Raw genomic sequence first — 91244 nt, 5'->3', positions numbered from 1 at the left:
AGCTGGGCCGAGCTGGGCTGGGCCGAGCTTGGCCGAGCTGGGCTGGGCCGGCCGGGGGGGCCGGACTGGCCGGGGCTCGGGCTGGGCCGAGCTGGGCCGAGCTGGGCTGGGCCGAGTTGGGCCGGGCCGAGCTGGGCTGGTCCGGAGCTAGGGTTGGCCGGGCTGGGGCCGGAAATATCCGGCACAGCCACGTTTCTCGACCCCGCCTACCGCCTGAGTGGACGGCCGGATATGACAACGCCGCCGTTACAACGAGGAAGGCTCAGCGGGTGCTGGCGCGGACCACGATGTGGGCGGCCGGGGCCTCGTAGACGGCCGGGGGGACGCCGTTCATGGCGTCGAGGACGGCGCCGGCCGCGAGCTCGCCGATGCGGGCCACGTCGTGGCTCATGGCGGAGAGGGCGGGCACGGCGAGCTGGCACTGGGCCGAGTCGTCCCAGGCCACCACCGAGATGTCGGCCGGCACGTTCAGGCCGCGCTCGCGCAGCGTGTCCAGCACGGCCAGGGCCATCAGGTCGCTGTCGCAGACCACCGCGGTCGGTTTCGCCTCCAGCAGCTCGGTGATGGCGGCGCGACCCGACTCGTACGAGTAGTCGCCCTCCGCGTGCAGCACCCGCACGTCGCGGGCCTTCGCCTCCTCGTCGGCGCCGGTCCGGCGCAGCTGGGTGTGGGCGAAGGCGGGCGGGCCGCTGATCCGGCCGATCACCCGGTGGCCGCGTTCGGCCAGGAAGCGGATCGCCTCGCGGGCGAAGCCGAGGTCGTCGGTCCAGACCGTGGGCAGGCCGGAGGCGGTCGAGGGAGCGCCGATCACCACCGCCGGCAGCCCCAGCCGCAGGACCAGGCCGACCCGGTCGTCGTCGGGGGCCAGATCGGTCAGCACCACGCCGTCGACCCGGCCGTCGGCGGCCCAGCGCTCGTACGTCTCCGCCTCGGCCTCGCTGTCGGTGACCACTTTCACCAGGACGGAGACGCCGGCCGGGGTGAGCATGCGCTCCAGGCCCTCGAGAAACTCGTGGTAGTACGGCTCCTCGCCGAGCACCTTGGCCGGGCGCGCGAGGACCAGACCGACCCGCCGCCGCTCCTGATGCACGTCTTCCTCCTGGTCGTCTCGCCCGAAGCGATACCGTACCGCCATGGCTCGTCGAGAAGCGCCCGCCGCCGGTCCGGGCAGCCGTGCCCTGATCGTGGACGTCATCCGCTCGGCCGGCGCGATCAGCCGGGTCGAGCTGGCCGAGCTGACCAGCCTGACCCAGCCTTCCATCTCCAACATCGTCCGGGACCTGATCGCCGACGGTGTCGTCCACGAGACCGGCACCACGGCCGACTCCGCCCGCGGCAAACCCCGCAAGCTGCTCGCCCTGCAGGCGGCCAACCGGTTCGGCATCGGTTTCCAGCTCGGCCCCGAGTCGATCACGTGCGTGGCCATCGACCTGACCGGCGGGGTCGTCGGCCGCGAGGTGGTCCCGCTGGACGATTCGCCTCTTCCCGACCTGCTGGCTGTACGCTTCGACGACTTCACCGCCGCCCTTGACCTGCCTCTCGATCGCATCGAGGGCCTGGCCGTGGTCGGCCCGACGGCCCGGCCCGGGCACGAGGCCGACTACCCGGACTGGAAGACGGGCCGGGCCGAGCTGGCCGACCGGCTCAAGCTGCCGGTGCTGGTCGAGAACGACGCGGCCGCGGCCGCCCTGGGCGAGTTCTGGAGCCGCCGGGTGTCGCGCGAGCAGACCTTCGGCAGCGTCTACCTGTCGACCGGGATCGGGGCCGGCCTGGTCTTCGGCGGGTCACTCTTCCGGGGCGCCAGCTTCGACGCCGGCGAGCTGGGTCACCTCTCCATCCAGTACGACGGGCGGCCGTGCCCGTGCGGCAACCAGGGCTGCGTCGAGCGGTACGCGTCGATGGCGGCGACCGTCGAGGCGGCGCGGGCCGACCCCGAGCTGGCCGCCCGCCTGCCCCTCGACGGCACTCTGTCTTCCGCCTACGACGCCATCGCCCAGGCCGCGGTCGGCGGCCACGTGGAGGCGTTCGCCGTGGTCGACCGCGCCGCCGGCCACCTCAGCGTGGCCGTGACCTCGATGGTCAACCTGCTCGACCTGGGCCGGGTCGTGCTCACCGGCCCCGGCGTAGCCGTCGCCGGCTCCATCTACGCTCGCCGCCTGCGCGCCCACCTCGCCCGCACCGCCCACGCCCGCCGCCGCCACGAGATCGCCGTCGAGCTGTCGGCCCAGCCCCGCGACGCCGCCGCCATCGGCGCCGCCGCCCTGGTCGTCCAGGCCTCGATCGCCCCGGGCCACTAGCCCGCCCGGGTTAGAAGCCCGGGAAGACCGCGCGCAGGCCGTCCAGGGTGACGTTGCCGGTCACCTCGACACCGGCCGGGGTGTGGGCCGGGGACAGGCGGCCGGCCAGCAGGCGCAGGGCCGCCTCGAGGGGGCCGGTGAAGGTCGCGGTCGGGGCGGCGGCCTCGGTGGTGAAGCGGGCGCCGTCGCCCAGCACGATGAAGTAGGGGGTGCCGGCGATCTCGACGACGGCCGGCTCGCTGATGGCGTCCGGCTTGGCGATGAAGCCGAGGAAGAAGCTGAGGTTTCCGGCCAGGTGCTCGGCCAGCACGGCGGCCGGCTCCGGGGCGAGGGCGGCTTTGGGGTCGGCGGCGACGCGTACGTCCCAGCCGTGGTGAACCACCTCGCTCAGCCGCATCCCGGCGTAGGCGGCCAGCGGCAGCGGCTCCGGCAGGAAGCCCGGGTTGATCGCGAGCTCGGCCTGCTGCTCCGGGGTGAGCGCCTCGAAGGCGGCCACCAGTTTGGCGTTGGACTCCACCGAGCCGGCCGCCTGCTTGTCGGGGCTCAGCGCGTTCCACCGGTCCCACACGCTCTGGTTGAAACCGGGCCCGGGTGCCTCGGCCTCGCCGGTGCCGCCCCGCAGGCCGGCCAGCGTGATCTCGGCGCCGCTGCCCAGGTGGGACAGGACGTCGGCCACGGTCCACTCGGAGGCGCCGGACGGCCCCTCGATCTGCGCGGGCGTCAGGGTGGCGACCACCGACGCGAGGTCGTCGTGCTCGGAGCGCAGGGCGCCGATCGTACGGGCGGCGAGAGTTGTCATGCCGAGAGCCTAGTGACCCATCCTTGATCCTCTTCGCTCCGAATCCCCGGCGGAAAAAGATTCTGCGGACGGACCAATCCGGCGGACTTCCCGTACCGAATCAAAGCCGTACGAACCAACTCGGAGGAGTAAATCTCATGCGTGCACCGAAGCTCGTAGCCCTCACCGCCGCGACCCTGTTCACCGTCTCGCTGGCGGCCTGTGGCAGCGACGACTCCACCGACAACAGCGCCGCCCCCGCCGCCGCGCCGACCATGGCCAGCGCCGCGCCCAGCATGTCGAGCGCCCCGATGACCGACTCGACGGTCAACTTCGGCAGCGGCTGCGCCGCCGTGCCGGCCGACCCGGCCAACAAGGGCAGCTTCCAGGCCATGGCGCAGGTGCCGGTGGCCACCGCCGCCTCGGGCAACCCGCTGCTGTCGACCCTGGTCTCGGCGGTCAAGCAGGCCGGGCTGGTCGACTCGCTCAACTCGGCCGACGGCGTCACCGTCTTCGCGCCGACCAACGACGCCTTCAAGAAGATCCCGGCCGCCGACCTGAAGAAGGTGCTGGCCGACAAGAAGACGCTGACCGACATCCTGACCTACCACGTGGTGCCCGGGAAGCTGACCCCGGCCGACCTGGCCGGCGGCCACAAGACCCTGGAGGGCAAGGACCTGATGGTCAGCGGCTCCGGCACGGACTTCAAGGTGAACGGCGCGGCCTCGGTGATCTGCGGCAACGTGCAGACCGCGAACGCCAACGTCTACATCGTCGACTCCGTCCTGATGCCGAAGAGCTGATGCGGCGCCTCCTGCGCGGCGCCCTGGCCGGGGTGCTCGCCGCGGGTCTCGGGGTCGCGGTCGCGGAGTTGTTCGCGGCCGCGGCCCGGCCCGGGGCGGGCCCGCTCGTGGCCGTCGGCGGCGCGGTCATCGACGCCACGCCCACGGCGGTCAAGGAATGGGCCGTACGAGAGCTCGGCACCCACGACAAGCCGGTGCTGCTCGCCTCGGTCGGCCTCGTGGTGGCTCTCTTCGCCGCGCTGGTCGGCGTTCTCGGACAGCACCGCCGCGCCCTGGTGGCGGCCGGCGCGGCGGTGCTCGGGGTGGCCGGTGCGGCCGCGGCTCTGTCGCGGCCGGCCGGCACGCTCCCCGACGCCGTACCGTCGGTGCTCGCCGCGGCGGTGGCCGGTGCGACCCTGTGGTGGCTGCTGGGCCCTGTCGCTTCGGAGAGCCGGGACCGGCGGTCGTTCCTCAAGGGCGCGGCGCTGGTGGCCGGCGCGGCGGTGCTCGCCGAGGGCGGCGCCCAGGTCCTGCGGCGCACGGTCGGCCGGGTCCGCACGGACCTGCGGCTGCCGGCGCCCGCCTCGGCGGCCAAGCCACTGATCCCCGGTCTGATGACCCCCACCGCCGACTTCTACCGCGTCGACACCGCGCTGACCGTGCCCCGGATCGACCCGGACACCTGGTCGCTGCGGATCCACGGCATGGTCGACCGGGAGCTCCGGCTATCCCTGGACGACCTGCTGGGCCGGGCCCTGATCGAGCGCGACATCACCCTGAACTGCGTGTCCAACGAGGTCGGCGGCCCGTACATCGGCACCGCGCGCTGGCTCGGCGTACCGCTGGGGTCGCTCCTGCGGGAAGCCGGCCTGCGGGCCGGGGCCGATCAGATCGTGGCCCGGTCGGCCGAGGGCATGACCATCGGCACGCCGGTGGCGACCGCGCTCGACGGCCGCGACACGATGCTCGCGGTCGCCATGAACGGCGCGCCGCTGCCGCCCGAGCACGGCTTCCCCGTGCGGATGCTGACCCCCGGGCTGTACGGCTACGCGGGCGCCTGCAAATGGGTCACCGAGCTCGAGCTGACCACGTTCGAGGCGTTCGACGCGTACTGGGTCGAGCGCGGCTGGGCCCAGCAGGGCACCGTCCGCACCGCCTCCCGCATCGACAAGCCCCGCCCGTTCGCCCGCCCCGCCGCCGGCCCGGTCACCGTGGCCGGCGTGGCCTGGGCCCAGCGCCGGGGCATCGCGAAGGTGGAGGTCAGCGTGGACGGTGGCCCGTGGCAGGCGGCCGAGCTGCTGCCCGTGCCGTCCGTCGACACCTGGGTGCAGTGGCGGCACACCTGGACGGCGAAGCCGGGTCCGCACTCGCTCGCCGTGCGGGCCACCGACGGCACCGGCGCCGTGCAGACCCAGGACCGCGCCACGCCGTTCCCCAGCGGGGCCACCGGCTGGCACACCATCACCGTCACCGTGATCTGAGACGGACCCATCCGCGGCCGGCCCGGCTCCGAATCCCTCTCGCGAACAGAGGGGGGTGACCATGACCGACGAGGTGATCGGCGGCCGGTACCGGTTGCTGGAGATCGTCGGCGAGGGCGGGATGGGCCGCGTCTGGCGGGCCCACGACGAGTTGCTGCAGCGGGTCGTGGCGGTCAAGGAGGTCACGTTCCTGGGCCCCCAGGTCGTGCGCGAGGCGCGGGCGGCGGCCCGGCTCGACCATCCGGGCGTGGTCCAGGTCTTCGACGTGACCTGGTACCGCGACCGCTCCTGGATCGTGATGGAGTACGTACCCTCCCGCTCGCTGCAGCAGGCCGTCCGCGACGACGGGCCGCTGCCCCCGCGCGAGGTGGCCCGGATCGGGTCGCAGGTGCTGGCCGCGCTGCGCTCGGCGCACGCCGCCGGCGTCCTGCACCGCGACGTCAAGCCGGGCAACGTCCTGCTCGCCGCCGACGGCCGGGTCGTGCTCAGCGATTTCGGCCTGGCCACCTTCGGCGAGCGGGATCAGGGACCCGACCCGCTGATGGGCTCGCCGCTGTTCGTCGCGCCCGAGCGGGTCCGTGGGGCCGAGGCGGGCCCGGAGGCCGACCTGTGGTCGCTCGGCGCGACGATGTACGCCGCGGTCGAGGGCCGGGCGCCGTTCGACCGCGGCGACACCGACGAGTCCCTGCGGGCCCTGCTCGACGAGGAACCGCACCCGGTCCGCCGGGCCGGGCCGCTCGGCCCGCTGCTGCTCGACCTGCTCGACAAGGACCCGGCCGACCGGCCGACCGCCGCCGAGACCGAGGCGCGGCTGCGCGACACCGGGATCTGGCGGGGCCGGGCGACGGTTGCGGCCCCGCCCCGGCGCCGGCCGGCCGCCCGCTACGTCGTGGCCGGCGCGGCCGTCGCGCTGCTGGCGGCCGGGGGCGTGGTTCTCGCCGCCGCGGATCACCGGGCCGAGGCCGAGCGGCCCGCCGCGACGGCCGCGACGGCCCCGATCGCGCCGGCGGCGATCGGCGCCCCGGCGAGCCTGTGCGGCGCCGGCGCCGAGGAGCAGGCGATCGCCCCGGCCACCACCGCCGTGCCCGCGGGGCTGCCGGCCGGTTGGGTCTGGTTCCGCGACCCGGCCGGCTTCTCGCTCGCGGTGCCCGCCGGTTGGCGCCGCTCCACCACCGGCAACGACGTCTGCTTCAGCGCCCCGGGTGGGCGGCGCGCCTTCACGGTGACCGTCTCGGCGGTCGTCACCCGGCAGCCGCTGTCCTACTGGCAGGCCCGCGAGAAGGCCGGCGGCCGGCCCGGCTACCGGCGGATCAGCATGGGCGTGCTGCTGATGCGGCGGGGCGGGGCCGACTGGGAGTACACCTGGCGCCCCGACTCGGCCACCACGTTGCACGAGCGCCGCGTCCTGCTCGCCGTCACCGACGACCGGTCCTACCTGCTGCGCTGGAGCGTCCCCGCCGCCGACTGGACCGCGACCCAGCCCCAGCAGCGACAACTGGTCGACCTGTTCGCCTCCGCCCGCTGAACCCCCTCACCGCGAAGGAATCTCATGAGACTGATCCCCGCCCTGGCCGCCGCCGCCCTCCTGGTGCTGGCCGCCCCCGCTCCGGCCCGCGCCGACGAGAGCGTGCACGTCAAGCTGCTCGAGCTCAACCACTCGGGCGCTCAGGGCACGGCCACCCTCACCGCGACCGGCGACGGCGGGCTGCGGATCAGCATCCGCAGCACCGGGCTGGTGCCGAACTCGCCGCACGCCCAGCACCTGCACGGCTCCACCATGGGCATGGACTTCCACTGCCCCGACATGTCGGCCGACACCGACGGCAACGGCTACGTCAGCACCGAGGAGGGCATGCCGGCCTACGGCGACATCTTCGTCTCGCTGACCACCCGGGGTGACACGTCGAAGGCGAGCGGGCTGGCCGTCGACCGGATGCCGACCGCGGATGCCGGCGGCAACCTCCGCTACGACCGGACGATCGCCGGGGCCGACCTGCCGCCGGGCACGGTGGCCCACCTCAAGGACCTGCACATCGTCCAGCACGGCGTCGACGCCAACGGCAACCACAAGTACGACCTGGCCGGGCTCGGCGAATCCACGCTGGCCAAGTCGGCCGGCCTGAACGGCATCCCGGAGGAGGCGACCGACCCGGCGCTGTGTGGCATGGTCTCCGGCGCCGCGGCCGGCTCGATCCCGGTCGGCGGGGTGGCCACCGGCGACGGCAGCACCCGGAACGCCGCGGCCACCTGGTACGGCGTCGGCGGCCTGGCCCTGCTCGCCGCCCTGGGCCTGTCGGTCGTTGTGCGCCGGCGTTCCTTCGTCCTGCCGCGCGGATGATCAGCAGTCGAGCCTGGGCCGGCGCCGCCGCCGTGCTCCTCGCCGTCGGCGGGGTGGCGGCGCTCGTCGTGGGCCACCGCGAGCAGCCGGCCGCCGAGCCCCCGGTGACCGTCGCGGCACCGGAGAGCGGCCCGGGGCCGAGCGGCGCCACGGGGCCCGTGAGCACCGACGCCGGCCGGGCGCTCACCCGAGGCGAGCTGCTCCCCACCTCGCCGCCGGTCCGCGTGGCGATCCCCGCGCTGCACGCCGACACACCGGTCGCCGGGCTGGGCTTGGAGCCGGACGGCAGCATGCAAGTACCGTCCGACGCCCGCACGGTCGGCTGGTACACCAAGGCGCCGACCCCGGGCTCGCTCGGCCCGGCGATCCTCGCCGGGCACGTCGACTTCCACGGCAAGGACGGTACGTTCGCCCGGCTGGCCACGCTGCGCCCCGGCGACCAGGTCCGGGTCACCCGCGCGGACGGCGCCGTGGCCGTCTTCGCCATCACCCGGGTCGACCGCTATCCGAAGGACCGCTTCCCGGCCGACGCCGTCTACGGCCCCATCGACCATGCCGGCCTCCGGCTGATCACCTGCGGCGGCGCCTTCGACAGCGGCGCCGGCCACTACGAGGACAACGTCGTCGCCTACGCCGACCTGCGAGCGGTCGCCGGTCGGGAGTGACGGAGATCGCCGTAGCCGGTGTTCAGTCCCGGTCCGGGCCGCCGATGGTTGCGATCGTGGAGTTTCTGCGCGGTCGACCGGGATGGCAGTGGTGGCTGGTGTACGGGAGCGTGGCCGGTGCCGCCTATCTCGCCCTGCCCGATGACAATCCCTGGGGCTGGGGCCTGTACAACGCCTTCGGCTTCGCCTCGGCGGGCGCGGTGGTGCTCGGCATCCGCCGGCACCGGCCGCGCCGGGCCGGGGTGTGGTACTGGTTCGCCGCCGCGCTCGCCATGTGGGCGGTCGGCGACGTCGTGTACGAGCTCCAGTACTTCGCGTGGCACTGGGAGTCGTTCCCGGCCCCGGCCGACGTGCCGTACCTGGCGGCCTACCCGTTGTTCGCGATCGGCGCCTTCCAGCTGATCAAGGGCCGGATCTCCGGCCGGGACCGGGCCGGCCTGCTCGACGCGGCGATCGTCTCGACCAGCCTGTCCCTGCTCGCCTGGTCGTTCCTGATGCGCCCGATCGCGGACGACGAGTCGCTCAGCGTGCTGCAGCGGCTCACCGCGCTGGCCTACCCGGCCGGTGACCTGCTGCTGCTGATCATGGTGGTCCGGCTGCTCACCACGCCCGGCGCCCGCACCGCCAGCTACCGGCTGCTGATCGCCGGGATCGCCGCCATGATGGTCAGCGACATCGGCTACGCCGTGATCAACATGTTCACCGTCTACAGCGACGGCCTTCTCGACGCGGGATGGATCGCCATGTACCTGCTGTGGGGCGCCGCGGCGCTGCACCCGTCGATGCGGGCGCTGTCCGAGGTGGCGCCGGACCGGGCGGAACGGTTCACCACCGGGCGCCTGGCCCTGCTGGCGGTGGCGTCCCTGCTGGCGCCTGCGGTGCTGGTCGTGCAGGGGTTCACCGATCCGGCGACCATCGACTGGGCGGCGATCGCGCTCAGCTCCGTCGTGCTGTTCCTGTTCGTCCTGTGGCGGATGGCCGGCCTGATCTCCCGCGTCCAGGACCAGGCGGCCCAGCTGCGCGCGCTGGCCCACAACGACGCGCTGACCGGGGTGCCGAACCGGCGGGCGTGGGACCTGGAGCTGAGCCGGGAGATGGCCAAGGCGCTGCGCTCCGGCCGGCCGGTGGTGGTCGCGCTGATGGACATCGACCACTTCAAGCGGTTCAACGACGCCCACGGCCACCCGGCGGGCGACCGGCTGCTCAAGGAGGCCGCGGCCGCCTGGCGCGACCAGCTGCGCGCGGGCGACCTGCTGGCCCGCTACGGCGGCGAGGAGTTCGGCGTCCTGCTGACCGGTCAGTCGCTGGAGACGGCGGTGGCCGTCCTCGACCGGATGCGCGCGGCCACCCCGCACGGGCAGAGCTTCTCGGCCGGGGTCGCGCTCTGGGACGGCCGCGAGATCCCGGAGCAGCTCGTCGCCCGGGCCGACGAGGCGCTGTACGAGGCCAAGCACGCGGGCCGCGACCGGGTCGTGCCCGCGCCGGCGCTCACACTCCAGGGTTGAGCAGGTCGCCGGCGGGCGGGGTGGGCGGAGCGTCGCCCGCCCCGGCCGGGGCCGGGCTCATCCATTCGACCAGCAGCACGGTGGCGTCGTCCTGCAGCCGGTCGTCCTGGTAGTCGAGGATGGCGTGCACCAGCCGGCGGGTCGTCTCGGGCGGGGGCAGCTGGTCGGCCACCGCCTTGACCGCGAAGTCGACCAGCCGGTCGACGCCGAACTGCTCGCCCTCCGGCGAGCGGGCCTCGATGATCCCGTCGGTGTAGAGCAGCAGCCGGTCGCCCGGCTCGAGGGCCTGTTCGACCACCACCGGCGGGCGCTGGTCGCCCAGGGTCACCGGCAGGGCGGTCGGGGTCGGGAGCACCTTGCTGACCTTGCCCTGCCGCAGGACGATGCCGCCCGGGTGCCCGGCCGAGATGACGCGCAGGGCGCCGGTGCGCTGATCCAGCTCGGCCAGCACGGCCGTGATCATCCCGAACCGGTCGTGGTCGCGGACCGAGGCGTCGATGTGGTGGTACGTGGCGGTCAGGTCGAGGCCGGCCCGGCGGGCGTTGCGGTACGACGCGAGGGCCAGGGACGCGAGCATCACCGACCGCATGCCGCCCGACGAGCCGTGCCCGGTCGCGTCGAAGAGCGCGAGGTGAGCCGTGTCGCCGTTGACCGCGTAGTCGAACGCGTCGCCGCCGACGTCGTAGCAGGGCTCCAGGATGCCGCTGATCATCAGGTGGCCGGTGGAGAAGCTGAGCGGGGGCAGCTGGGCGCGCAGCATCTCGGCCGCCAGGCGCATCGGCTGCCGCCGGCGTACGTCCTCGATGGTGTCGCTGTAGAGGCTGCGCGTGACCAACAACTCGGCCAGCAACGAGGCCACGGTCACGCAGTTGTCCACGAGGCCGTCGTCCGGGGCGGCGTCGAACGTCGTCTCGAGCACACCGAGGCGCTCCGCGCCGTCGAGCAGGGGCAACAGCAGCCGTACGCCGGTGTCGGTCTCCGCCGTGTACGGGGTGACCATGGAGTAGGCGTGCCCCGGCAGCGTCCCGTCGACCGCCACCGGCGTTCGCGGTGGCGCCGAGCCGCCCGCCAGCGGGAGGAGCACACGCTGCTGATGATCGACAACGTAGATCACCATGGCGGTCGCCCCCACGGCCGAGGCCGCCCGCATCGCCATCTCCGGCAGGTCCTCGGGCCGGGCGTGATGCGACTGGCGCAGCATCTGCCGCAAGAAGTCCAGTTCGCTCATCGTGGTCCTAGTGCCACCGCCGGGCCCAGCGCAAACATGACGTTGCTCTGGGAGCGCTCCCATGCAACGATGGCCATCACTGGATTTCGGCTCCCCCACCGAAGAAACGGAGTCCAAGTGCGCTCACTCAGATCCCTGATCGCGGCCGCGGCCACGACCCTGACCGCCGCCGGCTGCCTGGTCGCGGCGGCCGTCACGGCCGGGCCGGCGGCGGCGTCGACCGGCACCGGCTACCTGCACACCAACGGCAACAAGATCGTCGACAGCACAGGCGCCACGGTCCGGCTGACCGGCATCAACTGGTTCGGCATGGAGACCGACAACAAGACCTTCCACGGCCTGTGGTCGAGCAACCCGTGGCGCTCGCAGATCGACACGATGGCCGGGCTCGGCTACAACACGCTACGGGTGCCGTTCTCCGACGACGCGCTCAAGACCGGCGCCACCGCCAGCGGCATCAACGACTTCACCAACCCGGACCTGGTCGGGCTGTCCCCACTGCAGATCCTCGACAAGGTCATCGACTACGCCGGCACCAAGGGCATGCGGATCATCCTGGACCGGCACCGGCCGACCGCCGCCGGCCAGACCGCCCTCTGGTACACCGCCGCCGTGCCCGAGACGACGTGGATCGCCAACTGGCAGGCCCTGGCCCGCCGCTACGCCGGCAACCCGACCGTGATCGGCGCCGACCTGCACAACGAGCCGCACGCCGAGGGCACCAACCCGGCCGCCACCGGCGCCTGCTGGGGCTGCGGCGACCAGGCCCGCGACTGGCGGCTGGCCGCCGAACGCGCGGGCAACGCCATCCTCTCCGTACAGCCCAATTGGCTGATCTTCGTGGAGGGCGTCAGCTGCCCCAGCGGCGGCCTGTCGAACGTCTGGGACAACGACCCCAGCAACGACGAGGACTGCGGCTGGTGGGGTGGCAACCTCTCCAAGGCCGGGCAGTTCCCGGTCCGTCTGGACGTCGCGAACCGGCTCGTCTACTCACCCCACGAGTACGCGACGTCCGTCTATCACCAGGCCTGGTTCGACGACCCGAGCTACCCGGCCAACATGCCGGCCATCTGGGACAAGTACTGGGGCTACCTGTACAAGCAGAACATCGCCCCGATCATGATGGGCGAGTTCGGCACGACCCTGCAGAACAACATCGACAAGGTGTGGCTGCAGAGCCTGCTCGCCTACACGGGCACCGGCGTCAACGGCATGTCGTTCACCTACTGGTCGTGGAACCCCAACTCGGGCGACACCGGCGGCATCGCCAACGACGACTGGACCACCGTCAACACGGCCAAGCAGGCCATCATCCAGCCCTACCTGATCGCCCCCGTCGGCGGCGGCGGTCCCACCGGCGGCCCGACCACTCCGCCCCCCGCCACCGGCGGCTGCACGGCCACCTACAAGCAGGACAACGCCTGGCAGGGCGGGTTCCAGGGCTCCCTGACGGTCAAGAACACCGGCACCGCCGCCGTCAACCCGTGGCGCGCCGCCTGGACCTGGCCCACCGGCGTGACCCTCTCCAACGGCTGGAACGCCACCGTCACCCAGTCCGGCACCACCGTGACGGCAGCAGCCCCGAGCAGCAGCCCCACCCTGGCCCCCGGCGCCTCCATCACCATCGGCTTCGTCGCCAACGGCACGGCCTCGGCTCCGAGCGCGGTCAAGCTCGGCAGCACGGTCTGCTCCTAGGACCGTCGGCCGGGGCGTGGCGGCGCCCCGGCCGACGTCCCGCCATCCCACCCGGCGTGGCGCGAGTCCGATGCCGGACGCAGAGGGCCGGCGTGGTGGTTGCGGGTCGCAGACTGGGGGCGTGGCCGACGACACAGGCGCTTCGGAGGCGGCGGGGCTCAGTCCGACGGCATTTGCGATCCTGGCCAACGCGGCCGCGGTGCTGGGCTTGGCCGGCGGGCTGGTGTACAGCCTGGTCGCTCTTGGGTACGACCGGTTCTACGAAGCCCTCGGCATCTCGCCGGGTGACGTCGGCGTGGATCAGCGGCAGATCATCTCGCACACGACCATCGCTCTGGCGATCTTCCTCTTCCTGCTGGCCGGCGTGTTCGCTGTCGCTCAGGCGGCGTTGTCCTGGTTCTTCCAGGAGACGTCCGCGATGGTCACCATGTCGGTCAGCGTGGCCGTGGTGGCCGGCATCGGGCCGATTCTGCTCGGCGTGACGATGGCGCCGGTCCTGTTCGCGCGGCCATTCGTGAAGACCACGGTCATCGTGACGGCGACGGTGCTGGCCACCGCGATCCTCACGGTCGTGCTGCATCGTTTCGCCGGGAGCCCGGCCCGGAGACGGGCACTCGTTCTGCTCTGGGTGGCGGCAGCCACCTTCGTCTACAGCCAGGGCATTCAGTTCGCCACCAATCGCATGGCCGGGCTCGCCGATCGAGTGATCGACGGCCATCCGATACCGCCGGCGGGACTCACTTTCGTTTTCGACGTGCACGCCGATCCGGTCTGCATCCGTGCGGGGAAGGCGGTCTTCTACGCGCTCTATCTGGGGGAGAACGACGGCTGGGTGGCGTTCTACCGACCGAGCGAGTCCCGCACCGTCCGGCGGTCCCGCGAGGGTCTGGAGCTCTCGTTCATTCCCGCGACCGGTCCGCCGGGGCCGCGCTGCACCTGACACCAGTGGGCACGCCTGAGCGGCGGAGACGAGGGGCTTTCGGCCCTGCACCGGCGCCGCACCGGCGAGCGACGATGAGGAGACCCGGAACCGGAGCAGGCGCGGAAGGGGTGGCGGTCGTGAACGTCGCGGGGAAGATTCGGTGCGCGGTGGGGCGGCATGCGGGGCAGTGGACCAGTCCCGGCCGCCGCTGTGAGAGCGTCCGGGTCTGCGAAGTGTGCGGGCGGACCGACGAGCGGGTCCAGCACGGCTGGGGCGATTGGGTCCTGGACGGGTGCGAGCGGGTCCGGCATTGCGACCGGTGCGGGACCACCGATTCGTGGCCGGAGCATGACTGGGGCCCTTGGCGATATGTGAACACGGAATTCAACTCGCCGCAGGAGCGCACCTGCCGGCGGTGCCGCACGACCGAGCGGACCTCACCCACCTACCGCTGAGCGTTCCGGCGGGCCTGACGAAACACCGGCCGCCCTCTACCATCGGGCGGATGAGTCCCCGGAGTCTTACCCAGGCCGAGGCGGAGCAGCGGGCCGCGCTGATCGCCGTGGAGCGTTACGACGTCGCGATCGACTTCACCGGGCTGGTCGACGGTGACGCGGTTGACTGCGTGTCGACCGTGACCTTCACCTGTCGCGAGCCCGGTGCGGCCTCCTTTGTCGACTGTGTGGCGCCGGTGGTGGCGGCCACGCTCAACGGGGAGCCGCTGCCGGCGGCGGTCGACGGGCGGATCGCGCTCGAGGGGCTCCGGGAGCGCAACACGCTGCGGGTCGAGACCCGGCAGACCGACACCACCGACGGCGCGGGCGTGCACAAGGCGGTCGACCCGGCCGACGGCGAGGTGTACGTGTGGACGACCTTCGCGCCCGACGAGGCGCGCTACCTGTTCGCCTGTTTCGACCAGCCGGATCTGCGGGCGCCGCACGCGTTCACCGTGACCGCGCCCGCGCGCTGGACGGTCGCCTCCAACTCCGGTGACCCGCGGATCGACGAGGTTGACGGCGGGCGGCGCTGGGTCTTCCCGGACACGCCGTCGCTGGCGACCTACAACACCGTGGTCAATGCCGGTCCGCTGCATGAGGTACGCCGTCAGATCAGCGGCCACGATCTGGGGTTGTTCTGCCGCCGCTCGCTGGCGTCGGTGCTCGACCGGGACGCCGATCAGATGTTCACGATCACCGAGCAGGGCCTGGCGTTCTTCGCCGGCGTCTTCGGCATGCCGTTCCCGCAGCGCAAGTACGACCAGGTGTTCATGCCCGACTTCGGTGGCGCCATGGAGAACTGGGGCTGCGTCACCTGGGAGGACTTCTTCCTGCGGCGCTCCGAGCCGACCCCGGCCGAGCAGGAGATGCTGGCCGTGGTGATGCTGCACGAGATGTCGCACATGTGGTTCGGCAACATCGTGACGATGCGCTGGTGGGACGACCTCTGGCTGAACGAGGCGTTCGCCGAGTTCGCCTGCTACTGGGCGGCCGAGCGGGCCACCCGGCACACCGACGCCCGGGTCGGCCTGCTGGCCGGTGGCAAGCTCGCCGCGTACCGGGCCGATCAGAGCCCGATCTCGCACCCGATCCGGCAGCCGGTGGCCGACGTGGCCGAGGCCGCCGCGATCTTCGACGAGATCACCTATCCCAAGGGCGCCTCGGTTCTGCACCAGCTGATGACGTACGTGGGTGAGGAGCACTTCGTCGCCGGGATGAAGACGTATTTCGGCCGGCACGCGTGGGGCAACACGACCCTGCAGGATCTGATCGACGCCTTGGCCGAGACGTCCGGCCGTGACCTCGACGCGTGGCGGGCGGGCTGGCTGGAGACGGCCGGGACCGACCGGTTCACCTTCGACGGCTCGACGCTGACCGGGCGCGGCCCGGCCGGTGACCCGCGGCCCCAGGTGCTGGCCGTCGGGGCGTACAGCCGGGGCCCCGAAGGTTTTGACCGGATCGCGGTGGAGCGGGTCGAGGTGCGGGGCGCGGAGACCGCGGTGGAGCTGCCCGCGGGCGCCGATCTCTATCTGGTCAACGACGAGGACCTGACGTTCGCCACCACGCGCCCGGCGGCCGCCGAGCGGGAGACGCTGATCGGTGACGCGGCCGGGCTGCCGACGCCGGTGGCGCGCGGCGTCGCGGTCGCCACGGTGTGGGACATGCTGCTCAACGGGGAGGCTACGCCGGCCGAGGCCGTAGGCTTCCTGACCGCCGTGCTGGCCGCGGAGACGTCCGACGCCGTGATCGAGCCGTACCTGCGCCTGGCCGGGGACGCCGCCGAGTTCTGGGCCGGCGAGGCCGACCGGCCCGAGCTGATGGCCCAGTTCTTCGCGACGTGCGCCAAGCTGGCCGAGCAGCCGGCCCGGCGGCAGGTGGCCCTGCGCGGCATGGTCCGCTCGGCGCCCGACCTCGAGGCCGTGGCCGCCCTGCAGATGGGCGCCGACCCCGACCTGCGGTGGCGCTGCCTCATCCGCGCGGCCGAGCTCGGTGGCGAGACCGACGCCGAGGTGGCCGGCCTGCTCAAGGACGACCCGGATCCGGACGCCGGCCATCGCGCCCTGGCCGTGCGGGCGGCCCGCCCGGACGCCGCCGAGAAGGCCGCGCTGTGGCAGATGATGGCCGTCGACCGGGCCGTGCCGATCAGCGCCATGCGCGCGGTCGGGACGGCGTTCTGGCGGCCGGGCCAGGAGGATCTCCTGGCCGGCTACGGCGAGAAGTATCTGAGCCTGCTGCCCACCTTCGAGCGTGGCGGCATGGTCCCGGCGATGGTCTACTCGAGCCTGTTGCTCCCCCGCTTCGGCGTCACCGCCGACTTCCCGGCCCGGGCCGCGGCGGCCGCCGCCGACGTCGCGCCGGTCGTCCGGCAGAGCGTGCTGGAACACTCCGACACGCTGCGCCGGATGCTCCGGACCCGCGGGTGAGACGGCTGCTCGAGGCCGAGATCGAGCCCGAGCTGCATCGCGGCCTGCAAGACCTGCTGGCGTCCTGTTTTCCCGGTTATCCGGAGCGCAGCTATTTCAAGCTGCCACCCCACTTCCGGTGGGTGGTCACGGATGGCCCCACGGTGACGGCGCAGCTCGGGGTCGAGCTGCGCGTGATCCGGGTGGGTGACCGGGTCCTGCGCACGTTCGGGGTGGTCGACCTGTGCGTCCGCGAGGACAGCCGCGGCCAGGGCCTGGCCGGCCGCCTGCTCGACGAGGTGGTCGGCTACGCCGCCGCCTGCCGGATCGACTTCGTCATCCTGTTCGCCGACGAGGAGGGCCTTTACCGCCGCCACGGCTTCACCCGGGTCGGCAATCCGCTGAGCTGGGTGAAGATCAACGACCACCACGTGATCGGCCTCGCCCATTCGGTGACCCCGCACGAGTTGATGGTCCGCCCGGTGGGCGACGCGGCGTGGCCGGCCGGCGAGATCGACCTGCTCGGCCACGTCTTCTGAGAATTCACACCGCCGGGTTTCTCGTTCTCGGAACGTCCACCCGTTCGGGCGAGCCATTCTGGCTTTCCCTTCCGAATGATCGAGTGTAATAGCTTTCGGCTCATGATCCTTTTGCGAAACCTGTAAGAGGCGACAAGCCGACACTATCGAGGGTCGTCACCGGGGCCGCCTGTGGGATACGGTAATTGTCCGGATCTCGTGAGGATTATGGAGACTCTGTGGTCACGATTCCTCAACAACGAACCAGCACCGAACACCGCCAGCCGGTTTCCCTCATTCTGACCAGCGGAGACGACGGCGATCAGTTCATGGTGTGGGGCGAGCACGATCGGTATTCGCTGCCTCGGCTCAATTTACCGGCACGAGCGTACGACGACCTTTCGGAATGGATTAAGAGCGAAGTAAAAGAACAATTGAAGCTGGATGTCGAATACATCGGCCTGGCCGATCTCAGCGCGAAACTCGACGACGCGGTAATCATCGCCGAGGTCGCCGCTCCGGACACGCGGCAACCGCCGCAGGACAGCCGGCTCCGGTTGATGACCCTGGCCGATCTGCGGCAGAGAAGATCGACGGTGGAGCGCCTCGACCTGATCGAGCTGGCGCACCGGCGGCAGACCGCGGAGTCCTCGGCCCCGGCCATCGGCGCCATGATCGAGAGAGCCCTGACCAAGTCGATCAGCTATCTGGACCAGCACCTCTGCAGCGAGGACGACTACTGGGGCTGGTCGCAGTACTTCGACGGGAAGACCGTGGGTGTCCTCTCCACCGCCCAGGGCATCCTGGCCCATCAGTACTCCGGCCGGCCCGAGAGCATCGACGAGGCGGTCCGCTCGCTGGAGGACATGCAGAACCCCGACGGCGGCTGGCAGGTCCGGCGGGCCCTGATCGGGCGGCCGAGCGAGGTCTCCATCACAGAGAGCACCTGTTACGGCCTGATGGCCCTGCTCGAGTCGGGCCGGGCGCCGATCGACGAGCGGATCGGCCGCGCCGCCACCTGGCTGGAGTCGATCCAGCGCAGCGACGGTGGCTGGCCGTCCTCGGCCGGCGCGGAGCACACCCACGTCGTGCCGACCGCCCTCGCCGTGCGTGTGCTGAGCGCCTGCAAGCGCCTCGACGCGGTGGCCAAGGGCGTCTCCTGGCTGCGCCGGGAGCAGGACGAGGACGGCGGCTGGGCGGCCGGCGCCCGGCAGAGCGGCCAGGGCACCTCGGCCGCGTACACGGCCCACGCGGTGATCGGGCTGCTCGCCTCCGGCACCCCGCAGCAGGACGAAGCGATCACCCGGGCCTGTGACTACCTGCGCGCCCACCTGAACGCCGAGGCCGAGGAGCCGTGGCCGCCGACCTCGATCAACACGGTCGTCGACAGCTCGACCTCGACCCGCATGGAGTTCCGGCACTTCGCCACGCCGTGGGTGCTCACCGCCCTGGCCGAGGCGGGCCACGACCTGGGCGACCCGGCGGTGCTGACCGGCGTTCGCCGGCTGCTCGCACTGCAGGACACGGACGGCTCGTGGCGCTGCTCGCTGACCGCGCACGGCTCCAATCCGATCTGGACGCTGCACGACGCCGTGCTGGCGCTGCGCTCGGTGCTGACGGCCAACTCGCGCCGGATCCCGCTGATCGTCACCTCCAGCTACCGCGAGCACGAGCGCGAGCTGATGGAGAGCGCCCTGGCCTACGTGACGAGCTCGACCGGCATGGTCCGGACCCAGAAGTTCCGGCATGTCTCCCTGCAGTACGCCTGGCTCTCGGCCGTCACCGTGGCCGTGGCCATCGTGGCCGCCTCCCAGGCCGGGCTGCTCGAGGGGCTCACTTCGAGCTCGGCCTTCCGGCACGTCGGGTCCGTGGTCATCACGGCCGTCGTGGCCGCGGTGAGTGCCCTCGCCCCGCCGATTCTCGCCGAGGAATACAAAATCCGCCGTAACCGGAAGAGGAGTACTGAAATGGAGAACAAATAGTGACCACCGACCAAGCAGTCGCCGTCACCCTCCCGTCGCGGCAACTTTCCGCGGCCCGGCGGGCCGTGCACGCCGCTGCCGCCGCCATCCGGGCCGAGTTCGGCGTCCGGGAGATCACCGCCTACAAGGGGCCGTCGGACGTGCAGCTGAAGGCCGACCTGGTGGCTCAGCGCACCATCATCGAGATCCTCAGCGAGGAGTTCCCGGACTACGGGATCGTCTCCGAGGAGGGCCTGGACACCAGCTGGCCCGACACCCGGCACACCTGGCTGGTGGACCCGCTGGACGGGACCAACAACTTCGGCTACGGGATCGCGCACTGCGCCATAGCCATCACCCTGTTCTCGGGCTCGCGCATCGTGCTCGCGCTGGTGTTCGACCCGATCCTGGGCCGGGAGTACTCGGCCACCACCGGCCCCAGCGGTCCCGGCGGCCGGCGGCCCCGGACCGATCTCGCGCACGCGACCCTGTCCCTGGTGACCGGGTACTCGCGCTCGGCCCGCGACTACGGCCGGCACGCCGAGCGCCTGCTGACCGACCGCTGCAAGCGGATCCTCAACCTGTGGGCGCCCGCGCTCGACCTGGCGCTGGTGTCCACCGGTGCCCTCGACGGCATCGTCTGCATCGACGCCAAGCTCCTGGACGTGTGCGCCGGCCTGCATCTCCTGGAGGCCTCGGGCGCCTGCGTGGTCGGGCCGGACGGGCGGCGGCTGACACCGACCCGGGATCTCTGGGAACAACCCGTTTCGTTCATCGCCGCGGCGCACCCCGAGCTCGCCAAGGATCTCCTCGCTGCGGTGAACCTGACAGCAGGGAGCAGACATGCGGGCCGGAAGAAGATCTAGAGCACCGCTCATCGAGGCCGTGAACTTCCACGTCTGGCAGCCGTGCAACATGCACTGCCGCTACTGCTTCGCGCAGTTCAAGGACGTCCGGCACAGCGTCCTGCCCGAGGGTCATCTGCACGAACACGAAGCCGTCGAAGTGGTGAAGAGGCTCGCCGGCGCCGGGTTCACGAAAATCAACTTCGCCGGCGGCGAGCCGATGCTCTGCCCGTGGCTCCCGGAGCTCATCGAGACGGCGAAACGCCACGGCGTGACCACCTCGGTCGTCACCAACGGCTCGCAACTCGAACCGGCCCTGATCAGCAGCCTGGCCGACATCCTCGACTGGTTGGCGATCAGCTTCGACAGCGTGCTGGACCGGACGTTGCTGACCATCGGTCGCGCCACACGCGGGCGGCCGATCCCCCGGGAGCACATCGAGCAGATGGGCCGGCTCGCCGTGTCGTACGGCATCAGGTTGAAGATCAACACGGTGGTGAGCCGGGCCAACCGGGCCGAGTCGCTGGCCGCCTTCATCCTCGCCACCCGGCCCGAGCGGTGGAAGGTGATGCAGGCCCTGCGCATCGCCGGGCAGAACGACGCCGGGATGGCGGCCATGAGCGTCACCGCGGACGAGTTCGACGCCTTCGTCGCCCGGCACGAGATCGTCCGGCGGCACGGCGTGCACATGGTGGTCGAGCGGTGCGACGACATGCTCGGCAGCTACGCCATGGTCGATCCGGCCGGCCGGTTCATCGACAACGTGGACGGCGTCTACGCCTACAGCGACCCGATCCTGTCGGCCGGGGTGGCCGGCGCGGCCGCGCAGGTCCGCCTCTTCCCGCAGCGGTTCCTGCGCCGGGGCGGCCGGTACGACTGGCGCCGCCGGCCCGAATCCTGCCCGGCGCCCACCGTCTGACTACTTCCGGGCCCGCAACATGCCGGCCTCGGTCGTGACCGTCAGGAAGCCGTGGGCCGAGATCTTCCGCGCGACCTCGTCGCGGACGTAGTCCAGCGCCACCCGGCTCACCTCCCGGGCGTCCGCGGTCGACTCGAGGAAGCCGACGACCGGCTCCACGTCGGGCACCTGCAGCGCGTTGGCGTGCACCAGCACCTCGACGTCCCGGAACCGGCCGGAGAGCAGCTTCTCGCCGCTCTCGAAGCCGAACCGCTCCGCGTCCGAGACGCGCCCACCGCCCATCCCGGCCCGGCGGGCCAGGTCGACGATCTCCTCGACGTGGCGGTAGCCGTTCGTGGTGGCGAACAGGGTGCCCGACGGCCGCAGGACCCGGGCGATCTCCGCGACGGCCCGCTCGCGATCGTCGACGTGGTAGAGCATGTGATTGGCGATCACCGCGTCGACCGAGGCCGGCCCCAGCGGCAGCCGGGTGACGTCGGCCAGCAGGAAAGCGGCCGGCCGCCACGGGCCCTCGCGCAGTCGCCGGTCCGCCCCGGCCAGCATCCCCGGCGAGAAATCGGAGAGCGTGACCCGCCAGCCCGCGGGCACGCGATCGGCGTTGCGCTGCCACAGCGCCCCGGTGCCGCAACCGACCTCGAGAACGACGGCGTCCGCGGGCAGGTCCATCTGGTCGAACACCCACCGGTGCCAGCCGACCGGGTTGACGCTGTAACGGTCGTGCAGGGAGATCCGCGCGCTCAGACGGGCCGGCGAACCGTACTGCGAACGTCTCAGGTAGGCCGGGTCGTGCAGCCGTCGGTCCGGCATCTCTCTCCTCATGAGCCACGGAGCCTGATCGGAGGGGAGTGTAGGTCAGCCCGGTCACCCGGCGACCGGGACACGACCGGCCTCGAGCGCGATGTCACCGGAAACGGGGAGTTCCGGCGCGGGCCGGCCGAAGTGGTAGCCCTGGGCGAGGCGGTAGCCGAGGCGGTCCAGGCGGTCGGCCTGGTCGGCGGTCTCGACGCCCTCGGCGACGGCGGTCATGCCGAGGCCGTTGGCGATCTCGATGAGGGCGCCGGCGATGACGGCGGACCCGCCGGGGGTGGCGATCTCGTCGATGAACGACTTGTCGACCTTCAGGATCTGGGCCGGGACGGTGCGCAGCAGCGTCAGCGACGAGTGCCCAGTGCCGAAGTCGTCCAGGGCGATCAGCACGCCCAGCGCCCGCAGATCGTGCAGGGCCTGGAGGGACGGGCCGCCGTCGAGCACGGCCGTCTCGGTGACCTCGATGGTCAGGCAGCCGGCGGGCAGGCCGCTGTCGGCCAGGGCGGCCGCGACCATCTCGGCCAGCCCGGGGCGGGCCAGCTGGCGCGGGGAGACGTTGACGCTGATCCGGCCGGGCGCGTCCGGGCCCAGGGTGGCCCGCCAGGTCGCGGCCTGGTGGCAGGCCGCGCGCAGGATCCAGGCGCCCAGCTCGACGATCACGCCGGTGCGCTCGGCGATCGGGATGAAGACGTCGGGTCCGATCGGGCCCCGTACGGGATGGGTCCAGCGCACCAGCGTCTCGACGGCGATGAGCCGGCCGTGCGGCAGCTCGACGATCGGCTGGTAGACCAGCCGGAAGTCGCCGGCGTCGAGTGCGGTCCGCAGGTCGGCCCCGAGACTGGCCTCCTCGTGGGCCGTCGCGTCCAGCTCCGGGGTGTACCGGCACGGTTCCCCGTCGTCGGCCGCCGCGAACACGGCGATGTCGGCCCGGCGCAGCAACTCCAGCGGCTCGCTGGTGTCGCCGGCCTCGGCGTAGCCGATGCTCACCCGCATCAGCAGGGCATGGTCGCCGGCCGTGGTCGGGACGGCGAAGGCGCGGGCGATCCGGTTCAGCACGGCCGGGGCGCCGGCCGCGTCCGGGACCAGGACGGCGAACTCGTCACCGCTCATCCGCGCGGCCAGCCCACCCCCGCCCGCCGCCTTCTCGATCTTGCGCGCCAGGGCGATCAGCAGGCGGTCGCCGACCGTGTGCCCGTACTGGTCGTTGACGTTCTTGAAGCCGTTGACGTTGATCCGGACCACGGCCGGGCGGCCCGCGCCGAGCGCCTCGGACAGCCGGCGCAGGAAGTGCCGCCGGTTGGCCAGGCCGGTCAGGTCGTCGTGCAGGGCCAGGTCCTCCAGCTGGCCGGCCTGCCGCTGCACCTGCCGCACGAAGCCCGACATCCGGGCCGCGACGAGCAGGAAGAGCACGATCGCGCCGGCCGCCACCGCGTACAGGTCGCTGTTGTGCCGCATGGTGGCCGGGACGAACAGCAAGGCCGGCGCGAGCAGCGAGCTGGCCGTCAGCGTGACCAGCCGGCGACGGCCGAGCCCGGTCGGCCGGGCCCGGTCGACCGGGGCGGTGCTGGGCGCCATCGACGGGTGCAGGGCGGCCACGCCCCACAGCACGTACGACATGAGGTAGAGCGCGTCCAGCGGGTTGCCGCCGTCGTACGACGAATACTGGTTCAGCACGGCGTACACGACGTCGGCGACCAGCATCAGCAGCGCGGCCGCCCCGAGCAGTTTGGTGCTGACCGTGCGCTGGCCGCCACCGGTGAACAGCCGGGCCACCAGGGCCAGCAGCAGCACGTCGGCCGCCGGGTAGGCGGTGCCGATGAGCCGTTCCAGGACGGAGCCGGCCTCGGCCGCGATCGGGTGCAGCACGAAGACGCCGAAGACGAGCCCGACGCCGGTCGCCAGGATGGCGGCGTCGATCAGACCGGCCAGGTCGCGGCCGTGCCGCTCGCGCACCAGCAGCACCAGGCCGGCCGCCAGCAGGGGGTAGCAGGCCAGGTAGAAGATGTCGGCCGGCGACGGGTACGGGCTGAGGTGCAGCACGTACTCGTAGATCTCCCAGATCACGTCGCCGATGACGAACATGAGCTGACCGGCGGCGAACAGGTACCACATGGCCGGCCGGGCCGGGCGGAACAGGCGTACGCCCACCACCATCACCACCGCGTAGACCAGGCCGACGGCGTTGTAGACCAGGCTCTGGGCCAGCCCCTGCCGGGGCAGCAGGAAATAGCCACCGACCACTACGACGCCCACGACCAGGGCCACCCACCATGCCCGCCGCTGACTCACCACATGGTTGCTGATCGGGAGCCGCCGCCGGGACTTTAACCAAAACGCAGAACGGCGTGCACCGACGAGACGGCGCTCGCCCCCTCGCCGACCGCGGTGGCCACCCGCTTGATCGACCCGGCCCGCAGGTCGCCGACGGCGAAGACCCGGTGGGCGCTGGTCTGGAACGACAGCGCGCTCTCGGTCCGTACGAAGCCCTTGTCGTCCTTGTCGATGCCGGTCAGCCAGGCCGACTCCGGTTCGGCCCCGATGAAGCAGAACAGCGCCCGGCAGTCCTGCTCGTCGCGCCGGCCGCCGGGGCCGTGGATGGCGATCGCGGCCAGGGTCGCGTCGCCGGTCAGGCCGCCGACGGCGCTCTCGCAGCGCACCCGGATGCGCGGGTGGGCCCGGATCCGGTCGGCCAGGTAGGCCGACATGCGGGCGCCGAGGTCGGCCGAGCGCAGGATCAAGGTCACCGCGGAACCGCGGGCGGCCAGCGACAGGGCGGCCTGCCCGGCCGAGTTGGCGCCGCCGACGACCGTGACCGGCCGGTCCTCGAAGCCGCGGATGTCCAGCTCGGTGGCCGCGTACCGGATGCAGCCGGCCTTCTCGAACTCGGCCCAGCGCTCGAGGTCGAGGCGGCGGTAGCGGGCGCCGGTGGCCGCGATCACGGCCCGGGTCTCGATGTGGGTGCCGTCCTCGAGCTCGACCACCGGCCGCTGCTCGGCACTGGTGTCGAGACCGGCCACCCGGCACGGCGAGTAGATCCGCACCCCGAACTTGAGCGCCTGGACCATGGCCAGCCGGGTCAGCTGCTCGCCGCTGACCCCTTTCGGGAAGCCCAGGTAGTTCTCGATGCGGGCGCTTTTCGCGGCCTGCCCGCCGAGGCCGCTGCCGTCGACCAGCACGGTGGCCAGCCCCTCGGAGGCCGCGTAGACGGCGGCGGCCAGGCCGGCCGGTCCGGCGCCGACCACGACGACATCGGGCGTACGCCCGTCCGCGCGGTACGTCATGCCGAGGCGCTCCGCCACCACGCCCGGTGTCGCGTTGCGCAGCACGGCCCCGTTGAGCAGCGCGGCCGGCAGGTCGTCGTCGCCGACCCCGACCGCCCGCATCACCGCGCCGCCCGCGACCGAGCCGGCGTCGAGCCACGAGTGCGGCAGCAGCATCCGCGTCACGTAGGTGCGCAGCGCCAGCGTCTCGCTCGCGTCCGGACGGCCGATGATCTCCAGGGCGCTGCCGACCGCCGACCGCAGGATTTCGCGGCGCCGCCGGAACGTCTCGATCAGCACGTCGGCGATGTCGACCTGCTCGGCCAGCACGCGGCGCAGCGCCGCCCGGTCGACGCGCACGACCGAGCCGGCCCGGACCACGCGCACGGTGGCGAAGACCTGCTGCCCGGTGAGCAGGCTCAGCTCGCCGAGGAAGTCGCCCGGCCCGCGCCGGTAGACCAGGTGCTCGGGCTCGTTGACCGTCCCCTCGCGGATGACCTCGACGGCCGCGGTGCGCAGCAGGAAGAGGTCGTACGAGTCGTCGCCCGTGGAGTAGAGCCGGCGGTCCGCTTCGGCCCACTCCTCGACGCCGTACCGCGCGAGACGCTCGAACTGCTCGTCGTCGAGGACGCCCTCGTCAGCCATGGCCATGGCCGCAGATTAGGAGGACCGGCTGAACAAGTTGTGTATCGACGAATTTCTATGGATAAAGTGACGTCCGGCACAATCCCCCGCATGTCTCGTCCGGTGAGAGTGCACGAGGTACGCGTCGACGGGCAGCCCCTGATCTGCCGGCTGCACGGGCGCGGCCCGCTGTGTGTCGTGCACCCCTCCATGCCCGGCGGATACCTGCGCATGCCGCTGGCCGAACGCGAGCTGACCATGGCGTACCTGGACGGGCCCGCCTCGGCCGAGCACCTGCACGCCGTCATCGAGCATCTCGCCGGTGACCCGGTCTTCCTCCTCGGGCACGGGTCCGGCGGGTTCGCCGCCCAGAAGTACGCGCTGGCCCACCCCGACCGCCCGGCCGGCCTGATCCTCTACTCGACCGGCGCGGTGGCCGACGCCGCCGCGGCCCGGGACCGGCTCCGCGACTACGCGGTGGCCAACGCGTACGCGCCCGCCCTGGCCGCCTGGGACCGCCGCCGCCCCGAGGACCTCTTCCCGGCCTACTTCGCCGACTACTGGCGCCGGAAGGCCGAGTTCGAGCCGGTCCGCGACCGGATGCGGGCGTGGCCGCTGCCCGCGGCGCCCTTCGACGTCCGGGCCGCGCTGCCGTCCATCACGACGCCCACGCTGGTGCTGGCCGGCGCGCACGACCCGTTCTTCCCGCCCGCTGCGGCCGACACCCTGCACGACGGCATTCCCGGCGCCCGCCTCGCGGTCTTCCGGCACAGCGCTCACCTCGCGCACCTGGAGGAGTCGGAACGCTTCACCCACCTGCTGCTCGAATTCACCCGACGGCTCGCGGGACCCTATCGAGCCCCTCGCCGATGACCGCCGCGGCGATCAGGTCACGCGCCTCCTCGTCGGCACCGGCGGCCGCCCGGGCCGCGGCCAGCCCGCGCAGCGCGTGCGCCTCGCCCACGACGTCACCCTGCTCCCGGGCCGCGCGCAGGGCCACCCGCATCACATCCTCCCCATCCGGGCGGAACCCACACCGCTCCAGGTAGCCCCGCAGGGTCACGGCCAGCTGCCACGGCGCGATCCCACAGCCCGCCTCGGCCGCCAGCCGGACGACACCGGTCAGCACGTCACGGTGGAGGGCGAACCAGTCAAGAGCTTGGCCGTACGCGTCGAAGCGCTCAGCCACCACACCAGCCGCCGCCCGCGGCACCGCCACCGGGACCCCCGCCGGATCGAACACCCGCCCGGCCGCCACGCTGCTGTGCAGATAATGCTGAAGCAACCGGCACAACGCGGCCCGCCGCTCGGGCCGGGAGTCGGTGGTCCGGAGCAGCTCCCCCGCGTACTCCCTGATCACCCCCGGCGACGCAAACCGTCCACCCCGGTCGGCCCCCACCAGCGCCGCCCGCTCCAGCTCGGCCAGCTCCTCCCCCGTGCGCTCGGCATCCTGCCCCGCGAGACTCGCACAAGCGGCCACAGTCGCCCCCGGATACGGCACCAGCGACAAGAGCCGGAACAACCGGGCCGCCCCCGAACCGAGCCGCCGATAAGCCCAGCCGAAAACGCCGCCCGCCTCCCCCTCCTCGGGCCCCGCCGCCCAGACCGGCTCGCCCCTGTGCGACCCCGCCGGCCCGCCCGAGCCTGCCAGCCGAGCCGCCATCACCGTCAGCGCCAACGGCAGCCGCCCACACCGCTCGGCCACCTCATCCAGCATCCCGATCCCCCACTCCCCGCCGCCGAGATCCCGCCGGCCACCCTCGCGCGGACTCACCCCCGGCGCGCCCAAGCCCGTCGAGCCGGCATCTCGCGCGCCCGCCCCGTGCGCACCCACCTCCCCCTGACCGGCATCCCGCGCACCCGTCCATTGGCCGCCCGCCTCCCCCTGGCCGGCATCCCACGGGTCCGGCCCCGGCACGCCCACCTCCCCCTGGCGAGCACCTTGCGTATCGACCTCCCTCTCGCTCAACCCTCGCGTTGCGGCAAAGCGGGCGGGCGACTGGTCGCAGGCGCGGCGGGCGGTCAGGAGCTCCCGGGCCTCCGCGCGGCTGAGCGGCTCGAGCTCGAGCAGGCAGGCGCCGCTGGAGGCGGCCAGGCCGAGCAGGGGGCGCCGGCTCGTGATCAGCACGAGGCTGTCCGGCGAGTTCGGCAGCAACGGCCGGACCTGCGACGAGTCCCGGGCGTTGTCGAGCACCACGAGCAGCCGCCGCCCGGCGGTCAAGCCGTTGTAGGCGGCGACCCGCTCGTCGAAGGTGTCCGGGATCTCCGGCGCGCGGTCCCCGAGTCCGTAGAGCAGGGAACGCAACGCTTCTCCGGCCGGGACGCCGCCCTCGAGCCCTTGGTCTCCTCGCAGATCGAGGAAGAGCTGCCCGTCGCTGAAGTCGCCCGCCACCGCCTGCGCGAAGCGCGCCACGACGGCTGACTTGCCCACGCCGCCCACCCCGTCGACCGCGATCACCATCGGACCCGGGCGACCGCCGTCCCGCATCCCGGCATACAGGTCCTGAAGCAGACCCAGCTCGATCCGCCGCCCCACGAACAACGGCGGCTCCGGCGGCAGCTGACCCGAGCCCGGCCGCCACCGCGCGTCGCCCGCCGCCACCGTCACGGCCTGGGCGACGCCGGGCGCGGGCCGGCCCACAATGGGCATCGCTGGGACAAGGGGGGAAGCGCCGGGCACGGACGAGGCAGCGCTGGGGACGGGCGGGGCGACGCCGGGCACAGGCGGGGCGGCGGTGGGCGAGGTCGAGCGGTTGTGGGCCTTGTGCCACGCCGCGGTCAGGGCGGGCCCCGGCTCCAAGCCGAGTTCGGTGGTGAGCCGGTCGCGGATGGTGCGGTAGCGGGCCAGGGCCTCGGCCCGATGGCCGGCCGCGGCCAGGGTGGTGATCAGGGCGGTGTGCACCGGCTCGTGAAGGCGGCCGATGTCGGCTGCCATGCGCAGCGGGGGTAGCAGGTCGGCTGCGCGGCCGTGGCGGACGGCCAGGTCGGCGGCGGCGATGACGGTTTCGAAGAGTTCGGCGTCGACGGCGGCGAAGGCCGCCGCCGCGGTCGGGCTGTCGGCGAGGCCCTCACCGGCCGGGCCGCGGAAGTGATCCAGGGCCCGGCGATAGCCGTCGACGGTCGCGCCGGCCCGGGCGGCCGAGGCCAGGCGGCGGAACAGCGCCAGGTCGAGGGCCTCGTCGGGCAGCGCGAAGCGGTAGCCGGCCCCGTGCCGCAGCAGGTACGACCCGGCCGACCGGGGCGGCAGGCCGGGTTCGAGCAGGCGGCGCAGCACACCGACGTACTTGTGGATGACGTTGACCGCGCTGGCCGGCGGCTCAGTCCCCCAGAGCAGGCGGACCAGCTCGGTCACGCTGACCGGTCGCCCGGCCCGGATCAGGAGCAGGGCCAGCAGGCATCGCTGCTGGGGCGGCCCGCCGTCCACCTCGGCGCCGCCCCGCCACAATCGCAACGGACCGAGGACCTGCAGCCGAATCATGCCCGAAGTCAGCCAGAAACGAGTTGACGGCCAGTGGAGCCGCCCGGCCCCGCTGTCCACTAGTTGTTCAGTGCGGCTTTCTACGGTCCCGCGCTCCGCCGGGGGTTCGCCGCCGCCCTGGCCGAGGTGGACGTGCTGCTGACCGCGACCACCCCGCGACCGCCGTGCCGATCGCCGAGAGCGTCACCATGCGGCACAACGGCCGGTCGCTCGACACGTTCTCGACCTTCACCCGCTACACGTTCGGCGTCTCGATGACCGGGCTGCCCGCCCTGTCGCTGCCCGCCGGCGCCGGCGGGAACGGCCTGCCCGTGGGTGTGCAGCTGATCGGGAAGCCGTGGGACGAAGCCCGGCTCATCGAGGTCGGTCCAGCAATCGAGCAGCATCGTCCGCGCGCATAGCTGAGCCCACGGCGTACTCGGCGGCGAACTTCTCCTCGCCCAGCGCCGCCACCGCCAGCACCCGGGCCAGCGCGAGCTCCTCGGCGTCGTCCGGGTCCGGGATCTGGGCGGCGGCGGCGTACGCGCTGTCGGTCAGGCCGATGATCCGGGCCGCCGCCGCGTGGTCGCCGTCGGCGGTGGCCATCGCGGCCGCCCCGATGCCCAGGTGGGGAACGAACGAGCCGTACCCCGCCCGGCTGCGCGCGAACAGCTCGCGGGCCTGGTCGAGGTGGCCGAGCTTGAGCTCGGTGAAGGCCAGGTTGTAGGTCTCCGAGTTCACCATCTCGGGCTGCCCCAGCTCCTCGTTCAGCTCGATGCTGGCCCGATAGCGGACCCGCGCCTCGGCGTAGTCACCCGACATCCGCGCGACCGCGGCCAGCACGTGCCGCGGCCGCTCCTCGAGTCTCCGCTCGCCGGAGCTCACCGCCACGCCCAGGGCCTCCCGGGCCAGCTTCTCGGCCGCGGCCAGGTCGCCGCCGCGCAGGGCGACCCGCGCCGTCGCGTACAGCCCCTCGACCTCACCCCCCGGCTCCCCCGCCGCCCGCGCCCGTTCGATCTCGGCCCCGGCCAGCCGCAGGACCTCGTCGTTGTCGCCGCGCCGGAAGGCGCCCCGGATCTCGTTCTCGAACAGCAACCCGGTCACCGCCTCCAGGAAAGCCGCCGGCTCCTCGATCTGCCCGAAGTGGCCGCTGTGCTCCAGGATCACCAGCCGCGAGCCGGCGATCCCCTCGTGCAGCATCTCAGCCCAGCGCGGCCCGCAGATGAAATCGTGCCGCCCGGTCAGCACCACCGTGCGCGCCTTGATGGCCGGCAGGTCGGCCCGGTAGTCGACGTTGTTGCCGTCGAACCGCACCAGCCAGCTCCGGATGCCGTTCCGCAGCGGCTCGAACTCGGCCCGCCGCCCCCAGTAGTCGGCGAAGTAGACCGGCAGGACCGTCCGCATCGTGGCGGTCTTCTCCTCGTCGCTGGTCTCCGGGCTCGTGTCCGCGAAGGCCTCCGCGATCGCGACCGCCTCGGGCACGTCAGGAGAACGCAACGGGTAGGCCATCGCCGACGCCCGCCCGGCCGCCCAGAACTCGGGCGTGGTCACCGGTGTCGAGCTGTACAGCGCGAGCCCGGCCACCCGATCCGGGTAGCGGATCGCGAACCGCTGGGCCACCACCCCGCCGTGCGAGTGCCCGAGCAGGTGCACGCGGACGACGCCCAGGTGCTCGACCACGGCATGGAGAAAATCGACGTACGTGTCCACGTAGGTCGCGCCGGCCGGCAGGGGCCGCGAACCCCCGGTGCCGATCGGCTCGACGTACACCATGGTGAAGTGCTCTTCCAGCCGTTCCGAGCGCAGGTAGCTGTAGTCGACGCCGGGCCCGCCCGAGTGCGCGATCATCACGGGGCCCCGGCCGGCCACGTGGTAGACCTGCCGGACGCCGTCACGCATGAGGCTGTGCGTGCTCACCGCCGGTCCAGCCAGGCCAGGGTGTCCTCGGCCACGTCCCGCCAGCCGTGGTCGAACGGGGCGCTGTGGCCACGCTCGGCGTAGGTCATGAGGTCGGTGCGGGCGCTCGACGCGGCGTACAGCTTGTGGGCCCCCCGGACCACGACCGACGGCACCGTGTGGTCCCGGCCGTTGGCCACCAGAAGCAGCGGTCCGCGGTCGCCCCGAGCCGTGTCGACGGTGGTGGGCGCGTTCCGGGTGAAGTTGGCCGACGACGCCTCGAAGAGCGGGCGGCCCGGCCCCGGGATGGCCACCCGGCGGTAGAGCTCGGCCGACTCCTCGGCCGGCAGCGCGTTGCCGAAGGAGTAGCGGAACTGCTTCTCGGTCAGCGCCACCGCCTTGTGCTTGTTCGACGGCCGCGACAGCACCGGGAAGCTGGAGCGCAGCAGGCTGAACGGCAGCGCCCGGATCCCCTTGACCGGCGCCGGCGAGATCGCCACCACGGCCGCCGCCAGCCGGCGGTCGAGCAGTTTCTGGGCGACCAGGCCGCCGAAGGAGTGCCCGATCACGACGGGCGGCTGGTCGAGGCCGGCGATCACCTTGGCGTAGCCGTCGGTGATCTCTTCGACGCCCGGGCCGGCCAGCGCCTCCGGGTGGGCCCGCGTCTCGGCCACGGTGTCCGCGTCCCCGGGCCAGCCGGGTGCGAGCGGCGCGTAGCCCCTGCTCGCGAAGAGCTCCTGCCAGGGTTGCCAGGAGACGGAATGGATCCACAGTCCGTGGATGAAAACTACGGGCGTGCTCATGACCGGAAAGGTAGGCCGGCGCTCTGGACGAACAGTGAACGCCTACTGGACGGCAAGCCGGGTGAGCTGCCGCAACGGCGCCGAGGCGGCGATCGACTCGCGGATGAGGTCGTGCCGGAAGCGGAAGGCGTACGGGTCGTCCGGCACCCGCTCGATGAGCGCGAGCGCCTCCAGCGCCGCCAGCCGGGCGAGACAGACCCCGGCGTCCACCCCGGCCGCCCGGGCCAGCCGGCCGATCTCACCGTCGCCGCCCATCAGCGCGGCCGTCTGCAGCAGGTGCCGGGCGCCGTCGTCGAGGTCGGCCATCCGGCCCCGGACGACGTCGCGCACCGTCGGGGGCACGCCCACCCGGGCCGCCGCGTCGGCGGTGAGGACGCCCTCGTCGGCCAGCAGGCGGGACAGCTCGCGGGCCAGGAACGGGTTGCCGGCCGTACGGGCGTGGATGCGGCGGCCCACCCCGGGCCCGAGGTCGCGCCCGGTCTCCCGGCGCACCAGCTCGGCCACGTCCGCGGGGCCGAGCGGGCCGAGCCGGATCCGGCGGTGACCGGGATGCCGGGCCGCGGCGGCCAGCAGGCGCGACAGCGCGGGCGCGGGCTCGGGTGCTCGGTCCCGCAGCGCGCCGACGATCACCGTGCCGGCCGGCGCCGCGGCCGCCACGTGGCTGAACAGCTCCAGCGAACCGGCATCGGCCCAGTGCAGATCATCGAGCACGAGCATCACCGGCCGGTCGGCCGAGACGCGCCCGATCAACGCCACCACCTGCTCGAACAGGCGGAACCGGGCGCACTCACCGGCCGGCGTCACGAGCTGGCGCCATCTCTCGCGCTCCGCGGCGGGCAGGCTCTCCACCAGCGCGGCGGTCACCTGCGTCCACGGCCACATCGACGGCGTCCCCTCGCCCTCCAGGCAATGTCCCCACACGACCAGCGCGCCGGCCCGCCCGGCCCGCTCCGCCGCCTCCTCCAGCACCGAGGTCTTGCCGACTCCGGGCTCGCCCTGCACCACCACGAGCCCGCGGCCGTCGCGGACCGCCCCGTCGAGCACGGCGAGCTCCCGGGCCCGCCCGACCGGCCCGGTCATCACCGGCGCCGGCTGGGGCCGGTGGGTCACGGACCGGTTCAGCACCTGCCGGTACGCCCGTTGAAGCGCAGCCCCCGGCTCGACGCCGAGCTCCTCGGCCAGACGGCCGCGCACCGTCGCGTACACCGACAGCGCCTGGGCCGGCCGCCCCGCCGCCCCGAGCGCGGCGACCAGGCTCGTCTGGACCGGCTCGTGCAGCGGCGCCATAGTCGCCGCCAGCTGCAGCGGCCCCAGCACCCGATCGGCCCGCCCGAGCGCCACGGCCAGATCCGCCGCCTTCACGCAGGCGTCGAAGAACTCGCCGTCGATCCCCGCGAAGATCGACATGGCCGCCGTCCCCCCGGCCAGCCCGTCGCCGGCCGGCCCGCGCCAGAGCCCCAGCGCCGTCAGGTGGTGCTCCAGCGCCTCTGCCCCCGACCGGTCCCGGGCCCGGTTCACGTGGTGCCGGAAGGCCGCGAGGTCGAGCATGGCCGGCCCGGCCTCGAGCTGGTAGCCGGTGCCGCGCCGCAGCAGGTGCGACCCGGCCTCGCGGGCGGGCAGACCCGGCTCCAGGATGTGGCGCAGCGAGCCCACGTACTTGTGGATGACGTTGACCGCGCTGGCCGGCGCGTCCTGGGCCCAGATGAGCTCGATCAGGTCGCCGGTGCTGACCGGCCGCCCGGCCCGCGACAGCAGCAGGGCCAGCAGGTACGCCTGCTGCCGGGGCCCGGCCTCGACCTCCGTGTCCCCCCGCCACACCCGCAGCGGCCCGAGGATCTGCAGGCGCACCGGCCCGCCGGCTCCGGCGCGCTTCTCGACGCCGGTCGTGCTGGTGAAGACGGACACGCTCGTCATCCCCCCGATCGATGTCCCGGATGGAGCGCTCCCAGCCTAGGAGCGCGGACCCACGCGAACATCTGTCATTAGTCGACATCGGGAGTGACGCCCGCCGCTCATTGCCGTTCGGCGGTGAACTCCGTCCAGGTCTCGATGACGCGGAAGCCCATCGAGCGGTACAGCGGCCGACCGGCCGCCGAGGGGTGCAGGTAGGCCTCGGCGGCGCCGGTACGGAAGGCGTCGGCCAGGACCCGGGCCGTCATGGCCCGGCCGAGGCCGCGGGAACGGGCGGACGGGACGACGGTGATGTTGAAGACGCCGACCACGTCCGGGCCGCACACGCCGAGGCCGGTGGCGACCGGGTGGCCGTCAAGCTCGGCCAGGTAGCCGGTCCAGCCGGGCTGGTCGAGCACTCCCCCGCCCATCAGCGACCCGAACAGGCCCGCCGGCGCCTCGAAGCCGGCCGTCAGCGCCTCGGTGTACTCGTCGGCGCGGTCCGAGCCGACCGCCACGATGGACGCCCCCGGGGCGTCGAGGACGGCGTCCCGGGCGGCGCAGACCATCAGCGGCAGGGCGCCGCGGGCGGTCAGCCCGTGCCGGGCCGCGAGGCCCGCCGCCGCGTCGGCCGCGCCCATGCGGACCACGATCGACCACGGCACGCCGAGCGCGCCGACCGCCCGGGCCATCTCGTCCAGCGCCTCGAGGTCGGGGTCGCCGTCGACGCTGTAGGCCGCGTTCAGCGACGCCGTCCCGGCCCCGGTCACGACCGCGCCCGTGTTGCCCCGCTCGGTCTGCCAGCCCTTCGGGGTGGTGCGGGCCAACTGCTGCACGGCGGCGGCCCACGCGGCCGCCATCCGGTCGGGAAGCAAGTTCATCACCGGCCCGACGTTAGAAGGCCGGGGTGGACAAACTCTTTATCCGGTCACCGAGGTCGCGCATCCCGGCCTGCATGTGCCGGGGACCGCCGCCCTGGAACCGTTCCAGGACCTCGCTCGCCTGCCGGTACGCCGCCCGCGCCCCGTCCCGGTCGCCCATGGTGAGCAGCAGCTCGGCCAGGCGGCGGAAGGCCTCGAAATGGTACGGCCCCTGCCCGACCGAGCGGGCCGCCTCGACCGCCCGCCGCAGCTCGTGGACCCCGTCCCCGGTGCGCCCGAGCGCCACCAGGTTGTCGGCGATCGCCACCCGGATCATCGCCTCGACGTGCCGCCGCCCACAGTGGAGGTTCAGGTCGAGGGCCTGGTCCAGCGCCGCGGCCGCCTCGTCGTGGCGGCCGAGCCGGGTGAGCGCCTTGCCCATGTACCCGAGGCCCAGACTCAGCGTCTCCGACTTCTCGCTGCCGGCCGCGCGGCACAGCCGTACCGCTGTCTCGGCGCACTCCAGCGCCCGCCGGTCGTCACCCAGGGCCGAGTGCACGGAGTAGAAGTTGATGTACGTGAGGGCCTGTTCCAGCAGCATCCCCCGGCTCACGTAGACCTCCAGGGCGGCCGAGAGCAGGGCCAGGGCCTCCTCGTTGGCCCCGAAGAACCAGCGCGCCCCGGCCAGGCTGCGCAGCACGTGGGCCTCGCCGATCACGTCGTCCTGCTCGCGCGCGGCCCGCAGCGCGGTCCGCATGACGTCCTCCCAGTCCTGGAAGTAGCCGAACCACTCGAAGTACTGCTGCATGGTCAGGGCCAGCTGCCACGGGACGATGCCACGGCCCCGGTCGGCCGCCACCCGGACCGCCTCCTCGAGCACGGCACGGTGCCGCGCGAACCAGGCGATGCCCTCGTCGTACGAGGCGGGCCGCTCCGGCGTCACCCCGGGCGCGGCCGGCCCGGGCGGGATCGGCGGCCGGACGGGTTCGAGCACGACCTGCGCGTTGAAGCTGCTGTGCAGGTAGTACTGCAGCAGCCGGCTCGCCGCGGCCTCCCGCTCGCTCTCCTCGATCAGCTCCCCCGCGTACGCCCGGACGAGGACATGCGACGTGAAGCAGCCTTCCTCGTTCTCCGCCACCAGGGCCGCCTCGGTCAGCTCGGCCAGCTCGGCCCGGGTCCGCGCCACGTCGTGCCCGGACAGGGCGGCGCACGCCTCGAGCGTGATGCCCGGGGTCAGCGCCACCGACAGCAGCCGGAACAGCCGCGCCGCCGCCGGGCTCAGCTGGCGATAGGACCACGAGAAGGCGGTCCGCGGATCGGTCACCCCGCGCCCCTCGGGAAAGGCCTCCAGGCGCCGGGCGCCGTCGCGCAGCTCGGCGGCGACGGTCTTCAGAGACAACTGCGGCCGTACGCTGAGACGCGCGGCCAGAATCGCCAGGGCCAGCGGCAGCCGGCCGCAGAGCTCGACGATCTCGTCCAGGGTGGCCCGGTCGTCGCCCGCCCCGGCCCGGCTGGGCAGGGTGGCGAGCCGGGTCGTGAGGATCTCGCGGGCGTCCGGCAGATCCGGCACGTACGCCCGGTAGAGCCGGGCCCCGTCCGAGGCGGCCAGCCCGACCAGCGGCCCGCGGCTGGTGATCAGCACCAGGCTGTCGGCCGAGTTGGGCAGCAGCGGGCGCACCTGGGACGCGTCGCGCACGTCGTCCAGCATGAGCAGCATCCGCTTGCCGGCGGTCAGGCTGCGGTACGCCCCGACGAGCGCGTCGAAGGTGTCCGGGACCTCCGCGGCCCGCAGCCCCAGCGCGTACAGCAGGGATCTGAGGGCCTCGGGCGCCGGGAGACCGAGGCCCGAGTTGCCCCGCAGGTCGAGGTAGAGCTGCCCGTCGGTGAAGTCGCTCGCGACCCGGTGGGCGAAGTGGGTGACGATGGTCGACTTGCCGACGCCGCCCATGCCGTCCACGGCGACCACCATCGGGCTGGTCCGGCGGGCCGCGCGCATGTCGGCGAACAGGTTGCGCAGCACGGTCAGCTCCTGCGTGCGCCCGACGAACATCGGCTGGTCGGGCGGCAGCTGGGCCGGCCGCATGAGCGGGGCCGCCCCCTCGGCCGGGGACGCCACTTCCTCGGCCGGAGGCGCCACGGATTGCGTCAGCACCCGCTGCTGAGCCTCCTGCAACTCCCGGCCGGGGTCGATGCCCAGCTCGTCGGCGAGGCGCTCGCGGATGCTGCGGTAGGCGTCGAGCGCCTCGGCCTGGTGCCCGGCCGCGGCCAGCGTCGTGATCAGGGCCGCGTGCACCGGCTCGTGCATGCGGCCCATCCGGGCGGCCAGCCGAAGCGCGGGCAGCACCCGGGCCGCATGCCCGGTGGCGACGGCGAGCCCGGCGGCGGCCACGGCCGCGTCGAAGAACTCGCCGTCGATGCCGGCGAAGGTGGCGGTCGCGCCGGCGCTGTCGCCCAGGGTGTCCCCGGCCGGGCCCTGGCCGTGACGAAGCGCCTCGACGTAGTGGTCGAGGGCGCTCCGCGGCTCGGGGTCGGCCTTGGCCCGGGCCACCGACAGGCGGAACGCGGCCAGGTCGAGCGTCTCGGGGCCGGCCGAGAAGCGATAGCCGGTGTCGTGCCGGGTCAGGTACGACCCGGCCGAGCGCGGCGTCAGGCCGGGCTCCAGCAGGCGGCGCAGCGCTCCCACGTACTTGTGGATGACGTTGACCGCGCTCGGCGGCGGGGCCGGCCCCCACATCAGGTCGATCAGGTCGGCCATGCTGACCGGCCGGCCCTCGTTCGCGGCGAGCAGCGCCAGCAGGCACCGCTGCTGGCGCGGGCCGGCGTCGAGCTCGGTGTCGCCGCGCCAGACCCGCAGGGGACCCATGATCTGCAGGCGCACCGAGCTCCTTTCCGCATCAACCTCGTAACCCGGCGAGTATCCGGGCGAGCTCTTCATTCCGAGTGAATCGGCACTGAATCGGACGCGGCCGTCGGCGGCGCCGCCGCGACCTCCCGCCAGAAGCCGATCATCATGTCCTGCAGCCGCAGCCCGACCTCGAGCGTGGCCCGCTGGGGCGAGCCGGGCCGGAGCCGGCCGGTCAGCTCCTGATACTCGGCGAGGCGGCACTCGTGGTTCCTGATCTGTTCGGCCGCCAGCCGGCCGATCGAGCCGGCCACGTCGTCCTCGGCCGCGCTCTGGAAGAAGAGCCGGAGCAGCCCCTCGTCGTGGATCTCGGTGATGGCCCCGGTCGGGGTGGCCAGCCACCGGCTCAGCTCGGCCCGCCCCTCGCCGGTCAGCGACAGGGTGCGCCGGCGGCGGCCGTCGTTCTCCTGCCGCTCGGCGATCAGGCCGCGCCGCACCAGCCGGTCGGCCTCCGCGTAGAGCTGGGAGCGGGGGAAGACCCAGAAATAGCCGATGCTCTGCCGGATGCGCTGGTCCAGCTCGTACGGCGTGGCGCCGTCGTGCCGGCTCAGCAGGCCGAGCACGACGTAGGCGCTGACGGGGAGGGCGGTGGCCACGGGCAGGCTCCAGACGTCTCATATTACAGGTTGGAACATCTGGACTGTACCTTCAGATTTGGCGATCGCCCAGGAACAGGCCGGCCTCGCGGCCTATCGAGAGCTCGTACGCCTTCTCGGCGGCGGCCCGGACCATCTCGGGCGGCCGCCCCTGCGCTGCCAGCACCCGCGCCCGCAGCAGAAGCAGCAGGCCCTCGGCGTAGCGCTGACCGAACGCGTCGAGGCAATGGTCGGCCCGGTCCAGGGCGGCGGCCGCCCGGTCCGGGGCCCCGGCCGCCAGCAGCATCTCGGCCAGCAGCCCGTACCAGGTCGAGACGCACGAGCGCGGCGGGTCGAGCAGCATCGTCGTGATCAGCTGCTCGGCCTCGGCCGCTGCCGCGGCCGGGTCGTGTCCGGTCACGGCCAGCGCCCAGCACCGGCCCAGCCGCTGGTAGGTGCCGAGGAAGCGGAACGAGAAGTCCGGGTCGACGGCGATGCCGCGGCGGGCCGCCCGCAGCGCCCGGTCCGGCTCCCCGGTCAGCACGGCGATGCGCACCGAGAAGGTGGCCCAGACCGTGACCACGTACGGGTCGTCGCCCATGACCGCCTCCAGCGCGTCGATCTGCGACCACGCCGTCGCCGGATCGCCGTGCACGGCGGTCGTCTCGGCGAACATCACCGCCGACAGCAGCTGGAAATCGTGCCGCATCGGATCGTCCTCGCGCCGCGGCCGGCGCCGGTCGCAGCGGCTCAGCCAGCGGAACGCCTCGCCGATGTCGCCCACGCTCCAGAGGTAGATGCCCCACGCATGCCGGCCGTACTCACGCAGGACCGGGTCGGCCGACGTCTCGCCCTCCTCGAGCAGGCGGCGGGCCAGCTTCCCGCCGGCGTCGAGGTCGAGACCCTGGGCCAGGGCGGCCCAGCGCGAGAACAGGAAGTCGGCCGCGGCCCGGTCCCGGCCCAGCTCCCGGGCCAGCCGCTCCGCCCGTTCCAGCCGCTCGAGATCCACCGCGCCGTACATCGACCGCATGCCGGCGACCGCGATGAGCTCGGCCAGGGCCGCCAGCTCGAGCTCGGCCCGCCCGGCCGACCGCGCGGCCTGGGCGGCCCGCCCCAGATGCCGCTCGGCCGCCTCCAGCGCCGACTTCGCGATCGCCCGGCGGCCGGCCCGGACCAGCGCGCTCGCGGTCCGGGCGGGATCGGCCAGCGGGCCGGCCGACCAGAGATGATGGGCGAGACGCTCGGCGGCCGGAGCACCGCGTTCCAGCGCATCGGCGATCCGCAGGTGCAGTGGGCCGGCCCGGTGTGGCGGCATCGTCTCGGAGACCGACTCGCGGACCAGGTCGTGCGCGAACCGCAACGGCTCCCGCGTCAGCAGCCCCAGCGCCTCCACCGGCTCCAGTCGTTCGAGACAGGCCCCGACCTCGAGCCCGGCCACCGCGGCCAGCACCGGAAGGTCGATGTCGCGCCCGATCAGCGCGGCCACCCGCAGCAACTCCCGCGATTCGCCGCACAGGCCGGCCATCCGGTCCCGGACCACATCCCGCACGGTCGACGGCACCCCGCCGCCGGCCTCGACCTGGAACCGGGACAACTCCCGGGCGAAGAACGGATTCCCGCCCGTACGCGCGTGCAGCCGCCGGACGGCCGCCGCATCGAGCTCCCGGCCCGTCTCCCGGCGGACCAGCTCGGCCACCTCGGCCGGGCTGAACGGGCCGAGGTGGATGCGGCGGAGCCCGGGCACCCGGCTGACCGCGGCCAGCATGCGCGACAGCTCGGGGCCGGGTGCCGGCGCGCGGTCCCGCATCGCCCCGGCCACCGCCACCCGCGCCGGCAGGCGCTGGGCCAGGTGGGTGAGCATCCGCAGCGACGCCTCGTCCGCCCACTGAAGATCGTCGAGCAGCAGCAGCACCGGCCGCGCCGCCGCGACGTGGCCGGCGAGCGCGACGATCCGCTCGAACAGCCGGAACTGGCTCCCGGCATCCGGCCCGGGCGCCACCGCGGCACCCGGCCCGACGGCGCCCTTGCGGCCCGGCTCGATGGCGCCCTTCCGGACCGGCTCGATGGCGTCCTCGCTCGGCTCGATCAGGCGGCTCAGCTCTCCCGCGAGCCAGCCCGGTCGTTCGGCCGCGGGCAACTCGGCCAGCAGCCGGCCGATCGACTGCACCCACGGCCACATGGCCGGCATCCCCCGATCGTCCGGGCACGAGGCGAGGACGACGGCCAGACCCTCCCGCGCAGCCATGGCCGCGGCCTCTTCGATGAGCCAGGTCTTCCCGGCCCCCGGCTCGCCCTCGACCACGACCAGACCGGTGCCGCCGGCCCGGGCCGACTCGACCGCCCGGCCCAGCACCGCGAACTCCTCGGCCCGGCCGATCAGCCCGGGCGGCGGGCCGGGCGCGGGCCGGGTCAGCCGCCGGTGCACGTCCCGCAGCGCCGGGCCGGGATCGATCCCGAGCTGGTCGGCGAGTCGTTCGCGGACGGCCTCGTAGGCGGCGAGCGCCTCGGCCCGGTGGCCGGCGGCGTCGAGGACCGAGATCAGTCCGGCGTGGACGGGCTCGTGCAGCGGCCCCGTCGACGCGGCCAACCGCAGCGCCGGCAGAACCGCCTCCGGACGGCCCACCGTGATCGCCAGCTCGGCCGCCTCGGCGCAGACCCCGTGGAACTCCTCGTCCAGCGCCGCGAAGACCGGCCCCGGACTCAAGCCCTCGCCGGCCTGCCCCTTCCACAGCGCCAGCGCGCCGAGATAGTCGTCGAGCGCCGCCTCGGGCCGCCGCCCGGCCAGCTCGGCCCGGGCCCGCCGCACGAGTCCGCGGAAGGTCGTCAGGTCCAAGGTGGCCGAGACGGCGGTGAACAGATAGCTGGTCCCCCGGCGATGCAGGTGCGAGCCGGCCCCACGGTTCGGCACCGACGGTTCGAGCAGCCGCCGCAGCGCGCCCACGTACTTGTGGATGACGTTGAGCGCGGTCGCCGGCGCCTGCTCGCCCCAGATCAGATCGACCAGCTCGGCCGTGCTGATCGGCTGCCCCTCCCGGGCCAGCAGGACCCCGAGCAGGTACGCCTGCTGCCGCGGCCCCGGTTGCAGCTCGGCGCCGCCCCGCCAGAGCCGCAACGGCCCGAGGATCTCCAGACGCAAAGACTCAGTCATCTCGGCCCACGCTAGGAAGACCCAGTGGACGGCTTGTGTACAGCTTGTTGACGCGACGGCCACTAGAAGTCGGCCGAGGAGGCCTTGTCGTTGTCGAGGAAGCCGGTGCCGTAGTTGATGTTCGACCAACTGTTGGGGTAGATGTCGGTCCAGCCGCCCGACTTGGTGCTGTTGTAGTTCCCGTGCTCGTAGACCCTCAGCGTCCGGTCGGTCAAATTCACCACGGACGACGCCGAATCATTGAGATTATCGCCGTTCGTGTACTTGTAGTTGCGGAAATCCTGGGCCCGCCCCGTGTATTTCCCGCTGGCCGGGCTGAGCTCGGGCAGAACGGCCACGGTGCCCTTCTTGTCGTAGTCCTTGTAGATGCACACGTACCCGCTCTGGCAGACCCACGCCGCCTGCGCCGCCGCCGGCGACACCGCCACCACCCCGGCCGTGGCGAGCACCGCACCCATCATTCCGCTGACCACCCTGCGCTTTTCCATGCCTCCGAAGCTAACGAGCACGACTTTATTTGCACTTCCCCCTCTCTGAATCCACCAATAAACAATGACCGCAGCCGATGTTCAGTGGCCGTAAAGAGCCGGCTGGTTGACTACCGCCCGGCGGCGATGATCCGGGGAACACGAGCCTTCGGATCCCGCCCCCGGCGAGATCTCCGGCGACGTACTCGGCCTGGGAGCCGTTGACGTTGACCCCGGTCAGGATGGGCGCTGCGCCAACACCCCGCCCTCGGAACGACGCCGGCTTTCATCAGACTCATTGCACTCTCCCTCCGCGTGCTTTACCTGCGGGGGAAGGTAGGGAGCGGCACTGAAAGACCTGTGCACCGACAGTGGACCGGATGAGGACCCTTGATGAGTGACGCGTTCTATTCCCACGCGCGGCTGTACGACCTGATGTTCCCGGGCGGCGGCCCCGCCGTCGACTTCTACCGCGCCGAAGCCGAACGGCAGGGTGGGCGGATTCTGGAGCTCGGGTGCGGCACCGGTCACAAGCTCATTCCCCTGGCGGCCGATGGGCATCCGTGCGTCGGCCTGGACTTCTCGCCGGACATGCTGGCCGAGGCTCGCCGTAAAGCGGACGAGCGCGGGGTGGCGGTGGAATGGGTGCAGGGCGACATGCGGGCCTTCGATTTGGGCCGCACCTTCGACCTCGTCTTCATCACTGCCAACTCGCTGCTGCATCTGCATGAGGCCGACGATCTGGTGAGCTGCTTCCGCTCGGTGCGCCGGCATCTGGCACCCGGGGCACGGTTCGTCTTCGATGTCTTCAACCCGAGCGTGCGCCTCCTCGCCGAAGCCGACGGGGTGCGGCGCCCCCGGGAGTCGTTGTCCTTCACCGACCCCGGCCGGGGAGACGTCAGCGTCGACATCGCCGAGACCTACGACGCGGCCGCGCAGGTCACCCGCGGGACGTGGTATTTCTCGAGCGACGCCGAGCCCGACCTCGCCGTCGCGCCGTTCGAGATCCGGAGCATTTTCCCGCAGGAGCTGCCGCTGCTCGTCTCGCTCGGCGGTCTTCGGCTCGTGGAACGGTTGGCCGACTGGTCCGGCCGGCCGTTCGGATCGGAGGCGCCGCTTCAGATCTGCGTCTGCGAGTCCGCGTGATGGAGGGCCGCCGGCAGGTGGTGGCGACTGCTGATGCCCAGCTTCGGGTAGATGCTGTGCAGGTGGGCGCCGACGGTGCGGACCGAGATGAACAGCTGATCGGCGATCTCCCGATTGCGCAGCCCGCGCGCCGCGAGCTCGGCGACCTGCTGTTCCTGAGCCGTGAGGACACCGATCCGGGCCGTCGGATTGCTGGCCTGCAATTCCCGCGCGGCCAGCTCGCTCATCCGTACCGCCCCCAGCTCCTCGAACCCCCGGCCCGCAGCCGAGAGCAGCACCCGGGCATCGCGCGGCCGGCGCACCCGCCTCAGCCACTCCCCGTAGTGAAGCTGGGCCATCGCGAGCTCGAACGGCCACTCGGCCGCCGCCTCATCCTCGACGGCCAGGCGGAACCGGCGGTCGGCCTCGTCCCCCTCGGCCAGCAGCGCGCCGGCATGATGAAGGAGCAACCCCAGCCGTACGCCCGCAGCCGAACCCGCCGCGACCTCGACGCCCTCGAGAATCGAAGCGACCTCGTCGCGATGCCCGCTGCGGACCGCCGCCGACACCAGCTCCGCGATCCCCCGCCCGGCCAGGAACGGTTCGACGGGCCGCCCCTCCCGGTCGAACATGGACCGCAAATGCCGGTACGCGTCGTCGTGCTCCCCGCCACTCATGGCGGCCAGCCCCGCCGCCCGCAGCAGCCGCACGTGAACCGACCGGTGCTGCTCGACGTCGATCAGCGCCCACGCCTCCCGGACCAGCCGCATCGCCCCGGCCCCGTCCCCCCGCAAGGCCAGCAGCTGCGCCCGCAGAGCCGCCAGTGCGGCCCGCAACACCGGCAGCCCCGCCGCTTCCACCGACTCGGCCACCCGCTCGGCCGTCCCCCACCGCCCCGTATCGATCAGCGCCGCCACCAGAGCCGGATTCGTCTCCCCCACATCACCGAACGCCGTGTCGGTCTCACCCCGAGCCCCCAGAGGCGTATTGGTGCCGGCCGCACCGCCCAGCCCCGGCGCCGGATTCAGGTTCCGCACGGCGGACAACAGGTCGACGGCGAGGCGTGAACGGTCGGTGAGAGCGGCGATCGTCCCCACCACGGCCAACGTCCGCCGGTCGTCGCCGGCCCCGGGCGCCCGCACGGTCTCGCAGAAGTCCGCCCCCGCCGGCCCGTCCGGATCGCTGATCAGCCGCATGAGGGCGACATCGGCCGGGTCGATCTGCGGAGCCACCTCGGCCAGCAGCCCGGCCAGCCCCCGCCGGTGCTCCGCATGCCCGGAGATGGCCGCAATCGAGGCCACCAACCGCGTCATGCCCACCCCGACGGGCAGACCAGCCCTGCGGGCGGCGACAACCATGCCGTACGCGTCGTGCTGCCGCCCCGAACGCGACAAAGCCAACGCCGCGGTGAACTCGGCCGGCGCGGTGAGCTCGGGATCGGCGGTCAGCCGCCGAACCGCCGCGGTGAGCTCGGCCGTCCAATCGGTCGCACCAAGGCGCTGGGTGTCCCCGGCCGCCCGAGCCAGCCGCCGCGCCGCCGCCTCGGGGCCGGCCGACCGCTCGGCCGCCCGCTCCATCGTGACGGCCGCCTCTGCCAGGTTGCCACCGGACCGGAAGACGCCCGCAGCCTCCTCCAACCCGGCCGCAACCATCTCGTCCGGCCCGAAGGTGGCCGCCGCAAGATGCAGCGCCCGCTGCTCCGGCAGCCACCGCGCCAGCCGCTGATGCGCTTGCGCCCGCCGATAGGCCGTAACCGCGTGATAGGCAGCATCCGCCGCCAGCGGATGAACAAACTCCACAGCGGCCCCGATGCGAACTACCACTCCTGCCCGCTCGGCATCCCGCCACGCGTCGCCGTCCACCCCGGCAGCCGCAGCCACCGCACAGAAATCAGCAGCGTTCGGGGCGGTCGCGGGATGAGCGTGCGGGGCTTTCATCCCGGGTGCGGTGGCGGCGGCCAGGTGGAGAAGTAGGCGGCGGGTGGGCTCGGGCAGGGTGGCGATCGAGCGGGCGAAGGCGGGGCGGAGCGGGCCCGTGCCGCCGGCCAGTTCGATAAGGGCGGCCGGGTTGCCGGCGGCGCGATGCAAGGTGAGGGCGTGGAAGCGGCCGGTGGGCGGGTGTGGGCGGAGTTCCAGCAGGCGTAGCGAGTCCTGGGAATTGAGCGCAGACAGGGCGAGGGTGGGCAGTTCGGTCAACGGGGGTGGGAGCTGGCCGGCCGGGGCGGCGAACAGCAGGGTGCGGATGACGCCGGTCAGCCGGAACAGGAAGGTTGCGGCCTCGGGTGGGAGGCGGTGGGCGTCGTCGAGGGTGATCAGCAGGGGGCGGTGCCGGTCGAGCTCGGCCAGCACGGCGTGGGCCGTCCGGGCCGGGTCAGGTGGTGGCGGGGCGGCGGCCAGCTCGAGGAAGGACAGCGCGGACCGGGCGTCGGGGCCGTCCAGGTCGGACAGCTCCCGGCGTACGGCCAGCAGCAGTTGCCGAATCATCGAGAGCAGGTCGGCCGGGTGCAGCGTCACCACCCGATGCCGGCCCAGGTCCCGGGCGAGCTGGGCCGCCTCGGTCAGCAGCCGGGACTTGCCGATCCCCCGCTCGCCGGTGATGACCAGCGGCCCACGGCCGCGCAGCAGGGCGGTGAGCCGGGCCAGTTCGGCCGTGCGCCCGATCAGCTTGGTCATGGTCAGCCGGCCCGGTTCGCGGTCAGCAGCTCCCGCAGTTGGTGACGGCTGCCTACGCCGAGCCGCGGGAAGATGTCGTGCAGATAGGAGGAGACGGTCCGCGGTGACACGTTGAGCGCCCGGGCGATCTCGATGTTCTTCAGCCCGTTGGCGGCGAGCCGGGCGATCCGCTGCTTCTGGGCGGGCAGCCCGGCCAGGATCGCGCCCGGTTCCGGTCCGTCCACTCCGGACCCCGGCAGGTAGCGGCGGGCCAGTTCGGCCTGCGCGCGGGCGCCGAGCCGCTGGAACGTGTCGAGGGCGCCCTGGAAGTACGGCCGCGACTCCCGCAGCCGCCGCTGCCGCCGCAACCAGATCGCGAAGCCGAGCTGAGCCTCGGCGTGCTCCAACGGCCACCGCCGCCCGGCCTCCCCGGCCCCGGCCGCGCGGCGGAACGCCTCTTCGTCCCCGTCGAGCAGCGCCCCGGCATGCCCGGCCAGCATCGCCGTTCGCCGCCCGGCCGGGCGGCACGCACCCACAACGGCCCGCGCCTGCGCCACCCGCCCGGTCCGCACCGCAGCCAACGCCAGCTGCGGCAGCACCTGCGGCCCCAGCACTGGATGCCGCGCCCGCCCGTCCCGATCAAACAAGGTCCTCAAGCAGCCGTACGCGTCCTCGTGCTCCCCCTCCGCCAGCGCCGCCAGCCCCGCCGCCCGATGATGCAGACTCGCCACCAGCCCGTCCCCTGGAGAACCGGAAGGCATCGCCCCCTCACCCCGCCAGACCCCAATGATGCGGCGCACCGCCGGCAAGAAGGAGTCGAGCAGGGTCGCGCCACTCACCGCGGCGAGCTCCTCACCCTCCTCGATCAGAGCAGCCGCCTCCGCCCACCGCCCCCCATCCATCAGCGCCAGAATCAACAGCGGCAGCGCCGTCAGAACGACCCCCGGCGCCTCCTCCCGAAGCCCGATCCGCCGCACCGCCCCCAGATCCGCCGCCGCCCGCCCCGAGTCATCCCACCGCCAGGCCACAGCTCCGGTGAACAGCAACCGCGCCGCCGAGCCCAAACCCCCCTCAACGCCACGACGGCGGCCGGCGCTCGCCCCGCCAACCCGGCCCACCCGGCCAGCAGGATCGACAGCGCCAGCAGCAGCGACAGGGCCGGCCCAGCCCGCAGCAACCTCGGCCCGGTCCGCAGTCTCGTCGGATGCGTTGTCGACCCGGTCGAGCACGCGCGGCAATTGCCGGAAGTGCTCGGCCTCGCCCGACACCATCACCGCCGTCGCAGCGACAGCGGCCAGGTGCATCGTCTCCACGCCGCCCAGCGCCCCATCAAAGATTGACTTCTGAGCAAGCTCCCAAGCCTCGACCGGCCGCGCCAGCTGAATCAGGGCAAAACCGGCGGCCGCGCGCTCGAAGGTCCCTGAGTCGGGCGCGCCGCGGTGAAGTTCGACCGCCCAGGCGGGCTCGCCGGCGTGGTAGGCCCCGAGCACTCCTATGGCGGGCAGGGCCTCAGCGGCGCCAAAGCCAGTGAAGGCGGCAGCAGAAACGGAGGCGGAGGAGGCGGCGGCGGAGGAAGCGGCGGCGGAGGCGGGGGTGGGGGCAGCCGTGGCCAGGTGGGCGCGGAGCAATGGGTGCGTGAAGCGGACCCGCCCGTCGGTGATGGTGATCAGGTTGGCTTGCTCGGCCGGTTCCCAGTCCTGCAGGCCGGCGCCGGCGGCGGAGCGGGTCAGGGCGTCCACCGGCTCCGAGCCGTTGCCGAGGGCGGCCTGGTACAGCAGTCGGCGGGTGACTGGTGGCAACTCGGCGAGCGTTCGGGTGTGGTCGGGACTGATTTCGGGGGCGAGCAGGACCATCGGGTTTCCGGCGGCGCGGCGCAGGGCGTCGCGCCGGGAGCCGGTGAACTGCGGGCCGAGCAGGCGTGCCGCCGTCGTCGTGGTCAGCGGTGGCACCGCATAGCGGCTGATGTCGACGGGTGGCTCGCTGCCGCGGGCGGCCAGCACCAGCGAGACGCGTTCGGTCGACAGGTGACGCAACAATGACGTGAGCAGGCGCCGGGTTTCGCCGTCGAGGGTGTCGGCGCGGTCGATCAGGATCAGCACCGGCGCGGCCGCGGCGAGCCCGTCGAGGGCCAGCACCATGCCGGTCACCAGCGCGGGTTCGTCGTCGGAGCAGACCAGACGGCCGGTGCGAACGAAGTCGCGCAACACACGATGAGGGCGCGCCGGCCCGGACGACACAACGGCGTGGGCCGCGAAGAGGGTCCGCAAGGGCGCGTCCGGAGCGAGGTCGACCACCCGGAAGCCGCGTTCCCCCGCGAGCCGGCCCAGCTCCCCCAGCAGGGTCGTCTTGCCGATCCCGGCCTCCCCGAGCACCGCCAGCGACATCGGCCGACTCGCCGCCGACTCCAGGAAGGCAGCGATCATCGTCCGGTCGCCCGCCGACACCCGGGATACAGCGCACACCGGCTGGTTGCCCGCCAAGTCCGGAGAGGCGCCGCGCACCGGCTGCCCGGCCGCCGAGGTCGACAAGGCAGAAAGCACCGGCTGCCCGGCCGCCGAGGTCGACAAGGCAGAAAGCACCGGCTGCCCGGCCGCCGAGGTCGACGAGGCAGAAGGCACCGGCGGGTGGTGAAAATCGGGAAGCGCAGGCCGCCCGATCATGCGTACGTCTGGCATCGCTTACCCCCTTGACCAGGAAATTCGACCATTCGCGGTCGGGGCCGCACCACGAAGTGAAGACGCAGAACTGATGATCGGGTAGAACAAAAGCTCGACCTGGGGGTGGGCGATGACCGGCGACGCTTCGTTCGGTGTGCTTCTGCGGCAATTGCGGGCCGCGGCCGATCTGACCATCGAGCAGCTGGCCGAGGCGTCCGGGGTCAGCGACCGGTCGATCAGCGACATGGAGCGCGGGGTGAGCCGGCGCCCGCGTCCGCGCACAGTGGAGGCGCTGGCCGACGGGCTCGGCGTGACCGAGGCGGACCGCGTGGCGTTGCTGACCTCGGCTCGCGAGGGCCGCAACGCCCCGCCGCCGGCCCCGGCCAACCGGAGTCCGCTGCCGCGCCAGGTCGCCGACTTCACCGGCCGGGCCGCCGAGCTGGCCACCGTGGCCGCCTGGGCCGCCGAGGGGCGGGAGACGGCGCCGGTCATCGCGATCAGCGGCACCGCCGGCGTCGGCAAGACCACCTTCGCCGTGCGGGCCGCCCAGGCCTGGCCGGTCGACCGGCAGCTCTTCGTCGACCTGCGCGGGCTGGACGCCAAGCCGCTGACCCCGCTGACCGTGCTGAGCCGGCTCATCCGCGCGGTCAGCCCGGACGTGCGGGCCGTGCCGCGGGACGTCGACGAGACCTCGGCCCTGTGGCACAGCCTGATCCGCGGCCAACGAGTCGTCATCGTGCTGGACAACGCGATCAGCGAGAGCCAGGTGCGCCCCGCGCTGCCGCCGCACGGCCCGGCCGTCGTCCTGGTGACGAGCCGGCGTTCGCTGAGTGGCCTGGAGGATGTGCACCGGCTTCGGCTGGAACCGCTTTCGGAGGGCGACTCGACCGCGCTGCTGGCGAGCATCCTCTCCGGCGCGGAGCCCAGCCGGGAGCAGCTGCGCCGTATCGCCGATCTGTGCGTGCACATCCCGCTGGCGCTGCGGATCGCCGGCAACCGCCTGGCCAGCCGGCCGGGCTGGACGGCCGACGACCTGATCGCCCGGCTCACCGCCCAGGAGCGCCGCCTGGAGGCCCTGTCGGCCGGTGATCTGCAGGTCAAGGTGGCCTTCGACCTGTCGTACCAGCAGTTGTCGGGGGTGACCCGGCGCCTGTTCCGCCGGCTGGCCCTGGTCCCCGGCTCGTCGACCGGGGCCGAGCTGGCGGCCGTGCTGGTCGAGGAGCCGCTGCCGGTCACCGAGGACGCGCTGGACGACCTGATCGATCTGAGCCTGCTGCAGCAGCGGCCGGACGGCCGCTTCGACTTCCACGACCTGCTGCGGCTGTACGCCGCGTCGGCGCTGGACAAGGAGGAGAGCGCGGCCGACCGCGCGGCCGCGATCCGGCGCCGCGACGACTGGCTGCTCGACACCGTGATCGTGGCCGGCCGGCACTTCGAACCGGATTACGGCCCGGGCAAGGCCGGCCGCACCGAGGTGGTCGAGCTGACCTCGACCGCGGAGGCCAGCGCCTGGCTGCGGGCCGAGGCCGAGAACTGGCTGCCGGCCCTGCACGCCGCGGCCGAGCAGAACGACCATCAGCGGGTCATCGACGTGGCCGAGGCGCTGCACTGGTTCGGCGACAGCTGGTTCATCTGGCCGGGCTGGGAGGACGTCTACACCCTGTCGAGCCGGGCCGCCGAGCGGCTCGGCGACGATGTCCTGCGAGCCGTCCACGAGGGATATCTGGCCTGGGTCTACATCGCGACCACGGAGGAGAACACCGACGCCGCCCTGGTCCACGCCCGGACGGCCCTGGAGTGCGCCGGGCGTTCCGGTGACCGCCGGCAGATCGGCTGGGCCAACTACTACGTCAGCTGGGCGCTGCGCGCTCAGGGGCGGTCCGCCGAGCAGATCGGCTTCTCGCGGGCGGCCGTCGCCGATCTGCGGGCCGTGGGCGACCTCGAGGGCGTCCCGAACGCCCTGATCCAGCTGGGCATGGCCATGATCGGCAGCGGCGCCGGCGACGACGCGATCGGTATCTTCGAGGAGGTCATGGCCGTGGTCCGGGATCCGGCGACGGCGCCCCCGCCGCACATCGCCCGCCTGTGCGAGCAAGCGGCGCTGACCTTCCTGACCGGGATCGAGGAGACGGCCGGGCGGTGGCCGGAGGCGTTGCGCCGATCCGAGGAGGCGGTCGCCACCACGGCGCTCCTGCCGGATCCGAGCGGCTACATGCTCAAGGTCCTGGCCACTCGCGCCCAGATCAACGTGCGGCTCGGTGACTTCGAGGCGGTCCGGGCCGACCTGGCCACCATCGAGTCGCTGCGGGAGGTCACCGACAACCTGGCCGGCCGCGACAAATTGCTGCGCGGCCGCGTCGAGGCGGTGGAGAAGGCGCTGGCCGCTCACGACGCCACCCAGTCCAGCAAGTAGCGGTTCACCACCGAGGGGTGGGTCCGGCCGAGGTCGTGCGGCCCGTCCGGGATCACCTCGTAGCGCAGGTCCGGGATGAGACCGGGCAGCCGGTGGGCGGTGGCGTCGATCGGCAGCACGGTGTCGGCGTCGCCGTGCAGCACCAGCACCGGCACGGCGATGCGGGGCAGGTCGGCCCGATAGTCCGTACGCACCACCTGGTCGGCCAGAGCCGGGTCACCGGCCAGCTGCGCGCACGCGTGGGCGAGGGCCGTGTCGTCCAACCCGTCCGGGTTGTCCTCCGTGCGCGGCAGAAAAGGCGGCACAACACCGATCAGTACGGCTTTGCGCACCCGCCCGGAGCGCCCGGCGCTCAGGTGGCGTACCGCCGGACCCGTGCCCGCACCCGCCGCGACCAGAACGCAGCCGGTCAGCGACGGCTTCCGCAGGAAGTCGGCGAACGAGACGACGGGGTGACCGGCGGCCGTGAGCACGCGGCGCTGCTCGTCCCACGTCGCGGTGTCCTCGTGCACGAGCACGATCGGGTCCGGCATGCCCCCTATTGCACGCGAGCCGGCCCGGCGGCGCCACGAACTGAAGACGCAGAACCGTGCGCCATCGTGGCCATGGTCAGCGGCAGGCGGCCACTCCGCTCGATGATCTCGTCGACCCGGTCGGCGTTCACCCGCAAGGACAACAACTTCCGGGCGGTACGGAGGTCCGGCAGGCTGACCCGCAGGAGGTGCGCCCCATCGTGGACGGCCAGGTCGAGTAGCCGGTGCCGGGCGGTGACCAGCACCAGGCTGGTGGGCGAGTTCGGCAGCAGCGACCGCAGCCGTACGGTGTCGCCGACGTTGTCCAGCAACACCAGGATCCGCTTGCCGGCGGTCAGACTGCGGTACGCGCCGACCTGCGCAGCCACCGTGTCGGGCATGTCCGGGCGGCGCATGCCCAACCCGTACAGCAAGGATCTCAAGGTCTCACCGAGCGGCTCCGGCCCACTCAGATCGAGGTAGAGCTGGCCGTCGGTGAAGCCGGCGGCGGCGAGATGGGCGAAGCGGACGGCGAGCGCCGACTTGCCGACGCCGGCCGGGCCGCTCAGCGCGACGATCAGCGGGCTGGTGCGCCCGCCGCCGTGCAGGCCCGCGGTGAGCCGGTGCAGCGTCGCCAGCTCGTCCTCGCGCCCGGCGAACAGCGGAAGGTCGGGCGGCAGCTGGGCCGGGTGGAGGCGGGCGGACGGCGCCATCACCCCGAGGTACGCGTTCTGCAGGTCCGGCCCGGGGTCGATGCCGAGCTCGCCGGCCAGCCGCTCCCGGATCGCGCGGTAGACGGCCAGAGCCTCGGCCTGCCGTCCGGCGGCGGCCAGCATCGTCACCAGGTTGCCGTGCACGACCTCGTTGAGCGGGTCGATCTCGGCCGCGTGCCGCACCGCGGCCAGCAACCGGGCCGGCTGGCCGAGCCGGATGGCCAGCCGGGCCGCGCTGACCACGGCGTCGGCGAACTCATTGTTCAGCTTCGCGAACGCCGTCAGGGCGGCCGTGGTGTCGGCCAGCCCCACGCCGGCGAGTCCGTGACCGAGGCGCAGCGCCTCCGCGTACCGGTCGAGGGCCTCGTCGTTGTCGGCCGCCTGCGCCTGGGCGACCAGCTGCCGGAACCGGACCAGGTCGAGCGTCTCCGGTCCGGCCACGAAACGGTAGCCGGTGCCGTGCCGCGTCAGGTAGGCGCCGGTGGCCCGGGGCGGCAGGCCGGGCTCGAGCAGGCGGCGCAGCTGACCCACGTACTTGTGGATGATGTTGATCGCGCTCGGTGGGGAGTCGAACCCCCACAGCATCTCGATCAGCGACGGCAGGCCGATCGGCTCGCCGGCCGCGGCGAGCAGCAGCGCCAGCAGGCACTGTTGCTGATTGGGGCCCGCATCGGCCTCGGCGTCGCCGTGCCAGACGCGCAACGGGCCGAGGACCTGCAGGCGAACTGTCATGGCCCGACGGTAGGCAGCAAGCCGACTGGTCAGACTACGTCGATTGACGTAATGACCCGGGCCAGCTCGGCCCGCGTGCTGACGTTGACCTTCGGGTAGATCCGGTACAGATGGGTGCTGATCGTGCGCGGCGACAGGAACAGCCGCTCGCCGATCTCGCGGTTGCTCAGCCCGTCGGCGGCCAGCCGGGCGATCTGCTGCTCCTGCGGGGTCAGTACGCCCAGCGCGTCGATCGGCTTGCGGCGGGTCTCCCCGGTGGCCCGCAGCTCCGAGCGGGCCCGGTCGGCCCACGGCGTGGCCCCGAGCGCGTCGAAGGTGGCCACGGCCGAGCGCAGCAGGGGCCGGCTCTCGGTGATCTGGAAAGAGCGGCGCAGCGACGACCCGTACGTCAGCTGCAGCCGGGCCCGCTCGAAGGGCCAGCCGGTCAGGTCGCCGGCCAGCGCGGCCTCGTAGTCGCCGGTGAGCACGGCCCGGGCGTAGTCGAGGCCGACCCGCAGCGCCGGTGACTGACTGCGCGCGGCGACCGGCTGCAGCCCGGCCACGATCGGGCGCAGCTCGTCGTGGAAACCGCCCAGCATCGCCGCCTCGGCCAGGTGCCCCAGCAGGTGGAGCTGCTGGTGCGGGAAGTACGCGCTGTCACCGGGATCGAAGACCCGCAACAGCTGGCGGAACGCGTCGTCGGCCCGCCCCTCGGCCAAGGCCGACACCCCCCGCGCGCGCTGGACCAGGGCCAGCATCGGCAGCATCCGGGCCGCGTGGATGACCTGTTCGGCGGCGTCGGCCCGGCGCTGCGAGTCGGCCACGTCGCCGCGCAGCGCCTCGATCAGCGCCGTGATCAGGCTGCCGCCCATGGCCCACATCGGCTGCCCGACCTCGGTCGCCAGCGCGATGCACTCGGCGGCCAGCGGCAGAGCGCCCTGGGTGTCGCCCAGCCCGGCCCGGGCCGCGGCGGCCGTGTTCAGCGCCTGGGCCAGACCGCCGATCCGGCCCTGGGCCCGGAAGTCGGCCGCCGCCGACAGCGCGAACGTCCCGGCCAGGTCGAACGCGCCGACCGCCCAGGCCGTCATGCCGAGCCCGTTGCGCATGGCCGGGGTCAGATCCATCCGGTGCACCAGCCGCCGCAGGTGGGCCAGCCCGGCCGCGCCGTGTTCGGCCGGGGCCATCAGCGGCAGCGCCGCGGTCGGGACCGGATCGTCCTCGTCCAGCCCGAGCGCGGCGCTGACCTCGGTGAACCGGTCGGTCACGTAGGCCGGAACATTCGAGTAGTACACGCGCAGGGCGACATCGGTCAGCGCCTTGGCGGCGGAGACGGGATCGCCGTCGCGGCGCATGTCGTCGATCAGGTTCGCGTAGGCGTGCAGACGCTCCGGCCCGGACCAGGCGTTCGGGTAGTAGCTGTCCCGGATCCAGGTCACCCGGGCCCGGTCGGCCATGCTCAGCGGGGCCTCGTCGATCTCGGCCAGGATGCGGCGCACGGTGTGCGCGTCACCCTGCTCGTGGGCGAGGTCGCAGGCCCAGATCTGCCGGTTGCCGCGGGCGGCCGGATCCTCGCTCAGCTGCACCGCCCGGTGGATGGCGGCCAGCGCGATCGAAACCGCCTGGCGCTCGGTCGCGGCCAGGGCGGACGCGGTGAGCTCCCGCGCCAGCGCCTCGTCGGGCCCGGTCACGGCCCAGGCCCGATGCCAGAGCCGGCGCTCCGGGCTGCCCGCGACCACCTCGGCCAGCGCCGCGTGCACGCGCCGGCGCTCACCCGGCGGGGCCTGCTGGCGCAGCGCCGACCGCAACAACGGATGCCGGAACCGCAGCTCGTAGCCCTCGTCGACGGTCACCAGCCGGGCCGTCACGGCGGGCTGGACCGCCTCGGTCGGCACGCCGGCCGCGGCCAGGATCTCGTCCAGGTCACGGCCGTCGTCCAGCGCGGCGACGAGCAGCAGATGGCGGGTGTCCGGCGGCAGATCGGCGACCAGACCGCCGAACGTCCGCTCGACCCGGTCGCTCAGCGGCAGCGCCGACGGCAGCAGCGCCGCCCCGCCGGACCGGGCCGCCGCGGCGCCCAGCTCGACCACCCCGAGCGGGTTGCCCGCGGCCTCGGCCAGCACCCGCTGCCGCAACGCTTCGGTCAGGCCCAGGGCCGTACGGTCGAGCAGCGCACCCGCGTCGGGCGCCGTCAACGGCTCCAGCCGCAGCTCGGGCAGCCCGGCCGCGGCCAGCCGCCGGTCGATGTCCTCGCCGTCGCGCACGGCCATCACGACCGCGACCCGGTCCGACTCGATGCGCCGGCACAGGAAGGTCAGCGTCTCCCACGTCGAGGCGTCCAGCCAGTGCGCGTCCTCGATCGCCAGCAACACCGGCTGGTCGCCCTCGGCCAGCCGGTCCAGGACCTCCAGGGCCCGGCGGTACGGGGACTCGGCGGTCACCCCGCGCACCAGCAGGTCCAGCCCCGCGTACGGGATCTGCACCTCCGCCTGGACCCCGGTCACCGTCAGCACACGCAGGCCCCGTTCGCGCCCGGCCGCTACCGTGCGCTCCAGCAGCGCCGACTTGCCGATCCCGGCCTCGCCGCGCAGCACCAGGGCCGCGCCCCGCCCCGCGACCGCGTCGTCGAGCAGCGACTCCAGCCGGCCGACCTGGCCGTCCCGCCCAACGATCTTCGACATTCCCCAATCTTGCTACGGCGTGGCCCCGGCCACCGTGATCGGCGACACGGACTACGGCCGCCGTTCCCCCGTGAACAGCGGCCGCTTGCCCGATCGCCTCAGCCCGCCCCTCACCTCGCCCGCCCGCCCGCCCGCCGCAGCCCGCTCGCCCGCCGCAGCCCGCTCACCCGCTCGCCCGGTCGCCCGCTCGCCCGCTCACCCGCTCGCCGGCCGCAGCCGGCCCGCCTCAGCCTGCGAAGTCCAGGGTCTGCAAGCCGGTGCGGCCGCTCGCGGCCGTGGTGAGCTTGCCGTCCTCGACCCGCAGAATGCCGAACGCCCCGCGCAGCTCGAACTGACCCGAATCCCCGGCCGGCACGACCTGCCAGATCTGGGCCGCCTTACCCGGCGAGCAGGTCTCCAGCTTCAAGGGCGCGCCGGCCGTGTCGGCGACGCAGGACCCGGCCCCCGTGTCCTCGTTCCAGAACGGCGGCTTGATGACCACCCGGTTCTTCGCCGCCACCGGCGCCGGCTGGAACGACATCATCGTCGAATCGGTCCGGGTGGTGCCGGTGAAGTCGACGACGCCGTTCTTGCCGACCTGAAGCCAGCGGTCCACCCCGTCGTCGGCGACGTCGAGAATCATCCCGGCTCCGATGTCGACGCCGATCCTCCGCAGTTGCGACAAATCCGATTCTTCCGCCGGCGCCTTCGTCGGCTTCGTTGTCGGCGCCTTTGTCGGCGCGGTCGTAGGCGCCTTTGTCGGCGCGGTCGTTGGCTCGTCGGCCGGCTCTGGCGCCGGCGCGGCCTCCGACCCGGTGGTGACGGCGGGCGGCGCCGCTTCCGTCGGCGTGTCGCTGCACGCCCCGGCCGCCAGAACGCCGGCCACCCCGAGCACGCAGAATCGGGCGACCCGCATGGACTCAGTCACCCACGTGGGCGGCCGCGGCCAGGACGGCCTCGACGGTCACCGACGGGTGCGACACCAGCGACAGGTGCGAGGCGGCCACGTCGAAGATCTTCGAGCCGGCCCGCTCGGCCATCGAGCGCTGCGTGTCGGCCGGGATCACCAGGTCCTCCGTACCGACCACGGCCCAACTCGGCAGCGCCCGCCAGGCCGCCGCGGCCGACGGGGTGGCGTTGGCGCTCAGGGTGATCGGCCGCTGCCCCGCGACGATCAGCGCCCGCTCCCCCTCCGGCAGATCCTGGGCGAAGAGGCGATCCACCGTCCCCTGCTTCAGGTACGCCTCCGCGTCCCCCTCCGGCGCCCCCGGGTAGCCGATGACATCGAGCACCGTCGTCGGGTCCGGCACGTCGAGCCCCGACCCCGACCCACCCAGGATCTGGAAGATGCTCTCCCCCTCGGCCGGGATGAACGCGTTCACGTACACCAGGCCCTTGACGTTCTCCAGGCCCCCGGCCGCATTGCCGATCACCACACCCCCGTAGGAGTGCCCGGCCAGCACCACCGGCCCGCTGGTCCGCTGAGAGACGAAAGAGGAGAGGTACGCCGCGTCCGACGCGACCCCACGCAGCGGGTTCGGCGGCGCCAGCACGCTGAAGCCCCGCCCCCGCAGATCGGTCACCACCGCGTTCCAGCTGGACGCGTCGGCCCACGCCCCGTGCACGAGGACGATCGTTGGCTTGCCCATGTCGTTGCTCCTTAGCCGGGGGTGCATCCGCCCGTTGCGCCGATGCTGTCCCCGGCTTCTGGAGATTTAGTGGACAGCTACTTCAGCAGCCGTTTCGCGAGGCGCTGACGGCCACGTCGTCGTACCACAGGGTGTCGGCGCCTTCGCCGTAGCTCTCCCAGCCGAGCCGGAGGTCGGTCAGGGCCGGGCGCCAGGTGCGGTTGAGCCACTGACCGTCGATGTCGTGGGTGGGGGTGCCGTCCTCGAGCAGGCCGGGGACGGAGGTGCCGTTGAGCCAGGTCTCGATGGTGCCGTTGCCGCCGTCGACCTTGTACTCGACGCAGTTCCAGGTGTTGACCGGCAGCGGGGCGGAGAGGGCGACACCGGCCGGGCTCTGCTCGGGCAGGGTGGCGTCGTCGGAGGCGCGGTTGAACTGCAGGGCGCCGTTCTGGCCCCCGAATCGCAGGTCCCGGTTGCCGTCGGCCGCGTCCCGCATGGCCACCGCGGTGACGTGCGAGGCGGGCAGGGCGGTGGTGTGCCGCACCCAGAAACGGACGTACCAGGCCGTGCCCCCGCTGCCGAGGAGCCGGGTGTTGCGGACGAAGACGTGGTTGCAGTAGCCGGCGGCGCCGTTGATCCGCAGCGAGGCCGAGCCACCGTGCGCGACCGTCCGGTCGATGGCCGCGGTGCCGGCCCCGGAGCAGTCGGGGTAGGTGACGGCCCAGTCCCCACCCGGCACACTGCCCGCCTGATTCTCGAACCCGTCCCCACTCCCACCCGGCGCCGGCGGGGTCGTTGCCGGCGGAGTCGTTGCCGGCGGAGTCGTCGCGGGCGGAGTGGTCGTCGGTGGGGTGGTCGTCGGTGGGGTCGGGGTGTCGCCGCACGGGACGCCGTTGAAGGTGAACGCGGTCGGCGCCGCATTGGTGCCGGAGTACGTGCCCTGGAAGCCGAACCGGGTGGACGCCCCGGTCGCCAGCGGCCCGTTCCAGCCGACACTGGCCGCGGTGACGACCGCGCCCGACTGGGTGACCGTGGCGTTCCAGGCGTTGGTGACCCGCTGGTCCCCGGCGAAGGTCCAGGACAACGTCCACGACGTGACCGGCGCACCGCCGTTGGTGACCTGGACGTCGGCCGTGAAGCCGGTCGACCACTGATTGGCCGTCCACCCGACCGTGCACGCGGCCGCGGCCGTCGCAGCCGGCGCTCCGACCGCCACGACCCCCGCCGCCACCAGCACTCCCGCCGCCGCACCAGCGACGTACCGACCTCTCATGGCTGCCTCCAGTCTTCGTGGGAGCGCTCCCACATATCGATGACTGTAGTTCCAATCAGCATGCTTGAGAAGCCATCAGCGGTTCTCGGCCGCTGACGCGCTCCAGGCGATCAGCGGCTGCAGGGCGCGAATCAACTCAGCCCCCTGGGGCGACGGCGTGTAGAGGATCTGCACGGGAGTGGACGGGATGACCTCCTGCCGGATCAGCTTGCAGCTCTCAAGCTCCTTGAGCCGCTGAGCCAGCAAACGGTCGGAGATCCGCGGCGCGAGCGCCCGGTATTCGGTGAAGCGGCGCGCGCCCTGCGCCCCGGCCAGGAGCCTCGAAGCCGACCACCGCATCGTCGCCCACCTGCTCGACGAGATCGAATCCGCCGCCCACCACCTGGACGAGCCCCGCGCGCGAACCCACCTCGCCACGGCCCTCACCGAACTGTCCACCCACCTGCTGGACCATCTCACCCGCGAAGAGCAGGCCCTGGCCCCAGTACTCAGCACGTGGCAGCGCTGGCCCGCCGCGTGAGGACCGTCAGGCCGCGGCCAGGACGTCGACCACGAATCGCAGGGCGCCGGCCGGCTGACCGCCCGCCGGCTTCTCGCCGTACGCCTGCTCGGCCGGGATGTCCAGCTGGACCCGGCTGCCGACCTTGACCCCGAGCAGCCCCTTGTCCCAGCCCGGAATGACCTCGCCCCCGCCGATCCGGAAGCTGAACGGCTCGGACCGGCTCCACGACGAGTCGAACTCCTTGCCGTCGGCGTAGGTGACACCCACGTAGTTCACGCTGATCGTCTGCCCCGCCTCGACCGCGGCCCCCGTGCCCGGCACCAGCGTCGTCGTCTTGAGCCGGCTGACCGCACCCGTGCCCGCAGCCACGGCCGGCTTCTTACCCAGCGCCGGATCGGCCCCCGCCGGAAGCGGCGGAAACGCCGCCGCACTGGGCACGGCCGCGCTGGCCTCAGTACTCGCCCCCGTCGCCGCCGGCTCCGGCTCCGACGACGCGCTGTTGATCCACACGAACAGCCCGACCAGCAGAGCCACCACAACCACAGCGGCCCCGGCCACGGTCAGCACGCGGAGGCGCTTGGCCCTCGCACGGGCACGCGCCTTGGCCGCTTTGGCCTCGGCCCGCTTCTCGGCCTTCGTCTTAAGGGGACGCACTACAGAATCGGGCACCGTCCGACAATACGACACCGCGACTCCCGCCGATGGCCCTCCAACGCCCCACCCCGAAATTCCCGCCATGACCGAGACGTCGCCGACCCGATCGCCAACCGGCTGCGCAGCGTCCGGGCCGCCCCGGTCGACGCGCTGTTCATCGACGACACCCCGGAACACGTCGACGCCGCGGCACCACTGGGCATGGGCAGCGACCTGCACACCGACACCAGCGGGACCCTCACCCGCGTCGAGACGTTCGTTACTCGAGGCCGTCCCGCGAGATCGGGGCCCCGATCCGGAAATCGTGGAACGTGACCTCCAGCCCCTCGCGCTCCGGCGAGCAGCCCATGACCCCGACGTCGACGGTTTCCGGCAGGTCCAGGTATCCGAGGCGGGCCAGATGCCAGGAGCCGTCCGGGGTGGCGTGATGCACGCACACCGCGGAGCCGAAGCGGGTCAGGCGCAACGTCAGCTCGCCGTTGTGGCCGGGCAGCGGGACCACCGACAGGTCGGAGTCGTCCCGGGTGAGGACGGTGCTCAGCTGCACGGCGCCCGAGGTGACCTCGAGCCCGGTCTTCAGCCAGGTCCGCTCGCCCGCCCGCACCATCAGGCCACCCTGGTCGAACCGCGTGGCCGCCGCAGCCGACACGGTCACCTCCGCGGTGAAGTCACCGGCGACCGGGCGGTGGTAGAAGTGACCGTTGTCGGTGACGTAGCCGTAGAACGTCTTCCGCCAGAAGTCAGTCTTCAGCCCCGTCCGAACGCGGATCACACCGTCCTGCTCGGACCACTCCGGCGGCTCGTTGAGCCACGACATCCCCGTCGACATCGCGTCATCCTATGGCAACTGGTGGTGGGACGAGCCGCACTGGGCGTCAGCTCTCATAGAGCAGCCGTCGATCGGGCGAGCTGCCGTCATCTCCGGCCACGCCTGAGGGAGGTGGTCAGCGGAGTTGGCCGGCGGCCAGGCCGGACTGGACCTGGCGGTGGAAGAGGAGGTAGGCGATCAGGACGGGGAGCATGGCGATGGTCATGCCGGCGAAGAGGCCGCTGAAGTCGCCGGCGTAGCCCTCGCTGACGGCCAGGGCGGTCAGGCCCTGGGCCAGGACCCATTTCTGGTCGGCGTCCTCGCCTTGCATCAGGACTATGGGGAGGACGTACTGGTTCCATTGGAAGAGGAAGTTGAAGATGCCTACGCCGACCAATCCGGGGCGGGCCATGGGGAGCATTATCCGGAGGAAGAGGGTGAAGTGGCCGCAGCCGTCGACCAGGGCGGCCTCGGCGACCGAGGTGGGCAGGGTGCGGAAGAAGGCGGTCAGGAAGAAGACCGTGAAGGGCAGGGAGTACGCGGCGTAGACCAGGGTCAGGCCGGGGAGGGTGCCGAGCAGGCCCAGGTTGCGGACTACGAAGAAGAGCGGCACCAGGGCCAGGAAGACGGGGAACATCATGCCGCCGGCGAAGGCGAAGTAGACGAGGCGGCGGCCGCGGAAGTGGTAGCGGGCCAGGACGTACGCGGCCATGGCGCCCAGCAGCATGGTCAGGGTGAGGGCGCCGGTGACGACGATGGCGCTGTTCAGGAAGTAGCGGCCGATGTGGGCCTCGTTCCAGGCGCGGGACCAGTTCTCCCAGCGCAGCGAGGACGGCAGGGTCCACGGGCTGGTGAGGATCTCGTTGTCGCTTTTGAACGAGCTCATGATGGCCCACAGCAGCGGCAGCGTGGTGAGAAGGGCCCACAAGACAAGAAAGACGTGCGACAAAACGGGCATGGAGGAGCGAGGCGGCGACGACTCCACGACAGAAGGCCGGGCGCGGGTGAGTACAGCCATTCACAACTCCACCCGGTCGCGCCGCGTGACCCGCAGGAACATGGCGGCCACGGTGAGAGTCAGGAAGAACATGGCAACACCGATGGCCGAGGCATAACCGAACTGGCCGTCGGCGAAGGCGGTCTTGTACAGCCGCAACCCCACCACGTCCGACGAGGACGACGGGCCGCCGTCGGTGATGATCTGGACGATGGCGAAGCCGTCGATGGCGATGATGGCGAGGTAGACCCAGGCGACCTGGATGGTGTCCCAGACCAGGGGCACGGTCAGCCGTACGAGCGTGGTGAGCCGGTTCGCGCCGTCGAGCAGCGCGGCCTCGTACAGGTCGCGGGGTATCGATTGCATGGCCGCGCTGAACAGGACCACGTAGAAACCCACGTTCATCCAGATCATCACGGCCATCACGCACCAGAACGAGAAGCGGGGATCGCCCAGCCACGCCACCGCTAGCCCGTCCAGCCCGACCGCCCGCAGGAAGCCGTTGACCATGCCGGTGTGCGGGGCGTAGGCCTCCTTCCAGAGCACGCCGACGATGGCCACCGACAGCACCTGCGGGAAGAAGTAGACGACCCGGTAGAAACCGGCCCCGGCGACGCCGTGCACGCCGGCCCGGTCGGCCCGGCCACCCACGCTGATCATCGAGGCGAAGAAGAGCCCGAGCAGGATCGTGATCACCGGTAGGAGCAGGAGAAGCCAGCCGTTGTGCCGCAACGCGTTCCAGAAGTAGCCGTCGCCGGCCAGCCGCCGGAAATTGTCCAGCCCGATGAAGTCGTACGTCGGGGACAGCCCGCTCCAGTTGGTGCCCGCGATTTGGAACGCCTGCGCATAGGGCGAGACGACGAAGATCCCGTACAGCAGCAGGGGTGGAATGAGGAAGGCGGCGATGAACAGGCGTTTGCCGCGCACGTCAGGACCGCTTGTATTTCTTGATCGCGGAGTCCTGGGCGAACTCGTCGGCCGACTTCTGGATTTTGTCGCACCACTGGGTGGCGTTGATGCGTTTGGCGTAGAGCTCGGCGCTGGCCGCGTCGACCCGTTCCCGTTCGAGCTTGCGGTAATAGGACGAGTAGAGCCAGGTGAACGCGGTGCCCTGGGAGGCATCGATCAGTTTCTGAACCGAAGCGAGGCCCGGCCCGAGGTCGATGCCGGCGCCGGCGCCTTGCACAGCGGTGAGGCTGCTGACCTTCCGGGTGAAGTCGGAGACGCCTTTCTGCGACAGCATGACCCGCAGATAGTCGAGGCCACCGCGCACGTTCTTGCCCTTGGACGGCACGACGAACGGCTCGCTGCCGGTGCCGCGGAACGCCGCGTACGGCATCTTGTCGCCGGTGGTGAGCGACGGTGTCGGCGCGACGGCCATTCGAAAGTCGGGCGGGGTGACCGCCTTCTGCTCGTTCTCCAGCCACGAGCCGCAGGAGACGAACGCGGCGTGACCCCGGGACCATTCGGTCTGCGATTGGATGTGGTCCATGCCCTCGGCCCCGGGCTGCAGGAAGCCGTCGACCGCGAGTTGGTAATACGCCTCGGCGGCCGTCTTGACCGCCTCGTGTTTCCAGGCGTTCGGCTCGAGATTGTCGATGGCCTTGATGACGTCGATCCCGCCCAGCTTGCCCGCGGCGGCGATGATCGGCCAGCTCATGTACCGCGCATGCTTGCCCGGATAGGTCCACGGCGCGATGCCGGCCGCCTTGATCTGCTTGCACAGGGCGATCATGTCGTCCCAGGTCTTCGGGTACGCCCACCCTCTGGCGTCGAACAGCTTCTGCGAATACCAGATGCCGTACGCGGAATAGGCGTAATTCAAGGACAGGAACTTCCCGTCGTACGAGCCGACGTCGACGATTCCGGGCAGCAGAGTGTCCCGTACCTTCTTGTTCGGATCGTCGATGGACGGCGCGTCGAGCAACTCGCCCAGATCGGCCAGCGCGCCCTGTGACACCAGGCCGTTGAAGTCGATCTGGCTGCCGCCCGAGTTGTTGACCACGTCCGGCGGGTCGCCGGCCACGAACCGCGGCTGCAGCGTCTCGGCGATCTGCTGGGTGGCCGAGTGCTTGATCTCCGCCTTGGGGTGGCGCTCCTTGTACATCGCCTCGTGCGCTTTCGCGTACTCCTCACCGAACCCGCCGTTGAAGATGACCACCTCGAGCGGCGCGTCCTCCTTCACGCCGAGCGGGTTATTCGCGCTGGTCTCGCCCTTCGAAGAGGAGGAGTCGTCGGAGGAGTCCCCGCCCATGGCGCAACCACCGAGGGCGCCGGCAGCCGCCACGCCCGCCGCGCCCTGCAAGATCCCGCGCCGGCTGATGTGTCCCATGGTTCGCACTCCCTAAGCGTTGGGTGAACGGTTCCAGCCGTCGGCGGTCAACCGGGTCCGGCCGTCGACGAGGATCGCGCCCGGTTCGGCCACCCGCAGGCGGTCCACCAGAACACCGCGACCCTGCGAGTTCACGTCTGTTCGATAGGTGAAGCGCAGCAGCGTCGTGCCGGCGGGGATGTCGGCTGTGACCTGCCACCAGCGGCGGCCCCCGAAGCCGGTGAGGGTGCCGTCGCTGGTCAGCGAGCCTTGTCGTGCGCGCAGGGCCATGGGCACGAGCGTCCACGCGGCCCCGTCGGCGGATGCTTCGACGGCCAAGGTGTCCGTGCGCGGCTCCGTGTCGTACCACAAAGCGAACGAGGCTCGCGCCCGCTCGCCCGCCGCACGCCGCAGTGGCGCGGTCAAGGTCATGACCGCGTTGTCCCGCGTCCCGGTCCGCCAGTCCGCCCTGAGGGGGTGAGCGGCGGCGAACGACCGGGCGAGGGCCCGCCGGGCGACGTTGTTGCTGCCCCAGGCCCGGTCCGGGTGCACCCGGTTGCTGAGCAGGATCAGGAACGACTGGTCGAGCGGGTCGATCACGACCGACGTGCCGGTGAAGCCGGTGTGCCCGAAGGTGACCGGTGAGGCCATCCCGTCCATGTACCAGTACTTGGACAGCTCGAAGCCGAGCCCTCGGGCGCTCTCCGGGTATTGCGCGAGCAGGTCGGCGTTGTAGTTGACCAGCGCCCGCCGCACCATCGCCTCGGACAGGATCCGCTTGCCCTTGTACGAGCCGCCGTTGAGCAGCGTCTGGCACAGGATCGCGAGGTCGTCCACCGTCGAGAACACCCCGGCGTGCCCGGCCACGCCACCCAGCGACCACGCGTTCTCGTCGTGCACTTCACCCCACACCAGACCCCTGTTGACGTACGGCTGATATTCAGTCGCCGCCGTCCGGGCGCGCAGGGCCGGACCGGGGTGGTAACCGGTGTCCCGCATCCGCAGCGGGCCGGTCACTCCACCGCGTACGGCCTCGGCCAGGGACTGGCCCGTGACCCGCTCGATCAGCACGCCGAGGGCGATGAGCCCGATGTCGGAGTAGACGTACTGCCGGCCGGGCGTCGTGCCGGCGTCCACCGGCGTGGCCAGCGCGGCCGCGAAGCGCTCCTCGGGCGTGGGGTAGAGCGAGTAGAACGGCCGGAACGCCGGCAGCCCCGAGGTGTGGGTGAGCAGGTGCCGGACCGTCACGGCCTGCTTGCCACCGGCCGCGAACTCCGGGACGTAGCTCGCGACCGGCGCGTCGAGGTCCACCCGGCCCCGCTCGACCTGCTGGAGCACGACGATCGTGGTGAAGAGCTTGGAGATCGAGGCCAGATCCCAGAGCGTGTCCGTACGGGCCGGGACGCGCTGCTCCGGTGGCAGCTCGACCGGGCCGGCGCCGTACCGGACGGCGTCGCCGACCGCGAAGCGCGACACGATGACACCGTGGTGCGCGGCGAGCACGGTGGCGCCCGCATACGTGGGATGGTCCGGGTGATCGGGAGTAGGTGTCAGATATGAGGCAGCCAGGCCGGGCAGCGCGGCCACCGGGCCGGGCCACAGACCGGCCTGGCGCGCGGTGCCGGTACGCAGCACGTCGTGCCGGAACCGGATGTCGGCCGGGGTCACGGATGGCGTCTGAGCTGGGGCGGCGGTCGCGGGCGACCCCGCCGCGAGGCCGGCCACCACGCAGAGCGGAAGGAGCAAACGAGGCTTGATCATCAACGCTCCTCAATACGTCGATTGGTCGAGGATGGATGTTTCCTTCGCGACTTGCAAGGGGGGCGAAGGTTATTGCCATACGACCGTGACCCGGCTACCTTCCGACAACATGCGAACGCGTACGGTCGCCTTTCTCGCCCTCGCGGCTCTCAGTGTCCCGGCCGCGGGGGTGCCGGCGCCGTCACCCGTCGAGGCCGCGCTGGCCCGCATGACGCTGCCGGAGAAAGTCGGGCAGCTGTTCACCACGTACGCCTACGGCAGCGAGGCGACCACGGCTTCGCCGGAGAACCGGCGGCTGTACGGGGTGGACACGCCGGCCGAGGTCGTCGCGAAATACCACCTGGGCGGGGTCATCTACTTCGCCTGGACGAACAGCCTGCAGAACCCGCGGCAGATCGCCACGCTCAGCAACGGGCTGCAGGCCGCGGCCACGGGCGTACCGCTCAGCATCTCCACCGATCAGGAGCACGGGGTCGTCACCCGGATGCCGGCCCCGGCCACCCAGTTCCCCGGCGGGATGGCGCTCGGCGCCGGCCGGAACCCGGCCGACGCGTACCGCACCGGTCAGGTCACCGGCGCCGAGCTCCGGGCCGTCGGCATCACCCAGGCCTGGGCGCCCGACGCGGACGTCAACGTGAACCCGGCCAACCCGGTGATCGGCGTGCGGTCGTACAGCAGCGACCCGAAACTGGCGGCCACGCTCACGGCCAGTCAGATCCTCGGGCTGCAGCTCGGGGCGAACACGTCCGCCTCGGCCAAGCACTTCCCCGGCCACGGCGACACGGCCACCGACAGCCACACCGGGCTGCCGGTGATCACCCACACCCGCGAGGAGTGGGAGCGGATCGACGCGCCGCCCTTCAAGGCCGCGGTGGCGGCCGGGGCCGACGCCATCATGAGCGCGCACATCGTGGTGCCGGCGCTCGACCCGGCCGGCGACCCGGCCACCCTCTCCAAGCCGATCATCACCGGGCTGCTCCGGGGCGAGCTCGGCTACCGCGGAGTGGTGGTCACCGACTCGCTGGAGATGGAAGGGGTGCGGCAGAAGTACGGCGACGAGCGCGTGCCGGTGCTGGCCCTGAAAGCCGGCGTGGACATGCTGCTGATGCCGCCGAACATGCAGGTGGCGTACGACGCGGTGCTCGCGGCCGTGGCCTCCGGAGAGCTGACCGAGGCCCGGATCGACGAGTCGGTGCGCCGGATCTTGACGCTCAAGAAGAAGCGCGGTCTGCTGTCGTGGAAGCCGGTCGACCCGGCCGCGGCCGAACGTTCCGTCGGGTCGGCCGCCCACTTGCGCGTGGCCCAGGCGGTCACCGATCGCACGATCACCGCCGTCCGCAACGACGCAAAGGTGTTGCCGTGGCACGGCGCCGGCAAATCGGTGCTCGTGACCGGGTGGAACTCCAGTGCCACCAACAACATCCCGGCGCTGGCCAACGCCCTGAGGGCCGGCGGAGTCGGCGCCGCGATGCCGCTGATCACCGGCGTGCCGAACGACGCGAAGATCGCCGAGGCGGTGGCGGCGGCCGGAAACCACGATCTCACTGTGGTGCTCACGAGCCGGGCCTGGGACACCACGACCGCCGACCCGGGTGGGCGGCAGCAGGCGCTGGTGCGAGCCTTGGTGGCGACGGGGAAGCCGGTCGTGCTGGTGGCGGTCCGCGATCCGTACGACATCGCCCCGCTGCCGGAGGTCAAGACCTTCCTGGCGACCTACAGCTATGCGGCGGTCTCCATGGAGTCGCTGGCCAAGGTGCTGCTCGGCAAGGTGGCGCCGCGCGGGAAGCTGCCGGTGGAGATCCCGGGCGCTTATCCCTACGGGCACGGGCTGAGCTGGAGCGTGCGATGAAACGCCGCGGGCTGCTGACCGCGGGCGCGGCCGGAATCGCCGCCGGTCTGACCGCCTCCGCCGCCAGTCCTTTCCCGGCCGCGGCAAAACCGGGGCTGCTTCCCCGCATTCCCGTGCGCACCGGGATGGACATCTTGGCGGCCACGCGGTGGAAAACGCTGCGCGGGGAACGGATCGGGGTCGTCTCCAACCCGACGGCGGTCGACCGTGACTACCGGCATCTGGTCGACCGGATGCACGAGGACGGGGTGACCATCGGCGGCGTCTTCGGGCCGGAGCACGGCTTCCGCGGATCGGCCCAGGCCGGCGGGAGCGAGGGCACCGGCGTCGACGCCCGGACCGGGATCACCGTCTACGACGCGTACCTCGCCTCGGTCGAGAAGTGGGTCTCGATGATGACGGCCGCGCAGGCGCGCACCGTGGTCTTCGACATCCAGGACGTCGGGGCGCGGTTCTACACCTACATCTACACGCTGTACGACTCGATGGCGGCGGCCGCTCGGCTCGGGCTGCGCTACGTGGTGCTGGACCGGCCGAACCCGATCGGCGGGCGGGCCCACGGGCCGATGATGACCGACGGCTACACCTCCGGCGTGGGGCGTCTCCAGATCGTGCAGCAGCACGGGATGACCGTGGGCGAGCTGGCCCGGTTCTACAACGGGGAGTTCCTGGGCGGAGCGGTGCGGCTCGAGGTGATCGCCTGCAAGGGGTGGAGCGGGCGGCTGTTCGCGGGGGACACCGATGTGCCGTGGGTGCTGCCGAGCCCGAACATGCCCACCCCGGAGACGGCGGTGGTCTACCCGGGCACGGGGATGTTCGAAGGGGTGTCGTCGCTCTCCGAGGGGCGGGGCACGACGCGGCCGTTCGAGCTGATCGGCGGGCCGGGCTTCGACTACCGCTGGGGTGATCGGGTGGCGGCGCTCGGGCTGCCGGGGGTCGAGTTCCGGGAGGCGTACTTCACGCCCACCTTCAACAAGTTCGCCAACGTGCTGTGCGCGGGGGTCGAGGTCAAGGTGACCGATCAGGCCGTGTTCGATCCGATCCGTACGGCCGTGGGGATGTTGATCGAAGCCCACAAGGAACCCGCCTTCGCGTGGCGGCTGGACGGCGCCCGCTACTGGATCGACCTGCTCACCGGCTCGGCCCGGCTGCGCACGATGATCGACGAGGGGGCGACCGTCGGCGCGGTGACCGGGGCCTGGGCCGGTGAGCTGGCCGCGTTCGAGGCGCGCCGGCGCCCGTATCTCCTCTACTCCCGGTCGCACCCATGATCGCTGCCGGTCAGCCGGGCGTGCACCACCGGCGGCACGGGGATGCCGGTGAGCCGTCCGACGGCCAGGGCGGCGGCCCCGCCGGCGCCGTCGAGCGCCGGCCGGGGTCCGCCGGCGCCCCGGCCCCGCAGGCCGGCCCGCACCGCCCGCCCCACCGGCCCGGGCCCGAGCAGCACGGCCCCGGCCAGCACCACGACAGCGCCGGGTGGCGGCCCGACGCTGTCGTAGGTGTGCAACAACCGCTCCGCGGCCACCGCACAAATCCGCTCCGCGATCCCGTCCCCCTCATCGGCGGCCACACTGACCGCGCCGGCCAGCCGCCCCAGCTCAGCCGGCGCCACCCCGAACGCCGCCGCGATCAGCGCCTGAGCCGTCTTTTCACGCTGCCACCCACCGAGCCCCTCCGCGGCACCCTCCCCACCCTCGCGGGCGGTGTGCGGTATGCCGAACTGGCGGCAGGCCGCGTCGACGAGCGTCGTGGGGACTCCGCGGCCGTCGAGCGCGGCGAGGACCGCCCGGAGGGCACGGACTCCGATCCAGACGGCGGAACCCTCATCGCCGAGCAGCCAGCCGTAGCCGTCGCAGCGGCGCCGCAGCTCGCCGTCGGCGAAGCGGGCGGCCAACGCGCCGGTGCCGGAGAGCAGCAGCACTCCGTCCGGCTCGGCCGTGCCCGCGGCAAAGGCGACCTCGAGGTCGGTCACCGTGACCACTTCGCCGGTCAGGCCCGCTTGCCGCCAAGCCCTGACGGCGGCCGCGCGGAAAGCCGCCCGCCCTGCCCCGGCCGAGCCGGCCCCGCCGAGCACCCCGAGCCGCACGCTCGCACGATCGATCCCGCCCGCGGCGCTCGCGGGGTCGGCGCCACCCGGCACGCTCCCAAGGCCGATACCGCCCGGCGTGCTCGCGAGGTCGGCGCTGGTCAGGGCGATTCTGCGGTCGGCGTCGTTCAGCGCGCGGGTCAGCGCCTCGGCCAGGCTCGCGCTGATTTCGCCGCCGCTGCTGTTGGGGTTGGCGCCGGGGGCGGTGCTGCGGCCGAGGACAACGCCGTCGAGGGTCGCGATCACGCAGCGGGTGGTGGTGGCTCCCGCGTCGACGCCGGCCACCAAGGGGGTGCCGGAAACGCTCGTTGCGCTCATAGTTCCGTGACCGTACCTTGCCGGTGAAGACAATTGACGATCGATGACGACCGAAGGAAACTTTTCTTCATGACAGGCCGGAAGCGCAGCACGCCGCCCCCACCACGAGCGGAGACGGTCGTCCGGGCCCGGGGTCTGCTGCCGTCGCTGTCGCCGGCCGAGCAGCGGGTGGCCCGGGTCGTCATCGACGAGGCGGCCACCGCAGCCCGGCTCACCATCACCGACCTGGCCGAGCGGGCCGGGGCCAGCGAGACCACCGTGATCCGGTTCTGCCGGGCCATGGGCTTCGCCGGTTATTCCGAGCTGCGGCTGACCCTGGCCACCGAGGCCGGCCGGGTGGTCACCACCGACGAGCCGGTCGGCAGCGACATCAGCGAGAGCGACGACCTGGCCCAGGTGGTCAAGAAGATCGCTTTCGCCGATGCCCGGGCGGTCGAGGAGACCGCCTCCCAGATCGACATCGCGGTGCTGGAGCAGGTGGTCGGTCTGGTCGCGGGGGCCCGGCGGGTGGACATCTACGGGGTCGGCGCGAGCGCCTTCGTGGCCGACGACTTCCAGCAGAAGCTCTACCGGATCGGCCGCGTCGCGTACGCCTGGAGCGACACCCACCGGGCCCTGACCAGCGCCGCCCTGCTCGACGAGCGGGATGTGGCCTTCGGCATCTCGCACACCGGCACCACCACCGACACGATCGACGCTTTCATCGAGGCCGGGCAGCGCGGCGCGCGGACCGTCGCGCTGACCAATTTTCCCAAGTCGCCCCTCGCCCGGGCGGCCGACCTGGTGCTGACCACCGCGGCCCGCGAGACCACGTTCCGCTCGGGCGCCATGGCGAGCCGGCTGGCCCAGCTGACCGTCATCGACTGTGTGTTCGTCGGCGTCGCCCAGCGCACCTTCCAGGAGACGAGAACAGCCTTGGACGTCACCTACGCGGCGGTGCGCGGGCGCCGGATCGGCAGCGAGCGGAGCCGCGGGTGAGGCCGGTGGACGAGGTGCCGCTGGCGCGCACCGAGCAGCGCAACCCGCACAGCGCCTCGATCGACGAGATGTCCACCTTGGACCTGCTCACACTGATCAACGGCGAGGACCGTACCGTGCCGGCCGCCGTGGCCGACGTGCTGCCCGAGCTGGCAGCCGCGGTCGAGCTGGCCGTGGCCGCGCTCGGCAGCGGCCGCCGCGTGCACTACGTCGGCGCCGGCACCTCGGGCCGGATAGCCGTCCTGGACGCGGCCGAGCTGATCCCCACCTTCGGGCTGGAGCCGGGCCGGGTCGTGGCCCACCTCGCCGGCGGCCCGCAGGCGCTGACCCGTCCGGCCGAGAACGCCGAGGACGACGAGATCGCCGGGGCCGCGGTGGCCGGTCAGGTGGTGGCGGGAGACCTGGTCGTCGGGGTCACGGCGAGCGGCCGTACGCCGTACGTCCGCGCCGCCCTCGCGGCCGCGCGAGCCTGCGGGGCCCGGACCGTGCTGGTGTCGGCCAATCCGGCCTCGCCGATCGCCTCCGGGGTGGACGTGCACATCGCCCCGGACACCGGGCCCGAGGTGCTCACCGGCTCGACCCGGATGAAGGCCGGGACGGCGCAGAAGCTCGTGCTCAACGCCTTTTCCACGGCGACCATGGTGCGGCTCGGCCGGACGTACTCGAACCTGATGACCGACATGCTGGCCAGCAACGCCAAGCTCCGCGACCGGCGGCTGCGCATCCTGGCCGAGGCCACCGGAGCCGACCTCGACAGTTGCCGGGAGGCCCTCGAGGCGGCCGGCGGCGACGCGAAAGTGGCGGTGGTGACGCTGATCGCCGGCACCACCGCCGAGGCGGCCGGCCGGGCCCTGGCCGAGTCGGGCGGCCACATCCACCAGGCATTGCGGCAACTCCATTGACCGATCGGCGACTGTCGATTTAAGTTGCGGCCATGCGACGCTCACCCTTCCTCACGGCGCTGGCCGCCGCGGTCCTCACGGTCACCGCGTGCGGCGGCTCAGGCGACGACCCGGACGGCGACGCGGCGCCCGACAAGGTCAACGCCGGCGTCATCGCCATCGTCGACGTCGCCCCTATCTACCTGGGCCTGTCCAAAGGCTTCTTCCGCGAACGCGACATCGACCTGAGCCTGACCACCGCCCAGGGCGGCTCGGCCATCGTGCCGGCCGTGCTCAGCGGCGAGTTCCAGTTCGGCTTCAGCAACTCCATCTCGCTGCTGCTCGCCCAGTCCCGCAAGGTGCCGGTCAAGGCGATCGCCAACGGCAACAACTCGACCGGGGTCGACGGCCAGGACTTCGCCGGCCTCTTCGTCAAGGCCGGCAGCCCCATCCGTACGGCCAAAGATCTTGAAGGTCGCACCGTGGCCGCCAACACCCTCAAGAACATCACCGAGACGGCCGTACGCGCGTCAGTGAAGAAAGCCGGCGGCGACGCCTCCAAGGTGAAGTTCACCGAGCTCGCCTTCCCCGACCAGGTGCCGGCCCTGCAAGCGGGCCGAGTCGACGCCATCTTCGTGGTCGAGCCGTTCCAGCAGGCCGCCCTGGCCGCCGGCGCCCGCAAAATCGCCTCCAGCTACGTCGACACCGCCCCGAACCTGACCGTCGCCATGTACTTCACCTCGCAGGCCCTGCTGGCCAAGGACCCGGACCTGGTCCGCCGCTTCACCGAGGCGATGGAGGAATCCCTGGCCTACGCCGACGCCAACCCCGACGAGGTCCGCGACGCCCTCGCCACCTACACCAAGATCCCACCCGAAACCCGCAGCGCCCTGATCCTGCCCCGCTGGCCCCCCGAGGTGAACCGCGACTCCATCGAAACCCTGGCCACCCTCGCCCAAACCGACGGCCTCCTCACCGACCAACCCGACCTGGCGGCGCTGCTGCCCTGAGAACCATGACCCATCTGCTGTCAGGGGCCGGGCGAAGTCCCACCTCGATAGCGTCGAGGGCCTCTGCGATCCCGGTGGCTCGTACTCGGTCATCGGCTTCGATGGCGAACGGCGGGTGCCCGTCGGGGCCGGTGTTGGCCTGAATGGTGGCGCGGAGGTCGGCTTCGCTCGCCTTGAGTCGTTCCACCCAGAGGCCGGGGCGCCGGCGGCGAAGTTCGTCGAGCACCTCGTCCAGCGGACCGCCCGTGCGATCGGTGGCCAGCCACTCGCGGAAGGGCCACTTGAAGCGCGGTCGATGCCGCGCTGCGTTTCGTGGTCGACGGTCCGGTCGTCGCCTGATCATGCTGGGTGGAGGACTTCGTCCAGGCCGCCGTTGGCTCGCCAGGTGCGGAGCAGCTCGTGGAAGACCACCGGGCCGGGGCCGAATGAATTGTTAACCGGGCGGGGCATGCCCTCGCCGTTGTAATAGCCCGGGGTGCACTCGGACTGGAAGTCGAAATTGTTGGGGGCGGTCTCGCGGATCGTCGCCACCCAGGCTTCCTCGGCCTCGGCGGTGGGCTCGATGCGGTGCGAGCCGCGCCGTGCGGCCTCGGCCACGAGGGAACCGATGTGGGTGGCCTGTTCCTGCAGGACGTGGGTGAAGTTGACCGCCGCGGCATTCTGCAGCGAGCCCAGGTGGAACAGGTTCGGGAAGCCGTGGCTGCTGAAGCCGTGCAGGGTTCGGGGGCCGTTGCGCCAGTGGGCGAGCAGCGGCAACCCGTCCCGGCCGTACACCGGCAGTGTGCCGGAGACGACGCCGGAGATGCCGGTGGTGAAGCCGGTGGCGAAGATGACACAGTCGACTTCGTACTCCTGGTCGCCGACCACGACGCCGGTTGCGGTCATGGCGGTGATGCCGCCGGTGTCGGCGGTGTCGACCAGGGTGACGTTCGGGCGGTTGAAGGTCGGCAGGTAGTTGTCGCTGAAGGCGGGCCGCTTGCACATGTAGCGGTACCACGGCTTGAGCTTCTCGGCGGTCTCCTTGTCCTCGACCACCGCGTCGACGCGGGCCCGGATCTCGTCCATCTTGCGGAAGTCGGCCCGTTCCTCGAGGAACGCGCGGTCCTCGGCCGAGATGGTGGGGTCGACCGTGCCGGTGAGCATCTGGCGCTGCAGGGCCGCGGTGGCCGTCCAGCCGTCGTTGATGAGGTCTTCGGCGACGTGGCCGCCGGTGACCAGGGTCAGGAAGTTCTCCATCCGCTCCCGCTGCCAGCCCGGTTCGAGCGAGGCGGCCCACGCGGGGTCGGTGGGGCGGTTGTCGCGGACGTCCACCGAGGAGGGGGTGCGCTGGAAGACGTACAGCTGGGAAGCCACCTCGGCGACCGGCGGGATGACCTGGATGCCGCTGGCGCCCGTGCCGACCACGGCGACCCGTTGGCCGGTCAGGTCGTAGCCCTCGTCCCAGCGGCTGGTGTGCATGACGTGGCCGGTGAATTCGTCGAGGCCGGGGATGGCGGGCAGTTTCGGCTGGCTCAGGGTGCCGGAGGAGATCACGACGTAGCGGCTGCGGAAGCCGTCGCCCCGGTCGGTGGTCACCGTCCATTCGGCCGCCTCGTCGTCCCAGCGCAGCTCGGTGACGCGGGTGTGGAAGAGCGCGTCGGAGTAGAGGTCGAACTGTTTGGCGATCGCCACGGCGTGGGCGCGGATCTCCTCGCCGGGGGCGTAGCGCCACTTGGGGACGTAGCCGACCTCCTCCAGCAGAGGCATGTAGACGGTGGCCTCGATGTCGCACTGGACGCCGGGGTAGCGGTTCCAGTACCAGGTGCCGCCGAAGTCGCCGCCCTCGTCGACCATCCGGAGGTCCCGTACGCCGGCCTGCCGCAGCCGGGCCCCGGTCAGCAGCCCGCCGAAGCCCCCGCCGATCACCAGTGCCTCGACCCGGTCGTGGCGCTCGGGGCGCGGAGAAACGGCCGTGTACGGATCGGTGGCGATGTCGCCCGCGGCCCGCTTGTACTGGGCGTTGCCCTCGCTGCGGATCCGCCGGTCCCGCTCCTGGCGGTAGCGCGAGCGCAGCCAGTCCAGTTCCTCGGGCTTGTAGCGGTGCGGGGTGGAGGGGAACATGTGGAGCCCTTTCGCGGAGACCGTCCGGTGTGGAACGCATCCGGGCTCACAACTTAAACCAATTGATTGACTTCCGGGAGGCTGGCCGGGGCCCGATAGAGACCCTCGATGGCATCGATCAGGCCCTGCTCGACGGTCGGCCACGAAGGGTTCACGGAATGCTCATGTCGCGCCGAGACGTGCACGATCAGGGTGTGCGCCATGTCGTCGCGCTCGCGCCGCACCGCCGCGGTCAGCCCGGGCAGGCAGCCGTGCAGCGCCTCGGTGACGGCGAGCAGCATGGGCGCCTCGGCGACCTCAGCCGCGGCCAGCTCGCGCAGCGACGGCTCGGTCATCAGCTGGGCGGCGAAACGTCCGTACCAGCTGGTCTCCCCCAGAGAGGCCAGGTGCCGGGTGTACGGAACCACGAGGCAGACGACCCGATCGCGCAGCACGGTGCTGCCGTCGTAGCGGGCCAGCAGCTGCGCCCGGAGCCGCTCGGTCGGCCCCGAGTGCTCCCGCACGATCGCCCGCACCAGGTCCTCCTTGGACCCGAAGTGGTAGCCGACCGCGGCCGTGTTGCCCTGCCCGGCCGCCTCGCTGATCTGCCGGTTCGACACCGAGAAGACCCCACGCTCGGCGAAGAGCCGCTCGGCCGCGCGCAGGATGCTGCGCCGGGTCGCCCCGGCTCTGCCCTGACTCATGATCACCTCCGGTCGGCCGGAGCGCCGGAGACCGAGCCTACCGAGGTTGCGGCGTCGTGGTCGTACAGCCAGTCCAGGGCGTTGAACGACCAGGCGCGGGAGCCGGCCGCCATCTGGGCGTCGCGTTCCCGCTGAGCCGGGCCGTCCGGCAGGTGGAAGCGGGTCTTGTTGCCGGCCGACATCTCCTGCAGGCGCGACGTACGCGGCAACCGGAGCCGCTCGTACAGGGCCAGGGCCGCGGTCACGTCGCCGGCCCGCAGGCACGCGGTGAGGGTCGCCCCGTCCTCGACGGCCTGGGCCGCACCCTGCGCCATGAACGGCAGCATGGCGTGCGCGGCGTCGCCCAGCAGCGTGACCCGCCCGTCCGACCAGCGCGGGATCGGCGGGCGATCAAGCAGGGCCCAGAGGTACGTCTCGTCAGCAGCGCCGATGATCTCGCGTACCTGCGGGTGCCACCCCGCGAAGGCGGCCCGCACGTCGGCGATCCGCGCGCGATCGGTCCACGACTCGCGGGTCCAGTGATCCTGTTCGACCACCGCCACGAAGTTCACCAGTCGCCGCCCGCTGATGAAGTAGTGCACGAAGTGCCGGCCCGGTCCCATCCAGATCTGCGCGGTCACCTCCAGGTCGAGGTGTCGCAGCCGCTCGGCCGGGACGATCCCCCGGTACGCGACGCAGCCGGTGAACCGCGCGTCCCCCGGCCCGAACAGCAACCGCCGGACCGACGAATGAATCCCGTCGGCCCCCACGAGCACGTCGAACCGGGCGGGCGGGCTGCCGGCGAAGCGGGCCCGCACCCCGTCCACATGCTGCACGAGGCCGGTCAGCCGGTGTCCGAGATGGATCCGCTCGGACGGCAGCGCCCCGGCCAGCGCCCGCAACAGATCGGCCCGGTGCATCTGGTAGTGCGGGAACGCGAAAGCCACCGGCGCCCGCAGCAGCGTCCGCCCGTCCTCCCAGCGGCGCTGATGCCAGGCCAGCGGCTGCACCCCGGTCGCGGCGAGCGCCCCCGCCAGCCCCAGCCCGTGCAGCACCCGCGACGCGTTCGGGCTGACCTGCACCCCCGCGCCGACCTCGGACAGCCGCCCCGCCTGCTCGTAGACGTGCACATCATGCCCGTCCCGCAACAGCCCGAGCGCGACCGCCAGCCCGCCGATCCCCCCACCGACGACCCCAACCGACAACGACTCCCCCATCGCCCGATGGTCCGCCGCCACCCGCGGCGCCGCTGCCGGGTTGCGGACAGGCCGACGTCGCCGATGATCCGAGGGGCGGCCAGGCGGGCGGCGGCCGCTTACCGGGCGGCCTCCGGGAAGGACGGTGGCGGGTTGAAGCGCGACAACTCGGGCGTGCTCCAGCGCAGCGGGGAGGCGTGATCGACGCGGGCGACCCGCTTGACGGTGAAGTCGACCAGGCGTTCGGCACCGGGCACGGTTGCCGCGTGGGCCGGGTCCCAGTCGACGACGGCGGTGCCGGTGAGGTGGAGCATCGTGCCGGTGGCGAAGTCGGGGAACAGCAGGCCGGCCCGGGGGTTGACCTCCAGGTTGCCGAAGGTGTTGAACATCGAGTTGCCGTTGTAGTCCGGCCAGCGCAGCTGGGTCGGGCTCAGCACGCGCACGAAGCCGGGGTTCCCGCCGCGGTGCGAGGCGTCGGCGTTGCCGTCGAGGTCGGCCGTGGCCACGAAGAAGGTGTCGGCGATGCTGATGAAGCCCATCTCCTCGGCGGTCAGCGCGCTGCCCAGCCGGGGCTCACCCGGCGTGGCCGCCGCCCGGGACGGCGCCCGCCGCTGGATGTATTTCGGGCAGTTGGCGTAGACCTGCTCGAGCTCGATCCGCAGCCCTTCGGCCGTGGGGTGGGCGGTGCCGTTCATCCGGAGGCGGCGCCGGGTGCCGGGCTCGATCGCGATGAGCCCGACCTTGGGCACCCCGGTCAGGACCGGGAGCGCGGGCGCACCGGCCACCGTGATCGTCGATGGCCCGGTGACGGCAACCGGGCCGGGCAGCTGGGTGCCCCAGACGTCGCCGTGGCGGTCGGTGGCACCGATGACGAGCATCGGCTGCTCGGCCAGGAACATCCGGGCCCCGCGCGGGATCTCACGGCCGATCATGGCGGAGACGTACGCGGCCTCGTCGAGCAGACCGGCCCTCTTCTGCGCGGCGAGCTCCCCACGATGGAACGAACCCATGGCCGACCCCCTTCAACCGGTGAAAATGACTTTAGCGGTTAGAGCGAGGATCGACAACCAGTGAAATGTATTTGACCGGTTACCATGGTTCGGTGAGCACGCAAGCGGACCCCCGCCCCCTGATCGGGGAGCCCCTGCCGCTGGACCTGCTGAACACGCAGTGGACCGACGACGACGGCGCGTACGACCTGCTGGCCCAGCCCGGCGGCCTGGGCATCTGGCTGGCTTCCAACGGGCTCACCAGCCCGGAGACGCCGGAGACGCTCGACGCGCTGATCGCCACCCGGGAGGCCCTGTTCGCGCTGGTGCAGCCGGATCCCCCACCGGGCGCCCGGGAGATGCTGAACGAGACGCTGCGCCGCGGCCGGATCCGTCGGATGTTCGGGCCGGACGGGCCGGAGAGCGTGCTGGAGACCGACACGCCGGCCTGGTTCGTCGCTTGGCAGGCCGCCGAGCAGTACCTACGGCTGCTCGACGACAAGCCCGAGCGGCTCCGCAAGTGCGCCAACCCCGGCTGCCGGCTGCGCTTCTACGACGCGTCCAAGGCCGGCGCCCGGCGCTGGTGCTCGATGGCGACCTGCGGCAACCGGGCGAAGTACCGCACCTACTCGGCCCGTCAGCGCAGCACGCCCACCCCGCAGAACTGATTGACGTCGACGTCGCCGGTGTCGCCGTCGGGCCGCCAGCGGTTGCACGGCACGATGCCGGGCGCCAGCAGGTCGAGGCCGTCGAAGAAGCGGGCGATCTGCTCGGCGCTCCGATATTTGATCTTCGGGGTGCCGCGTTCGTTCCAGAAGTCGACGATGTGGTCGGCCTCGGCCTTGTTGATGTCGTCGCAGCCGTGCGCGATGACCAGGTAGCTCCCGGACGGAACGGCGTCGACCAACGTGCGTACGGCCGCCAGCGCCTTTTGATCGTCACGCAGGAAGTGCAGGATGCCGAGCAGGGTGAGCGCGACCGGCCGGGTGAAGTCGAGCGTCTCGGCGGCGGCGCGCAGGATGGCCTCCGGCTCGTTGAGGTCGGCCTCGATGTAGGTGGCGCCGTTCAGCAGCGTACGGGCGTGGACCAGGACCAAAGGGTCGTTGTCGACGTAGACGACCTTGGTCTCGGGGGCCACCGCCTGCGCCACCTCGTGGGTGTTGTCGGCCGTGGGCAGGCCGCTGCCGATGTCGAGGATCTGCCGGATGCCGGCCTCGCCGACCAGATGCCGCACCGAGCGGCGCAGGAACTTCCGGTCCTCCTGGGCCAGCGTGACGATCGAGGGAAGGATCTTGGCGATCACGTCACCGGCCTCGCGATCGACCGGGAAGTTGTCCGTGCCGCCGAGCCAGTAGTTCCACAGGCGCGCCGAATGCGGCGTGGTCGTGTCCACGGTCACATGGTGCCAGCTCCGCCTGATCGGTGGGGGGCGGCGAGGGGTAACGTTGACCGGTTGCGTCAAAGGGCGGGAGCGGACAGTGAGTCAGAACGTGCTGGCATCGGCGTCGGCGGAGGTCGCCGTCGAGGCGGGCCGGAGGCGTACGTTCGCGGTGATCTCGCACCCCGACGCCGGCAAGTCGACCATGACCGAGGCGCTGGCCCTGCACGCGCGGGTGATCGGCCAGGCCGGCGCGGTGCACGGCAAGGGCGACCGCAAGGGCGTGGTCTCCGACTGGATGGAGATGGAGCAGCAGCGCGGCATCTCCGTGACGTCGGCCGCCCTCCAGTTCTCGTACCAGGACGTCGTGATCAACCTGCTCGACACGCCCGGGCACGCCGACTTCTCCGAGGACACCTACCGCGTGCTGACCGCCGTCGACAGCGCGGTCATGCTGCTCGACGCGGCCAAGGGCCTGGAGCCGCAGACGCTCAAGCTGTTCGAGGTGTGCCGCCAGCGCCACATCCCGGTCATGACCTTCATCAACAAGTGGGACCGGCCCGGCAACGACGCCCTGGCCCTGATGGACGAGATCGAGCAGCGCATCGGGCTCAAGCCGACCCCGCTGACCTGGCCGGTCGGCATCGCCGGGCACTTCCAGGGCGTGATCGACCGCCGCACCGGCCAATTCATCCGGATGGAGCGGTCACCCGGTGGCGCCGAGCTCGCCATCGAGGAGGAGATGAGCGCCGAGGAGGCGGCCGAGCGCTACGGCGCCGACTGGGCCACCGCCACCGAGGAGCTCGAACTGCTGGAGCTGACCGGGGCCGACCACGACCAGGAGACGTTCCTGGCCGCGACCAGCACGCCGGTGCTGTTCGGGGCGGCCGTGGCCAACCTCGGCGTCCGGCAGCTGCTCAACATCCTGGTCGAGCTGGCCCCGGCCCCGTCGGCCCGGCCCACCACGGCCGGCGCCGAGCAGCCGGTCGACGCCGGGTTCTCCGGCTTCGTCTTCAAGATGCAGGCCAACATGAACCGGGCCCACCGCGACCAGGTCGCCTTCATGCGGATCTGCTCCGGCAAGTTCGAGCGCGGCATGATCGTCACCCACGCCGGCACCGGCAAGCCGTTCGCCACCAAGTACGCCCAGCAGATCTTCGGCCGGGGCCGCGACACCATCGACGAGGCCTACCCGGGTGACGTGGTCGGCCTGGTCAACGCGACCTCGCTCGGCATCGGTGACACCCTCTACACCGGGCAGCCGGTCCAGTTCCCGGCGCTGCCGTCGTTCCCGCCGGAGCACTTCGCGGTCGTACGCACGTCGGACACCTCCGCCTTCAAGCGGTTCCGGCGCGGCATCGAGCAGCTCGACGGCGAGGGCGTCGTCCAGGTGCTGCGCTCCGAGCAGCGCGGTGACCAGGCCCCGGTGTTCGCCGCGGTCGGGCCGATGCAGTTCGAGGTGGCCACCCACCGTCTCGAGGCCGAGTTCGGGGTCAAGGTCCAGCTCGACTTCCTGCCGTACGAGTTGGCGGCGCGCACCGATGCGGCGGGGCGCGAGATCCTGCAGACCGAGAGCAACGTCGAGGTCATGACGCGTGTCCGCGACGGCGCCCTGCTCGCCGTCTTCCCGCACCGCTGGCGCATGCGCACCATCGCCGGCCGCCACCCGGAGCTGCGACTCGACGAGTGACGCCGCCGGGTGCCATGCTTGTCCTCCCGATCCGCGGAGCCGTCATGACGTCGATCCACAACGGACAGGGCATCCAGGTCGGCGACGGCACCACCCAGAACAACACGTGGAACGCTCCTCGCCGGCTCCGGGTGCTCGTCAGCTACACGCGCGAGCTCGACCTGGGCCCGGACCTGACCTACCTGGACGCCGCCCAGCAGGCGGTCGGGAACGCGCAGCATGACTTCTGTGACGGGTCGTCCCTGACCGGGCCCGATGACCACGACGGCTACGACGTCTACGTCAATCTCGTCGGCGTGCTCTACGGGCCACCCGTCGATGGCGGGTTGTCCCAGCCCGAGATCGCCTTCGACGCCGCGCAACGGTCCGAGCGGCCACACTTCGCCTACGTCATCGACAACGTCCACCTGGAGAACGCGCGCCAGAACCGGCCGCAGATGGACCGCCAGGAGGAGTTCGAGCGCAGGGTCAGAGCGGCGCTGCCGGCGGCGGCGGACGTGGCCGACCCGAAGGATCTGCGCAGGCGCCTACGGCAGGACCTGGCCCGGCTGGCCCCTCCGCCACCGCCGCCGCCACCTCCCACGGCTGCAGCTCCGGCCTCGCCGCCGCTCGCGGCACCGCCCCCACCCGCGGCACCGCCCCCGCCCGCGGCATCGGTCCAGCCCGCGGCACCGCCCCCGCCCGCGGCATCGGTCCAGCCCGCGGCACCGGTCCAGCCCGCGCCGGCCGGGCACCGGGCCGTGACCGCCGGGCCGGTCGACTGGACAGCCGCGGCGATCTCCGTCACCTTGGGAGCCGCGTTCTTCGCCGTCGCGTTCTGGGCGATCGGCACCACGTGGGGCCTGGCCCTCGGAGCGGGCGTGGCGGTCGCGGCAGTGACCGGCATCGCCACGCGGCTGTTCGCCCGATCGGCCGCCGCCTCGTAGCCGGCCGCCCGCCTCCCAGCCGGCCGCCCGCCTCCCAGCCGGCCGCCCGCCTCTCAGCCGGTCGCCCGCCTCTCAGCCGGTCGCCCGCCTCTCAGCCGGCCGCCCGCCGCCTCCTAGAGAGCGCCCATCACCTGGCTGAAGACCGTCTGCAGGGGCCGCTCCTCGCTGCTGAGCACGGCCGAGCCGAACGGCTCGGTGCAGGTGGTCAGGCGCGCCATGGCCGTCTGCCCGGCCGCGACCTGCGCCGGCGTGTAGTCGTCGATCTTCGGGTCCGGCGCGTAGTAGATCGTGTAGACCGGCACGTGGGTGCGCCCGGCCCAGCTCTGGCAGACACTCTCCACCGAGCCGGCCCGGTTGTCCCAGTCGTCGATGCCGTCGCTGACGATGATCACCGCGTCGAGCACGTCGGCCCCGTCCACCCGGTGCTTGTCGGACATGGTCCGGTAGGCGTAGTCGGCGGTCGCGAGCAGGGCAGTCTGCCGCCGTTGCTCCGGCACCGGCCGACTGTCCAGGCCGGTGAGCCCTTTCTGACCCATTTCCAGGACCGTCCAGTACGGACGTGAGTACGAACCCGTTCCGGCGAACTGCACGACACCGACCTGGTCCTGTGGCCGGAGCCCGCGGATGCCCTCCTTGACCGCCGCCACCGCCGAGTCGAGCCGGGCCTTCTGCATGCTGCCGGAGACGTCCATCGCGATCAGGATGCGGCGGGGCGAGCGCATCTGCCGCCACTGGTCGACCATCACCTCCTGCACGTCGACGGCGGGCAGGGCCAGCGTCCGGAAGCCGGGCCCCAGGTCGATCCGCCCGGCTTTCTCGGCGCCCGCCGGGACCGGGCAGGCCGCCGCCGGTTTTCCCGCCCGCGTCTGGAAGCCCTGCTTGCACAGCACGTCCCCGTTGTCTTCGATGAAGGCGAGGAAGTCCGCGGCCGCCGCTCGCTCGGCCTCGCCGGCGTCGGGCAGCGTCACATACGGATGGTCGGCCACGATCGACTCGGTCCCGCTCCCGGCGACGGCGACCGGATGCACCGCCACCAGGGGCACCGCGGGCCGCTCGTCCGGCGTACGGCCGTACTGCCCGGTGTTGTAACCCCAGACCATCTGCTCCTGGATCATGAAGACGGTCCGTGCCGGGGGCGCCTTGTCCGTGCTCCACGTGCGCAGGATGTCGGTCGAGTCGTTGACGAAGCCGCCGACCGCCGACCGCTGCACCGCCTGCACGAATTGACGGACCTTCGCATCGCGGCCGGCCTGGGCCGGGGTGACCTCGGCCGGCCCGCTCTTCCCGATCGCCGCCGCGAACGTCAGATAGGTCGCCATCGCCCCCGAGGTCGAGGTGCGCGGGTTCTCCTGGGTGTAGTTGATCTCGTGATCACGCAGCATCCTCATCGCGGCCGGCCAGGTCGGCGGCTTGCTGTCCCAGCCCAGCTCCTCGGCCAGGGCCTGGGGCATGGCCAGCACCATCGGGCTGCGGGCCAGGCGCGGCGGACCGTCGGCCGGCACCCCACGCCCGGGCGCGTCGCGTGCCCATCGGTCGAGCCACAGCGCCGACGACGGCGACCACACCTGCGCGTCCTCGACGGCCCGCCGGTCCCGGTCGGTGATCGCCGGGTCCTTCTTCGGGTCGCCGGCCAGGATCTGCTCGGCTATCCCGGACGAGACGGCCACCACCGTGACGTCGCCGCAGGTCGCCCCGGCCGGGCGGCGGGCCTCGGCGTAGCGGTCGGCCAGCTCGCTGAGGGCGCGGTCCTTCTCCGTCGACGACACCACCTTGACCGGCACGCGGGCGGTGCAGGCCACGAGATCCGGGCCCGGGCTCGGCCCCCACCGGCTCAGGGTCAGCATCAGCAGGGCGCCGAGGACCGCGCCGGTCGCGGCGCCCCGGGTGTGATGGCCCTGCCACCATCGACGGGCGGCCACGGCGGGTCAGCCGAAGTGGTTGGTCTGGTGGTTGTGGTCGCCGACCTGGACGCCCCGGGAGTCGGTGATCTGGACCTGATATCGGCCCGGGGCGACCGCGTCGAGCAGATCGCGGGCGGCGGCCAGGACCTGCTCGTCACGGTCGGCGCCGGCCTCGGTCACCGGGCCCTCGAGCTTGGCCCGCCAGACGCCGGGCGCGGCCTGCTCGGCCTCGAGCGTCTCGATCTCGCCCCGCTTGAGCGCCCGGCCCAGCAGCGCCTTCAACTGGGCGTACGAATCCTGCACGGCCTGGGTGGCGGCGCCGCTCACGCCAGCGCTGGCCCCCGCGGCGAGCGCTGTCACGATCAGCTCGAGTCCGGTCACGTGAACCTCCGGCCCATCATCGACTTCGAGCGATAAAAGTTACCCGGACGGGACCGCTTTCGCCGACCTCGTGCTGATTACCGACAACACTCCTCTTTCACCCGTTGAGGGCAACCGGGAGGGCCTCCAGGCCGAAGACGATCGACGCGCGGCGGGCCGGCAGGTCGGCCGGGTCGACGTCCGGGCGCATCTTCGGGAAGCGGCGCACCAGCGCCGGGAAGGCGAGGCGCAGCTCCATCCGGGCCAGCTCGGCCCCGACGCAGCGGTGCAGGCCGTGCCCGAAGGCCAGATGCGACTTGCTGGTCGAGCGGCCGGCGTCGATGCGGTCCATGCCCGGCCCGAGCACGCCGTCCCGGTCGGCGGCGCTGAGCGACACCATGATGATGTCGCCCTCCTTGATGGACGCACCGGCCAGCTCCATGTCGCGTACGGCGAAGCGCGGAAAACCCACCTGGACCACCGTCAGGTAGCGCAGCAGCTCCTCGACCAGGGCGTCGGCCGGCTCGCCGGCTCGAAGGGGATCGGCCAGCTCGGGCTGGGTCATCAGCACGAGCGCGCCCAGGGCGAGCATGCTGGCGCTGGTCTCGAGCCCGCCGGTGAGCACGCCGTCGGCCAGCCCGGCCAGCTCCCGGTCGTCCAGCTCGTCGCCGTGGGCGCGGATCAGCGATCCGATCAGCCCCTCCCCCGGCTGCTTGCGCTGGTCGGCGACCAGCCTCGAGAGGTACGCCTTGGACTCGTTGATCGCGTCGAGCGGCGCGAACGCCCCGTCACCCAGATCGAAACGGGCCGCGCTGAACTCCTCGACCAGCGCCCGGTCCTCGTACGGGACGCCGAGCAGCTCGCAGATGGTGAGCGCCGGCACCGGCAGGGCGAACTCCTGCAACAGGTCGACCGGCCCGTCGGCCCGCTCCATGGCGTCGAGCCGGTCGTTCACGATGGCCTCGATCCGCGGCTGCAGCCGGGCCAGCTTGTGCATGGTGAACTCCGGCATGATCATCCGCCGCAGCCGGGTGTGCATCGGCGGGTCGATCATCCCGAGCCCGCCGGGCTGCTCCCCGGCCGACAGCCCGACCTTCGCCGCGAACGACCCGAAGTCGTTGCTGAAATCGTTGACGCTGCCCAGCACCGCCCGCGCCGGCTCGTACCCCGTCACCAGCCAGGCCCGGATCCCCAGCGGCAGCGGCAGCCGCCCGACCGGCTCCTTCCCGAGCAGCTCGGGCACCGGATCGAGCCCGTCCCGGAACAACGGGAACAACGACTTGTCCGGCAGCATCGCCAGGGTGCCACCAAGATCGAACCCACGATCCTTGGCCCCGAACCGCCGCCCGATCCACCCCAGCACACGAAGACGGGTCTGCATGTCACCCTCCAGACAGCCGCTGTACTCCCCCGCGAGGAACGGCGTTCTGATAGTGACCCTCAAGATCTTGCAACCGCAGTGACTCCCGTCACGACGGCACCCCGAGTGGACCCTGAACTTCCCTGGGGGCGACCCCCAGACCCCACGGTGCGGTGGTGGCGCCGGGCGACCCGGCGCCGAGCCGTCTTGGCCGGCGCTCTTTCCTAAACGCCACCAAACCGAGAGGCGCCTTTCGACCTGGTTGCCGCTGCCCGCACCACCGGCCCCGACCCCACAGCACGGCGGCTGGTCGCATCCCACTCAAAACTCGTCCGCAGCGGCCGCGACATCGACTACCGCTATTCACATCCGACCATCGCGACCATAAGACCGACCGTGTACGTCGCCGGCCATCCCCGACGATCGTCGAAAGCTCTGCAGAGAGGCGAAGTGGGCGAGGCCTTGGTTTACTCGGGGCATGCTGCCATGGAGTCACGAGCTTTCCGGCCGTTTGCACCAGGAGTCGATCGACTCGGTGCTGTTGCGCGACAACCCGCTGGGCGACCCGCATGTGCGGCCGCTGTGGGTCTACACGCCGCCGGGGTACGAGTCGGGGGCGGGGCGCTACCCGGTCATCTACGTCATCCAGGGGTACACCGGGCACGTCGGGATGTGGGCCAACCGTACGGCCTTCCGCCAGCCCTTCCCGGAGACGGCGGACGCGGTTTTCGCCCGGGACGAGGCGCCGGGGTGCATTCTCGTCTTCGTCGACGCCTGGACCGCGTACGGCGGCTCCCAATTCGTCGACTCGGTGGGCACCGGCCCGTACCACTCCTATCTGTGCGACGAAGTCGTGCCCTGGGTCGACGCCCATTACCGCACCCTGGCCGCCCCGGCCTCCCGCGCGATCAGCGGCAAGTCGTCGGGCGGCTTCGGCGCGATGATCACCCCGATGCTGCGGCCCGACCTGTTCGGCGCGCTGGCCACCCACGCCGGTGACGCGCTCTACGAGTACTGCTATCTGAACGAGTTCGCCAAGGTGACCCGCGCGCTGCGCGCCTACGACCACGACATCCAGAAGTGGTGGTCGGAGTTCCGCGGCCGGACGGCCTTCACCGGCGAGCACGACACGCTGCTGGTGCTCACCCTCGGCTGCTCGGCCGCCTTCTCCCCCGCCGACGACGGCACGCCGCAGCTGCCGTTCGACCCGCGCTCGGGCCAGCTGATCCCGGAGCTGTGGGACAAGTGGCTGGCCTGGGACCCGATCCGCATGATCGACCGCTACGCCGACGCCCTCCGCTCCCAGCGGGCCATCTGGATCGACGCCGGCACCCGCGACGAATGGTTCCTGGACCTGGGCGCCGAGGCTTTCCGCGCCGGCCTCGACCGCATCGGCGTCGCCGCCGACCGCATCCACTTCGAACTCTTCCCCGCCGGCCACGGCGGCATCGACTACCGCTACCCGCAGGCCGTCACCTGGCTCGCCGATCGCCTGGAGCGCGAGTAAGACACCGCCCGCCCGATGCGGCGATCGCCCCGCTAGTGCCGTGACCACGAACGTTCTCAGTGTTTGATGACGCGCCGCCCGGCCTGTCGGCTGGGCGGCGCGTCGTGGCGTCCAGGCTGGGACGGTGGCAGATCCTGTACGCGTGCGGCGGCTGAGTGACCAGGAAGGTCAGCAGCTGCTCCGTATCACCCGTAGAGGTACGGGTTCACCGATCCGATTACGGCGGGCGATGGTCGTGCTTGCCTCGGCCGGTGGCAACACCGTGCCGGCGATCGCTCGTCTGGTGCAGGCGGGCGAGGACACGATCAGGCAGATCATCCACCGGTTCAACGAGATGGGCATGGCCAGCCTGGACCCTCGGTGGCGGGTGGCCGTCCCCGCCTGATCAATAGCGACGACGACCAGTTCATCGTCACGACGGCCAACACCCGCCCCGAAGCCTTGGGGCGGCCGTTCACCCGGTGAAGCGTGCGCAAGCTCGCCGGCTCCAACCTCCCCAACCACGGCGCGCTGCCCCGCCACCTGCACAAATACCTACGCCGGGGCAACGCCAACGCCCGCCACCCCTGACGTCGTGGCCGCCCAACGTCGCGAACGCGTCCGCATCCGCGGCGAACGACAACGCCGTGGGGGCCAACCCGGACCACGATCCCGTCGCCCGCCACCGTGCGGACGTTACCGGTCAAGCGACACCGTGAACGTTCTTGGCCAGGGCACTAGACGATCCCGGTGCAGCGGCCGGCCGGGGAGATGTCGTTGTCGAGGTTCGAGGCGCACGTCTGGAGCCAGTAGTTGTAGGAGGCCATGGTCGTGCGGGCGGTCTGTCCCACATCCAGGCAGGTGGTTATGTGCTTCACCCGGCGGCTCACCGGTGAGCCCACGGAGGACGTGCGAACGAGCAGGTGCAGGTACGGAGCCACGCAGTCGTACTGGCCGGAGGTCACCTCGGCCCAGCCGGCGTGACAGGCGGGCGAATACATCACCTTGTACCGCCAGCTGCGCAGGGTGTACTCGGACCGGACCTGGGAACCGGCCGTACAGCCCGCCGTGCCGGGGTCCCAGTAGTCACAGCTTCCGGCGTAGCAAGCGGCCGCCGTGGCCCGCGCCGGCGTGAAGCCGACCAGCCCGCCGACGGCGAGCACCAGCGCCATCGCCAGCCGGGACCAGTTGTTCCGTACCACTGTTCTCATTGTGGGGCCCTTTCTCGAAAGACGACTCGATGCCGACATCGTGGGGACCGCCGTAACGATCGGCCATACCTTTCAGCCGAGCTTGAAAGGCTCCTCATTCCGGCCGAGGGTGGTGGTTTCAGCGGTGGCTGAAAGGTCTTTCCGGCCGATACGCCGGCCCCGACGCTGAAGGTCCGACGGGGGAGGTTGGTCTCGATGGACCAGATGGTGCTCAGAGCTCAGCGATGGGTCAATGCCACGTACGGATCGGTGGCCGGCTACAACCGTTGCGCGGAGGATGGGAACACCGGCTGGCAGACGATCTTCTCGTTGACCCGGGCGCTTCAGGTCGAGCTGGGCATCACCGCCCTGTCCGACAACTTCGGGCCGGCCACCTTCGCGCGCTTGTCCGCGTACGGGCCGGTCGGGGTCAGTTCGTCGAACATGAACATGCGGAAGCTGGCCGAGGCGGCGCTCTATTGCAAGGGCTACAACGGCGGCGTGATCGATGGGGCGTTCGATCCGGGCGCCACTCAGATCGGGCTCACCTCGCTGGTGCGTGACATGGGCTTGCCGATCGACGGCGCCGTTCGTGACGTGACCCCGAAGGTGTTCAAGGCGCTGCTCACCATGGACGCCTTCGTGATGACGGCGGGCGGCAGCGATCCCATCCGGGTGTGCCAGCAATGGCTCAACGGCACCTACATCGGGAAGGGTCAGTTCTTCATCGGCCCGGCCGATGGGCACTTCTCGCGCAACGTGCAGGTGGCACTGATCTACGCCATTCAGTATCAGCTGGGCATGACCGACAGCCAGGTCACCGGATTCATCGGGCCGGGCACCCGGGACGGGCTGCAGCGGCAGGCCTATGTCTATGCGGGCAGCACGTCAGCGCAGTGGATCCGGCTCTTCCAGTGCGCGCTGGCGTTCAACAACTACGCCAATCGCTGGGAGGACGGCGGCGGCACTTTTCCCGAGGACCTGGCCCGGATCGTGAAGGTGTTCCAGCGTTTCTGCATGCTGGCCGAGACGGGCGCCGGCGATTACCGGACCTGGATGTCGCTGCTCGTGTCGACCGGCGATCCGGACCGCCCGGGCAAGGCGATCGACTGCGCGATCCCGCTCAACAGCGCGACGATCAGGACCGTCAAGGAGCACGGGTACGAGATAGCCGGCCGTTATCTCAACGGCGGCACCAACAAGGTGCTCACCCATTCCGAGATCGCCCTGATCATCGGCAACGGCTTGTCGTTCTTCCCGATCTATCAGGAGTGGGGCGACGGGCTGCAGCATTTCAACTACGACCAGGGCCGGTCCGACGCCACGGCCGCCGTGACCGCGGCCCGCGGATTCGGTATTCCGTGGGGCACGACGATCTATTTCTCGGTGGACTTCGACGCGCAGGACCACGAGATCACCAGCGCGATCATCCCGCACTTCCGCGGCGTACAGGACGCCGTCGCGGCCGACGGCGGCATGTTCTCGGTCGGCGTCTACGGCTGCCGTAACGTGTGCCTGCGCCTGGAGTCGGCCGGGCTGGCCGGTCGCAGCTTCGTCAGCGGCATGTCCACCGGTTACAGCGGGAACCTCGGTTTCAAGCTGCCCGCCAATTGGGCCTTCGACCAGATCAGGAACATGCGGATCGGGGTCGGCACGCCGGGCGAGGTGGAGATCGACAATGACATCGTCTCCAACCGTGATCGGGGCGTCAGTGGCGTCAACCGGCCCCCGCAGCTCAACGACGGCTTCTTCACGATGATGATCTGGTTCGAGGCGCGGGCCGGGCAGTGGCGGGCCGAGCATCCGCAGCGGTCCGGCCCCGAGCTTGTCGCCCAGTTCCTGCGTATGCGCTCGGACAGCTACAAGTTCCGTGGCTCCGACACCGTCTTCGGCGAGCTCGACAGGGGCTTCATCAGCTTCGTCCGGGAGTACGACGGCCGCCCCGACGACTACCCGCTACGTGACCCGAACTACCTGTGGGACTGCGACGTCGACCATTTCGGGGCGACGTTCGGCGGGGTGCTGAAATGGGGCCTGCCGGACGAGCTGTTCGAGGTGAATCTGGCCGATCTCGGCGGGTGGGCCGGTGATGCGCTCAGCGTCCTCGGGCAGTGGCAGACCAGCGGGCTCGGCCCGGGCGAGGCGTACGCGTTCGCGAGACAACGGTTCGCCACCCGCGCCGACAACTCCTACATGACCATGGGCGACTGGTTCGCCGACGTGGACGCCTTCGTGCTCGGCCAGATCAGCCGGCAATACCCCGACATCCCGTTGTCCCAGCTCTTCCGGCAGCACTACGCGACGCCGGCCTCGGCGATCGACCGTTTCCACGATTTCTACCAGCGCCGGTTCGGCGGGCGGGCCGACTACGCGTTGCTGGCCGCCGAGAACATGTTCGGCGCGCCCGGCGACAAAGAGACCGAAGCCATCCGTGATGCCATCTGGCTCGATCAAGGCTGGTGGGACGTGAACACGCTGACCCCTGTCATGGTCCACCCGGACGCCCGGAACGGGGTGGCCCGCGCTTTCGCCGAGACCGTCGTCCGATTCGCATACGGGGAGTGACCATGATGGAAGAGTTTGCCGTCTCCCGCCGCCAGATCTTGACGGTCGCCGGGCTCGCGCTGGGCGTGGGCGTCGTCGACCTCGGCCCGGCCGGACCGGCCGCCGCCGCGCCGGCCGGCATCACGCTGGAACCGGTCGCCGCCGACCCGGTCGCCATCCTCACCGGTGAGAATGCCCCGCCGGCGGCTGTCCCGCGCCAGCTCGCCGTACGGGTGCTGCGCGGCGCCGGGATGCCGGCCGGAGCGCAGCTGACGACCACCTTCGACCCGCGGGTGTATGCCCCGCTGACTCCCGGTGTCCTCGTTCACCGGGGACGGTCGGTGGCGACCACCGGCATGGTCGCCATCGACCCGGCCACCGGCCGGCCCACGAGCACGATCACGCTGACCGAGCCGGTCCCGGCCGACGGCGAGCTGATCGCCATCATCGGCACGGCCAACCCCATGCTGTACCCGTACGACCTGGTCCGCCGGCCGGCCGAGCCCACCGCCCGGGCCGGCCACGCGCGACGGGACCTGGGGCCGGACCGCCCGGCTCCGTTCGGCGGACCGGCCGAGCCGTGGGGCGTCGAGGTGTCCGGGGTGTGGGCCGCCCGCACCTGGGGGCCGGGCGACCGCTATCGCTATCACGTCCCGGTACGGGTCACGCTGACCGGCGCCGGCCCGGCCCGGGGCCCGGCCGCGTCCTTCTCGGTCACGCTCGACCCCAGGCTGGTGCGAGCGGTGACGATCGGGTCGGCGAGGCTGGACGACCGGGCGTACGCGGGACGCTTCCGCCGCGTGTCGCAGAGCCGGACCTCGTCCGCCCATCGCACCCTCTGGCAGGCGCCGGTCGGCCTGGCCGCCGGACAGAGCCTCGACATCGAGCTCCGAGTCGACACCGTGCGCCCACCCGGCCCCCTGACCGGCCTCACCCACCCCCTGGTCGCCGCCGTCACCACCGGCGCCGCCGGGGCCCAGCGCCACACCGGCCGCGAATCCCTGACCCGCACCGACGCCGTCAGCGACGGGCGACCTCAGGGTGTCATGTGATCCTCGCCGGCGCGCAGGAGGACCGCGGTGAAGGTGAGACCCTTCAAAGCGGCCGCGCCTCGACCCTCGTCGTACGCTTCGGGGACGGTCAGGCCGGCGCCGAGGGCGTCGTAGAAACCGCGGGTGAATTCGATCGCGGCCGGGTCGGACAGGGGGCCGTCGAAGGCGATGGTGTACTCGGTGCCGATCGCGCTCATCCGGCTGGCGGTCAGCGAGTAACACGCGTTGAGCACCGCGACCTTGATCTTGCGGCGGGCGAAGAGTTCGCCCAGCGCCGCGCTGGGCGGCTGGAAGATCTGCCCGGCGTCGTTCTCGAAGACCAGCCCCCGGTTCGTGCCGTGGCCGGAGAAGTGCACGATGTCGTACTGCTTGGTCATCAGGGCCCGGCGGAGG

At 72.2% G+C, this 91244-nt stretch carries 72 protein-coding genes (1 of these 72 running past the window's edge); 31 read left to right on the top strand and 41 right to left on the bottom strand.

The window, feature by feature from the left end; translation table 11 throughout:
- Positions 1-262 precede the first annotated feature (262 nt).
- A complete protein-coding gene (locus AB0J66_RS18495; protein WP_364661674.1) occupies positions 263-1090 on the bottom strand; it encodes a substrate-binding domain-containing protein in 828 nt (275 codons plus the stop codon).
- Positions 1091-1133: 43 nt separating this feature from the next.
- Here AB0J66_RS18495 and AB0J66_RS18490 point away from each other — a divergent pair, with 43 nt between their 5' ends.
- Positions 1134-2297 (top strand): ROK family transcriptional regulator, encoded by a 1164-nt coding sequence (locus AB0J66_RS18490; protein WP_364661672.1) that lies wholly within the window; start codon positions 1134-1136, stop codon positions 2295-2297.
- Between the two features lie 10 nt (positions 2298-2307).
- Here AB0J66_RS18490 and AB0J66_RS18485 read toward each other — a convergent pair whose 3' ends face one another.
- Positions 2308-3096: a maleylpyruvate isomerase family mycothiol-dependent enzyme gene (locus tag AB0J66_RS18485; RefSeq protein ID WP_364661669.1), complete on the bottom strand. Its 789-nt coding sequence runs from the start codon at positions 3094-3096 to the stop codon at positions 2308-2310.
- A 137-nt stretch (positions 3097-3233) separates the two neighbouring features.
- Between AB0J66_RS18485 and AB0J66_RS18480 the strand changes: the two genes are divergently transcribed.
- From AB0J66_RS18480 to AB0J66_RS18455, 6 genes are all read left to right on the top strand, one after another.
- Complete coding sequence (locus AB0J66_RS18480; protein ID WP_364661667.1) at positions 3234-3878, top strand: fasciclin domain-containing protein; 645 nt, start codon at positions 3234-3236, stop codon at positions 3876-3878.
- Positions 3878-5338: a molybdopterin-dependent oxidoreductase gene (locus AB0J66_RS18475; protein ID WP_364661665.1), complete on the top strand. Its 1461-nt coding sequence runs from the start codon at positions 3878-3880 to the stop codon at positions 5336-5338. The genes AB0J66_RS18480 and AB0J66_RS18475 overlap by 1 nt, the downstream gene beginning before the upstream one ends.
- Positions 5339-5399: 61 nt before the next feature.
- The gene (locus AB0J66_RS18470) at positions 5400-6863 is read left to right on the top strand and encodes a serine/threonine-protein kinase (RefSeq protein WP_364661662.1); all 1464 of its coding nucleotides are present in this window, start codon (positions 5400-5402) and stop codon (positions 6861-6863) included.
- A 24-nt stretch (positions 6864-6887) separates the two neighbouring features.
- On the top strand, positions 6888-7676 hold the full coding sequence (locus tag AB0J66_RS18465; protein ID WP_364661659.1) for a hypothetical protein: 789 nt from the start codon (positions 6888-6890) through the stop codon (positions 7674-7676).
- The gene (locus AB0J66_RS18460) at positions 7673-8341 is read left to right on the top strand and encodes a class F sortase (RefSeq protein WP_364661658.1); all 669 of its coding nucleotides are present in this window, start codon (positions 7673-7675) and stop codon (positions 8339-8341) included. The genes AB0J66_RS18465 and AB0J66_RS18460 overlap by 4 nt, the downstream gene beginning before the upstream one ends.
- A gap of 56 nt (positions 8342-8397) precedes the next feature.
- Positions 8398-9846 carry a GGDEF domain-containing protein gene (locus AB0J66_RS18455; protein WP_364661656.1) on the top strand — a complete coding sequence of 483 codons (1449 nt, stop codon included), beginning with the start codon at positions 8398-8400 and terminating at the stop codon, positions 9844-9846.
- On the opposite strand, the gene AB0J66_RS18450 is transcribed toward AB0J66_RS18455, so the two are convergent.
- Positions 9830-11074, bottom strand: a complete 1245-nt coding sequence (locus tag AB0J66_RS18450) for a PP2C family protein-serine/threonine phosphatase (protein WP_364661653.1) — start codon at positions 11072-11074, stop codon at positions 9830-9832. The genes AB0J66_RS18455 and AB0J66_RS18450 overlap by 17 nt on opposite strands.
- Before the next feature lie 117 nt (positions 11075-11191).
- Between AB0J66_RS18450 and AB0J66_RS18445 the strand changes: the two genes are divergently transcribed.
- From AB0J66_RS18445 to AB0J66_RS18415, 7 genes are all read left to right on the top strand, one after another.
- Entirely contained in the window at positions 11192-12769 is a 1578-nt protein-coding gene (locus AB0J66_RS18445; protein ID WP_364661650.1) for a cellulase family glycosylhydrolase, read from the top strand.
- A 121-nt stretch (positions 12770-12890) separates the two neighbouring features.
- Complete coding sequence (locus AB0J66_RS18440) at positions 12891-13709, top strand: hypothetical protein (protein WP_364661647.1); 819 nt, start codon at positions 12891-12893, stop codon at positions 13707-13709.
- 487 nt (positions 13710-14196) lie between these two features.
- Positions 14197-16611, top strand: coding sequence for an aminopeptidase N (gene pepN / locus AB0J66_RS18435; RefSeq protein ID WP_364661644.1), 2415 nt, complete (start codon positions 14197-14199; stop codon positions 16609-16611).
- Positions 16608-17129 (top strand): GNAT family N-acetyltransferase, encoded by a 522-nt coding sequence (locus AB0J66_RS18430; RefSeq protein ID WP_364661642.1) that lies wholly within the window; start codon positions 16608-16610, stop codon positions 17127-17129. The genes pepN and AB0J66_RS18430 overlap by 4 nt, the downstream gene beginning before the upstream one ends.
- Before the next feature lie 413 nt (positions 17130-17542).
- Positions 17543-19090, top strand: coding sequence for a prenyltransferase/squalene oxidase repeat-containing protein (locus AB0J66_RS18425; RefSeq protein ID WP_364661640.1), 1548 nt, complete (start codon positions 17543-17545; stop codon positions 19088-19090).
- Positions 19090-19935, top strand: a complete 846-nt coding sequence (locus AB0J66_RS18420; RefSeq protein ID WP_364661638.1) for an inositol monophosphatase — start codon at positions 19090-19092, stop codon at positions 19933-19935. The genes AB0J66_RS18425 and AB0J66_RS18420 overlap by 1 nt, the downstream gene beginning before the upstream one ends.
- A complete protein-coding gene (locus AB0J66_RS18415; protein ID WP_364661636.1) occupies positions 19913-20833 on the top strand; it encodes a viperin family antiviral radical SAM protein in 921 nt (306 codons plus the stop codon). The genes AB0J66_RS18420 and AB0J66_RS18415 overlap by 23 nt, the downstream gene beginning before the upstream one ends.
- On the opposite strand, the gene AB0J66_RS18410 is transcribed toward AB0J66_RS18415, so the two are convergent.
- Genes AB0J66_RS18410 through AB0J66_RS18400 form a run of 3 tightly spaced genes read right to left on the bottom strand, consistent with a single transcriptional unit; the run spans position 20834 to position 25551 of the window.
- On the bottom strand, positions 20834-21640 hold the full coding sequence (locus tag AB0J66_RS18410; RefSeq protein WP_364661633.1) for a class I SAM-dependent methyltransferase: 807 nt from the start codon (positions 21638-21640) through the stop codon (positions 20834-20836).
- Positions 21641-21694: 54 nt separating this feature from the next.
- Positions 21695-23929, bottom strand: coding sequence for a bifunctional diguanylate cyclase/phosphodiesterase (locus AB0J66_RS18405; protein WP_364661631.1), 2235 nt, complete (start codon positions 23927-23929; stop codon positions 21695-21697).
- Between the two features lie 35 nt (positions 23930-23964).
- Entirely contained in the window at positions 23965-25551 is a 1587-nt protein-coding gene (locus tag AB0J66_RS18400) for an FAD-dependent oxidoreductase (protein WP_364661628.1), read from the bottom strand.
- Positions 25552-25635: 84 nt separating this feature from the next.
- On the opposite strand from AB0J66_RS18400, the gene AB0J66_RS18395 reads away from it, so the two are divergent.
- The gene (locus AB0J66_RS18395; RefSeq protein WP_364661625.1) at positions 25636-26397 is read left to right on the top strand and encodes an alpha/beta hydrolase; all 762 of its coding nucleotides are present in this window, start codon (positions 25636-25638) and stop codon (positions 26395-26397) included.
- On the opposite strand, the gene AB0J66_RS18390 is transcribed toward AB0J66_RS18395, so the two are convergent.
- Positions 26354-29002: a BTAD domain-containing putative transcriptional regulator gene (locus AB0J66_RS18390; RefSeq protein ID WP_364661622.1), complete on the bottom strand. Its 2649-nt coding sequence runs from the start codon at positions 29000-29002 to the stop codon at positions 26354-26356. The genes AB0J66_RS18395 and AB0J66_RS18390 overlap by 44 nt on opposite strands.
- A 164-nt stretch (positions 29003-29166) precedes the next feature.
- Here AB0J66_RS18390 and AB0J66_RS18385 point away from each other — a divergent pair, with 164 nt between their 5' ends.
- Positions 29167-29403, top strand: a complete 237-nt coding sequence (locus tag AB0J66_RS18385) for an amidase family protein (RefSeq protein ID WP_364661619.1) — start codon at positions 29167-29169, stop codon at positions 29401-29403.
- Here the strand turns inward: AB0J66_RS18385 and AB0J66_RS18380 are convergent.
- The 8 genes from AB0J66_RS18380 to AB0J66_RS18345 all read right to left on the bottom strand — a co-directional run bounded on the left by AB0J66_RS18380 (position 29357) and on the right by AB0J66_RS18345 (position 41543).
- Positions 29357-30898, bottom strand: coding sequence for an alpha/beta fold hydrolase (locus tag AB0J66_RS18380; RefSeq protein ID WP_364661617.1), 1542 nt, complete (start codon positions 30896-30898; stop codon positions 29357-29359). The two genes, AB0J66_RS18385 and AB0J66_RS18380, sit on opposite strands and share 47 nt — an antisense overlap.
- Positions 30895-31680: an alpha/beta fold hydrolase gene (locus AB0J66_RS18375; protein WP_364661614.1), complete on the bottom strand. Its 786-nt coding sequence runs from the start codon at positions 31678-31680 to the stop codon at positions 30895-30897. Before AB0J66_RS18375 ends, AB0J66_RS18380 begins: the two co-directional genes overlap by 4 nt.
- Positions 31681-31722: 42 nt before the next feature.
- A complete protein-coding gene (locus AB0J66_RS18370; RefSeq protein WP_364661611.1) occupies positions 31723-33594 on the bottom strand; it encodes a BTAD domain-containing putative transcriptional regulator in 1872 nt (623 codons plus the stop codon).
- Between the two features lie 98 nt (positions 33595-33692).
- Positions 33693-34451: a GNAT family N-acetyltransferase gene (locus AB0J66_RS18365; RefSeq protein WP_364662178.1), complete on the bottom strand. Its 759-nt coding sequence runs from the start codon at positions 34449-34451 to the stop codon at positions 33693-33695.
- Positions 34452-34464: 13 nt separating this feature from the next.
- On the bottom strand, positions 34465-37308 hold the full coding sequence (locus AB0J66_RS18360) for a BTAD domain-containing putative transcriptional regulator (RefSeq protein WP_364661609.1): 2844 nt from the start codon (positions 37306-37308) through the stop codon (positions 34465-34467).
- Positions 37309-37361: 53 nt separating this feature from the next.
- The gene (locus AB0J66_RS18355; protein ID WP_364661608.1) at positions 37362-37928 is read right to left on the bottom strand and encodes a PadR family transcriptional regulator; all 567 of its coding nucleotides are present in this window, start codon (positions 37926-37928) and stop codon (positions 37362-37364) included.
- A 52-nt stretch (positions 37929-37980) separates the two neighbouring features.
- Positions 37981-41055 carry a BTAD domain-containing putative transcriptional regulator gene (locus AB0J66_RS18350; RefSeq protein ID WP_364661607.1) on the bottom strand — a complete coding sequence of 1025 codons (3075 nt, stop codon included), beginning with the start codon at positions 41053-41055 and terminating at the stop codon, positions 37981-37983.
- A gap of 62 nt (positions 41056-41117) precedes the next feature.
- On the bottom strand, positions 41118-41543 hold the full coding sequence (locus tag AB0J66_RS18345; protein ID WP_364661605.1) for a peptidase inhibitor family I36 protein: 426 nt from the start codon (positions 41541-41543) through the stop codon (positions 41118-41120).
- Between the two features lie 372 nt (positions 41544-41915).
- Here AB0J66_RS18345 and AB0J66_RS18340 point away from each other — a divergent pair, with 372 nt between their 5' ends.
- Complete coding sequence (locus AB0J66_RS18340; protein ID WP_364661603.1) at positions 41916-42668, top strand: class I SAM-dependent methyltransferase; 753 nt, start codon at positions 41916-41918, stop codon at positions 42666-42668.
- Here the strand turns inward: AB0J66_RS18340 and AB0J66_RS18335 are convergent.
- On the bottom strand, positions 42641-45319 hold the full coding sequence (locus AB0J66_RS18335) for an AAA family ATPase (RefSeq protein ID WP_364661601.1): 2679 nt from the start codon (positions 45317-45319) through the stop codon (positions 42641-42643). The genes AB0J66_RS18340 and AB0J66_RS18335 overlap by 28 nt on opposite strands.
- A gap of 2 nt (positions 45320-45321) precedes the next feature.
- Positions 45322-47973 carry a LuxR family transcriptional regulator gene (locus AB0J66_RS18330; RefSeq protein ID WP_364661599.1) on the bottom strand — a complete coding sequence of 884 codons (2652 nt, stop codon included), beginning with the start codon at positions 47971-47973 and terminating at the stop codon, positions 45322-45324.
- Positions 47974-48085: 112 nt separating this feature from the next.
- Between AB0J66_RS18330 and AB0J66_RS18325 the strand changes: the two genes are divergently transcribed.
- Positions 48086-50368 (top strand): helix-turn-helix domain-containing protein, encoded by a 2283-nt coding sequence (locus tag AB0J66_RS18325; protein WP_364661596.1) that lies wholly within the window; start codon positions 48086-48088, stop codon positions 50366-50368.
- On the opposite strand, the gene AB0J66_RS18320 is transcribed toward AB0J66_RS18325, so the two are convergent.
- The 7 genes from AB0J66_RS18320 to AB0J66_RS18290 form a co-directional block, all read right to left on the bottom strand.
- Complete coding sequence (locus AB0J66_RS18320; protein WP_364661594.1) at positions 50341-50901, bottom strand: alpha/beta hydrolase; 561 nt, start codon at positions 50899-50901, stop codon at positions 50341-50343. The two genes, AB0J66_RS18325 and AB0J66_RS18320, sit on opposite strands and share 28 nt — an antisense overlap.
- Before the next feature lie 5 nt (positions 50902-50906).
- Positions 50907-52325 carry a BTAD domain-containing putative transcriptional regulator gene (locus tag AB0J66_RS18315; protein WP_364661592.1) on the bottom strand — a complete coding sequence of 473 codons (1419 nt, stop codon included), beginning with the start codon at positions 52323-52325 and terminating at the stop codon, positions 50907-50909.
- A 29-nt stretch (positions 52326-52354) separates the two neighbouring features.
- On the bottom strand, positions 52355-54982 hold the full coding sequence (locus AB0J66_RS18310) for an AAA family ATPase (RefSeq protein ID WP_364661589.1): 2628 nt from the start codon (positions 54980-54982) through the stop codon (positions 52355-52357).
- Between the two features lie 226 nt (positions 54983-55208).
- Entirely contained in the window at positions 55209-55877 is a 669-nt protein-coding gene (locus AB0J66_RS18305; RefSeq protein ID WP_364661586.1) for a hypothetical protein, read from the bottom strand.
- A 4-nt stretch (positions 55878-55881) separates the two neighbouring features.
- Positions 55882-56610 (bottom strand): alpha/beta hydrolase, encoded by a 729-nt coding sequence (locus tag AB0J66_RS18300; RefSeq protein ID WP_364661584.1) that lies wholly within the window; start codon positions 56608-56610, stop codon positions 55882-55884.
- A gap of 82 nt (positions 56611-56692) precedes the next feature.
- On the bottom strand, positions 56693-57862 hold the full coding sequence (locus tag AB0J66_RS18295) for a cellulose-binding domain-containing protein (protein ID WP_364661581.1): 1170 nt from the start codon (positions 57860-57862) through the stop codon (positions 56693-56695).
- A 75-nt stretch (positions 57863-57937) separates the two neighbouring features.
- The gene (locus AB0J66_RS18290) at positions 57938-58201 is read right to left on the bottom strand and encodes a winged helix-turn-helix transcriptional regulator (RefSeq protein ID WP_364661578.1); all 264 of its coding nucleotides are present in this window, start codon (positions 58199-58201) and stop codon (positions 57938-57940) included.
- Between AB0J66_RS18290 and AB0J66_RS18285 the strand changes: the two genes are divergently transcribed.
- Positions 58146-58382 (top strand): hemerythrin domain-containing protein, encoded by a 237-nt coding sequence (locus AB0J66_RS18285; RefSeq protein WP_364661576.1) that lies wholly within the window; start codon positions 58146-58148, stop codon positions 58380-58382. The genes AB0J66_RS18290 and AB0J66_RS18285 overlap by 56 nt on opposite strands.
- A 6-nt stretch (positions 58383-58388) precedes the next feature.
- On the opposite strand, the gene AB0J66_RS18280 is transcribed toward AB0J66_RS18285, so the two are convergent.
- The 6 genes from AB0J66_RS18280 to AB0J66_RS18255 all read right to left on the bottom strand — a co-directional run bounded on the left by AB0J66_RS18280 (position 58389) and on the right by AB0J66_RS18255 (position 64895).
- The gene (locus AB0J66_RS18280; protein WP_364661574.1) at positions 58389-59033 is read right to left on the bottom strand and encodes an FKBP-type peptidyl-prolyl cis-trans isomerase; all 645 of its coding nucleotides are present in this window, start codon (positions 59031-59033) and stop codon (positions 58389-58391) included.
- A gap of 244 nt (positions 59034-59277) precedes the next feature.
- Complete coding sequence (locus AB0J66_RS18275) at positions 59278-59847, bottom strand: DUF1349 domain-containing protein (RefSeq protein WP_364661571.1); 570 nt, start codon at positions 59845-59847, stop codon at positions 59278-59280.
- Positions 59848-59962: 115 nt separating this feature from the next.
- Complete coding sequence (locus AB0J66_RS18270) at positions 59963-60784, bottom strand: carbohydrate ABC transporter permease (protein WP_364662176.1); 822 nt, start codon at positions 60782-60784, stop codon at positions 59963-59965.
- A gap of 60 nt (positions 60785-60844) precedes the next feature.
- Positions 60845-61750 (bottom strand): sugar ABC transporter permease, encoded by a 906-nt coding sequence (locus tag AB0J66_RS18265; protein ID WP_364661568.1) that lies wholly within the window; start codon positions 61748-61750, stop codon positions 60845-60847.
- Position 61751: 1 nt separating this feature from the next.
- Complete coding sequence (gene ngcE, locus AB0J66_RS18260; RefSeq protein WP_364661566.1) at positions 61752-63155, bottom strand: N-acetylglucosamine/diacetylchitobiose ABC transporter substrate-binding protein; 1404 nt, start codon at positions 63153-63155, stop codon at positions 61752-61754.
- A 12-nt stretch (positions 63156-63167) separates the two neighbouring features.
- Complete coding sequence (locus tag AB0J66_RS18255) at positions 63168-64895, bottom strand: serine hydrolase domain-containing protein (protein ID WP_364661563.1); 1728 nt, start codon at positions 64893-64895, stop codon at positions 63168-63170.
- 109 nt (positions 64896-65004) lie between these two features.
- Here AB0J66_RS18255 and AB0J66_RS18250 point away from each other — a divergent pair, with 109 nt between their 5' ends.
- Together AB0J66_RS18250 and AB0J66_RS18245 are read left to right on the top strand one after the other, a co-directional pair.
- The gene (locus tag AB0J66_RS18250; RefSeq protein WP_364661561.1) at positions 65005-66744 is read left to right on the top strand and encodes a glycoside hydrolase family 3 N-terminal domain-containing protein; all 1740 of its coding nucleotides are present in this window, start codon (positions 65005-65007) and stop codon (positions 66742-66744) included.
- Positions 66741-68015 carry a DUF1343 domain-containing protein gene (locus AB0J66_RS18245; RefSeq protein ID WP_364661558.1) on the top strand — a complete coding sequence of 425 codons (1275 nt, stop codon included), beginning with the start codon at positions 66741-66743 and terminating at the stop codon, positions 68013-68015. Before AB0J66_RS18250 ends, AB0J66_RS18245 begins: the two co-directional genes overlap by 4 nt.
- Here AB0J66_RS18245 and AB0J66_RS18240 read toward each other — a convergent pair.
- Entirely contained in the window at positions 67994-69148 is a 1155-nt protein-coding gene (locus AB0J66_RS18240) for a BadF/BadG/BcrA/BcrD ATPase family protein (RefSeq protein ID WP_364661556.1), read from the bottom strand. The genes AB0J66_RS18245 and AB0J66_RS18240 overlap by 22 nt on opposite strands.
- 69 nt (positions 69149-69217) lie before the next feature.
- Between AB0J66_RS18240 and AB0J66_RS18235 the strand changes: the two genes are divergently transcribed.
- From AB0J66_RS18235 to AB0J66_RS18225, 3 genes are read left to right on the top strand one after another with little or no spacing between them, the layout of a single operon-like run.
- Positions 69218-70126, top strand: coding sequence for a MurR/RpiR family transcriptional regulator (locus tag AB0J66_RS18235; RefSeq protein ID WP_364661553.1), 909 nt, complete (start codon positions 69218-69220; stop codon positions 70124-70126).
- Positions 70123-71028: an N-acetylmuramic acid 6-phosphate etherase gene (gene murQ / locus AB0J66_RS18230; protein ID WP_364661550.1), complete on the top strand. Its 906-nt coding sequence runs from the start codon at positions 70123-70125 to the stop codon at positions 71026-71028. Before AB0J66_RS18235 ends, murQ begins: the two co-directional genes overlap by 4 nt.
- Before the next feature lie 32 nt (positions 71029-71060).
- Positions 71061-72017 carry an ABC transporter substrate-binding protein gene (locus AB0J66_RS18225; protein WP_364661547.1) on the top strand — a complete coding sequence of 319 codons (957 nt, stop codon included), beginning with the start codon at positions 71061-71063 and terminating at the stop codon, positions 72015-72017.
- Between the two features lie 339 nt (positions 72018-72356).
- On the opposite strand, the gene AB0J66_RS18220 is transcribed toward AB0J66_RS18225, so the two are convergent.
- From AB0J66_RS18220 to AB0J66_RS18205, 4 genes are all read right to left on the bottom strand, one after another.
- Entirely contained in the window at positions 72357-74117 is a 1761-nt protein-coding gene (locus tag AB0J66_RS18220; RefSeq protein ID WP_364661545.1) for an NAD(P)/FAD-dependent oxidoreductase, read from the bottom strand.
- 53 nt (positions 74118-74170) lie between these two features.
- Positions 74171-74800, bottom strand: coding sequence for a helix-turn-helix domain-containing protein (locus AB0J66_RS18215; RefSeq protein ID WP_364661542.1), 630 nt, complete (start codon positions 74798-74800; stop codon positions 74171-74173).
- A 2-nt stretch (positions 74801-74802) separates the two neighbouring features.
- The gene (locus AB0J66_RS18210) at positions 74803-75996 is read right to left on the bottom strand and encodes an FAD-dependent monooxygenase (protein ID WP_364661540.1); all 1194 of its coding nucleotides are present in this window, start codon (positions 75994-75996) and stop codon (positions 74803-74805) included.
- A gap of 98 nt (positions 75997-76094) precedes the next feature.
- Positions 76095-76985 (bottom strand): pyridoxamine 5'-phosphate oxidase family protein, encoded by an 891-nt coding sequence (locus AB0J66_RS18205; RefSeq protein WP_364661538.1) that lies wholly within the window; start codon positions 76983-76985, stop codon positions 76095-76097.
- 92 nt (positions 76986-77077) lie between these two features.
- Between AB0J66_RS18205 and AB0J66_RS18200 the strand changes: the two genes are divergently transcribed.
- Entirely contained in the window at positions 77078-77632 is a 555-nt protein-coding gene (locus AB0J66_RS18200; RefSeq protein ID WP_364661535.1) for a CGNR zinc finger domain-containing protein, read from the top strand.
- Here AB0J66_RS18200 and AB0J66_RS18195 read toward each other — a convergent pair.
- Entirely contained in the window at positions 77602-78363 is a 762-nt protein-coding gene (locus tag AB0J66_RS18195; protein ID WP_364661532.1) for an SAM-dependent methyltransferase, read from the bottom strand. The genes AB0J66_RS18200 and AB0J66_RS18195 overlap by 31 nt on opposite strands.
- Before the next feature lie 79 nt (positions 78364-78442).
- On the opposite strand from AB0J66_RS18195, the gene AB0J66_RS18190 reads away from it, so the two are divergent.
- Together AB0J66_RS18190 and AB0J66_RS18185 are read left to right on the top strand one after the other, a co-directional pair.
- On the top strand, positions 78443-80032 hold the full coding sequence (locus AB0J66_RS18190; protein WP_364661530.1) for a peptide chain release factor 3: 1590 nt from the start codon (positions 78443-78445) through the stop codon (positions 80030-80032).
- A gap of 44 nt (positions 80033-80076) precedes the next feature.
- A complete protein-coding gene (locus tag AB0J66_RS18185) occupies positions 80077-80958 on the top strand; it encodes a hypothetical protein (protein WP_364661527.1) in 882 nt (293 codons plus the stop codon).
- 113 nt (positions 80959-81071) lie between these two features.
- On the opposite strand, the gene AB0J66_RS18180 is transcribed toward AB0J66_RS18185, so the two are convergent.
- The 3 genes from AB0J66_RS18180 to AB0J66_RS18170 all read right to left on the bottom strand — a co-directional run bounded on the left by AB0J66_RS18180 (position 81072) and on the right by AB0J66_RS18170 (position 84600).
- Complete coding sequence (locus AB0J66_RS18180; RefSeq protein WP_364661525.1) at positions 81072-82877, bottom strand: vWA domain-containing protein; 1806 nt, start codon at positions 82875-82877, stop codon at positions 81072-81074.
- A gap of 6 nt (positions 82878-82883) precedes the next feature.
- Positions 82884-83240, bottom strand: a complete 357-nt coding sequence (locus AB0J66_RS18175; protein WP_364661522.1) for a hypothetical protein — start codon at positions 83238-83240, stop codon at positions 82884-82886.
- Positions 83241-83337: 97 nt separating this feature from the next.
- Positions 83338-84600, bottom strand: a complete 1263-nt coding sequence (locus AB0J66_RS18170; protein WP_364661519.1) for a cytochrome P450 — start codon at positions 84598-84600, stop codon at positions 83338-83340.
- 457 nt (positions 84601-85057) lie between these two features.
- On the opposite strand from AB0J66_RS18170, the gene AB0J66_RS18165 reads away from it, so the two are divergent.
- Together AB0J66_RS18165 and AB0J66_RS18160 are read left to right on the top strand one after the other, a co-directional pair.
- A complete protein-coding gene (locus tag AB0J66_RS18165; protein WP_364661516.1) occupies positions 85058-86086 on the top strand; it encodes an alpha/beta hydrolase-fold protein in 1029 nt (342 codons plus the stop codon).
- 229 nt (positions 86087-86315) lie between these two features.
- Positions 86316-86471: a helix-turn-helix domain-containing protein gene (locus AB0J66_RS18160; protein WP_364661514.1), complete on the top strand. Its 156-nt coding sequence runs from the start codon at positions 86316-86318 to the stop codon at positions 86469-86471.
- Positions 86472-86802: 331 nt separating this feature from the next.
- Here AB0J66_RS18160 and AB0J66_RS18155 read toward each other — a convergent pair whose 3' ends face one another.
- Positions 86803-87276, bottom strand: coding sequence for a hypothetical protein (locus AB0J66_RS18155; RefSeq protein WP_364661511.1), 474 nt, complete (start codon positions 87274-87276; stop codon positions 86803-86805).
- A 195-nt stretch (positions 87277-87471) separates the two neighbouring features.
- On the opposite strand from AB0J66_RS18155, the gene AB0J66_RS18150 reads away from it, so the two are divergent.
- On the top strand, positions 87472-89820 hold the full coding sequence (locus tag AB0J66_RS18150) for a glycoside hydrolase domain-containing protein (protein ID WP_364661509.1): 2349 nt from the start codon (positions 87472-87474) through the stop codon (positions 89818-89820).
- Positions 89821-89822: 2 nt separating this feature from the next.
- On the top strand, positions 89823-90851 hold the full coding sequence (locus tag AB0J66_RS18145) for a hypothetical protein (RefSeq protein ID WP_364661507.1): 1029 nt from the start codon (positions 89823-89825) through the stop codon (positions 90849-90851).
- On the opposite strand, the gene AB0J66_RS18140 is transcribed toward AB0J66_RS18145, so the two are convergent.
- On the bottom strand, positions 90836-91244 hold the 3' portion of the coding sequence (locus AB0J66_RS18140; RefSeq protein WP_364661505.1) for a CHAT domain-containing protein. Its footprint extends 1355 nt past the window's final position; only the last 409 of its 1764 coding nucleotides appear in the window; its start codon lies off the right edge, out of view; its stop codon occupies positions 90836-90838. The two genes, AB0J66_RS18145 and AB0J66_RS18140, sit on opposite strands and share 16 nt — an antisense overlap.

Source organism: Actinoplanes sp. NPDC049598 (assembly GCF_040675435.1).
Taxonomy (GTDB): Bacteria; Actinomycetota; Actinomycetes; order Mycobacteriales; family Micromonosporaceae; genus Actinoplanes.
The sequence above is the reverse complement of the archived record's forward strand: the minus strand, read 5'-3'. Positions and strand labels throughout refer to the sequence as shown.

Coding starts and splice junctions, on each gene's coding strand:
- AB0J66_RS18490 (WP_364661672.1), top strand. CDS start 1,134: ATGGCTCGTCGAGAAGCGCCCGCCGCCGGTCCGGGCAGCCGTGCCCTG.
- AB0J66_RS18485 (WP_364661669.1), bottom strand. CDS start 3,096: ATGACAACTCTCGCCGCCCGTACGATCGGCGCCCTGCGCTCCGAGCAC.
- AB0J66_RS18480 (WP_364661667.1), top strand. CDS start 3,234: ATGCGTGCACCGAAGCTCGTAGCCCTCACCGCCGCGACCCTGTTCACC.
- AB0J66_RS18475 (WP_364661665.1), top strand. CDS start 3,878: ATGCGGCGCCTCCTGCGCGGCGCCCTGGCCGGGGTGCTCGCCGCGGGT.
- AB0J66_RS18470 (WP_364661662.1), top strand. CDS start 5,400: ATGACCGACGAGGTGATCGGCGGCCGGTACCGGTTGCTGGAGATCGTC.
- AB0J66_RS18465 (WP_364661659.1), top strand. CDS start 6,888: ATGAGACTGATCCCCGCCCTGGCCGCCGCCGCCCTCCTGGTGCTGGCC.
- AB0J66_RS18460 (WP_364661658.1), top strand. CDS start 7,673: ATGATCAGCAGTCGAGCCTGGGCCGGCGCCGCCGCCGTGCTCCTCGCC.
- AB0J66_RS18450 (WP_364661653.1), bottom strand. CDS start 11,074: ATGAGCGAACTGGACTTCTTGCGGCAGATGCTGCGCCAGTCGCATCAC.
- pepN (WP_364661644.1), top strand. CDS start 14,197: ATGAGTCCCCGGAGTCTTACCCAGGCCGAGGCGGAGCAGCGGGCCGCG.
- AB0J66_RS18415 (WP_364661636.1), top strand. CDS start 19,913: ATGCGGGCCGGAAGAAGATCTAGAGCACCGCTCATCGAGGCCGTGAAC.
- AB0J66_RS18410 (WP_364661633.1), bottom strand. CDS start 21,640: ATGCCGGACCGACGGCTGCACGACCCGGCCTACCTGAGACGTTCGCAG.
- AB0J66_RS18400 (WP_364661628.1), bottom strand. CDS start 25,551: ATGGCCATGGCTGACGAGGGCGTCCTCGACGACGAGCAGTTCGAGCGT.
- AB0J66_RS18395 (WP_364661625.1), top strand. CDS start 25,636: ATGTCTCGTCCGGTGAGAGTGCACGAGGTACGCGTCGACGGGCAGCCC.
- AB0J66_RS18390 (WP_364661622.1), bottom strand. CDS start 29,002: ATGATTCGGCTGCAGGTCCTCGGTCCGTTGCGATTGTGGCGGGGCGGC.
- AB0J66_RS18375 (WP_364661614.1), bottom strand. CDS start 31,680: ATGAGCACGCCCGTAGTTTTCATCCACGGACTGTGGATCCATTCCGTC.
- AB0J66_RS18370 (WP_364661611.1), bottom strand. CDS start 33,594: ATGACGAGCGTGTCCGTCTTCACCAGCACGACCGGCGTCGAGAAGCGC.
- AB0J66_RS18365 (WP_364662178.1), bottom strand. CDS start 34,451: ATGAACTTGCTTCCCGACCGGATGGCGGCCGCGTGGGCCGCCGCCGTG.
- AB0J66_RS18350 (WP_364661607.1), bottom strand. CDS start 41,055: ATGACTGAGTCTTTGCGTCTGGAGATCCTCGGGCCGTTGCGGCTCTGG.
- AB0J66_RS18345 (WP_364661605.1), bottom strand. CDS start 41,543: ATGGAAAAGCGCAGGGTGGTCAGCGGAATGATGGGTGCGGTGCTCGCC.
- AB0J66_RS18340 (WP_364661603.1), top strand. CDS start 41,916: ATGAGTGACGCGTTCTATTCCCACGCGCGGCTGTACGACCTGATGTTC.
- AB0J66_RS18335 (WP_364661601.1), bottom strand. CDS start 45,319: ATGACCAAGCTGATCGGGCGCACGGCCGAACTGGCCCGGCTCACCGCC.
- AB0J66_RS18330 (WP_364661599.1), bottom strand. CDS start 47,973: ATGCCAGACGTACGCATGATCGGGCGGCCTGCGCTTCCCGATTTTCAC.
- AB0J66_RS18325 (WP_364661596.1), top strand. CDS start 48,086: ATGACCGGCGACGCTTCGTTCGGTGTGCTTCTGCGGCAATTGCGGGCC.
- AB0J66_RS18320 (WP_364661594.1), bottom strand. CDS start 50,901: ATGCCGGACCCGATCGTGCTCGTGCACGAGGACACCGCGACGTGGGAC.
- AB0J66_RS18315 (WP_364661592.1), bottom strand. CDS start 52,325: ATGACAGTTCGCCTGCAGGTCCTCGGCCCGTTGCGCGTCTGGCACGGC.
- AB0J66_RS18310 (WP_364661589.1), bottom strand. CDS start 54,982: ATGTCGAAGATCGTTGGGCGGGACGGCCAGGTCGGCCGGCTGGAGTCG.
- AB0J66_RS18305 (WP_364661586.1), bottom strand. CDS start 55,877: ATGCGGGTCGCCCGATTCTGCGTGCTCGGGGTGGCCGGCGTTCTGGCG.
- AB0J66_RS18300 (WP_364661584.1), bottom strand. CDS start 56,610: ATGGGCAAGCCAACGATCGTCCTCGTGCACGGGGCGTGGGCCGACGCG.
- AB0J66_RS18295 (WP_364661581.1), bottom strand. CDS start 57,862: ATGAGAGGTCGGTACGTCGCTGGTGCGGCGGCGGGAGTGCTGGTGGCG.
- AB0J66_RS18290 (WP_364661578.1), bottom strand. CDS start 58,201: ATGCGGTGGTCGGCTTCGAGGCTCCTGGCCGGGGCGCAGGGCGCGCGC.
- AB0J66_RS18275 (WP_364661571.1), bottom strand. CDS start 59,847: ATGTCGACGGGGATGTCGTGGCTCAACGAGCCGCCGGAGTGGTCCGAG.
- AB0J66_RS18270 (WP_364662176.1), bottom strand. CDS start 60,784: ATGCCCGTTTTGTCGCACGTCTTTCTTGTCTTGTGGGCCCTTCTCACC.
- ngcE (WP_364661566.1), bottom strand. CDS start 63,155: ATGGGACACATCAGCCGGCGCGGGATCTTGCAGGGCGCGGCGGGCGTG.
- AB0J66_RS18255 (WP_364661563.1), bottom strand. CDS start 64,895: ATGATCAAGCCTCGTTTGCTCCTTCCGCTCTGCGTGGTGGCCGGCCTC.
- AB0J66_RS18250 (WP_364661561.1), top strand. CDS start 65,005: ATGCGAACGCGTACGGTCGCCTTTCTCGCCCTCGCGGCTCTCAGTGTC.
- AB0J66_RS18245 (WP_364661558.1), top strand. CDS start 66,741: ATGAAACGCCGCGGGCTGCTGACCGCGGGCGCGGCCGGAATCGCCGCC.
- AB0J66_RS18240 (WP_364661556.1), bottom strand. CDS start 69,148: ATGAGCGCAACGAGCGTTTCCGGCACCCCCTTGGTGGCCGGCGTCGAC.
- AB0J66_RS18235 (WP_364661553.1), top strand. CDS start 69,218: ATGACAGGCCGGAAGCGCAGCACGCCGCCCCCACCACGAGCGGAGACG.
- AB0J66_RS18225 (WP_364661547.1), top strand. CDS start 71,061: ATGCGACGCTCACCCTTCCTCACGGCGCTGGCCGCCGCGGTCCTCACG.
- AB0J66_RS18220 (WP_364661545.1), bottom strand. CDS start 74,117: ATGTTCCCCTCCACCCCGCACCGCTACAAGCCCGAGGAACTGGACTGG.
- AB0J66_RS18215 (WP_364661542.1), bottom strand. CDS start 74,800: ATGAGTCAGGGCAGAGCCGGGGCGACCCGGCGCAGCATCCTGCGCGCG.
- AB0J66_RS18210 (WP_364661540.1), bottom strand. CDS start 75,996: ATGGGGGAGTCGTTGTCGGTTGGGGTCGTCGGTGGGGGGATCGGCGGG.
- AB0J66_RS18205 (WP_364661538.1), bottom strand. CDS start 76,985: ATGGGTTCGTTCCATCGTGGGGAGCTCGCCGCGCAGAAGAGGGCCGGT.
- AB0J66_RS18185 (WP_364661527.1), top strand. CDS start 80,077: ATGACGTCGATCCACAACGGACAGGGCATCCAGGTCGGCGACGGCACC.
- AB0J66_RS18170 (WP_364661519.1), bottom strand. CDS start 84,600: ATGCAGACCCGTCTTCGTGTGCTGGGGTGGATCGGGCGGCGGTTCGGG.
- AB0J66_RS18165 (WP_364661516.1), top strand. CDS start 85,058: ATGCTGCCATGGAGTCACGAGCTTTCCGGCCGTTTGCACCAGGAGTCG.
- AB0J66_RS18160 (WP_364661514.1), top strand. CDS start 86,316: ATGGTCGTGCTTGCCTCGGCCGGTGGCAACACCGTGCCGGCGATCGCT.
- AB0J66_RS18155 (WP_364661511.1), bottom strand. CDS start 87,276: ATGAGAACAGTGGTACGGAACAACTGGTCCCGGCTGGCGATGGCGCTG.
- AB0J66_RS18150 (WP_364661509.1), top strand. CDS start 87,472: ATGGACCAGATGGTGCTCAGAGCTCAGCGATGGGTCAATGCCACGTAC.
- AB0J66_RS18145 (WP_364661507.1), top strand. CDS start 89,823: ATGATGGAAGAGTTTGCCGTCTCCCGCCGCCAGATCTTGACGGTCGCC.